Source organism: Cutibacterium porci (assembly GCF_009696315.1).
Classification (GTDB): Bacteria; Actinomycetota; Actinomycetes; order Propionibacteriales; family Propionibacteriaceae; genus Cutibacterium; species Cutibacterium porci.
In genome coordinates, this window is record NZ_VUMG01000001.1 from 173014 (window position 1) to 288356 (window position 115343).

A 115343-nucleotide genomic window follows, 5' to 3' on the forward strand; every position below is an offset into this window, starting at 1 on the left:
GCCCTCGGCATCACTCTCAGTCTCGTGGCAACCCTGCCTCTGGTGTGGCTGACTGGCACCACCTCCTACCTGCTGTTGGCGGGATGCCTGGCAGTGCGAGGGGCTGGAATCAGCCTGACGATCGTTCCGGCTATGACGAGGGCATTCGAGTCAATATCCCGGACTGCCATGGCCGATGCCTCCGCACAGTTGAACCTTCTCCAACGGATTGGTGGCACCATCGCCACCGCGGTAATCATCGCCGTCATTCATCACCAGGCAATGCTGGTGCGTGGTCTCAGTCCCGCGGTGTTCTCTTATGCGAACATCTGGATCCTCGGCGCCACGTCCGTGACGTTGATCCCCGCGTTCGCCCTGGCCCGTGCGGAACGCAGGTGCTCTGAGCTGTGATGTGAACTGTTTCGACTTCTGCGGTACCCCGTATGCTCTATCCGGCGCTGACTGAAGCGTCCGAGCACTCGAAGAGGCCTGCCATGAAGTCCCACATCCCGTTCACCTTGGCCAGTCCGACATGGTACGACGTCCCTTGGGCACCGCATTCCCCCTGCCTCACCGGAGACATCTCGGTGATGCCGGCAGACGCGCCCGGGTGGACGTCGACCGTTGACGGACCGTGGCAGATCCACCTCCCACCCCAGCCACCAGGAATGACGTACGGGTGGAAGGTCCATGTAGCAGCCACCCCGCAGGATCTGGAATCCGTTGGCTCCATCGTGGCGCGATGGTGCGTCCACAAGGACACTGCCTTCAAGGTCCTACGCACACGGCGGCTGGTCCATGCCAGCCAGCTCAAGTACGCAGATCGGGTCCAAAGTGGCAAGGTGTGCACCTGCTATCCCGCCCCGGAGCTCCTCGAGGAGTTCTGCGTCGGCCTGGCCGACCTTCTTCGTGACGTCGACTCGCCATCCATTCACGGGGAGTTGCGAGTCGGCTCCTCTCCGGTGTGGTTGCGTCACGGCAGCTTCCAGGAAGCATGGGCGCTCTCACCGACGGGTGCACCCACCCCGGTCCTGCCGGGCACGACAATTCCCGATCGCAGGGGAACAACGAATGATCGAGCTCACGACACACCGTGGATCCAACAGCTTCGCAGGACCAACCCGACCAGCACGGTTCTTCCCATCCATGACGTCACACTCCTCCACCGTTCAAATGCAGGAGGGGTGTATCGGGCGCTGTGGCAGGACGACCGTCCTGTCGTAATCAAGGAGGCCCGACACCTCTGCGGGTTAGACGCCGACGGCATCGACGCACCAGCCCGGCTACGTCACGAATTCCAGGTGTTGCAACGTCTTGCCCCACACCGCGTCGCCCCGCAGCCCATCGATCTTTTGGAAACACCGGAGGGTACCTTCCTCGTGATGGGGTTCCTCGAGGGCATGACCCTCTACCAGGAAATGGCTCGCTTCCACCCTCTTTCGGGACACGGTTCCAGCCGAATGTCGCATGCCGAGTTCTCCCGTTGGCGTCAAGACACAATGGAAAGTCTCAAAGATCTGATCCAGATTCTGTCTGAATGTGGAATTGTTCACGGAGACCTTCATCCAGCGAACTTGATCCACGTCGGAAATGATCTCTTCGCAACTGACTTCGAGTCCTCGTCCATTGATGGGGTGAGTGTCTCGACCGGATTGACCGCACTCCCCTTCAGATCCGACAAGGATGCCTGCGATCTGGAGGCCGTCGCACACATTCACGCCCTCCTGCTGGACCCGACGTCAGGTCCTGTGCTCACCCGACGCCCAGAACTTCGATCCTTCGTCACCCGCGCGGCCCTTGAGGACATCACGATGACCGCTCCTCCGGCTCCCGACATGATGCCGCATCTCGAACACCTGTGCACCGAACTGGCCGACGGGATCCGAGCCTCGGCCACACCGTCGAGAACGGATCGCCTCTTCCCCTCCGACCCATACCTGTTCCAGCATCCAGGAGCTGAGCTCGGTCTCATGCACGGGGCTGCAGGAGTACTGGCTGCCTTGTCGGCCACGGGTCATGAAATCGACCCGGATCATGTCTCCTGGCTCACCAATCGCCTGTCGTCACAGCCAATCCTCCTGCCTGGACTGGCCGACGGGGTCGAGGGCATCGCGCTGGGGCTGTCCATGTGCGGCGAAGGGGACCTTTCCGCGCAACTCCTTGACCGTACCGGCGTCCTTGATTCCTCATCGCAGACACCGATCGACCCCTCGCTGGGAACTGGTCTGGCGGGCCGGGCTGCTGCCCTCCAGACGTTGTCGCGACGACTCTCGTCGGATCGCCTCGCCCAAGCTGCATCGACACTTTGGGAAAGACTTGCCACCGTGATTCGCGACGCCGACGGGCCCTTGCCGAACGGCCTGTTCACCGGATGGGAAGGCGTGGGTCTGGCCGTGCTGTCTTCGCCGCTGCCCGATCGCCACCACCTCGCGAATATTGCACTGGAGTTGGCGCTGTCCACGACCGTCACGATCGACGGTGCACTCATCTCCGAAGCTGGAGGCGTTCAGTGGCCGTATCTTGGCCAAGGACCAATCGCATGCGGACCCCTGGCAGAGGCACTCGGAGACGCGGGCACCGTTGCTTCCGTGGCCCGGACCTGTCGTTCTCCGTTGACCGAGTCGTCCGGGCTCCTCCTGGGACGTTCAGGACTACTCGTCGTGCTTCGCCAACTCATCGGCGACGACAACGCCGCTGTGCAGCGCCACATGATGCGCCTTGCGTGGTCGATCACAGGCGACGGCACCACCAGCCACATGTTGGGACTCCACGGCTTGCGTTTTTCCTCCGACGTCGCGACGGGGTCTGCCGGTGCCCTGCTTACTCTCAGCGACCACCCATGGAAGAACATCGCGAAAATTCTCGGAATTCTTGGTGACAGGTGTCATGAGGACTTGATGACGATCGGATCTGTTGCAACCCCATGGGCTCCGGAAGACTAAGAGACGTCCACAGAAAAGACATCCCTGATGGATGCCATCGACAATGCGACGCAAGGAGTTTTCGTGTCGATTGAAAGCATGCAATCCTTGGAAATGGATGACGTTTCCTCGTCCGATCTGGCCGGCTTCCCGTGCTCTGTCCTGTCCATCGGTGCTTGGTGCACGTGATTTAACATTCCCTGATCCGTATCTGGCGATCCGGGAACCTACCTACTACGCTGTCCCCGTGTCACGGACGCGATCCCTCTTCAACGGCTCCGGACGTCTGCTCATCGGCTCCGGAGTCATTGTCTTTCTCCTCCTCGCCGTGGTGGTGTTGACCATGGTCACCCCGAAGAGTCCGGACTTTTCGGTGTTCGACCGCGTACTCGGTATCGCAGCAGGGGTTGTCCAAGCAGTTGGGTTCATGTGGGTTCAGGCCAGGGTGGTCCGCCATGGTGGCCAGGCGCACAGCGCGCGGTTGGCCTTGGGCACCGGTGGATACTGCTTCGGTTGGGGGATCGTCGTCCTCGGTGTCATCAGTCTATGGTTTATGCACTCATGGGCACTGTTCGGCACCTCGATCACTCTTGCCCTACTACTTGTTCCCGGCGGATGGGGCCAAGTGGCTACACTCGTGGTTCTCCTCCTCGGACTCGCGGACATGTTCCTGGTCCATCCATCCGCCACTTCAATTGCTTTGCTTCTGCTCATCACCATCGCGGTGACGATCAACCTGTACGCCCTCACCCGACTCGCCAGCACCCTCATCGAGGTTCGTTCCTCCCAGGAGGAAATCGCCCGCCTCCGCATCGACGCCGAACGTCACCGCATCTCCCGTGACCTTCACGACATCATCGGCCGAACCCTCGTCGCAACATCCATGCGCCAGCAGGCCGCCCTCCACCTCGTCGACCGCGACCCCGTACGCGCCAAGGAACAGCTCAACGCCGCACACGACGCCATCACGGACGGGCAGAAACAGCTGCGCTCCATCATCCAGGCGGAGATGAACACCAGCCTTCCCGACGAGATCACCGACGCCCGGTCCCTCTGTGATCGTCTGCGCATCCGGTTCGATCTGACCGACGAGGGGCACCCACCCGAGCCATTCGACTCCGCCGCAGCCCAGGTGCTGCGGGAGGCCATCACCAATATGCTCAAACACAGCACAGCAAACGCCTGCCAGGTGACGATCACGCCGACCGACATGAGCATCACGAACAATGGTTGTTCCGCACTACGGTCATCCGACGGTGGCCATGGCACCGGCATCGCCCATCTTCGCTCCCAGATTGAAGATCTGGGAGGATCCCTTGTGGCATCCCACCCATCGCGAAGTACATTTCAGCTCAGGTGCACCTTTCCTGCCCCACAATCGTCGAATATCCGACCCTCGAACCTCCAATCCTCGAATATCGCCACTGTGACAGGGTGAAGCCAATGACCACACGAATTCTCATAGCCGAGGACATCGAACTGGTGGCAGAGGCCTTCCAGGCGCTGCTGTCGATCGAGCCTGAGTTCGAAGTCGTCGGACGGGTCAGCCGTGGCGACGAACTCGTGACCTGCGCGACCCGTCTCATGCCCGATCTCATCCTCGCCGACATCGACATGCCGGGGGCCACCGGCATTGAGGCGACGAAGACGTTGCGCAGCATGGGGTACAAGGGCCACATCATCCTGCTGACGGCCTTGCCCGGGAGCGGCCACCTGCACGCCGCCCTGGCGGCCGGGGCTGACGGTTATCTCCTCAAGGCAATGACCGGGGCATCCCTCATGAACGCGATACGAGCGGTCCAGAACGGCCATACCGCCATCGACCCCGACATCGCCGCCACGGCGATGCGGAAGGGACCGTCACCCCTCACCCAGCGCGAGACCGAGATCCTCAAGATGGTCGCCGCCGGCTTCTCAACAGCACAGATCGCCGACCAGATGTACCTCAGCAAGGGAACCGTCCGGAACTACCTGTCGATGGTGATGTCGAAGCTCGAAGTCGACTCCCGCACCGCGGCGGTGACCAAGGCGCAGCACGAAGGGTGGCTCTGATCGTTTCTCACACCTGAACCCTCGGCGACGAGCAGGTCAGCGTCCGAACTCCTCCCGGACCGCCTGTTCCACCGCCTGACTGAGCAGGGCCCCTGCCCGAGACATCGAAACCTCTGGATCCGGCTCGACGTCGGCCAGGCTGATGATTCGCTGGAAGGCGCGACGTTTTTCGTCGGGGAGGTCGCACCTTCCGCACACCGCCCACACCGGGACGCCGGCGTCCAGAGCAATCTTGCGGATGGTGTCGGGGAGCTTGCCGAGCAGGGTCTGCTCGTCGAGTCTGCCCTCCCCGGTGATGACCAACCCGGCCGCATTGATACGCGACACCGCCTTCGCCCATCCGAGCACGGCAGCTGCTCCCGGTCGGTACTTGGCTCCCAGACAGCGAAGTGCCCAACCAACTCCACCGGCGGCACCCGATCCTGGGTCGTCGCGGTACGCGCTACCGATAGCCGGCTCCATCAGGTCGGCGAGCCGAGTCAGACCAGCCTCAGCGACCGCAACGCCCTCGTGGTCCAAGCCCTTCTGAGGGCCGAACACGGCGGCCGCACCTTGTGGCCCAAGCAATGGCGAAGTGACGTCGCAAGCAACTGTCAGCTTGGCGCCCGACAATTTCCGATTGAGGCCGGACAGGTCGAGGCGCGAGAGTTCCGTCAACCCTGCTGCTCCGGGAGAAATCGGCGAGAGATTTTTGTCGAGTAGGCGCACACCGAGGGCTTCCAGCATTCCCGCGCCGCCATCAGTCGACGCCGACCCGCCAACCCCGACCGTGATGTCGGTTGCTCCTTTACGCAAAGCAGCTGCGATGACCTCGCCAAGGCCGCGACTAGATGCGACCAAGCCGCGTCGCGAGTTCGGCGGCCCGGATACCCGATCCGCTCGTTCTAGGCCACAACACGTCGCCATTTCAATGACGGCATGGTTGTCTCGCATTGCGTAATCGACGTCTGCGAGATCTCCTGTGGCACCGTGACACTTGACAGTGACAGCATGAAAACCGGCGGCTAGAACCGCCTCGACGGTCCCCTCGCCACCATCAGCAACCGGGACCGTGATGACCTCACGATGCGGATCAGCCGCCAAATATCCCCGCTCAACCGCTCGGCAGGCTTTTCCCGAGCCCAATGAGCCCTTAAATGAGTCAACTGCTACGACCACCGGTGCATTCGGATCAGGACGCATGCTCTCAGCATGGCACGCCAGCATGTCATGGTCCGCCACCGGCTCCTCCGCTGACTAGAGACACTTCTCCCCTGCCAAGCCCGATGCCATCACTTCCCCGCCCCGACACGCACGATGTCGGTACTTTTCGCCACAACCCGTACACTCGGGGTCATGGTGAATCGCGCCTACCTGTCCTTGAGTGTTCTTGCCCTCGTGTTGTGGGTGGCCGCGTACCGTCATCTACCCGGCTGGGCAGCTGGGATAACACTGGCGGGCATCGTGCTGTTCTCATTGTTCTGCGAGTGGTCACGTGTGCGCACTCTGGCGCGCATTGGCAAGTCTCGCAGAACCGATGCCCGGAGCTCACGCGGTCGAAAACTGTCCTAATCAGGATTCTGCGATCTTCAGGCTTACCTGGTTCCCACCGCGCACCAACCCCGACACAAACGTCGCGTAGGCTATTTGCCGCCATGCCTGAGAAAAACGTCACCAGCACTACTACGCTGCCCACCGCCCTGCGCCCCAGCCCCGATGAATCTGGGATGACCGTGCCGCAATTACTCGAACACCGCATAGATGCGCTGTTCGAACACATCCCGTTGGTAGCCGAACTGGGCGAGGCCTTCGCACGGGCTGGTCACGACCTGTATCTCGTTGGCGGCTCGGTTCGCGACGCCCTCATGGGCCACTTGGGCCACGATCTCGACTTCACGACAGACGCCCGCCCCAATGACACTGAAGCGATCTTGCGGAAACGCACCCATGCGACGTGGGACATTGGCCGAGCCTTCGGAACGATCGGAGCTCAAGTCGACGATTGGGTGGTCGAGGTCACAACTTATCGAGCCGACGCTTACCATCCGGACTCGCGCAAGCCCGAGATCGTCTACGGCAACACGCTGGAAGATGATCTCATTCGTCGTGACTTCACTGTCAATGCGATGGCCCTTCACGCCGCCACCCGAACCTTCTCAGATCCTTACGCAGGCCTAGCTGACATCGTGGCGGGAGTACTGCGCACGCCTTTCCCTCCTCAGCGATCTTTCAGCGACGATCCACTGCGGATGATGCGAGCGGCACGCTTCACCTCTCAACTGGGCTTCACCGTTACTGACGACGTCCGTGACGCCATGACCGACATGGCGGCTCGTATCGAGATCATCTCAGCTGAGCGCGTCCGCGATGAAATCTCGAAGACCCTCCTCACCGACCATCCGAGACAGGGGCTAGATCTCCTCGTGACTACGGGAATCGCCGATTATGTGTTGCCCGAGCTCCCGGCGCTGCGCCTCGAACGCGACGAGCACCACCGTCACAAGGACGTCTATGAACACTCCTTGACAGTGCTGGATCAGTCAATCGACCTTGAGAAGCGTCGCGGCCATGACCCGGACCTTACGGGTCGTTTGGCAGCCCTGCTTCACGACATCGGCAAGCCCTCAACGCGCAGGTTCGAGCCGGGCGGCAAGGTGAGCTTCCATCATCATGACGTCGTCGGAGCGAAAATGGCGCGCAAGAGACTTAAAGCGCTCTCCTACCCCGGCCAAGTCGTCAAGGATGTCTCCAAGCTCGTCGAATTGCACTTGCGCTTCCATGGCTACGGCGACCAGGGGTGGACTGACTCGGCAGTTCGTCGTTATGTCCGCGACGCCGGCGACCAGCTGGAGCGCCTCCACATCCTCACCCGATCTGACTGCACAACCCGCAATCGTCGCAAAGCTGAGCGGCTGGAATTCGCCTACGACGATCTGGAGGCCCGTATCGCCGATCTGACTGCCAAGGAAGAGCTCGCTGCTATCCGACCCGACCTTGACGGTCAGCAAATCATGGCGACGTTGGGTATCGGACCGGGACCAGAGGTTGGTAAGGCGTACAAGTTCCTGCTCAACCTTCGATTGGATGAAGGGCCGCGCACGCCCGAGGAAGCTAAGAGCGCGCTCCTATCCTGGTGGGCCAAGCAGGGGCACGAAGCTACTGATGGTCACAGCTAAACGACGTCAGCCAACTACCATGGCACACGTGCCTTCTCCTTCCCGCCTTCGCCCTGCCGTCTGGCTGCTGGGCTTATTGATGGTCCTGGCGACTGTCCTGGCGGAATCATCCCCTGCTCAGGCGCGCACCACCTCCGAACTCCTCAAAGTGACGATTACCTCTGTCACGCCACCAACCGGTGATCCCAAAACTCCCATCACGATCCGGGGAACTGTCACGAACACGTCCTCGGTATCTATGACGTGGGTGCAAGCGTCGTTTTGGCGATCCCAAGATGAGATCAATGACACCCGGGACCTCTCTGACCTCTTAGCGGCGCCGACAACCGTGCCGGTAGGGATGCGTTGGTACAAGGAACCGAAAGAGGCGTCGATTTCTAACATCACAGATCCGGAGGCCAATCAGACTTTCAAGCCGGGAGATACCGGGTCGTTCACCGTCACTGGTACGCCAGCTCAAATGGGTATGACGTCGCCAAATGCCGTCTATGCGGTGGGGGTGCATGTACAGGCGACACCGGGGAACCAGGCGCGGCGTACCGTCGGGCGGGCACGGGTGCTCACAGTCCTCTCGGATACCCATACCAGCGCGAATCTCACCCCCGTCATCGTGCTGTCCGCTCCGCCATCGAGGCGTATTGACGGCTCTTTCACCGACGAGTCTCTTTCCGACGACATCGTAGAGCGGTTGATACCCCTCGCCGAGGCGGCACATACCCGAGATGCCACCGTGCTCGTCGATCCGAGTCTGATTGATGACGCACGTGCCATGGCGGCGGGGTATGTGGTAGGTGGCAAGGATTCTCACACTGTCACCGGGACTGGCCAGGAGCGAGCCAAGGAATGGCTTAGCCTCGTCGAACCTCTCCTATCGTCTGGTCGGGCGTACCGCCTGCCCTACGGGAATGCTGATGTGGTCGGGATAGTCCGGCAGGGGCGCTCCGGTCTTTTAACGTCCGTCAAACATGCTGTCGACCCTTCCAACCCTGCGGCACATTTACCCTTGGCGATCATCGATCCCGCCGCCGAACTCGATGATCCGTCCTTCAAAACCTTGGCGAAAGAGCTCTCCCCCTCCATCGTGCTGACGTGCGCGGCGGCGACTCCTAATGGGGTGCGCGAGGAGTCTGGGGTCAAGATCATTGGGCTGACCGACATGGTTCGCACCGGCGGCCATCCCCAGTCGAGCAGCGATTCTCAGCGGCGCGGAATTCTGCTATCCCAGGCCCTCCTCATGACTCGTGACTCAATCCCCGCTGTCACCCTCGTGACGACGATGGACGACATCCAGGCAACTGCCCCCGTCGGCTGGCTCCACCTACGGAATCTGTCGACAATTCTGTCTGGGGCGAAACCGGGTCTGCATTTGTCGGAAAGCCGCGGCGGAAATACGGTCCTCAAGAATTCGTGGTGGCAAGTCCAGCACGATGTGGGCGTCGATGCCGACGGCTGGTCAGATTTAGTTGGGGCCTCGCCAGAGATGGCATCTTTAACCTCGGCGAAATTTGTCAGCCGGGCGCTGTCGTCGTCACTCAAGGACCGGGAAGCGTGGGCTGCCGACGTTATGCGTCCCGCGACGCAAGTTATTGCCGGTAACGGTCTGGTCTTGCACTCGGCTTCTCAGTTCGTCATGTCGTCGTCGCGTAACGACTTCCCGCTCACAGTCACGAATTCATTAGCGCAGCCGGTTCGGGTCAAGGTCGTAGTCACGTCCGAAAACCCGCAGCGCATCGACATTCCGGACACCCAAGTTGTGGTGATACAGCCCAAGGAGACGCAAACCATCAGGTTCGCTCCGAAAGCGAGTTCAAACGGCGTCGTTGAGATGCAGGCTCACTTGTCGACTCCGTCGGGACGGCTTCTGGGTTCGCAGACGCGGTTCGTCGTTAAAGCTACCCAGATGGATGACGTCGGATGGATCATCATCGTCGTATCGGCGTTAGTACTCGTCATCGCGACCGTTTTGAGGATCCGTCAGGTGGCCGCGAGCTCCGGGCCTGATGCCGACGCCCCAGATGCCCAGGCGCCCGCAACGAAGGTCGATGACATTTCTGCCGACTCACCGGTCTCCACCGCACAACAGGGCCACAACACAGCCGCGCGCGACGATTCTGCACCGGGATCCCCTGCCGACACCGACGACCCCACCGTGTGACAATCCCCGGAGTTCCGGGGATGGATCGGTATCGTTGACGATGCACGTTTGGATCGCAGGAGGTGGCAGTGTCAATCGACGACCCCGGCGACCGCTACCGCGATCCGGATGGCCTGAGCTCCTTTGAGGCCGACGATCTCCCTGATCTCTCTGCGGGGTCGTTCCTTGGCGGGCGTTACCGCCTCGACCAAGAGCTTTCGCACCCGGAATCGTCATTGATGTGGCGGGCCTTCGACACTAAGCTCCACCGCCCAGTGCTTATCCACGCTTTGGCCCCACATGGTCGTCGTACCCCTGCTGTCCTTGATGCTGCTCGGCGCGCTGCCGTTGCAACTGATTCACGCTTCTTGCGGGTCCTTGACGCCGTTGTTGCCGGACCGGGAGAACCTGCCTCGTGGATCGTCAGCGAGTACGCGCGAGGGAAGTCAGTCGAGGAGCTGCTAGAAACCGGGCCGCTATCGGCATTAGAAGCGGCTTGGATCGCCCATGAGATTGCTGATGCGATGGCCCCGTTGCATGCCCAGGGGGTCTTCCATGAGCGGATCAGCCCTGGCACCGTGTTGGTCACCTCAACCGGAAACCTCAAAATCAGTGGTCTCCTTATTGAGGCTGCACTGCATCCACGACCGGGCGACACTTCACGTCCCTGGCCTGACCGCGAGGCCGCTGATGTGACAGATATTGGCCGCGTCCTCTACGCCTGCCTGGTATCTCGATGGCCCAACGGGCAAGGGCACCGCCCTTCCGTAGAACGAGCAACGACTATGTCGTGGGGCCTGCCACCAGCGCCAACGGATGCTCATGGCTGGCTCACTCCTCGCGAGGTGCGCGCCGGGGTCTCTCCCGCCCTCGACATCCTCTGCGACCAGATCCTTGCCCAGGTTCCTCGCTATAACGAGGTGCCGTTGCGCACCGCTAACGAAATCGCGCAATCGCTGGGACGGACCCTAGGATCTGCCGACGCCGCCGCCGATTTGGAGCGCCGCATCCGTTTCCCTGTGGGCCCGGCGTCTCGGCTAGGAGACGAGCCATGGCACTCAGACGAGCCCTCAGAGCCAATGGCACCCCAGGATGCTGATCAGCCTGAGCGTGCTGAGGAGTACGGCCCTGACGAGGAAGGTTACTGGTCTCCGGAGGCTGCTGCCGGCGAGTGGGGCCGCCTCCCAGGGCCAGTGCCGTGGTCGAGCAATAACGACCCTGACACCACCCAGCTGACCCCCGACAATTGGTCAGAAGACGACAACGAGCGAGAGCTCGCAAAGGCCCGCCCCCACAATCGGCGCTGGCCTCCGTTCCTCATGGCTGCCGTAGCTGTCGTCATGGTTGTGTGCCTCATCGCGGTTGGGGTGCGTCATTCCGACAGCGGGGCCTCGCGGGGAGCCAGCCAACCAACAGCTGTCAGGGTCGCGCATGTTCAGGAATTCGATCCTGTCGAGGACGGCGGCGACGCTAAGGAGAACGACGAGCAGGTGAAGCTCGCTACCGACGGGGATCCTTCGACGGCTTGGCACACCGTCGTCTACCGAAACTCGGCGAAACTCGGGAACCTCAAACCCGGCGTCGGGCTCGTCGTCGATTTGGGTCAGGTAACAGAGATCACCTCGGTGAAGGTGCTATTGGTAGGTTCTGGCACGACTGTTTCGCTATGGAAACCCACCCATGACATTTCCTCGGGTGAGCCACCAATGACGACGATTAAGGACTGGACGCGCATTGCCGAAGAGTCGGGAGCCGGGACCACAGCGACATTGAAACCTTCGACGAGGGTTGAGACGAGACACCTGCTGGTGTACCTGACCGAACTTCCCCCGAAGTCGGCTGCCCGGTACCAGGGCGGGATCGCCGATATTGCCGTTACCGGCTCTTAATGGCCACCAAGGAAATACTCACAGCTGGCGTGGTGGGCAAGGCCGCGTGCAAAAACTCCCGACTCGCGGCCACATCCGGCCCTGGAGTTCCTGCCCCCGACCCGAGCTGACATTTTTCGTCACGAATGACCGCACATCTGAGGCATGACCACCGACTAACGCAACGGGGCCGTAACGCGGTACGCGTGCAACCGGGCGTAACCAGGTAGCGATGCCCAGGGCCGCGGAGCAATACGAGATAGGGCAATACGAGATGAGGCCACACGAGACACTGAACGCAGTGGTGCCCCGCGCACACCAGCGCGGGGCACCACCTGTCAACGGTCCATCAGGATCGGCGCAGGATCACTCCTTAACGTCGTCGTCCACCCAGTCGAATGTCTTGGTGACGGCCTTCTTCCAGTTGCGGAACAGACGCTCACGCTCACCATCGTCCATCTTGGGCTCCCAGCGCTTGTCCTCGGCCCAGTTGTCGGTGACGTCCTTCTCGCCCTCCCAGAAGCCGACAGCAATGCCAGCGGCGTAGGCGGCACCCAGAGCGGTGGTCTCGGCGACCACCGGGCGAACCACCGGCACGTTGACCTGGTCGGCCTGGAACTGCATGAGGGTCTCGTTAGCGGTCATGCCACCGTCGACGCGTAGCTCCGTGAGCGGCACGCCAGAGTCAGCGTTCATAGCCTCAAGAACCTCACGGGTCTGGAAGGCTGTCGACTCGAGCACTGCGCGGGCAATGTGGCCACGGTTGACGTAGCGGGTCAGGCCCACGAGAGCGCCACGGGCGTCAGGACGCCAGTACGGTGCGAACAGGCCGGAGAAGGCCGGCACGAAGTAGGCGCCACCATTGTCCTCGACGGTGTTGGCGAGAGCCTCGATCTCCGGGGCGGTCTCGAACATCTTGAGGTTGTCGCGCAGCCACTGGACCAACGATCCGGCGACGGCGATCGAGCCCTCCAGAGCGTAAACAGTGGGCTGGTCACCGATCTTGTAGCAGACGGTGGTCAGCAGACCGTTCTCGGAGAAGATAGCCTCCTCACCGGTGTTCATGAGCATGAAGCAGCCGGTGCCATAGGTGTTCTTCGCCATGCCCTTCTGGAAACAAGCCTGGCCGAAGGTGGCGGCTTGCTGGTCGCCGAGGATGCCCGAGATCGGGGTGTCGATCAGCAGGCCATTCTTGCGACCGTAGCCGTAAATCTCAGAGGAGGACTTGATCTCGGGAAGCATGGACTTCGGGATTCCCATGACCTCGCACATCGAGTCATCCCACTGCAGCTTGCGAACGTCCATGAGCATGGTACGGGAAGCGTTGGTCGGATCGGTGACATGTATGCCACCGTCAGTCCCGCCGGTCAGGTTCCATAGCACCCAGGTGTCCATGTTGCCGAAGAGCAGATCGCCTGCCTCGGCCTTCTCGCGAGCACCCTCGACGTTGTCGAGAATCCACTTGACCTTCGGGCCGGAGAAGTAGGTCGACAGGCCGAGACCGCAGATGTCCTTGTAGCGGTCGGGCCCCTCGTCGCCGGCCAGCTCGTTACAGATCTTCTGGGTACGGGTGTCCTGCCACACGATGGCGTTGTACACCGGCTCACCGGTGTTCTTGTCCCACACCACTGCGGTTTCACGCTGGTTGGTAATACCAACGGCAGCAAGCTGGTGGCGGTTGATGTTGGCCTTGGTCAAGGCGAGTCCGACGACGTCGCGAACAGCCTCCCAGATCTCGATCGGGTCGTGCTCAACCCATCCGGCGCGCGGGAAGATCTGCTCGAACTCCTGTTGGCCAACGGCCACAATCTGGCCAGAATGATTGAAGATGATGGCACGGGCTGAGGTGGTGCCCTCGTCAATGGCGAGTACAAACTTCTCGTCGCTCATGTTTGTTGCCTTTCTTGTCTGCATTGACGTGTATGAAAGATTACGACGACTGCGCAATCAGCATGTCCTGCGAGATGCCCACACTCACCAGAAAATGATGTAGGTGAGGGCAGCCAGGACAGCACCGATCAGCGGGCCAACGACCGGGACCCAGGCGTAGCCCCAATCGCTGCCACCCTTGCCCTTGATGGGCAGAACGGCGTGGGCAATACGGGGAGCGAGGTCACGGGCCGGGTTGATGGCGTATCCGGTGGGGCCACCGAGGGAGGCGCCGATGGAAACGATGAGCAGGGCAACGGCCAGCGGGCCGATCGTCACACCCTGAGTGAAGCCGGAGATGATGACCCACAGCACGAGGACCCAGGTGCCGATGACCTCAGTCAGGCAGTTCCAGAAGCCGTTGCGGATCTCAGGGCCAGTGGCAAAGGTGCCGAGCTTGAGGGCGGGGTCGCAGTCTTCGTCATAGTGCTGCTTGTAGGCCAGCCAGCAGAGGACAGCACCGACGAAAGCACCGGCGAACTGAGCAAGGATGTAGATGGTGATGTTGCCAGCCGTCGCCGGGATGCCAGGGGCCAGATCCTTGCCAGCGATGGCCAGACCGACGGTCACGGCCGGGTTCAGGTGTCCACCGGTCTTGTAGGCCGCGTAGACACCGAACATCACGCCGAAGCCCCATCCCCAGTTGATCTGGAGGGAACCGGGGGCGTTGCCGTGGCCCTTGCTCTTGGGAAGGAGGTTGTTGGCGACGACGCCACAACCCAGGAGAATGAGGATCAAGGTGCCCAAGAACTCCGACCCGAAGATCGTTGCGGCGGGCACCGCAGTTTCGAGAAGCATGAGGACTCCTTCGTCGTGGTGTCATCCATTGACACCGGTTTACTCGCCGGTGGCGGTCGATCCCGTAGGATTTAGGGAACGGGGACCGTCGTCCCGCCCTTGTGGGGGTTGGACGTGGCTCAGTCAAACATCAACGGCCCCACAGAATCGCGATTCTGCACTTATGTGCATGGTAAGGGGGGAGGCATGAACGAATTGTCCAACGATGTATGGACAGCTGCGTCCATGTATTACATGCAGGGCGAGACAATGGATGCCATCGCCAGCCATCTCGGCACGTCCCGTTCAACGGTGTCTCGGTTACTCAAGCAGGCACGTCAGTCCGGTGTTGTGCGCATCACCTTATCGGAGCCGACAGGGTTGCGAAGTGGGCTGGACTCCACCCTGACCAGGATGTTCGGAGTCAACACCACAGTTGTCCCCGTGAAGTCAGGGACCACTGAAATCCATCGCCTCGATCAGGTCGCCAGGATCGCGGGGCAGATGGTGACAGACATGGTTGAGGACAATTCCGCCGTTGGTATCGCCTGGGGCACAACTCTCGACGCGGTTACTCACTATGTGGTGCCTAAAGACGTCAAGGGGGTCCGTGTTGTCCAGATGAATGGGTCGGCAAACCCTGCGAGTTCAGGAATCCCGTACGTCGGGTCGATCCTGTCAAGGATGGCTGCCGCATTTGGTGGCGACGTTATTCATTTCCCGGTTCCGACGTTCTTTGATAGCGCATCAACAAAAGCTGCAATGTGGCAGGAACGTTCTGTCCAGGCCGTCCTCAAAGCACACCGAGAGCTCGATATTGCGGTTTTCGGTGTCGGAGCACTCGACAGCCCGGTTCCCTCTCACGTCTATTCGGCCGGTTACATTACCGATGAGGAAAAGGCGAATCTGGTGCATTCTGGGGTTGTCGGCGACGTCAACACGGTCTTCCTCAAGGCAGACGGCGCCTACGATGTCGAATTCAATAAGAGAGCGACCGGATTAGCTCCCTTCCAATTGCAGCGCATACCACGTCGGCTTTGTGTCGTTGCTGGACGGGCTAAAGCCATCGGGCTGCTGGCTGCCCTCCGAGCCCGAGTCGCGACCGACCTCGTCGTTGATGACGCGACCGCCCGCGCTGTTCTCGACCTCATGTGAGACCGCGTCTCGTGGTTCCCATGCCGAACTCCCGCAGCTCGTCGGCCGCGGGAGCCCTTGCCTACCGAGATCAGGACTTAGCCGTTCCCATGGTGACGTCAACGGTCGCCTCTTTGGAGCCACGAATGTAGCTAATTTTCGCCGTCTGACCGGCTTTGAGCGACCGAACAAGACCCACTAAGGATTCCCCCGAGGGTATTTCCGTATCGTCAATTTTAGTAATAACGTCGCCTTGACGCAGACCAGCCTTATCTGCAGCCGAGTTCGGCGTTACCGACGCGACCCCGGCCCCCCGAATCTTGACGTTAGATTCCACCGCATCAGCGTCACGAACCGAGATACCTAGGAAGGCGTGGGTGGCTTTACCAGTCTTAACAATTTGGTCAGCAATCGACTTCGCCAAGTTCGCAGGGATGGCGAACCCGATGCCAATGTTGCCCGATTGGGAACGGTCAGACGACGGCAAACTAGCGATCGAGGAATTGATACCCACAAGTTCGCCGTTTGCATTGACCAGCGCACCTCCGGAATTGCCCGGATTAATCGCGGCACTTGTCTGAATAGCATTGGTGACGACGACCCCCGACGAAGAGTCACGCGACCCTAGCAGGTCACCCGAATCATCGCCGTTTGTAGTCGTGACTGGGCGGTTAAGAGCGGAGACGATTCCGGTCGTCACTGATCCCGACAGACCTAGCGGGTTACCAACCGCCATAACCGGAGCCCCCACCGTCAACTTACTGGAGTCAGCGAACCTGATCGGCTTCATAGATGTGGGCGGATTCGTCACCCGGATGACAGCTAGATCAGTTGATGGGTCAGTGCCGACCACTTTGGCGTCATAAGTCTTGTTTCCCACAGATACCGTCAGCTGCCCGCCGGACGTGGCCCCGGAGACGACGTGGTTATTCGTGACGATGTTGCCGTTGGAATCGATGACGACGCCAGACCCTTCACCACCCCCGTTACTAGTAGTCACGGTAATGGAAACCACTGAGTTCGAGATTGCCGATGCAGTGGCCGTCCAGTCCGGGGCTGAAGACGAGCCCTGGACGACCTTAGTGACGGTATTCGGGGTGGCGGAAGCTGCGGTCACGACCGGAGCGTCATTTTTTGTCAGCGAACGATCGACGAGGCCACCTGAAACCCCGCCCACGGCCGCGGCCAACACCGCCGCGAGGACAATAGTCCCGCCCCGAAAGCCTTTGCGGCCGGAATACGACGGGGACTGCGGCGAGTCGGCATTTTTGTCACCCAAGTTCGGATCGGTAGCGGTAGGCCGCTCAGATGATTCCCACACCTGCCGTTGCGTAGCGGCTGAACTTCCCAATCCCGACCCGGACCCGTCGCTGCGTGACCAATAAGATTCATGTGCCCAGTCTTGGGCCTCCGGGTGCGAAGGGTATCCGCCCTCGCCGCTGGCATTCCGGAAAGAGTTGGTCTCATGGGGCTCTCGGGGATCATTCATCGACTCACTCATGACTCCCAGTTTCTACGATTCCGTCGAGGGTTTTCCGCATCGTACAAGGAGATCTGCTGTTGGCGGAGGCAGAATTGTGCCACGGTGTCACGCCCCTGACTGCCCCATCCGACCGTGGTCAGATCCACCATGGATCGCGTCAATCCCCAACCGGGAAATCCGCCGCCAGCCGACTTTGCCACCCTTCATCTCCACGGGAAGTGCTTAGGAAGGCCCCGACGCATTCACAAAGACGAGATCGGAGAAGTGCACCTCCACTGCTGGGTTCTCCCCTCTTCCGGTGTACAGCCCAATTCGTGGGCGAGAGGCCGCCGGCATCGTCCACGTGGCGCCCCACATCCCATGGCGACCGTCATGGCTGAGAGCCAATCAGTAGAGGTACTCACCGCCATAGCCGACGTGATGGGCAATACGCAGCGATGTCACACCCGCAGGTCGACCGACCACTGCCCCACCGTAATTGCGGAATCCATCAGCACCAGTGACCTCGCGTCCGTATTCGACGATGCGCGTTCCCTCGACAGCGACCTCGCCAAGGCCGATGCATCGCTTGATCCCGCCGGTCTCAGTGCCACGCGCATCTGCGGCCCATGAATGGTGACAACAAGAGTTCGCCACGATCCGTCCTTCGGGAACTCAGTTGACCCAGTCCACGAATCTCGTCTTGCCCTCGGCACACCGGAGTCCGCGTTCACCTCGACACTAACGTCGTCTGCCAGCTCTACAGAGATCGAGTTTTTCGGCAGCACATCCGCCTCCAGCCGCACGTCGTCCGTCGGAAGCCTCTTCCGTGAGACAACGACCTCGTGTTCGATATTCATGGCCTGGTTTACTTCTCCAGCATCAACCCGATGAGTATTGGTGAACTGCGACGAGGCATTCCACGGTTCTCCACCGAGTAAAGACGCTGTCACTGGCACGGGACTGGGTATATTAGAGGGTCCCGCACCACCGTTGACCATCGGCCAACCGTCAATCCACTCCAGGCGATCGACCAGGAGCGGACGTCGATTGGTCCCTCCGGCCTCCTCAAGCCATGGCCGCGTCCGATCCAGTGCGTGGTAGCGGAGGTAATCCTGCCCTGACGAATCCGTGAAAACGGCGTTATGACCAGCACCGATCCACTTGTTACCGTTCTGGGTCACGACGATGTTCCCACCTGACTTCGCCGTCGTCATGGCGATGCCGTCAGCATCGAGGAACAAGCTTAATGGCGACTGGCCACGTTCCACAAAAACTGAGTACCCAGTGCTCAGCCCGGCGCAACACTTCGCCGAGGACGCCATCAGATAGTACCCGTCACCATGTTTGACGACGTAGGGAGCCTCGTCCCGGCCAGAATGGGCAACCTGCACTGGTTTTGTCGCTAAAGATAGGCCGTCCGTAGCGGTTCGCGCGGCAAAAATCCCGCCATGGTACGAACCCCAGTAAAGGGTAATGAGTACCGTCGGCATCCGTGAATCCGGTCGGATCAATGGTCGAGAACCACCCGTCGCGTCCATCGGAGCGAGGAGGGACGAGCGGCTCCGGTTTCACTGTCCATGGCCCTGTTGGCGAGGGTGCCGTCGCAACGCCGATCGCCGAGTCATTCTTCCCAGCGTTGAGAGTTGTCTCCGTCACTGCGAAGTAAAGGACATACCGGTCACCGATACGACGAACGTCCGGGGCCCAGACCCCGGCTTCGGACTGATCCAGTCGGGCATGTCCTCCGAGGTGAGAAGCGGTCCGACATACGTCCAGTACTGCCAGTCTCTTGTCTTGGCAACATGGCCTAGGGCAGGGATCCCGCCAGCACGCAGCGGGTCTGACGTCGCATAGACGTACCACCAACCATCCACGCCCCCGATAGCTGACGGATCGGCCCAGGTGTCGGCAAAGCTACGCGACACTGGGTTGACGATCTGACCGGCAGCAATCGCCGGTTAGGCTCTAGCCGGTTACTGGCGTCACGGCTTATCACGATCAAACAGAGCCCCAGCACGAGCGTTGCGAGAGGCCTCGTCGACATCACCTCGTCACCCCTTGAGGCCGGAGCTAGCAATGCCTTCGATGATGTACCGCTGCAAGACGACGTAGATGATGAGAACCGGGACAGCAGCCATCGTCGCGCCAGCCATAATGACGGGGTAATCAATTGTGTAACTGCCTTGCAGGCGGGTCAGACCGACTGGAAGCGTGAGATTCGTGTCACTGAACAACACATAAATCGGCCAGACAAAGTCATTCCAGTTGCCCAGAAAAGACAGGACAAGCAGAGTTGCCAAGGCTCCCTTGGCGTTGGGGAGCACGATCTTGAAGAAGGTCGTGAATGGCCCAGCTCCATCAATCCTCGCACTCTCCTCGAACTCTTTCGGCAGCGCAACGAAAAATTGTCTGAGGAAGAACACCCCAAAAGCTCCTGCGGTTCCCGGAAAGATAATCGCGGGAAGCGAGTCCAACCACTGAAGCTTCGACATCAACTCGAAGTTCGGCATGAGGAAGATAAACCCCGGCACGAACATCGTCGACAGGACGATTGCGAATAGGACGTTCTTGCCAGGCAACCGCAGCCGGCCAAAGGCATAGGCAGCCATCGCAGCAAGCAAACAGGTCAGTACCGAATTGGCCGTTGCAGCCACAAATGAGTTCAGCACCCATCGAAGAACCGGACTCGCATCATCTAGAAACAACAACTGCTGGTAGGCGCGTAACGTCCAGGTATGTGGAAGGAATGTGGCCGGAACTTGCTGTGCCTCAATATTCGTCTTGAACGAGGTGAGGATCATGACCACGAGAGGCCCAAGGAAGATGATGGTAAGAATTACCATCACTACCCAGAACCACGGGTTTCTCCATGTCTTCCTCATGACACTTCGCCCTTCCTGGATCGGGCAATATAACGGAGCCGACGTCGACCCTTCGCCTCTTTATGATCGCGTGTGGCGTAATACTGCGCGATTGAGATCACAATGAGAATAGCGGCAAGGATGTAACTCTCAGCAGCGGCCTGACCAGCACGGTTCTGGCTGAATCCCAGGTCAGTGATCACCATGATTGCGGTTCGTGTCGACTCAGCCGGGCCACCCTGGGTAATGGTGTAGGACTGGCCGAACATATTGGCACTGGCCAACACCGTTGTGACAAGAACAAAGATCAGCACGGGACGCAGTCCTGGCATGGTCACGTACTTGAACTGCTGCCACTGCCCAGCACCGTCGATGGCAGCGGCTTCATATTGCTCCTGGGGGATATTAGCTAGACCGGCCATGTAAATCACTGCGTTGAACCCGATTGTCCACCAGACCGTGACACCAACCAAACCAATCCAGGCCCAGGGTTGGGAGGTGGTCCACTGAATATTTGAGTGAAAGATGGCATTCACTAGACCGAAGTTGCCGTCCAACAGGTATCTCCACATGACACCGATGACAGCGACACCGAGCACGTAAGGAGCAAAAAATATCGCCCGGAAGAACGTCCGCCCCGGAAACCTCATGTTCAGCAGAATTGCGAGCCCCAACGGAAGGATTACAAGGAAAGGTACGCTCGCCACCGTGAAGATACCGGTGTTTGCCATGCCTCGCCAAAACTGCTCATATTGCACCGATTGTGGGTCAAACAGGTCCGCATAGTTCTGCAATCCCACCCATGGACGTGCTGGGAGGGTGAAGTCCCAATCATGCAGACTGATCCAGATGCCATAAACCGCAGGGACGGCGACGAAAACCGTGAACACGACGAGGTAGGGAGCGAGGAAGACCAACGCAACACCCGCAGAGCCCTCAACGCTCTTACGTCTCCTCCTTGCAGTTCCCCCCGCTGAGACCGACATCACCGATACTTCTTTCGGTTTTCCGCAAGAATTTTATCGGCTCTGTCGGCAGACTCCTTCAGCGTCGACTCAATTCCCCTCCCACCAAGCATGATCTCGTTGACAGCGCGATAGAACTCACCAATGACATCGCTAATGCCAGGGACTGTTGGCGGAAACACCACGTCGTTAATTTGCTTGGCTAAGCTCGACTGGCCAGTCAGCTTGGCAAAACCGTCACTTTCGCGGACCGAGTTGCGTGCTGGAATCTGGCCACCCCTGGCCCACTCCAGCGATTGCTGGGAGACCCAATTGACGAACACTTTGGCAGCATCTGTACGGTTCGAATTACCGTCGCGCTGCGTCGGGATCGTGAACTGGTGAGAGTTGGCCCAGACAGCCTTACGCTCGCCGATCTGCGGCAACGGGGCAACCCCCCACTCCAAGTCTTTGTTCTCATCCAAAGTGTTAAGCGACCAAATGCCATTCCAGTTGAAAGCGGTCTTGCCGTTCTGAAGGGCGACGAAGTCCGCATCCTGTGCAACCTTGGCTGGGGAATACCCTTGCTTCACCAGATCCATCCACCATGTCATAGCCTTGATGCCCGGCTCCTCATGCCACGTCGCGTGGGAGGCGTCTTCCGAGAAGAGTCCTCCACCAAACTGGGACACCAAGCTGTAGACGCTCATCCCGCCGGTGAACTGGAACGGTGATGCCCAGTGGCCAGCAAACCCCTTGGACTTGAGTATCTCCAACGCAGACATGTACTCGTCATGGGTCTGCGGCGGCTTGTCGGGATCCAGCCCGACCTTGTCCATGACGGTGCTGTTGAAGAACAAGCCCATGGGATGGACGTCAAGCGGGATCGAGTACCGCGCATCGTGGTAGATTCCAGCCTCCCACGGCACCTTCGCAAAGTCGGAGCCCTTAAGATCAAGCGCCTTGGCAACATCGTCGAGAGGTTGGATGGATTTGCGGGCCGCCATGGTCGCCACTGAGTCAAGGTGGATGACAGCCACATTGGGTGCCTTGCCCGCCGTGACGGCAGTCGGGAGTTTCTTGTACAGATCGGTCCATTGCATGGACTGCATGGTGACCTTGATGTTGTCATGGCTGGAGTTGAAATTGTTGACTATCTTCTTCATAAAAGTGCCATCACCACCGGTGAAGCCATTCCAGAAGGTGAGCTCAACCTTGGGGCCGTCGTAGGTCTTTCCACCATTTCCCGATGTCTGGTCGTTCGCGGTGCCCCCGGCAGACTTGCCGCCACTGCAAGCAGCCAGGCCGACTACGGCACCAGCTGCCACTGCGCCGGAGAGGAATCCCCGCCGTGTCAGATTCTCAATCATGCTGTGTTCTTCCTTCCCTGTCGGCCAGATCGACATCGATCCACCCGTTCCGACAACTAGTTGTCCTCGTTGGACAAGATCTTCAGCCGCAGGCAGTTCCAGCTCGCCGGATTGGCATCGAAAGTGAGAGTCGCTGACGTGATGTCGCATCGGGCGTTGTGCGGTTCAACTCGGTTTGGTTGGTCTGCGGTGTTGACGGCTGCAATGTCCTCGTCGTCAAGAGCGAGACACTCAACAACCGTGCAGTCACCGAAGGGCCTCAGATCGATCCGTACCCGAGTGCTCTCGTGAAGGTCACGATTCGCGAGGAAGACCGCAAGATCATGGCTCTCGGCATCCCAAGTCGCCACGGTCCACAGCTGATCGGCTTCTCCCCATCGTTGTGTGGAGATTGTCGGCCCCTCACAGCGAGTATCAAGAACTACCCCACGAGCGTGTCGTGACATCAACGCGAATGGATGGAAGATCGTCTGCCGCCAGGCGCGACCACCCTCTTCAGTACGAATCGGAGCGATGACATTGGCAAGCTGCGCCTGACATGCGACACCAATTCTGTCCGTATGCCGTAGCAGGGTGATGAGGAGGGAGCCCACGACCATCGCATCAAGAACCGAGTAAGTGTCCTCGATGAGGTGCGGCGCATGCACCATACCGATCGAGTTCTCTCCATCAAACCGGCTCTGGTACCAGACGTTCCACTCGTCGAAGGAAATCTTGAGTCGACGGTCACTGTGATGCATGGCCGCTACGTGGTCAAGCGTGGCGACGACATCGCGGATGTACCTTTCCATATCCTCTGCACAACAGGCGAAAGAGACGGCATCATCATCTATGGGCTCGTAGTAGGCATGGGCTGACACCATGTCAAGGTTGTCGAACGCTGCATCGACGACGATGCGTTCCCAGCGCCCGAACGTCGGCATGGCCCGCGCTGACGAGCCAGACGCGATGAGGGACAGCTTGTCGTCGAATCGGTGGAAGGCATTGGCCACCTCGGTCACCGTCCGGGCGTATTCCTCGGGAGTCTTGTGGCCCATCTGCCAAGGCCCGTCCATCTCATTTCCCAGGCACCAGGTTTCGACGCTCCATGGATCTTCCCACCCATGGCTCTTGCGCAACTGCGGTAGACGGGTGTCGGTATCTCCGTTAACGTACTGTAAGAATTCCATGGCCTCGCTGAGCCCGCGCGTCCCAAGATTGACTGCAAGCATGGGCTCGATGCCCATTCGCCGACACCACGCGAGAAACTCATTCGTGCCGACGGTGTTGGGTTCAATCGACCGCCACGCAAAGTCAAGGTTCCTTGGCCGTTCCTCGAGCGGTCCAACGCCGTCCTCCCAACGATAGTTCGAGACGAAATTTCCGCCGGGATAGCGCAGAACCGTAACTCCCAGTTCCTTGACCAGCTCTGCTACATCACGACGAAATCCGTGGGAATCAGCCTCAGGATGGTTTGGTTCAAAGATGCCGGTATAGACACAGCGGCCCATATGCTCAACGAAACTACCGAAGATCCTCCGGTTCACCTCTCCCACCTGATAAGCGGGATGGACGTGGACGGTCGTTGTCCTCATGGGTATCTCTCCTATGCGACGACACCGTTGCCGTCTCCCTAGCTTCTTTACATCGTTGTAACCCATTATTACAACGATGTAAAGAAGTGCGCAAGATGCACGCCAAAGCGTTACCCGGCGATATTGCTCGGACCACCTCGAGGGTCTAAAGTCATGGCCATGACAGCGCGGCTCGTAGATGTTGCCGAAGCCGCAGGGGTGTCTGTTAAGACTGTTTCTAACGTTGTACATAAGAGCCCGCACGTCCGTCCTGGTACCCGGGCTCGGGTCGAACAGGTGATCAAGGAGCTTGACTACCAACCCAACCGCGCAGCTCGTCAGTTGAAAGCTGGCCGAACCGGATTCATCGCTCTGGCCCTCCCAGAAATCAAGACCCCCTACTTTGCAGAGCTCACCTCTCGTATTTCAGAACGGGCCAAAAAGGAGGAACTCGTCGCGCTGCTGGAGTTGACTGGCGCGGATCCCGTCATGGAAAACCGAGTACTCACTCGGTTGGGCCGGGGCGTCGTGGATGGGATTGTGTTCTCACCCCTGACTCTGACTGCGAAAGAAATTTCCGACCATCCCACCAGTGTTCCCATGGTGTTACTCGGTGAACGAGCAACTCCGCCCAACCATGACCATGTTGCAGTGAGATCTGTTGACGCAGCACGCCGGATGACCGAGCATCTTATTGAAGTTGGCTGTCAACGGATCGCCGCCATCGGTCACGTCCCAAATCAGGGTACTGCCTCGACACGGCTCGCCGGGTACCGTCAGGCGCTCAAAGCAGCAGATATTCCCTTCGACGACGATCTGGTGGTGGGCGTATCTACTTACTCGCGATCAGCTGGGTTTGATGCCATGAACAGCCTACTCGGCCTCGCAAAGAAGCCCGACGCAGTCTTCTGTTTCAACGACACAATGGCAATCGGTGCGATTCGCGCCTGTCACGAAGCTGGGGTAAAAGTGCCGCAAGACATCGCAATTGCGGGATTCGACAACACTGAAGAGGGGGTCTACTCAACTCCAACTCTGACCACAATCGCTCCCGATCTTGACGCGCTCGCTGACAAGACCCTGACAATCCTCGTCCAACGCATCGGTCAATCCAGCAGTAACGCGAATCAATCAGGAACGAGCGTCCCCGTACCGTGGCACCTCGTCATTCGTGAGAGCACCGGAGGCCCCACCATCCACCCTTAATCCCACCGGGAATGTCGTGACAGCTTTGTGCGCTGGATAGGTTGATCCTTGAACCAGTCACCGACCAGGAGACGACATGACTACCCAGCCACTTGTGCCCAAGACCATCCTCGGCAGCATTTCACTATCTGATTCCCGAGAGGACAACACCACCCAACCCTCTCCTGACGTCGTCTACGCAGACACTCAGGGGAACGACGAACCTCGCGACGTCATTATCGTCGGTTCCGGACCCGCCGGGTACACTGCCGCTGTCTATACCGCTCGTGCTGGGTTGAAACCGTTGGTCTTCGAGGGGTCGATGGATGCCGGCGGTGCTCTCATGCAAACCACCGAGGTCGAAAACTACCCGGGCTTCTCCGAGGGGATCATGGGCCCAGACCTCATGGCACAGATGCGGGCCCAGGCCGAACGGTTCGGGGCCGAGCTTGTCGCCGATGACGTGACCGACGTTGATCTCACCGGCGAGATCAAGACAGTCGTCGATACCGACGGGAATACCCACAAGGCGCGGGTTGTCATTCTTGCCATGGGGTCGGCCTACCGCAAACTCGGGCTTGAGGATGAGTCTCGACTATCTGGGCGCGGCGTGTCGTGGTGCGCCACCTGTGACGGGTTTTTCTTCACCGGAAAGGATATCGCCGTCGTGGGAGGTGGTGACTCCGCAGTTGAAGAAGCCACCTTCCTTACCCGATTCGCCAACTCAGTAACCCTCGTTCATCGTCGCGACCAGTTACGCGCCTCTCAGATCATGGCTGACCGTGCTGCAGCCGATCCGAAGATCACGTTCGCGTGGGATAGCGAGATCGTTGCCATGCAGGGCGACTCGAAGCTTGAGTCGATCACGCTGCGCGACACTAAAACCGGCGTCGAGCGTCAGCTCGACGTCGCTGGAGTCTTTGAAGCCATCGGTCACGATCCTCGCTCCGAGTTGGTTCGCGGCCAAGTTGACGTGGACGAGGCTGGTTACGTCGTGTGCGCTGAGCCGTCCACGCGCACCAATGTGCCGGGAGTCTTCGCCTGTGGTGACCTGGTTGACTCCCACTACCAGCAAGCCGTCACCGCAGCCGGGTCCGGGTGTCGTGCCGCCCTGGATGCCGAGCGGTTCCTGGCTGAGCTTGGTCGCTGACGCATTGGGCGGGCACTCGCACACGGGATAGTCCTGTAACACACCGTCTGAGCATCGTTGATGCGAGCATGGCCGGCGGCGGTGCGGAATTCTCCCGCTATCTGCACTGCCGGGCGATTTTCATCACTTCGCAACGGTCCCGGGTATCGCTGAGCCCGTCATCTGCCTGGCCCGGGAAAAATCGACGCGAGTAGGGTTCCCCGACGCTAAGCACGCAGGAGTGGTGGTTATTTTTGACGGCTGGTGTGTGGCGTGGGTCCGCCGTCGTTACGCAGCGCCCAGAATGCGCCTGCCATATGGCAGAGAGGCACAACGATGACGTGCACACAGCCCGCGCAATCACAGCTCCTCATCCGCGTGACCTGACCTTTGTCGTCCAACCAGCAGCATTGAGCATGTTCTCTCACATCCAGGCAGCCAATCTCAGTCTCGAGGTGAAAACTCTCGGGTCCCCTGTGACGGGGTCGGTAAAGCCCATCTGCCATGCCTGCAACTGGAGTGGGTGGGTGAAGTCGTCGATCGGGGTGTCGAGAACTACCGGGTAAAAAGGGTCATTCACAATTGGGGCGCCTAAGCGTTGCATATGAAGACGAATTTGGTGAGTGCGGCCGGTCCTAGGGCTGGCCTCATATAGGCCTAACTCTCCGTGCTCACCTATCAATTCGACATCGGTGATGGCATTCGGCTCTCCAGGCACCTCCCGAGCCTGCAAAATCCCCCTCTCTTTAACGATCCGGGACCTCACCTGCCAGCCGCCTTTCGTCGCGACGATCCCCTCACCAGCCGGATCGTGCACCACCGGCGCTACAAGCCGGTATTTTTTGACGACCTCACGACGCTCGAACATCTCCTGATATGGTCGACGCCACTGGCGCTCCCGGGTCAGCAGCAACACGCCGGCAGTAACTCGATCCAAGCGATGGGCCACCGTTAGTTCTGGCAAGTTCAGTTGAGTACGTAATCGGACGACAACCGACTCGACGACATGGCTTCCCCGGGGAATCGAGGACAGAAAGTGTGGCTTGTCGACGACGAGGATGCGTTCATCGGAATAAAGGATGCCGATTTCTCCCGGGACGGGGGTCTCGACGGGTAGATCTCGGTGGAAGAAGATGAACGTCTGGGGCACGAAAGGCGAATCCTGCTGGAACGAGCGCCCCGATTCATCAACGAATCTTCCCTCGCGAAGCATCTCGTCAACACGACTGGCACCCATCCTGGGGAGCTTCTCGACCAGGTACTCCCGCATCGTCACCCATGGCCAGCCCTCAACCCCACGTTCCTGCGCCAACCGACGGCACTGTCCATGATCGGGTGTGCAAACCCACGCCGATTCCAAGCCATGACGTTGGGGTAGTGGAGACCGAGGCACCGCCCCAGCCTAAAGCCACCAACCCCTTCCCCCTTAACCCACCGCCGGTAGTGAACAAAAATCCCTCCTCGCGAAGAGGTGGAGCGCAGCCGCGCCTGAACCCATTGCGGACCGGGATATTCGACCCCCACCGCGGTCGAATCACACACAGGTCGACCGCGGCGCAACCGCGCTCTACATTACCTAGTAATACTAGGGTTTTGTGGAGGACGGCCTAGCCCTCACCTCGCTGGCAAAGGAGCTAACCCCTATGACGGCAACCCAACGAAGGGCTGTTCAGCCCCGGCATAAGCGGTACCCCGATACCGGTCGCCTCGGCGCAGTGATGTTCATCGGACAATTGGGGTGGGCAGCCGTCGGGGCTTCCGGTAGCACGCTGTTGGCAGCACTTGCCGCTGAGGTCAAACCCGACGATAAGGTCAATTATCTCGCCCTACTCACGACTACCGGCGCGCTTGTTGCCGTCATCTGCATGATCCTGGCTGGAACACTGTCAGACCGCACTCGATCCAAGTTCGGCCCACGCAATCCATGGATCATCGGCGGAGCCATCGTCGGCACCCTGGCTTTCGCGTGCATCGGCTTAACCCGCAATCCCACCCTCCTCGTCATCGCGCAGATGGTGTACCAGGGCGGGCTCAACTGCATGCTCAGCGCTTTCAATGCCGTGCCGCCGGACTACGTCCCTGACTCCGTTCTCGGTAAGGTTTCAGCATTTGGTGGCGCGGGCTACCTCCTCGCCCAAATCATTGGTGCGGTGATCGCTGGGACTTTGGTGACCCACCCATCACACGGGTTCCTGATAGCGGCATGGATGATGATGGCGTCGAGCATCATCGTGGTGCTCCTGCTTCCACCCCACCCTCTACGAAACCAGTCCCCCCGTCCGCCCGTCACCTGGCACCAATTCGGCGCCCAGATAAAACCACCTTCCGACGGCCAGTTCTGGTGGATTCTGGTCGGTCGGTTCCTCTTCGTGATCTCTTTGTTCATGGTGATGCAGTTTCAGCTATACATCGCCACCGATGCGATGGGCATGACACGAGCAGCCGCCGGAAAACTCATCGCCACCAACTCCGCAGTTCTCGCCATCACGGCGATCATTCTCGACGCCGTCACGGGGCCATGGTCCGACAAAATTAAACGCCGCAAGCCTTTTACGATGATTGCCCCGCTCGTGGCCGGGGCTGGGATTATCCCCCTCCTCCTTGTCAACCAACCGTGGACTCTCACCATTTTCGCCGCGATGGGCGGGGTCGCGTTCGGTACCTATATGGCTGTCGACGGGGCGCTCATGGTGGAGGTGCTGCCCAACCGCGACGATTCCGCCCGCGACCTCAGCTTCCTCAACGCCGCCAATTCACTGCCAATCGTCTTCGCACCGGGCATTGGCGCGGCCCTGGTGAAGGCGGTCGGCTATCCCGGACTGTTCATTGCAACAATCATCCTGAGCATCCTGGGGTCGTTGTGCATCACACGGGTGACGAGGGTGACGTGAGATGAAGCTGGATCCACGACTGGCAGAAATCCCGGACCGCCAATCGAAAAGAAAAATAAACGCTCGCCGAGCAGCGGGCGCATAAAAGTGACGTGACCGCCCGCCTACGGGGAAAAATGACACCCGCGGTCCCTGGCTCGGTGATTCTCGAAGACCACACGGTCCCCAGACAGCCCTTCCCAAGGCCCCCGAGGCCGAAGAAAACATCACCTGCCCGCGAGATCTCATCTCCTGATGACGCGAAACGGCCGGGCCCGGGACTTTTCGCCACCGGATCCGGCCGCCGTCAGGTCCGCAGAAGGCCGCTCGTGGACACACTCCGCGTGAAAATACGATGAAGCAACCCGTTAGTCCAGCGGCTCGCCGGCGATGCTGAATGCAACTGGGGTCGGGGCCTCGACAGTCCGCGAGACGGTGCAATTTTTGTCGCGCGACATCGTGACAACTCGGTTGACCAGCCCTGCAGCCTCACGCCCCTCCTCGGTATCGGGAAAACTCAGCCGGAAGTCGACGGCGATGTCACCCAACGATGCCCGTCCTTCCTCGTCGCTGCGTTTGGTACCCGACACGGAAACGGTGAACTGGGTAGGCTCACCGCGGCGGCTTGTTACGGTGTCGACATCAATCGATGAGCACCCGCCGATTGCCGCCAACAGCAGCTCGACGGGGGTGAACTCGGCATCCTGACCCGACCCAAACCGAATCTGACCACCACGCGCGTTAGTGGCGGTATAACGGCCCCCACTACGACGGACCAAGGAAACCTTCTTAGTGGCAGACGGCATGACCCCTCCTCAGGCAACAAACTCTTCGATGACTTTAACTAGCGCCTTCTTCGTCTTGCCGCCCTGCAGCGATTTGACGAGCTGGCCGCCCTGCCATACCTGGATGGTAGGTAGGGACATGATCCCTTGCTCGGCAGCCACCCGAGTATTGACGTTGGTGTCGACTTTGGCGAAGACCATCCGGTCGCCGTACGTCCCAGCGAGCTCTTCGATGATCGGGGAGAGCTGCTTACAGGGCGCGCACCAGTCGGCCCAGTAGTCGACAAGGACCGGCGTGGAAGCGCCGAGAACCTCGGAGGCGAAGGTCGCGTCGGTGACCTCGATGACGTTGTTCATGACAGCCTTTCTAAGACGACCAGTCGAGTCTAGGTCGTGGCGGCTCGTTGAGCACCCCAAGTTCACGATGGCCGAGCGGATTCTCAGGCTGCTGCGTGAACGCCTCGGTGGCAGCCATCGCCCGGTGCGAAAAATCCCGGCCCAAGGCGGCATCGGGAACCACAGTGCCCAAGCCCCACCCAACTCGGTACTTTTCGCAACCGATCCGTGGTTAGAGGCGCATCTCCCCTCGATAGGGATCATGCCGACAAGCACGTCATTTTTCTCCGCCGAAGAACTTCTTCCAGGGCAGATCAAGGGGAGCATCGTGGGCGACGATGTCATATAGAGCCCGCACCAACGGGTAATCGTCTTTGGCAACAACCCCGCGCTGGGTCAGCTTTTCAATCGCTTCGCCAACCACGTCGATGGCCGCGACACCTTCAAGAGTGATGCCTTTCATGGTGACATTACGGATTTGCGAGAACGGCACCCCGGCACCAACGTAAGTTCCGGCCCGCACATTGCGCCCGCCCATCGTGGTGACGAACATGTCGCCGACCCCGCCTAGACCAGTCGCGACCTCCGGATCACCACCCATGAAGGTAACCATCTGTTTAAGCTCGCGGGCACCCTCACCAAAAAGTGCCGCAGTGTAGTCATACATGGCGTACTGAGCGTCAGCCTGCCCAGCTTTTTCCAGCATGCCAGCAGCAAAACCTCCACCGAATGCGAAGATGTTCTTCATACACGCACCGACCTCATGGCCGACGAAGTCGGTAGACGTCCAGACGTGGTAATAATCAGTGCGATATGCCTTGGCAAGACGGTCGAGGATCTCCTGCTGCTCCCCACAAAACACAACGCACGTGTCGCGATGCACTGCCAGTTCACCGGCAATCGACGGACCAACAATGGCTGCCCAGTGGACCTTATCGGCAAGGTCCCCCATGCGTTTCTTCAGTACCTCGGGCAAAATGTGGAGGGTGCCGTCCTCGTCGGCCTGCATGCCCTTGGTTATACACAGGATGGTCTGCCCGGGCGTGGCTAGGCTAGCCAGCTGCTCTCCCGCCCAATTGACCCCGAATGAATTGACGCCGCTCATGACGACATCGGCTCCTTCTATGGCTTTAGCGGCATCAGCGAAGTGGTAGGCCTTGACACGCTCATCAACCCTAAGTTTAAGAACCGGGTGCTCCCGGGTGGCTTGAATGGAATCGATAATCTCGTCATCGAGATGGGTTCCAATGAGGCTCACCTCGTTGCCGTTCTCAACAGCGGGGAACGTCAATGCGGTGGCCATGACACCCGCACCGAGCACTGCAATCCTGAGCATCTTTGCACCTCCGAAAGTGGGTTTTGGCCCGACTGTGGGCCCGACGCGTTTCACGGTAACGTCAGGGCACGCAGGAGTCTCACTTTCGTCAACAGCCTGCACTTCCGTGCATATCGTCGTCGACTCTCTGCTTCACTGGAGGGCGTGCTCGGCAACACGGGCGTCAATAACAAGGTCGGTACACAAGCCACCGTGTAGGGCTGCCCCCATCGCCTCAGCTTTTTCTGCCCCAGATGCAACGGCAAGCACCCTACGGCCTCGCAAACGGCCATGGCCCTTTCTGCCCCTGACCCGAACGCAATCCAGGTCTACTGAGATGGTGCGGGAATCCAATTCCTCATCAACAACATCGCCATTGACGTCAACGTAATGGCTCATGATGTCTGCGCTAGCTCCATTATTTCGCAGCTGCTCAATACCGTCGGTCGTGACGTGGCCAGCCGTCGCCAGAATCGAGTCAAGGCTCACTGCCCCAGGTGAATACACCACAAGATCCGCCTTTTGGGCGGCCTCCAGCGGGCGCGAAACGGACGCATCTTGCCGCAGCATATTCCCCAGATCCACTGACTCCACGATCGTAGGAGCTTGCAAGGTAAGAGACCGCCCTGGGCCGCGCTCGGCCATCCGAACGACAGAACGTCCGACAAGATCATTTCTGGTGACGGCGACCCCGCCATTGGTCTGGGCGACGACGACGTCAGGGTTCCAGCCCGATCCCAAATGCTGGGCTACATGAGCCATGGTCCGACCCCAACTGACCGCGACCACCCGCGGTCGTGGTCGCCATTCAGACAGCCGCTGCGCTGCCGTCCGGGTGACGAGTTCCATGGTCAACTCGTCACTGGCCTGGACAGGCACGACGACGACTGACTGTAATCCAAAATTGTCAACCAACTCGGTTTCGAGTCGGTGATGCCGGGCAAGGGGATGGTCAATGGTGATCTTGACCATCCCAGTACGACGAGCCTCCTCGAGGATCCTGCCGACGGTCCAACGACTCATGGAGAGTCGCTGAGCAATGGCGGCATGGGTCATCTGCTCGAAGTAGTACATTTCCGCGACGTGGAGCATCTCCTCGTCGTGGCTCGCCCGGCGTCGATTCGGCATCGCTTTGACTTACTCCGTCTCACAGCACAGTGTGAGCGACCTCCACAACGTGATCTGCGGTGAACCCGAACTTCTTAGACAACAGGGCCCCAGCTGCTGAAGCGCCGAAGTGTTCCAGAGACACCGAAGCCCCCTTGTAGCCGACGTATTTCGTCCACCCCAAAGCGATACCGGCCTCGACACTCACCCGGGCAGTTACCGAGCTGGGCAGCACGGATTCACGGTACGCGTCATCTTGCTCATCGAACCATTCTTGGCATGGCATCGAGACGACGCGAGTCGGGATGCCGTCGCCCTCGAGCTTCTTCTGCGCCTCCAGAGCCACCGACAGCTCGGACCCCGTACCGATGAGGATGAGCTTGGGATCGCTGCTGGCTTCGCAGACCACGTAGGCACCTTTGGCAACCCCCTCAGCCGAGGCGTATTCACTGCGGTCGATCGTCGGCAGGTCCTGGCGCGATAGAACCAGGCCGGCGGGACGGTCGGTGTGCTCCAAAATCGTGCGCCACGCCACTGCGGTCTCGTTAGCGTCGGCGGGACGGACGATATCGAGGCCCGGGATGGCTCGATAAGAGGCGAGGTGCTCGACCGGCTGATGAGTGGGGCCATCTTCACCGACGCCGATGGAGTCGTGAGTCCACACGAAGATAGATGGCACTTTCATCAGGGCCGCGAGGCGTACCGACGGACGCATGTAGTCAGAGAAGACGAAGAAGGTTCCGCCGTAGCAGCGGGTCAGACCCGACAGCGTGATGCCGTTGACGATGCCTCCCATGGCGTGTTCGCGAACACCGAAGTGAATGGTGCGCCCGTACGGGCCACCCGGATCCTTCTCGGAGCAGCGGTCTTCGGGGAGGAAGGAGTCGGCCCCTTTCATAGTCGTGTTGTTCGATCCGGCGAGGTCTGCCGATCCACCCCACAGCTCAGGAAGCTGTGGACCCAGGGCACTCAGGACGGCCCCTGACGCTTTGCGTGTGCTCATTTTACCGGGTTCAAAAGTCGGGATGTCGAGGCCTTCGGGCAATGTGTGGGCGACCATCCGTTCGAGCAGGGCGACGCCGTCGGGGTTGGCGTCCCGCCAGGCGGCGAACCTCTCATCCCAAGCCTTGCGCAAGGTTTTACCGCGCTCAGCGAAAGCCGCGCGCACCGTCTGCACCATCTTGAGGTCGATGGCAAAAGGCTTGTCCTCGAAGCCGAGCTTCTCTTTGAGCGCACTAACCCCCTCGGCACCGATCTTCGCACCGTGTAGCTGGGCTCGACCGGCAAGCCCCGGGATTGGCCAGCCAATGACAGTGGTGAGCCTGATAAGGGACGGCTTGTCAGTGACAGTCTTAGCGTTGTCGATGGCTGCCATCAGAGCCTCGACGTTTTCTTCGTAAGTAGTGCCGCCGTTGGTGAAATCGACGTGCTGGACATGCCAACCGTAGGCTTCGTAGCGGGCCTCGACATTCTCCGAGAATGCGATGGCAGTATCACCCTCAATGGTGATCCGGTTGTCGTCATAGAACATGATGAGGTTGCCCAATTCCTGGGTCCCTGCCAGCGACGACGCCTCCGACGCAACACCTTCCTGCATACATCCGTCACCGGCAATGGCGTAGACGTAGTGGTCGAACGGACTCGTACCGGCAGCAGCGTCAGGGTCGAGCAAGCCTCGCTCACGGCGAGCCGCCATGGCCATACCGACGGCGTTAGCGACACCGGAACCGAGCGGGCCGGTGGTGGTTTCCACGAATTTCGTCACGCCGTATTCCGGGTGCCCGGGCGTCAAGGACCCCCACGTTCGCAATGACTCCAGGTCGGACAACTCGAGCCCCAGCCCGGCTAGGTAGAGCTGGGTGTACTGAGTCAGTGAGGAATGCCCTGCCGACATGATGAAGCGATCGCGTCCGAGCCAATTCGGGTCGGACGGGTCAATGGACATCACCTTGTGGTAGAGCAAGTAGCCCAGCGGGGCTAGGGAAATAGCGGTGCCGGGGTGACCGTTACCTGTCTTTTCGACGGCATCGGCCGCCAGCACTCGGGCGGTATCGACAGCGAGCTTGTCGGTGTCGGTCCACGTCAGTTCGGTTGCCACGGTATTCCTCTCGTATTGGCTTATAGGCCTGATCTGTGTGATGTGTGTTCGCTCGTCACAGCGGATAGGTGGGGGCAGGTCGTCACAACGACCTTATTCGCATCCTTGCGGCTATGCACTTGTGGTCATACTCATCTCACATGTGTGCATCGTCGTCGCCTCCCGCTACTTTTGTCGATTCCGGTGCCCGAAGACGGGCCTGACGTCGTATCTCTTTGAGGCGATGCATCACCTGATTTCCGCCGCGGCCAAAGTAATCGTGAAGTCGAACGTATTCGGCGTACAAGGCGTCATACTGCAAGGCCCGCGTCTCATCAACCTGATAGACGCCTTCGGCCTTACCACCCATGGCTTGTGATGCCGCGCGCACATCCGGGTAAGCACCAGCGGCTACCGCACCGAAAATTGCCGAGCCGCGGGCACCCGGCTGCCCTGCTGTGCCTACTGATAGCGGCACTCGGCAAATATCGCAGAGCAACTGCATAAGGAAGGTGTTTTTCGTCAGCCCGCCAGCGACAACGAGCTCGTTGATGTCAACCCCCGACTTACGGAAAGACTCAATGATGGTGCGAGCGCCGAAAACTGCCGATTCCAGCAGGGCGCGATACTGGTCTTCCGGCGAGGTGGTAAGGGTCTGGCCGAGAATCATCCCGGACAACTTGGCGTCAGCCAGCACACAGCGGTTACCGTTATGCCAGTCCAGCGCGATGAGGCCATGCTCACCAACCTCCTGATGCGCGCACTTCTCGGTGAGCAATTCGTGGATGCTCATCCCCCGACGTTCGGCCTCGCTGGTGTACGAGGCGGGGACGCAGTTGTCGACAAACCAAGCGAAAAGGTCCCCGAACGCAGTCTGCCCGGCCTCGTAGCCCCAGGATCCCTCAATGATCCCACCATCGACGATGCCAAAAATTCCCGGCACATCCCGAGCCTGGGAATCCGAGACAACGTAGCAGGCAGAGGTTCCCATGATCGCAGTCATCTGTCCGTTCTCAACAGCCTGGACAGCCGCTGCTGTGACATGGGCGTCGATATTGCCGCTGGCCACCGCAATTCCAGCCGGCAGACCGAGCTGCTCGGCCCATTTTGACGTCAGGCCACCCACCCTGGCCCCTAAAGGCAGCACCGGAGCGTTCATGCGGGTGTCAAAAACGTCGGCAAACTCCGGGTTGAGGTTCGCTAGGAACTCCTTGGACGGGTACTCGCCATTTTGGTACATCCGTTTGTACCCAGAATCGCCCTGAGCAAACGTCAGAGCCCCGGTAAGCTGCCACGTGATCCAGTCAACGGCATCGCAGAAAACGTCGGTGGCGTGATACACCTCAGGTGCCCATTCGAGGGTCTCTAACACCTTCGGCACCAGCATCTCGGGAGACAAAACTCCTCCGTAGCGAGCTAGCCATGACTCCCGGCGCACCTGGGCTAGCTTGACAATGCGGTCTGCCTGGTCCTGGGCGCCGTGGTGCTTCCACAACTTCACCCAGGCGTGAGGGTTATTGACGAATTCTGGCAGCTGGCACATCGGGGTGCCGTCAGATGTCGCAGCAATCACGGTCGAGGACGTGAAATCCACTCCAATACCAATAATGTCGTCGGGCTCAACACCTGCAGCTGTGACAGCGGCGGGGACAATTGCCGCCAGAGTCTCGATGTAGTCACTGGGGTCTTGCAAAGCAAAGTCGGGCGGTAATTTTTGACCGTCCGCAGCACTCAGCACCCGATCCATGACGCCATGACGATACTCATGGACAGCGGTGCCCATTTCAGTACCGTCACTCACTCTGACGACAACAGCTCGTCCCGACAGAGTGCCAAAATCCAGCCCCACCACGAACTTGTCTGTCATGACCTTCTCCTTGGTGCAGTCGTCGGGTGAGGTCGGGCACATTAACCGGCCCCACCCGACGACGATCGTTGCGTGTCAGCTCTGCGGCCAGGGACGCTGTCCCCAGAACCCGTCAGGCTCGAACAGCGGCTCGACGAAGTCGCTGATGGTCCCGGTCTCAACCAACAGGTCAAGCAACGTGTAACGCGACCTAATCATTTGGCACCGGTAGTAAGTGTCGTGGAAGCGCTGCCGGGTCAGACCGATCTGGGCCGGGTGATAGACACCCCCGACAGCCTTGATAATGTCCTCCACGCGAGCCGCGGGCATCACCTGGGCACGGCAGCGTTCTCGAATCGTCGGCCACTGAGACTTCACAAGCTCTAGGCGCTCACGCAGCGCACCCGCATCGATGTATTTATCCATGGTCTGCTTGACCGCGGGCTCCAGCATGTCACCGGTGAAGCTGGCACGCACCTTGGCTTCCATCTGCGCAGCGGAAGGCCAGGTAGCAACAGCAGCCTCGACGTCGAGGGTAGTGAAATCGTGGTCCACTACCTTCTCCCACAGAGCCAGCACCGAAATGGTTCCTAGACCCACTTTGAACCCGTGTGTTAGTGGGGGTTCTTGGTTCATACCGAGGTGTTCCATTTCCCACAGATGGGAGAACTGATGGCCTGCGCCGGAGGCTGGACGAGACGAAATGCGGTATTTCTGCATCGCCAAACCAGACATCACTAGGCCTTCGATGAGACCATTAAATGCCTCCGGTTTTCCGTCGGCCAGGCCTTCGGGATCACCAATCGCGCTGACGAGTGGGCCCTGGACAAGATCCCAGACTTCGTTATTAATTGGCTCAATACCCAGTTCGTCGGCAAGGATCCAGTCGGCTCCCGCTGGCACCTTCTCGATGAGGTCTCCTAGACCAGTGGCGGTGCATCGGCGAGGTGCGCTGGCCATCGTGGGGAGATCTGCGATGAGGGCCTGCGGGGCTCGGCAGCTCATGGTGTGCTTGAAGCCGTTTTCGGTGATGGAGGCACCAAAGGCGGCGTACCCATCCATCGAGGCCGCCGTGCAAACATTCATATAGCGGCGGCCCAACTCGTCACTGGCTCGCTTGGTGAGGTCATTGAGGGTGCCCGAACCGATTGAGCAGGCAATCACCCCGTCGAGATCACGGATGTGGTCACGGATCTTTTCGATGTTCTCGTAGCAGGCGTAGACCGTGGGGCGTCCTGGGAAGACCATCGGTTCGACGGTCTCGACCCTATTGGCCGTCAACGACGCTGTGACCTGCTCGCCAGCAACGGCCCACGTATTCTCGTCGGCAATGACGATCGCCCTTGCGTCACCGAACAATTCTTTGAACACATGCCCAGTTTCATCGAGCACATCGTGACCCATGATTACGATATCCGTGTCGTCACAATCATTTAATGCCTTGTCAATCAATTCAGACATTATCTCTCCTCTGATCAGTATGGTCGTCAGTTCTTGTTGGCCTCGTGATCGACCATGTCATGAATCATGGGGCGCAATTTCGGGTAGGTATCGCAGTATTTATCCAGGTAGTATTGATACTCCTCGTGCCGGTCCTGACGAGGTTCAACGAGGTCAATCTCATGAACCATGTGCGCGGCAGCTTCAGGTAAATCTTTGAACAGGCCAGCGCCTACAGCAGCCACCGTGCAGGTGCCGAGGACGACGGCGTCACCAACCTCGGTCAGCGCGATCGGGACTCCGCTAACATCGGAGTGCATTTGCATCCAGTCGCGGCTCTTGGTCGCGCCGCCACATGCAACCATGCGATTGACCTCGAAACCGGCAGCCTTCATGGCGCGCAAGTTGTGGGCTGTGCCGTAACAGACCGACTCCTGAATGGCATGGTAGAAGTGTGCCGGAGTGTGCATAAGTGATAGGCCCCAAATGATGCCGCGAGCTTTAGAATCGGTGTATGGGGTGCGGTTTCCTTGGAAATACTCATTAATGATGAGGCCGTCTGAGCCCGGCCGAATATTTCTAGATTGTTCATTAAGGACATCATAGGGATTGAGGCCGATCTTCTCAGCAGCTGCCGTGTAGTCGGCCGCGAAATTGTCCTTGAACCACTTGAGTACCGAACCGGTCGAAACCTGGCTTCCTTCGACGGTGTACTGACCAGGCATGACGGCGTCAGTGTAGGCACCAAAGAACCCGTTGCCGTGGATCTCGACATTGGATTGACCAGTGAGAACGTGCGAGGAACCGGTGATGAGAGCCATCGAACCTGGAGCCAACACGCCGAGACCTATTTGACCGGCCCAGGCGTCACCGAGTCCCTGAGCGACTGGAATTCCCGGACGCAGACCCAGCAACTGGGCCGGTATTGTGCCGAGCGTGCCAACCGGGGTGCCCAGATCAAGGACTCGTTCTGAGATCTTGTCAAAAACGTCACCACACCCGATGGTTTCGTAAAAATCTTCTGGCCAGCCACCCTTGTCGCGGTTGTAGTACATCCGGATGGCAGCAGAGTTGATGTTCGTCGTCCACTCGCCGGTGAGCTTGTACGTCACCCAATCCGGGGCGTCGACGAGGTGAACGGCTTTGCGGTAAGTCTCTGTCTCATGCTCACGCAGCCATGCCGCTTTGAAGGGATACCACTCGGCGGTAGCCGACGAGGTTCCGGCACCGTTGTAGAGACGCGCAACTGAGTCGGACCCGTCAGCTCGAGCGGCTTGCTCAGTAGCACGGACGTCCATCCACATGATGGCTGGACGCAGTTCATTGCCGCGCTCGTCCATGGCCACCATCGTCAACGTCGTCGCATCGTAGGAGATACCGGCGATCGCCGCCGGGGATATTCCAGCTGCGGCGATGGCACGGTGGCACGACGCTTGCAGCGCCTTCCACCATTCCTCGGGATCCTGTTCAGCCCACCCTGGGCGAGGATGGGTGGTTTTGTAGGGAGTCACTGCGAAAGTCAGCGGGCGTCCTTCAAGGTCAAAAATTGCCACTCGGCACGACTCTGTACCGTAGTCAATGCCCAAAAGGTAGGGTCCGTTGTTCAACATCGTTGTCTCCTGTGAGTGTGTCTTTTCGGGGCTGTGGCCACCATGCACGCAACCCCGCCGTCGTCTTAGGCGTTGTCTTCGGTCCAGCCGAGTTCCTGCCACACCGAGGCAGGGATCAGCCGGTCAATGCGATCAAGAGTCCACGTGGGACGGTGGTCGGCGTCCAGGGATGCAATGTCTTCAGCAGTAGCCTCGCCGGTAAGCACGCACGCTGATTTCATGCCAGTGTCGAGAGCCATTTGGATGTCTGTCTGCAGGCGGTCGCCAACCATGACGCACTCGGAAGGTTCAACGCTGAGGCCGGACAATGCCTCGGTGAGCATCACCGGAGAAGGTTTCCCCAAGCTGATCTTGCATTGCTGTCCGGTGCAGGCCTCGATAGCTGCGGTGATAGCAGCGCAGTCGGGCTCACCACGACCGCCAGGAAAGGGACAAAACCTGTCTGGATTGGTCTGAATGAGGAAAGCGCGCTGGTAATACCAGATAGCGTCAAAGGCGATTTGTAGCTTGCGGTAGTCGAATGTGCGGTCATAAGACGCTATGACGATGTCAATCTTCTGAGGATCATCACATAGCTCAATTCCAGCCTCTTGCAGACTCCGTTTGAGGGGCTCCTCCGCGATGGCGAAGACCTTAGCATCAGGGTGATTGTTCACCAGCCAGCGCGTCGTCGTCACGACGGTATTAGAAATGTCCCCGATAGCGGTTGCCAATCCCAATTTTCCAAGCTTCTCGACATACTGGCCCGGATCCTTCGTTGGATTGTTCGAAAGAAATCTCACCGGAATCCCTCGACGACGCAACTCCTCAACCATACGGCGGGCACCAGTCAATAGGTGATCGCCAAGGTAAATGGTGCCGTCCATGTCGAAAACATAGGCCTTAGCGAATTCGGTTGGTGCGTCGATAACGTCGTTCATGGTTGCTACTTTCCTTAGATCAGGCGAACAAAGCAGCCAGCGTGACGACCACAGTGTTGCTTAGCCATATGGCAGCAGCTGGCGGGTCAATGTGGCTGGTGCCGCGGTCGTACCACAGCCGGGCACAGAACTCGCCGAGACCGGCGGTAAAGATGCCGAAAATAGCGGCGATAAGCAGGGCGATGGCTGCCATCCCCCAGGTGTGGGAATCCCACGTTGAGGTGGCGGTCCAGGTGTAGGTGCCGATGCTCTTACCCATGAGCAACGGGAAGAACTGCACTGCCGCCAAACCGGCGATATTCGTCACGTGGTGTTGAACCGGCATGTTCCGGTTGGTGATGAGGAACAGAATAATGACGGCCGAAATCCCGAAGCAGAAACTATTGGCGTTGAGGGCAGCCGCATTGTTGGCGAATCCTTGTTTCGTGAGGTGAGCACCAACATTCGCAGCAAGGAAAAGAGACGCACCGCCGGCAAAGACGCCAAAAAGGGAACCGATCGTCAGAAGCTGACTAGGCTTTTCCTGCCACTCTAGCCACCGTCCGTTGGGGCCCGGCTTGATCTTAGCCGGAAAAGTAGCGGCTCCTTCATGGAAGAGCTCCGGGTTGTGCAAAGAACCACGGAATATGCCCCTTCCGGGGACGCCGCCAAACATTAGGCGGGCGAGCAAACCGGAGAGCAGGACCGTCAGAGCGACGGAGTCAGTGTGTTTGCCGAACCACGGAATGTTCGAGACGCCAATCTGGCATAGGTATCCAAAAACGCCAAAGAGGCCGCCAACGAGGAGGATGTCAGGGCGGCCGATTCCGGCCAGCGGGGTATTGACATCCTTGCCATCGTCGAGGCGACCGCGGTACCGGGCGTAAATGGCTGCTGCGACGCCTCCAGCGAAGGCGACATGCGGACCCATGAATGGGCCTAAAGCCAGGTAGTCCAGGCCAAAAGTATTTCCGGTTGCGGCAAAAATGCCCCACGATGCCAGAACGCAAAACCCGGTAAGAACGAAAGCGTAGTTACCGCCTATGGCAGCTCCTACCGCACCGCCGGCGATGGCGGCGAGAAGTCCGAAAATGAAAACTCCAGCAGAAGTGGTGAACATCAGTGTTCCTTTATGAGGGCGGGGCCTACCCGCGATCGAGTGTCCATATGAAGCGGCGGTGCTGCATATGGTTTCGGGAATCCTGGAGATGTCGCCCAGGAGTGGTTCAGATATCCGAGATATGAAGATGCAGGCGTCAGCGACCACGCCAGCATTAGCAACCCAAAGTCGCCTCCTCGGCAATGTCGCCTGATTCGTATCCAGTAATGAGGTCGACATTCGTTTTAGAATGAGAGCTCGGGTCGAAGGTGTACCCAATGAATTCGCGCGCTAGACGACGAGCCAATTCGAGTCCGATAACACGCTGTCCTAGGCACAGAACGTGAGCGTCATTAGACATAATAAGTCGCTCCACAGAGAACGAGTCGTGGGCAGTGCAGGCGCGGATCCCTGGCACCTTATTGGCTGTGATAGCCATGCCCATTCCGGTGCCGCAGAGGAAAATGCCGCGGTCGGCTTTCCCGTCTTTAATGACGTGAGCTCCCTTGACGCCGATGTGCGGATACAGAGTGTTATCACCCTCCTGGACGCCGACGTCGATAACCTCGGCAACTCGCGAATCGGCTTCAAGATCAGCCTTAATAGCATCCTTATACTGCACTGCCGCCGGATCTGCTGCCACGACGATTCTTAGTCCCATGATTCCTCCATGTTTCGTTGCCGTGTGCTGAGGAGTCCCGCAGGTGCAGATGCGAGACTCAACGCCTCATGATGTTAATACTAACACTATACATGTGAAAAACGAGGGTCTTGGGTGTGGATTCCACCGCAGATAGACCTCAAGCGATCAAGAAGCACGAGCACAGCGTGGAGGCATCAGCGACCCATGTAATGCCAACGTGGCTTGTCCATTCACGCATCGTCGTCAGCTGATGATGCCCGGCAGATCGGGCATCCACAGGACCTCAATCGTCGCTCGAGTCGTCGCCAACAACCATGAGATGAACCCCAAGATCACACAATCGATCAATGATTCCACGGGGGGTATGAGCGTCGACCACGACATGATCAAACTCCGTCAGATCTGCAAACTTGAACAGCGCGCGTCGTCCGAATTTTGTGTGATCGAGCAACAGAACTCGTTTCTCTGCGGACTCGAGCATGGCGCGCTTAACCTCGACGACCTCCTGATAAGGGTGGTAACACCCTGCCTCAAAAATCCCCGACGCCGACAAGAAACACACATCAGCATGCATCGACCGGATCATTCGGACTGCGGCAGGACCCATCAGTGACTTAGCCCACGCCTGGTACTCCCCGCCCGTGATCACCAGCTTGTCCGAACCTCTTGAGATAACTTCGTCAGCCACTAATAACGAGTTCGTGACAATCGTGAATGGCGAGTGGTCTCCCAAGGACCTCAGCAGCCACACTCCTGACGTCGAGTCATCAAGCATAATCGAGCTACCCGGGGCGATCAGTGCCCCGGCGAGCTCAGCTACCGCCTGTTTATCAGTGGAGCTTTGTTCTAGACGGAAAGTAGCGTCGGCCTCGTGCAAGCCATTGGCAACCGCAACGACTCGACCGCGGTGGCGTTGCAGCACGCCGCTGGCCTCCAGTGACGCCAGATCTCGGTAGATCGTCATAGCGGAAACGCCTGTGGCCTCAACGAGTTCGTCAACGCTGACTGACCCCGCCCGGACAACGGCTTCGGCGATCGCGAGCTGACGCGCTCTCGGGCCATCTTGACCCTTGAAGGGTGTCGTCGTTACACCAGCCATAGCCCTATCGCCTTCCATCATGGTGAGCTCGCAAGAATCCTAGCTGTGCAATGAGCCCCTGCTATGTCGACCCAGTGCCTTTCACACGATTCAAGGCGAGAATCCCACAAAGAAATCCGTAACGAACCTCCTCAGACGATCGTTGCATCTGTTGCAAGCCAACACCGTGTGACAGGTAGCCAACACCGTGCCGCCGAAGCTATCCCAAACTCCGCTGTCTACACCCGCTTCCGCCACCCCTTCGATGCGCCCTTCCTATCGAACGAGAACTGGTCGAAAAATCCCGCCAGGTAGCAGATCACCTCCTGAAGTGACGTGTTCCACTTCCAGCGGGTATTTTTCGACGCCACCAACCCGGGCGATGGACGGGTGCCATGCCAGGCGTACAGCCGAGGGCCGCATCGCCCCTTCCTGTAATCCAAAGTCTCAGTGCGTAGATGCCTTCTCGATGGCCTCCCATAAGCCATTGAGGTAGGTGATACCCAGCGCCCGGTCATACAACGGATAGCCTGGGCGACCCACCTCTCCCCAGATCATCCGGCCATGATCCGGGCGGATGTAGACATCTGGACAATGATCATGGATTGCTTTCATGATGGCGTACATGTCCAGGGACCCATCACTGGACAGATGCGCGGCTTCCTTGAATTTCTTGTGCCCCAGAAATTTCACATTTCTGACATGAGCAGCGGCGACCCGTCCCATACCACCGTACTTCGTAAATATGGCAGGAACATCATTGTTTGGATTCGATCCAAGCGACCCTGCACATACACACAGGGAGTTCGCCGGTGAGTTAACAAGATCGACGACTTTCTGCAGGTCAGAATCACTGTGCACTACGCGAGGAATCCCGAAAATATCCCATGCGGGATCATCGGGATGGACGGCCATGCGAATACCGACTTTCTCACATGTAGGGACTATGCCCTCGAGGAAGTAACGGTAGTTATCACGTAACTCATCCGGTGTCATTCCGGTGTATTGGGACATGACGTCGTCGAGGTCAGCTAGGCGATCAGGTTCCCATCCAGGAAGGGGGAACGCCGACGAGTCAAGCGTGGCCTTAACGATGTCTTGCGGTGTGAGGTTCTTTAGGTCTTCGTGGTCGTAGTAAAGACAGGTAGAACCATCCTCATTACGATGAAAAAGCTCCGTTCTCAGCCAATCAAAGACCGGCATGAAATTGTATACGACCACCTTAATTCCATGAGCAGCAAGGTTCTCTAACGTCTTACAATAGTTAGCGATATAAGTGTCACGGGACGGCTTACCGAGCTTAATGTCTTCGTGGACGTTCACGGACTCAATGACTTCGCATTCCAGGCCAGCATCATTAACTTTCCGGACATACGATGAAATATCGTCTTCTGGCCAGACATCGCCAACTGGGATCCAGTCCATTGCACCCATGATCCCGCTGGTTCCCGGAATTTGGCGTATGTTCTCTAATGTGATGGGGTCAGTCTCCGGTCCGTACCACCGAAACGTCATCTTCATGATTGGTTAAACTCCTTGTCCAGAACCGACCTCACAGCACCAGGAGCGGCCGTCAGTCGAGTAAAGTATTCCCCCACAATGTCAGCTAGGGGTGTCAGTGTTAGATCAACGCCAAAGATATCGGCACGACTGAGAATAGGGAAAATGATCTTTGGGTCGTTGTTACCCAGATGGACACCATCCATAATAGACCTCAAGTCTTTGAGCAGTGGGTCAGGGGAAAGATCAATCGGTTTACCATCATCAGCAATACCCATGAGATACCGACACCAAGCAGCAAAGACAAACGGGATAGCCCTTAAAGATTTAATATCGAGAGTGCTATCGTTTAGGTACGATTTAACCGTCTCGCCGAAACGAATCGGAATCTTCTGTGAGGTGTCGGTAGCAATGCGACTCGGCGTATCTCCAAGGAACGGGTTAGGGAAACGTTCCTCTTCTACCTCACGCAGGAATTCTTGCGGATCAACAATCCCTGGGTTACTGACGACTGGGAGTCCCTCTTTCCACCCCAGATAATGCACTAATCCTGCTAAGCTAGGATCTTTCATAGCGTCGTCGATAGTAGGCTTTCGCAGTAATACTCCGGTGATAGCCAAAGCAGTGTGCAAAGGATTGAGGCACGTCGTCACCTTCATCCGCTCGAATCGATCGCAAACATCACGATTTGTAAAGTGAACTCCAGCCTTCTCTAGCTTCGGACGTCCATTTGGGAAACAATCTTCAATGACGAGATATTCGGCAGGCTCGGTGTTGACGAATCCCGCCACTCCGGCATGAGCGTCGATGGCCATATCCTCGAATCCCATCGATGCTAACCGCTCTGCGACGCTCTGTGACGGAACCGGGGTGATCTTGTCGATGACCGAAATCGGAAAGGCGACCTTCTCGGACAGCCATGTGACCGCCTCAGGCTCGATAATTCCTCTCTTCTGCCACTCTGCGGCGATTGTCAGCACTGAAGTGCGTAACTTGTCGCCGTTGTGGGAAAAATTGTCACATGAGACGACAGCCACCGGAGTCGCACCAGCGTAGAAGCGTCGTACAAGCAAGCCAGCGACCAAGGCCATTGTCGTCGACATGGGGTCAGTCATCGGATCGCGACCAAGATCCTCGGTAACGGCATCTTGGAAAGAGCCGTCGTATCTGTTGAGCTGGTATCCCTTCTCAGTGATCGTCAGGGTGATCATCTGCAGGGCGTCTGCACACGCGATCTCGCAGATGCGGTCAAAATCGTCAGCACGCCGGTATGCTAACCCCTCGCTGACCGACGCGATGACCCCAAAATCGGTGTGACCATCGGTATATGACGTTACTCCAAGGGTCAGCAGATCATGCTCGCCGAGACCGCAATCGAGGCGCTGTGGATTCCGCGGTGCCACCGCGGCGATACCGCACTGCTCAGTGCCGGATTCCATGATGTCCTGAGCGAGCCGGGCAATATGGACACGAAAGAGATTTCCCGGGCCAATGTGCATCCAATGCGGATGATCATGGGCCTGACGACGCATTTTTTCAACGTCGAAGACGGGAACCCTGATACCAGCATTCGCCAGTGTGGAGCGGTGTAGAGAGTCGAGATTCAGTTTCATGGCATCTCCTGCGAATCAGAGCCCAAAGACGCGAGTGGGCTGCTCCACAACGAGCCGGTGGGCTATCTCAACAGCTTCGTCAAGGTCGATCCTGCCCAAAACCACCAGCTCGGCGAGGTGAGCGGCATCCAGGCGCCGGCTCATATCGTGGCGTGCCGGAATTGAGCAGAAAGCACGGGTGTCGTCGATCATGCCGCTCACCCGGCTGAATCCGGCCATTTCAGTAACGGCATGCTTGAATCTCATCACCGAATTGGGAGCGTCAATGAACCACCAGGGCACACCGATATAGAGGCTGCGATACCACCCTGCCAAGGGTGCGATTTCTCGCGAATAGAGGGTCTCGTCGATTGTAAAAATGACCAGCTTGAGGTCAGTATTGCCAAATCTGTCGAGCAACGGGTGCAAGGAGTCGACGGCCTCCAGGGCCACCGGGACATCGGAGCCAATATCGGCTCCAAAACGACGAAAAGCGGTGGTGTCATGGTTGCGGTGAACCGCAGGATGGACCGTCATCGTCAAGCCATCTTCGCTGGCCATCCTCGCCTGATCGGTAAAGAGATGCCGACGCAGGAGGGTCATCTCCTCGACAGTGGCCCGGCCCGCGACTGAGTCGGCAAAAATCTTCGCAGCCCGATCATGGTCAAGGATGACCGTGCCCAGATCACGGTGGCTGTGGTCGCTGGAAGATGCACCATGATCCTTGAAGTAGGCACGGCGACTTTCCATAGCAGCGGTGAACCCGTCGAGCGTCGTCGCGTCGCAACCGCTCACCTCAGACAGCTTGGCGAGTAGGTCGGTCCAGCCCTCAGCTGCCGGCTCCAGGTACTTATCAGGGCGGAAGGTCGGTGCAACACGACGGTTAAAGGTCTTGTCAGCAGCTAATCGCGCGTGGTCGTCAAGATCATCGCAGGGGTCATCGGTAGTCGCGATGAAGGCGATGTTGAAGGCGTCCATGAGGGCACGGGGGCGAAAGTCCGGCTGAGCGATCCGCTCAGAAATGGAATCGTAGATCCGATCAGCGGTCTCACCACTGGGACGCTCGGTGACGCCAAAAATGCCGACAAGTTGATCAACGAGCCAGTACCGCATGGCCGTCCCGGCAAAATCACGCCAGTGCTCACACAAGATCCGAAAAGCCCTACGGCTGTCCTCCTCGTTCATCGTTCGTCCGACACCCAAGTCTTCAAGATCGACACCGTTGGCGTGCAGCAAACGATTCACATAGTGGTCGGGGGTAATAAGGAGGCTCGTTGGGTCAGTGAATGCTATATCGTCGGCAATCCATGACACCGGAACGTGGCCATGGGGAGAAATAATAGGCAGACCCTTCGTGGACCGGTATATTTCGCGCGCAGCGGCCAACGCGGAAGGTTCGCGAGGCAGCAGACGATCGTCGGAGAGAGTGAGAGTCGGCGTTGACATGGCACTGACTGTGCCCCATCACGAGGCGTCCCGAAACGAGTTGCCGTCACTTGCCCCGCCTATCTATCCAGATTCACGTGCCATGAAGGACACCCCGACGACGTCCTCACTGGGTAACTGTCGTTCGTGGCGACTCGGCTTTTCAACCATGTCGAGGAGCCGATTGACGGCAACCATGCCCATCTGGAACTGGTTTACTCGGATCGTCGACAACGCCGGAGAAATCAGCGCCGAGAACGGGATATCGTCAAACCCAATGACGGCTACGTCGTCGGGAACTCTCACCCCGCAGGCCATGGCACGACGCATGAATCCGATGGCAATAAGGTCGTTGTAGGCAATCACGGCCGACGTCGGGTGGACCCTCCACATATCGAAAGCCTCGATACCGCCTCTGATAGTCGGCGTCGGGCACGCGACCTGATGCACGGTGACCTTACCGTTATGCCGGGCCCCGTCGAGCAGGCTGCGCCACCTCACCCCGGACTGCCACGATGCCGTCGGCCCGGCGAGATAAGTCACTGTGGATCGGTCGACCGCGACCAGATGGGTGAGAGCGTCGCCGAGACCTTCATCAGCTGCTGGCGTCACCGAAGACACTCCGGGCACTTTGCGATTGACAGTAATGACCGGTTTGATCCCAGCCAGGTGTCGCAAACTGGCGTCAGACATCCGTGAGCCGGCAAAAATAAAACCGTCAACGGTGGCTAAGGATCGTTTCGTTGTCTCGGACTCAATCTCAGAGGATTCGTTGGAATCAATGAGGACAACCATGTATCCACGTTTCCGAGCGCCAGCAAAGATCCCCTTGACGATGGCTCCAAACACCGGGTTCATGGCGTCGGCAACACATGCGGCGACGAGGTGATAGGTCCGGCTCGTCGACATCCTTGGTACCTCGTCGCGGCGATAGCCAAGCTCGCGAGCGACCTGAAAGATCCGCTCCGAGGTCTTGACACTCACGCGTCCAGGGCGAGAAAAAGCTCGAGAGACAGTGGACGGCGCCACACCGGCAGCCTGAGCGACGTCGCTAATCGTGACCGGTGCGGTGGATCCCTCGCCTACACCCATGCTCTAACTCTACTGCCGACAAGCTTTCGTGGTGAATGAGTAACAGGGTGCAAACCGTGGCAAAGCATCGCGACACGTGTGGCCTCGGTGCGAATCTTTACACAAGGCGATGCTGCCTGTCCACAATGCTGTGACGATGATCATCACAGCCCCGAATAGCATAGAGGGTTGTCAATGTCGACCATCACAATGAAAGGCCAAAAGGCTGAGGCCGTGAATACTCGCGATTTCGATATTCGCGATATGATTGGCTACGCGCTCGGCGATGTGGGCAACAATTTCACCTTCAATCTGGTGAATTCGTTCCTAATGATTTTCTATACCAATGTGTTCGGCCTTGCTGCAGCACTGGTGGGCGCATTGTTCATGTCAGCTCGTCTCGTTGATGCATTCGTCGACATCATGGTCGGTCGCCTTATCGACAACTCGAAGATGACCAAGCGCGGACGGTTCACCCCGTGGGTCATGCGAATGAAGTTCCCGCTCGCCGCGTCTGCCATTCTGCTCTTCCTGCCTGCTGCCGGGCATTTCCCCATGACAACGCGCGTCATCTATGCCTTCGTCACGTACCTGGCATGGGGTATTTTCTACTCCTTCGTCAACATCCCTTATGGGTCCATGGCTTCGGCTATCTCCGGCAAACCGCGTAACAAGACTTCGCTGTCCACCGCTCGCAGTATCGGCTCAGCCTCGGGCTCCGCCATCGTCAGCTACGTGGTACCGCTCATTATGTACGGCAGCAACTCCCACCAGATCAATCCGCAGCGGTTCTTCATGGGGGCGGCGATCTTCGCAGTCCTTGGTCTAGTGTGTTACACCGGTCTAACCATGCTGACCGTCGAACGCATTCGCATCGACAAATCTGAACGCGTCCCATTGGGCAAGATGTTCTCCGAAATGGCCCACAACAGGGCCCTCGTCATGCTGGTCATCATTGACATCGTTGTCGTCATCAATCAGAACCTCTCTGGGGTAACACTCACCTACCTCTTCAACGATTACTTCCAAAACAAGACGGCCATGTCAATTGCCCTTGTTTTCAACTTCACTACCGTCATTCTTGTAGCCCCCTTTGCTCAGACACTAGTACGGAAATTTGGACGGAAAGAATCGGCCACAGTAGCATTGTTTTTCGGCGCCGCCATGTACGGGGCCATGCTCATCATCCACACCCACAGTCCTTGGGTCTTCCTCGTCGGCCTATTCTTCGGCTCCCTAGGAGCTGGGGTGTTTAACCTTATGGTGTGGGCCTTCATTACTGACGTCATCGACGCCCAAGAGATCATGTCTGGGGAGCGCGAAGACGGCGTCATCTACGGCGTGAACTCATTCGCACGCAAGCTCGCCCAAGCTATCGCCGGCGGTATCGGTGGAGTCATGCTGACGATGATCGGCTACCAGTCTTCTTCCCAGGGCGGTGCCGTCCAATCGGTATCCGTCGTCAACCACCTGTACACCCTCGCCACTGCGATCCCGACAATCTGCTGCCTCGGTGCCGCCCTGCTGATGCTGGCCTACCCGCTCACCCGCGACAAGGTAGTCGCCAACGCCAATGAGCTCGCCCGCCGCCACGAAGCCTAAGTTGACCACACCCTGCCAGTTACGGAAGCACATCATGGACACACTCATGAGGATTACCGACTACTCGACATCCTCGTCGGGCATCCGGTTCACAATTGACCAGCGGTGGCGCGCTTCCGTCGATTTCGTGACGCTCTCTATGGCTCACGTGCGAATTTTTGACATGGACGGCCCTCAGCTCGACCGCACCTGGAGTATCAGCCTCGGCCCCGACATCACACCGCAGACTGGATTTGGCCCCAACAACCTGCTGGACCATTCCCCGGCCCCAGCGTGGGAAGGAAATTCCCGCGATGTTGACCCCGTCGAGGACCTAAGAGTGAAGACAACTGTTGCCGCGAACGCCGACGAAATGGCTAGCCATCCGGAGTTTTCCGGAGTCTATGCTGACGAGCCGGCCGGTTCCCCAGACCCAGACGAGCAATCGTTCATCGTTGGCGATGATTCACTGCGAGTCCTCATCCGCGACTGCCCGTTGCGGATGACCTGGCAGCGATGGGCTGACGGCTGGGTTACCGTCAGCGAGGATCGGCCCACCGGAGCTTATGAGATCGGAACTCGCAGCGGACGCGTCGCCCATCACAGGGTCCGTAACAGCGACGATCGCTATTACGGCCTCGGTGAGAAGTCGGGCAATCTGGAGCGTACCGGTCGCATTTTTGACATGAGATGCCTAGACGCCCTGGGGTACGACGCTGCGAGCACCGACCCGCTGTACAAGCATGTCCCTTTCCTCATGGTTCGTACCGCCAACGGTGCCTTCGGGATTTTTTACGACAATCTCTCGGCATCGCGGTTCAATCTGGGAGCAGAGGTCGACAACTACCACCGTCCGTTCGCCTCATGGCACGCCGATCACGGCGACATCGACTATTGGGTGATGACTGCCGACCACGTCACCGACCTCACCGCACAGATCCTGCGGCTGACCGGCGATCCCGCTTTTTTACCACGCTGGGCGCTGGGGTACTCGGGCTCAACGATGCACTACACCGATGCCCCTGACGCCTCGCATCAATTGCTGACATTCATCGACCTGCTGCGCGAGCACGCCATTCCGTGCGACTCCTTCCAACTCTCGTCCGGGTACACCACCATCGGCTCGCGCCGCTACGTCTTCACCTGGAACCATGACAAATTTCCCCGGCCTACCGAGACCACACAGCACTTCCGTGACGCAGGCCTTCACCTGGCGGCAAATATCAAACCAGCGTTACTTACCACGCACCCTTATTACCCCAATGCGGCTGCGGCGGGGATTTTTGTCACCAACTCCCGGACTGGGAAGCCAGCGACATCGATGTTTTGGGGAGGCCACGGCAGCAACGTCGATTTCACCAACCCGCGCGGGGTGCAGTGGTGGAAGGACAACGTCCGCCACCAGCTCCTCGACGTAGGGATCGAATCCACCTGGAACGACAACAACGAGTACGAATTATGGTCAGAGGACGCTACCTGTGACGGTTTTGGTCATCCCATCGAGCTGGACCGCATCCGCCCAATACAAGCCCTGCTCATGAACCGTGCCTCATTCGAAGCCCAGCATGAAGCCGCTCCTGCCGAGCGCCCTTTCCTTATTTCCCGGTCCGGACCGCTGGGCCTGCAGCGCTATGTCCAGACGTGGAGTGGTGACAATTCCACCTCCTGGCGCACCCTGAAGTACAACACACGCATGGGTGTCGGGATGAGCATGTCTGGTCTGGTGAATTTCGGTCACGACGTTGGTGGGTTCGCCGGCTCTGCTCGACCCAGCCCGGAACTATTTGCCCGTTGGGTGGCCAACGGCGTTATGCATCCGCGATTTACAATCCATTCCTGGCATGATGACGGCTCAGTCAATGAACCGTGGATGTACCCGGAAATCACCGACATCATTCGGGAGATGATCCGGCTGCGTTATCGCCTCATCCCGTTCCTCTATACCCTGTCCTACCTGGCAGCAGAGCGACGCGAACCTATCGTCAACCCAGTGTTTAGCCTCGACGACACCCTTCTCGACGAATCCGATGACTTCCTACTGGGCCATGACCTGTTAGTGGCATCCGTGGTCGAAGAAGGTCAGCGCACTCGCACTGTTGCCCTCCCCGAGGTTGCTGGCGGCTGGTTCGAGTTCGACACCGGCATCCACCACAACCTGAGGACCGCCACCCTTGACGCTCCTCTGGACCGTTTGCCGCTCCTAGTCCGTGCCGGGGCGGGGATCCCACAGTGCGAACTGCCCACACCTTCCGAGCAAATCACCACAACGCGAACGGTCGAAAACTCCCCACACCGGATCGTCCTCTACCTTCCTGATGGCAACGGACACTCAGAGGGGTTTTTCTTCGACGACGACGGCCACACCGATGGGTATCGGCAGGGTCACGGGTATTGGCTCAATTGGGCGGCCGATCACACCGACACCACAGTGACCGTCCGCACTCATATCGAAGGCGATTACCACCCCGCGTGGGGAACCATGGACTTCGCTCTTCGTCCGGGAGACGGCCGCACCGTCGACGTTGTGGCCGAACCCTCTCGTGCGAACTAGAACCTCATCGCAACAACCGAAAACACTAGGAGATCACAGTGCTACGACCGCAAGACACCGCTACGAGAGAGACGAAATGTCTGTCAGGGATGTGGGACTTCGCTTTCGACGCCGAGGACCGCGGCCAGATCGAAGAATGGTTCGCTCATCCGTTACCCGGACATACCGAGATGGCGGTTCCGGCCTCATACCAGGACCTTTCTACCGACCCGGCTATTCGCGACCACGTCGGTCCGGTCTGGTATCAGCGTGAGGTGCGCATTCCTCGCGGCTGGGCAGATGATCGGGTCATCCTCCACTTCGAGTCCGCGACTCATGCCGCCACTGTTTGGGTCGACGACGTTGAGGTCGTCAGCCATAGTGGCGGATACCTTCCATTCGAGGCCGACATCACCGATTACGTACATGCTGGCAAAAAATGCCGACTCACCGTCCGTGTCGACAATCGACTGTCCTTTCAGACCATTCCCCCGGGCGTTATTGTCGACTCTCCCGATGGCCCGAAGCAGAAGTACTGGCACGACTTCTTCAACTACGCCGGGATTCACCGCGACGTATGGCTGTACAGCCGACCCCAGGCCCACATCGAAGACGTCACCATCACCACTGACATTGATGGAGATGACGGAATTGTCACCTGGTCGGTTCTTTCGCACGACGCTGACTCCTTATCGACCAAGGTGACAATTTTCGACGCCGAGGATCGGATGGTTGCTGAGGAGACGGGTGCGAGCGCCCAAGCCCGTATCCCGTCGGTCCACCTCTGGCAGCCGGGTCAGGGTTACCTCTACGAGGCCGAAATCTCCCTCGTCGACGGGGAGCAGATCGTCGATTCTTACCGCCAGACCTTTGGCGTGCGCACTATCCGGGTCGACGGTACCCGGCTCCTCATCAATAATGAGCCGGTGTACTTGACCGGATTCGGCATGCACGAAGATCACCAAACCATTGGCAAAGCCCATAACGACGCCCTCATGCTGCGCGACGCCGCATGCCTTGAGTGGATTGGGGCGAATTCACTGCGCACCTCCCATTACCCCTACTCCGAGCACGTCCTCGACTACGCCGACCGTCATGGTCTGCTTGTCATCGACGAGACTCCTGCTGTTGGCATGAATATGGGGCTGGGAGGCGGCATTTTTGGTGCCCAGGGCTACACGACTTTCTCCCCAGAGACCATCAACGGCGAAACCCAAAAGGTTCATGCCCAGGTGATCCGCGACCTCATCGCCCGTGATAAGAACCATCCCAGCGTCATCATCTGGTCGATCGCTAACGAGCCGGAATCGGAAACCGAGGCTGCCGAAAACTACTTCCGCCCGCTCTTCGACGTCGCCCGCGAAGCCGACTCCACCCGTCCAGTGAGTTTCGTCAACGTCATGCTTGCCCCGTACGGAAAGTGCCGCGTATCGCAGTTCTCTGACATTTTTTTGCTTAACCGCTACTACGGTTGGTACGTCGACACCGGTGACCTCGACGCCGCGGAGCGTCACTGGCGAGAAGAAATGGCAGGCTGGGCCAGCGAGAATAAGCCGATCATTATTACCGAATACGGTGCCGACACCATGCCCGGCCTTCACCAAATTCCCGCCCAGCCGTGGAGCGAGGAGTATCAGATCGACGTGCTCCAGATGAATGAGCGGGTCTTCGATTCCTTCGACGCCGTCGTTGGTGAGCAGATCTGGAACTTCGCGGATTTCGCGACTACCAGCGGCACGATGCGCGTCGGGGGTAATCGAAAGGGCATCTTCACCCGAGATCGCCAGCCCAAATCGGCTGCCTTCCACCTGCGTAAGAGATGGCGCGGCATCGAGCAGTGATTTCTTCGCGGTAAATCTGGCGGGCGTAAGGGTACGTGCCCTGACGCCCGACCCCGCTCAAACTCATTGCCCGTCTGACCACTCTTCATAGAAACCTCGCGACCTCAGGGAAGAATGGATTCATGGCTACCCAATCTCACACCGATCCCGTGAATCTCAGATTGGCGCTTAACGGACTGCCCCTGCCGACAGCTGCACGCGCCTCCGACATTGACGTCATTGCGCCAGTCCTAGCTCGGCAGCGGGAGTTGCGCCGGGAGATTCCCGAGCTCCTCTGCCCTGCCGACCGCCGCATCCAGGCATTCATCGACCGTTATTTAGGTGACGACTCCCCCGTCCATCCGCACCTGCCCGAAACCACATTGACCCTTGACGAGCCCGGATTGGCACGGGCCCTCTCGTTACCTGTTGATGGCGACGAATTCACCTCTGACCTTGTGTCCAGCTACCGGGTAGCTAACGGTGTCCTCCACAATCCCCGAAATGACCGTCGCACCACCGCTGGCGTTTTCCACGTCGCTGAAGGCGGACTGGCGATCCCTGACGACAAGAAAGCCGTCCCGATCGACGTTTTCGCACGTCTCCTTGACCTCGCCTTTCAAGCACCGCCCGAGCACACCTTGCTGCCTTACACCTCTACCCAATCCGTTGAGCGTCAAGCCCATACCTGGGTATCCCTATTGCTGCGGCCCCTTGTCGTGCCACGAGTGCCAGATTTCGTCTCTGAACGTCGCATGGAGATCCGCTTTTTCGCTCCCGGCGGGCTAGTTTCCAATCTTGATTTCGTCGAAGGGATTTTCGGTAACGCCGGCGACCCGCTGCTACCAGCCAACGACTCCGCTCTGGCCCCCACCGGATGGACCGGTCACAGCGGTTGCGTCATCCTGGCTCCACACCTCAACCTCGTTCGCAAGGTCGACCTTGGACTGCCCCACATCGATGAGGCCACCGATCGTCAGCGTCGTGACGGAATGTGTTGGGCTGACGAGTCCGAGCTCTACAATGAGGGCAAGCCCTTCAAGCTGTGCGCCCGCGACGAGTCTGGGGTCATCCTCACGATCGTCGCCGACAACTATTTCGGATACTGTAAGAAGGAAGTCAAGACCCAAATTTCTTATTCTGCCAATTTATTTGGTCTAGCCGAGGAGGAGCATTCCGGCGGTGCTCGCGCCTACATTTCCCACAACCAGGGACAGGAGTACGCCACACCGACATGCGACCGGACGGTTTCCGACGTTGTCGACGCTAATCCGCACCGCTTCACCTTGCTAGATGATGGCCAGGCGAAGATTGTTGGGATCGACAACGTCGTCCTCATCCCGGGTGGTGCGAAGTTCAGTCTGCGTGACGGCACAGTCTCTTGGGACGACGGTGCTCATTCCATCCCGATGCGGGCAGATACCGAATATATTTCCCCCATCGGCTACCGGATGCGCATGATTCACAGCGACGCCGACGACCAGTGGCACCTCGAGGGCACGTACGGCGACTCGACCACCCTGCACAAGTGCTGCACAGTATCGGGGGGCGGAAAGTCTGAGATCTCCAAGGCAATCTCAGACACCTTCCTGCAAGGCAATGCTTACGCTCCGGACTTTGAAGCTGACATGGATGCTGTTGACGACATCCTGCACCGGGATTTTTCAACACGGTTCGCAGATCCGGAGCTTAACGGCAAAGACCATCGTCCAATTCTGTCGGCGAAGCGTTCAGTCGGTTCCGTCATCAAGCTGCTGACACCGTCGTCAGATTTCACCGACTGGTACAACGATTGGATCAACTCGATCCCGGCCTTCCGCAAGGAGCTCGTTTTCACCATTAAGCGCTATTACAAGCCGGAATGGGGTGACGACTGGCGCTCCCATTTCAGCGTCGCCTTGACCAACGGTCGCCACGGCAACATGGTGCGCCTCGATGGTCAAAAGGTATTGGTAAGCATGGCGCGGGTTGGCTTCCAGCCTGACGGGTCCTGGCGTCTATTTACGCTGCGTCATGATTATGCCCCGGCCGTCAAGGTGCAGACAGAAGATGACATGACGGCGTCCATCGTCACCTCCCCTGGCATGGTTACTGGCCCGAAGGGCCTGTCACGCAAAATCGTCGCCAACTGTGAGGCTCTACTCTTTCAACGCCCCGACGATGCCATTCACCGCGGATATGACACCCAGACTGAGGTCGATATGAGCGGGAAAGACCTGTTCATCTCGAACTATCAGCCACTAACTCGTGACGACGTCAAGGCGATGCGTGACGACGTGGTGGGCTTTTCGAAGTTCACCCCACCGATGCGCAACTTCTTGTCGAATTTTGCCGACTCCGACCCCTCAGAGCAGCCGAAATATGTCGTCTCTAGCGCCGATCCGCGTCTTATTGACGGTGTGCGGTCGCGCAACCCACGCTATTTGCAGGTGCGTCCAGATATCGCCAAGCCCCGTGAAACCGCCATTGCTGATTTAGCTAGTCACCTCTACCACGGGCTCAATGTCGACGAGCCACTACCACTCCCGGTCGATATTGTCGCAGCCGGGCGTCGAAATAACCCGCCAGAAGGCAAAATTCCAGCCTTGTGCGCGTACAACCCACTGCACTATATGGAACTGCCAGAATTATTCATGGAGTTCATCTCGTCGATGACTGGCAAGAGTCCCTCAACAACGGGGGCCGGTTCGGAAGGAGCCTTGACGAAGGCACCATTTAATGCTCTGCCAGCAGTCTTTGACCTGAACTCATCTTTCCTGTCCTTTGTGCTGTCGGGCTATGACGGATGGTTGTCCTCGGCCGGGTTCATCGGCCCTAAAGTCGAGGTGGCCCATGACATCTCCTTGCTTGTTCCGGAGATTTTCTGCCGGATGTCGCCACAGGAGAGGGATGCCACAGCCCTGATTGAGGGTGGTTACCTAGAAAAGTTGGAGGATTACGAAAAAGACGGCGAACTGATTCTGGCTTCCCGTCTGGGCTACCGGATGACGGAGAAGTTTATGCGCACCTACTTCGGGCGCATCTTCTTGCACCCTGACACTGTGTTTACCCCTGAGATGCTACGGCCGGAGCTGCAGGACGCCGACATTTTCGCCGATTCAGTGCGTACCATCTCGACAACCCACGCCCGGGTTGCGAAGGCTTACTTCAACGATGGAACGATTTCTTTAGCTGTGCCGCCAATTCGGGCTCTCCTAGAGATTATGGCTGAGGGGACCTCTTCAGAAGGTTTGACCCTCAATGACCCCCAGCTGCGTGAAATGTTCACTAGGGAGTCAGTGCTGGCCTCTGACTGGTACGCCGAGCGCCTAGACGCCAAGCAGGCCGAGGATATTCGCCGCTCTGAAAGGGGCATCGCCCATCTGGAGCAGTTCATGGCTGACCCCCGCAACGCAACCGCCTGCGAGGAGATCGACGTCCAGGCCCGTCTGGACCAGGTTCGGAGGTTCCACAACCGCGCGGTAACGGCTGAATACCGTCAACAGTTGGTGGGAACCCTCGGCCGGCAGGTCAATTTCCGCTGAAGCTGATCGGCCCTGTGCGGATTAGCCCGGGGCCGATCAACTGTCATCCAGGTCTCCGCGCCGGATCTTGTCATCACATATACCAACTTTTTCGGGATTCTCAGGTATCAGAGGTTGGAGCCGAGTTCGGGTACTGGAAGCTTGCGACAAAAAATCCCGCGCGAGGGGGAGTACAGGTACGTGCGTGCCGCGGCCTTCGTCGGCGCGGGATTTTTCGCACCTCGCATTGGCTGATTCCACTGTCGCCGGAGGTATCAAGCAGCACTATGGAGGTGTGGACGCCATTGATCTCGCTACAGCCGGTTTCGACGAATGGATTTGTGTCGACAGTCACCTGCCAAGCGATACCCCTGCTCATTCCTGGCTTCCGGCGACTCAACTCATCACTCCCGTAACCCTCATTCGCCGTGTTGACCACACCCACGACGCTCTTGTGACCCAGCGTCATGAGGGAACGGCGGGTCATGGACAGGACGTCCCCGCCGCTGACGGCCCGGTCGCCCGCCGTGTCGCACTATCGACAACCCAGCTAGGAATCGTCGCCAGACTGGTTGTTCCGATCATTGCGGCCCGAACCGTAGGGCACGACGTCGATTTTCCCCACCTCACGGACCTCTGGTTCCGCGATGTGCTTCCCGCTCCGGTCCCTGTATCTGTGGCGTGGCGGCCAGGACCGGCGAGAATCACCGGCTCAGCCGTAGAAAGCATCACGAATGCCTTCATCGCCGCTGGATTGAGCAAAATTGTCGCCTGGGACAATGTAGCCTCAGCGGTGAGCACCTCGGTCATTATGGTGACTCGGTGCCGACCGGACCTACGTCAGGCAGCTAGTGATGCCGCTACCGAGATACTCGCTATGGTTGATCCGCGTCCAGGTATCGTTGCCGGGCCCAGCTTTCGCCGTCGAAGCTGTTGCCTCTATTACCAGGTCAGTGGCTCTCGCCGAGCCTGTTGCCGGGATTGTGTGCTGGCCTGAGTCACGGTTGCTGGACCGTCGTGATCATCGCGTGCCGAACCTATCGGCCATCGCAGTTGCCCAACGTCAACTGGAGTCAACCCGGTGCCGCGCCACCACCCGAACCAGCGCTCCACCCAGCTCTCTTGCGCCTTCACCGACCTCCGTAGGTCAAACCGCATGCGGCGAATCTGTCCGGCGTTCATAGGGTCAACCTCCTGAAAACCCCATGATTCCAACCAGGTGACGGGTGCGACGCGAGTATCAGTACACGGCGCAACGACGCCAGCAGCTTCAACAACTGGAACAGATCCGCGCAGCCGAGCCGCCAAAAATGACATACGGACTCGTCCCCATGAAGCGTCGTTTCGATGAGGGACAAGGCCCACCAGAACCGCTCCCCCAGGTGTGCGGGGAATTTTCGACATTGGATGATCTGGCGGAAGACAGGATTCGGGCGCAACGAGCAGGATGCCCTCAATGTCGTCTCCGTGACGACTCGTAACCCCAAAGAATCCCCACCGTTGGCACGCTTCATCGGCCCACTCTGGCAACGGCGCATTGGGATTGATCTTCCATTGGCGCAACTCAGTAGTGGCTCCCACAATCTGGGCATCCTCCCGTGTGAGTGTCGTCAAATGTCTGACTCGCACAATGCCTCCTCCCGATGCTTCTGATCGTGGCCGTAGATCGATGATGATCCCTCGCTCGTCTCGCATGGTATTCAACGGGTGACATAGACCACACCTAGGTGAGTGTCATTCTAGATTTCCGGGTCTCCGGTGGGGCAGAGTGGGAGAATGAGCAGCATAGACCGCATCAGCAGGAAGCCCGCCCCTCCGATAGACGACGTACACGTCAACGCCGCTGCTGCTGCCGAAGCCGCTGAAAACACCACCAACCATCGAGTCGACACTACCTTTGACAAGTTCCACGACCGGTACTCCACCCGCTCCCTGGGGTTGAAAACTTCCCCTGTCCGCGCACTATTCGCGGTAGCGAATCGCCCCGAGGTCGTTTCTTTAGCCGGTGGCATGCCAAACATTGCCGATCTGCCACTTGACGTCGTCGGTGAGTCGCTCAAAGAGCTCGTCGATACTCGCGGCGCCGTCGTCATGCAATATGGGTCGGGCCAGGGTGAGCCCGAAATCCGCGAGCACATATGCGAGGTGATGGCCGTCGAGGGACTCATTGCCGATCCGGACGACGTCACTGTCACGTGCGGTTCCCAACAGGGCCTCGACCTTGTGACGCGCATTTTTTGCAATCCGGGCGACGTCGTCATGGCTGAGTCGCCGGCTTACGTGGGGGCGCTCAATACTTTCGCCTCGTACCAGGCTGAGGTCATTCACGTCGACATGGATAACAACGGGCTCGTGCCGGAGTCCTTACGCGAACACGTGACTGCGGCGCGTCGCAATGGCAAGTCGGTGAAGTTTCTTTACACGGTACCCAACCATTCGAACCCATCGGGAATCTCGCAATCTGCGAAGCGCCGTCGGGAGGTCCTCGCCGCCGCTGACGAGTTGGATTTACTGGTGGTTGAAGACAACCCGTACGGATTGCTCAATCTCGATGGCGATCCGTTGCCGACCTTAAAGTCCATGGATCCCGACAACGTCGTGTACCTGGGGTCCTTCTCCAAGACTTTCGCGCCGGGCTTCCGCGTCGGTTGGGTCCTGTCGCCGTCATTCGTGCGCGACAAGCTGGTTCTTGCCCAGGAGTCCGCGACCCTATGCCCTCCGGTCTTTTCCCAGTTCGCCGTCTCGAGCTACCTGGCTCATTGGGATTGGCGTGCTCAAGTTGGCAGCTTCATCGACATGTATCGCGCCCGCCGTGACACCATGCTGGCCTCGCTGGCCGACACCATGCCTGAAGGGACGACGTGGTCTCGCCCTTCTGGTGGGTTCTTTGTTTGGTTGACGATGCCCGGAGCGGTTGATTCTGCCGCAATGTTGCCGCGAGCTGTGACAAATCTGGTGGCCTATACTCCTGGAACCGCGTTCTATGCGGACGGCCGTGGCCAGCGCAACATTCGCCTCTCGTTCTGTTACCCGACTCCCGAGCGCATCAAGGTCGGCGTGGAGAGGCTGGCCGGTGTGATCCGCGAGGAGCTGGACATCGCTAAGACATTCGAGCTAGCTGATGGACGACATCATCTGCGCGATTTTGGGCCGGGTCCAAACTTGGCGTGACCTCGACGACGTTTCAGGTATCTCGGCGCGTGACGTCCAGCGCTTCAATGCCGTATCGCGCCCTGCGCTGCGACAGAGCGCCGGGAAGCCGCCTAAGGCCGCTCCGACATGAATCGATATATGGTTATGTCGATTTAGCTATCTAATTTCTGTGGTCGACATCTTTAGCGCCATTCGTCGTGACTCCACCACATCCAGGTGTGTCTGTTGTCGCGTTTAGTCGCGCGGCGTTTAATTTCCAAGCCAGTGGTGAGCTCAATGCGGTTGGCTCAGGTGATCTGCCTTTGATCCATCGTCCGCACTATTTAGTCCGGCTGCCAGATATCGCCAATGACCGTCTGCTGATACAGGAGGGTCGGTCGTGCCGCGGTCGACTGGACGCTGGTTGAATAGTGGCATGTTGCAACCAGTCGTCGTCCTCGCGGGAGGACTTAGCCACCAGCGCGACATTTCTTTGAAGTCGGGTCGCACCGTCGCACAAGCATTGCGACAGGTCGGACACGAGGTCGTGGAAGCTGATATCGACTCCTCACTCATCGAGACACTTCGCGCCAACGACGGCGCGGTCGTGTTTCCTATGCTGCATGGTGGTCTTGGCGAAAACGGCGCCCTGCTTGAAGTGCTTCAGTTGATGAGCATCCCTTACGTGGGTTCTGGTCCTGCAACCTGCCGCGTCTCCTTCGACAAGTCGATCGCGTCCCGCACTGTTGCGGCTGCCGGCGTCGCTACACCACAGCAGGTCGCGTTACCCCACGACATCTTTCGTGAGCTTGGCGCCCGGACAGTCATTCGTTCAATTGGCGAACGCTTCGGCCTGCCGATCATTGTCAAGCCAGCGCGTGGCGGATCAAGTCTCGGCATCACGAAGGTCGACGATATCGACGATCTTCCTCAGGCGATCGCCAACGCCTATGCCTATGACAACATGGTTGTGGTCGAGAAGTTCGTTTCGGGCACCGAGCTCGCGATAGGTATGATCACGACTTCTGAAGGCACCCATGTACTGCCCGCCGTCGAGATTCGCCCTATCGGCGGCGTTTACGATTATTCCGCAATGTATACCGGCGGTGAGACACGATTGACGGCGCCAGCTGACATCAGCAATGAGGCCGCTCACGCCGCGACAGAAATGGCACAAATCGTGCAAAAGGAGCTCGATTTCTCCGGGATCTCCCGTGTCGATGCCATCATTGACGAGTCTGGCCTTCCTGTTTTTTTGGAAGCAGGTACTGCACCTGGCATGACAGCAACGTCTCTAATACCTGTAGCCATGAAAGCTGCCGGCCTAGATATTGGTGAGGTGTGCTCTCGCCTCGTCGACGACGTCGCTCGCAACCATGGCTGACGCGGTGCGAACTGACGGTTCCCACTCCTCCGTCAAGCAGGTTTTTATCATCCTCCTCGGCATCGCCCTTGCAGGAGTGATGGTCTTTCTCGGATTATGGCAGATGCACGTCTTTCAGGCCCAACAAGACGGCTCAACGCAAGCGCGTATCAACGAACCAGTAATTACCTGGGCAGAGGCACCCGAGAAAGCCGACGTCATGGCCCAGTACGGACGCCGGATCACGATTACGGGTACTTTCCAGCCATCGACGACAACATTGGTCGGCACGTCATGGCCGGTACGCGTTGCAACTGGTGTCAAACTGACGTCTGGCGAAACGGTTGCCGTCGTCCGTGGGCAACTGTCGAAAGGGCAACGGATTCCGACGCCACCTCGTGGCACCGTGACGATGACAGGTGTTCTCGCAGCATCTGAGAGCGATGATGATCACCGTGATACCCAGATGCCAGTCGCTGTACTCCCTTCTTTACGTCTGGAGGTATTGACTCAGACCTGGCCTCAACCCCTCGTACCCGCAACCCTGACCCTCGATGACAAGAATGCGCGCGCTCAAGGGCTCACCCCAGCACAACCTGTGCTTCCTAAGGGTGATGGCGGCGAACGCAATCGCGGCTACGCGTTACAGTGGTGGGTCTTTGCGATCTTCACCGTTGCCATGTCTATCGCTTTTGCTCGAGCTGTTGGCAAGTCCAAGGCGTGACCGTCCTCCTCAATGTACCGCCGATAGGAATGCTTCAGTACTCTGTTTCACGTGGAACATAACGATGACGTGACCAGCGACGACTTTTATACGACGCCTGCCAGCGTGGCCGACGGTACTGACGCTAACGATGAGGCCGTTCGCGACGATTCGGCGGCCTCCCGTCCTTCCCTTGGTGACTCCGCGACCGAGCAGGAACCGTGGATCGAGCCCAATGACATCCCAGGGGTTCGCAAGGCCCTAATTTGTTACCGAGCCATGGCGTATATCGTGGGCACACTCTTAATCCTCCTCGTGTGCGTGGCGATGCCACTAAAGTACGCAGCAGGAAAGCCGACCATGGTCAACGTGGTTGGGATCGCCCACGGGTGGCTTTATCCCGTGCTGTTAATCACCGCTTATGTGCTGGGACGCAAAGCTGGATGGCCACTGACGCGTCTTCTTATCATTGCACTAGCCGGAACAGTTCCGTTTCTGTCCTTCGTCGCGGAGTACTTCGCACGCAAGGATGTCAACCGCCGCATTGACGAAGCAAAACACTATTGGACCCGTCACGCCGCACCAACTGAGTAACGGCGCAACGGACATGTACTAGCCACCCACATCCGTGCTGTGCGCTCATCACCGCTGCAGCCAAAACCATCATGCTTCATTGACTAATTGTATTAACGGTTATCAGCTGCCTGCCGTGTGCTATGCGCTTCCAGCGCACGACGGGGCTTGCGTGTATTTCACGCTCACGTTCTTGATGTGGATCTTAACTACCACGCGAAGCATAATCGTAAGCTGCCGAGCCGTCTCTGACCAATGATGACACCCTGTTCACGCGCCGGGGCGACGTCCGATGTCAGTTAGACAATATATCGATAAGTCGTTCTAGCTCTTCATCTCCATCAAATGGAAATGTGATTGCGCCCTTGCCGTTACGGCGTCGCACCTTAACTTGAGTGCGGTACCGCTCAGACAGCTGTTCGCCCAATTTCGCAGCAACAGTATCTCTACCCGGTTTCTTACGCCTATGCGGTTTGACGTCCGTTGTGTCATCCAAGCGCTGACGGACCAACTCTTCAGTCGCGCGCACTGACAGGCCTTCATCAACAACCCGATTCGCCGTATCAAGTTGCACGTTAGGGTCCTCGATAGCCAATAGGCATCGTGCGTGACCTGCGGTGATATCACCCTCCAATAGACGCTTCTGCACACCTGCGCTAAGTTTCAGCAACCGGATTGTATTTGCAATCTGTGATCGGGAGCGCTGGATCCTTTCGGAAAGTTCGTCTTGGGTACACCCAAAGTCGTTAAGCATTTGCTCATAGGCGGCAGCTTCTTCGAGGGGATTCAACTGAACACGATGAAGGTTTTCGAGCAGGGCATCTCGAAGCATGTCTTCGCTCGCCGTAGTGCGCACAATTGCGGGAATTGTTGCTAAGCCGGCCTTGCTGGCGGCTCGCCAGCGACGTTCTCCCATCACGAGCTCGTACCCATCATCGGTTGGCGTCACGACTACAGGCTGAAGAACTCCCACGACGCGAATAGACTCAGAGAGTTCATTAAGCTCATCCTCACCAAAGGTTTTTCGTGGCTGGTGAGCATTCGGACGAATCTTGTCTACGGAGATGAGCTGAAGCGTGGAGCCGACGGGTTCCACTACCGCGACATCGTCAGCAGGGTCACCATCAGGGCGCTCGTCATCATCGAAATCCGTGCGCTGGAAGAGCTCTCCAAATCCCCGTCCCAGGCCGCTGTGCTTAGTTGCCACTGTCATCCCTTCTTGGTGCCACCGACATCGTGATGATCCACCGTGCTGTTGTTGTCACCGTGCTCGTCTCCCGCGTGCCGCTTCGCGAATTCAGCAGCAGCTTCACGATACGCAACAGCTCCCGCTGATCTCGGTTCATACGTCAGGACGCTACGGCTATAGCTCGGTGCTTCCGAAACACGGACAGAGCGCGGTATGCGCGTGGCCATCGTCTCGTGCTCAAAGTGGGTACGAACCTCTTCGTCTACTTGAGCAGACAGCCGGGTCCGACTATCAAACATCGTCATGAGGATAGAACCCAGTCGCAACTCTCTATTCATTGCGTGTCGAACTGCTTCGATCGTTCGCATCAGCTGAGTAACGCCTTCTAGCGCATAGTACTCACACTGAATTGGTAGTAACACTTCGTCTGCGGCCACCAAGGCGTTGAGGGTCAGTAACCCTAACGACGGCGGACAATCCAAAATCACGTAGTCGACATCATTCGTCTTGAGATACTTTCTCAGCGCCTTACGAAGCCGACGTTCGCGCCCTTTCACGTCGACGAGCTGTAGCTCAGCGCCGGACAAGTCGATTGTCGCTGGGACTACTTGAAGTCCCGGAGCTTCAGGGCTTTCCTTCGCAACGACACTGATCTCCTCCTCATCGAGTAAGACCTCATACGTGCCCAGCGTGCCAGCTTCGTGTTCAATCCCGAGCGCCGTCGAAGCGTTTCCCTGCGGGTCAGTATCGATGACAAGCACTTTAAGCCCGCTCATCGCGAGTGCCACCGCGAAGTTGATCGCGGTGGTGGTTTTACCAACCCCACCTTTCTGATTCGCCACGACGACCGTGGTCGGCTTATCGGGGCGGGGGAGGGCCAGGGGCACGATTGCTGCCGCCGAGTCATCGACACTGTCAGCTGACGCTTCGACAGCCGTGGGCGTGTCTGGCCCATCAAACGCTGCCCGCTTGGGCGCCCCGTCGTAGATGGGGACCTCGTTGGTCATGCGCATCCTTTCAGTCTCGTGCACTTGATGTTTCACGTGAAACCCTGACGCCTGATCACTCTACCGGCCGCGTCGGTCAAGACCAGAGTCAGATCGAGCGCTGTGGATAACTACGACCTCCACCCACGTAGCCTGTGGATAACCCACGCCTGCCGGTGGATACTCCCCAGTCCCGGTCATGTCGGCCTCACCTGAATCTATCCATGAGCTCGGGCACTGCCCTTCGATCGGCTTTTCCGACAGCGTTCACTAAGGATGGCGCAGTCTCAGGCTGCTGGGGCTGCAGTAATACTCTCTCACACCCGTCGCGCACTGTTCGTGATGACGGTTCTTGCCGCTCGAAGCCACGTTCACCCCACCGCCCATGGCCCAATCCTTGTATACCCCCACCCAAGTCGCTTCACCTGCCGACTATAAAAACTAGTCGCACGAGCAGCGTCTCCATCAAAGTGGCTCCCACGTTGCACCGCGCATTGGATGATAGCGGTGACTCTCGCCGGGAGTATCTTTAGGCCTACCTCCACCTACATCAAACGTCATGTGCCATGTTTGAGGCACCGGTACGTCAGAAGGGCTCACCGTTACAGTGGAATTGGTTATCGCTCGATGCCCAATTGCCACCGCCTAGGCTCTCTGCCACCTCGTAGCCTTGTCAGTCCAGGATCTGTGTCTCAGTTACTGCCATTTGCGAAACGTAAACGGAATAACGGCCTGGTGGCAGCGCCCGCGAATTTCCTGCTTCGGTCTCGCGTTACCGCGTCGCGGTGCCGATCGATCACGCAAGCCGGGTCACTCATGGTCGGTCAATACAACGGAAGTCTTCCCCGCACCCAGCTCCTCGGCCCACGGTAGTTGGATGGCGTTATGCCATGGCCTCAGGTCAGCCTGAGCTGCCCGATGCTTATCGTCCTCCAGGGGCTGACGATATCGTCGTACTGGGGTTGGCCATGAGCTGGAGCAATCCGCACAGTGACATTACCCAGCTAACTAGTCTCAGTGTTGTTCGCAACAATTCCGCTATGCTCCGTTTGCCGAACCCGGGACTCATCTACGTTTGGTACGACCGCATTGTGAAGCGACGAGCCAGAAAGCGGTCGCGGCACTCATATGACCCCTGAGGCCATCACATTGTCCGTCCCCGACCTTCTAAGACACGGACCATCGCTATGCCCATCCACGTCAAGGTATCTTTTCGATGCCGGCGAACCTGCCACTAACCACGGTGTTTCACGTGAAACACGACAGCCACGAAGACACAGGCTTGCAGCGCACGGCGATCTAAATGCTCGTGCAGCCCAATCTGTATACATCCAGCACCCTCAGCGGAATAGCTGCATCCACGCATCAGCTATCTACTATTCCAGACGCCGAACGCGAACCGCGCGTGTCACCTCCGAAGCAGGATCAGCCCGGACCAATAGTACCTCGGCTGACAGGCGTCGCCTCAGTAACTCTTTTCTCGCCTTCGCAACCTCATCTTCAGCCGATTGCCCCTTCAGAGCCAGAAGGCAACCCGAACCTGCAATCAGGTCAGCCGTCCACGCGACCAACGTAACAAGCTTCGCGACCGCACGCGACACAACAACATCAACGTCTAAGTCGGCATCCTCAGCTCTCTCCCGGACGACGGTCACCTGACTACCCAGGCCCAACTCATCAACTGATTCGGTTAGGAAATTTGAGCGTCGCAGCATCGGTTCAACCAGGGTCATCTCGAGATCAGGACGCAAGATGGCTAGCGGAATCCCAGGCAATCCAGCCCCACTCCCAACGTCAGCAACACGGCAGCCCTTCGGTATCAGACTTTCGAGAGCGGCACTGTTGAGGATGTGACGCTCCCATAGTCTGTCGACCTCGCGGGGTCCGATGAGGCCCCAGTCGACTCCACGAGACGCCAATATATCGACATATTTCTGTATAGTTTTATAGTTATCTCGGTAAAGCTTCTCAGCGATGTCATCGTCACTCACCAACGTCATGCCAGACATCCTGCCATGCATGGTCCATAACTCCATTCGCGCTAGACGCGTCCAACCATGCTTCGAATCTATGCTGGGGGAGCGGCGAATGCCCCCACATCAGAAAGGCTGCGTCACATGCTCTGCCACCCAAGATGAGCCAGATGCCCCTTCACCATGATGATTCACCATCTATCCCCGATAGATGCCTCGTTCTACGCCAACTCTCAGCCCGATCCTCATCGAAGGCGCATCTGGCGCGTATGGCGAAACGGCTCGTCGGTAGGTCATATACGATTCCCTGTCGACTGTGCTTTATACGACCAGAACCTGGCAAGAATGTGTCGCATCGCCGGGTCGACCTGATGCAACATACTGTCGTGAACCCGGCTCCGGAACCAGGGACGCGCGGGGTGCACGCGATCGCGCGGACAAGAAGTGCCGCCACCTACACACCCCGCCAGCCACCCGGGTCAGGATTACCTACCTCGACAAGTCGAACTGCTAGTACGATTCACCCAGCAGGTTTCCCTTACTCTTCGCCATGATCACCATACAGTACCGGCATAAGTATTCGTGATCACTATCTAATATCGCTAGCCAACTCCATGATCACAACAACAGTTGTCTTCTGCCTTGTTGCAAGATGCCCATCGACGGCGTCAGCAGCACCGACGCCATTATCACCATCTCTCACATCGGCTCCGGTACGACCGAACGCACCCGTTGCAGACTATCTGGGAAGAGTACAACTTTTCGCTATCCTTCAAACTCTTGGATAGAGCTATGAGGTAGGCCGAAGTGGCAGGCTCTGTTTAGTACCCCGCGATGTCATCTTGAGCGGCGCTATGAGACCTGAGCAGCGCCATGAGCTTAGCCGACGTTGGCGAGCACTTCTCACGTGCCCGGCGTAGCTTGCACCGCCTCAAACACGCACGGTAGAGCACGCGGGAATCTCGGCGGGTAATACTGCTGTCATCCCGCACCCTGTACCTCCCTGTTTGTACGCTGCTGCTCTCTGTTAGCACACACCAACGCTCCATTGCGGTTAGTGATGCGTCAGTGCCAAGGAACGCAGGCCAGCATGCGCCAACGCTCCGAGTAATTCGCTTGTCGCGGGATAGTGTCAACAAATACCAACGGTATTCAACTAGTTTTTCAGACGGAATTTTTAGCAGTGTACGTCCGGTCCTGGTTCCCAACGACTGCGTAGGTCAGCTGACGACTGGGCTCTTCACGTCATGATGCGTAATGCACCGTCACATAACCTTGAGCGTCAGGGACTCATGTTTCAGCTGAGCGATGGCTGCTCATCGTGCCGTTCTCTATGATCGGCTCTATGTTCCGAAGTCCACATGGCCACTGACTCGCAGTACGTTTCAAAATGGCCTTATCACTCAAGCTTTCCCGACTCCTACTGGCGGATGGACGCTCACTACGTCAGCGATAACCACTCCTGCGGCAATTCACATGGCCACACTGTGCTTGGGTGTCACATAAGCTAGGGCAGACGACATCGCCTTATACCAATTATCATCGCGTCAAGCGGATCAGCATCACAGCTCAGCACCTTTTGCCCGACAATCCACGCATCACCATACCCCGCGTCAAGACAAACGACTCATCCTCAAGCTCACCTCGCACTCATGTCTAACGAGCCCAAGGGCTCCAACTTGCATCATCCATGTTCGCTTGAGCATCAAGACGACAGTGAATATCGCTACGATTCATCCACCCACGCAGCATGCCTCACCATCGCGTTCCACGTGAAACACATCGTTATACATTTATTATTTTATCTATATATATCGTTATCGCTTTATATTCGATCACCCCCTAGACGTGTGGAGCCAAGCGGGAAGGGGCCGGCGTCACCGGCACCGTTAGAGATCACTCCAGGCACGTGTTGGGTATCGCCCGATTACGCTACCCAACACCGGCAGGACCACCCCTAGACATGTGGAGGGTATCTCCCGAGTCCTCTGCGTCACCCAATCGGATTACAGATAGGTAGAGCCAAGGTCCCGAGACTGGCCGTACTCGTCGCCTCGGTCGGATCACCCTTAGACACGTGGAGCCAAGTGATCACGATCGCTATGTTCGGGGCGCTCCTGGGGATCACCCCTAGTCGAGCCAAAACTTTCAGCCCGCTCCCCGACGAAGATTCCACAGGATCACCCTCTAGACACCAGAAGGCAAGAGCGCGTCAACACTGACATGTCATCAACCTCCCGACGCGGGGACACAAGCAAATAGTCCTTAATATCCTGCCAATAGGAACACGAAGACAAGGTCCTGCCAGAGGCCGTCGAGAAGACGATCGAGGGGCAGGTCAGACGAACCCCACAGCAACCACACGACCGCCCCGACATAAGCGCACCAAAGGCGGAGCCTCACTTCCTCGCCGCGCCCCAACCCAAATTCCTCACGACCTACTGGCACTGTCAATGTCATCTCAACAAAGCCTCGCCAACCAAACCCTTTCCACCCAGTTAGTACCTATCTTCCACGTATAGCTCCCTTCCGAGAGGACACTCACAGCTGTCCACCGGAAGAAACCCACACGGTACGGCAGAGACAGGCATACGGGACACGATCCAGGGAGAAAAGCCACGCACAAGGAAAAAGACGAGCACAAGGAGTTACACATACCGAACATGACGGCCACAAACGTCAAGATCCCTGCTCAAAAACCTTCAAAATCATCACAAGATTCAATACACTTCCACATCTTAGAAACCGCACCCGAGAAATCTCGTCAGTGGTCGCCTTTCCCTGCATACCTTAAAAATACGTCGACCACCTAGGTCGCATCTGCCAAGTCTGTCCGTCAACAAGGCACCCAGATCGGCCCGAGACCTGAGAACGAAGAATACATAACTCAGCTCATCAATGGTCAAAAACCATTCATAGCGCACCGAATATCGTTCCGTCCCGGGAGTAGCAACGGCTTAAGTAAAAACAATCGACGGAATTAGTAACGTTGCCTGGCCCAACCCACTCATATCTACATAACCCACTTCTATCTACATAAGCCACTTCTCACCATCACTCATCGTGAATGCGGAGACTTACGACAAACCTCGGGTACCCACCTTGGCAACGATGCCACTTCTAGTGGTGATATGACTCCATGACCAATGCAAGTTATCGTTACGAGTTACCGATAACATCTCGCCTTACGATGCACCATGCCAATGGTGAGGGTTGTCGCAAACCCCAGTCTTCACTCAACAAACAAAAAGGCGGGCCCGACATATTTCTGACCGGACCCGCCTCAATCACTGTTCACTGCTCCAGTGTAATAACCACGTGTCGCTTAGGCTCGACGCCCTCGGACTCACTCACGAGCCCAGCTGCAGCGACCGCATCATGAACGATCTTTCGCTCAAAGGGATTCATCGGGGCAAGGTGAGCCGGCTCGCCGGTCTCCTTGACCGACTGGATCGCCTCAGTTGCTAGGGCTACCAGCTCCTTACGACGCGACTCCCGATAGCCAGCGATGTCGAGCATGAGTCGCGAACGGTGCCCAACCTCAGTCATGACGGCCAACCGCGATAGCTCTTGCAAAGCCTCTAAAACCTTGCCATCCTTGCCAACCAGGGTCTGCGAATCCGTGACAATAGATACGTGAGCTCGGCCACTTTCCACATAGGTATCGATGTCGCCATCTAGATCTGCGATGTCAAGGAGCTCCTCAAGGTAGTCAGCGGCGATGTCACCCTCTTCATCCAGAGGGTCGCCAGCCTCCTCGTCATCATCTTCAGCATTATCAACATCTTCGGAATCTTCCGATTCGACGTCTTCAGCCTCAAGCTCCTGGGGTCCGAGATCGTCGCGATCCTCACCTTGACCGCCGTCACGCTGACCGTCATCGAGCTCTTCTACGCGCTCGCCGCTTTCACTCATCTGCTACCTCTCAAAGACAACTGTTGTTTCGACCCCAGGGGCCTATATTTCTTAAGGTCCGCGCCTACTTTTTTCGCTGAGCTCTCGTCTGCTTGGCAGGTTGCTGACGACGGACCACCTGACGGCCTCCACTGGCGTCTTTGCGAACCGTCTGACGAGTCACACCCTGGCGAGCTACCATCGGCTTTTCGCCATCCTCGACAGTTGCTACCGGAGTAGGGGCAACAACCTTGCGACGACGCTTCTCGCGACGCGCACGCTCAATTTCATCGGGATCCTTGCCTTTGGCGATCATGCGCTCACGCCAATCGATATAAGCGGGAGTATTTGGCGTCGGGTTGTTACGAATGAGGATCTCCTGCTGACCCAACGTCCACAGATTCGAGGTGCACCAGTACAGCATGACGCCGATCGGGAAGCTCACACCACTGAACAGATACATCAGCGGGAAGAGGTAAATCATCATCTTCTGCTGCTGGGCCATTGGACCCGTCAGCGACTCGGGGGGCATGTTCTTCCGCATCAGCTGGAGCTGGGTGTAGAACAGCGTCGCCACCATGATGATAATGAGAACAAGCGCGACGACCTGGGTACCGCCGAATCCATTGTTCATGGGGAGGAATCGACCAGCCAACTCGGCGCCAAAGAATTTGGCGTGTTGTAGCGATTCCATCAATCCTGGATTTTCAGTGAAGAAATGGCCGCGGGGGATACCACGGGAGGCACCGTCTAATACGCGGAACAACGCCAGGAAAATTGGCATCTGCAGCAATACAGGCAGACAGGACGCTGCCGGGTTGACCCCTTCCTCGCGGTAGAGGTTCATCATCTCCTGACCGGCACGTTCCCGGTCATCGCCGTACTTTTCCTGGATGGCCTTCATCTTCGGCTGGATAAGCTGCATTGATCGCGCAGAGTTGATCTGTTTGACGAACAGGGGCACCAGCAGTAGACGAATGAAAATCGTCAAGCAGACGATGGCCAACGTCCAAGAGATACCAGAATCACGACCAAACAGTGGCGACCATAGGTAGTGGAAAAAGACCAGCAGGCCGGACACCGCCCAGTACAGCGGCACCATGATGGCGTGACCCATCGCGTGCAGGGCGCCGCCTAGGCCAAGTATGACCAGCGGGTTGAGCATCAGTTCTCACCTCGGGTGTGGGAAGGGGTACCCATAGGGGTACTCCCCGGATCGGTGTGTCCGGGGATGGTTCGTAGGGCCGACTCGTGATCCCTTGGGTTATCACCTATCAGATCGTGACTCGGCTGGTTTGTTGATCGCGCAGTCTCCGGGTGGAGCTCCTGCCATTGTCTCGCCTCGGGGGTGCCCGGCACTGGGTCGTACCAACCATAGGACCACGGATTGCATCGCAAGATCCGCCACATGATCATTGGCGTCGCGCGAAAGACCCCGTGCACCTGCAACGCTCGCAGGCCGTAGGCCGAACAACTGGGCTGGTACTTGCAGACATCTCCGTAGAGCGGCGAAATAATGGCCCGCCACCCTTTGACGAATCCGATTGCCAACCACGTCAGGGGACGAAAACGTCGCACCGTCGCCGAGTCGTCGCCTCTGTGTGAGCATTGTGAGGGAACAATCGTAGCCATCATCGCAATTTCCGCAATGCCTGGTGCCATGCCCCGTCGAGATCTCTCGCGACCCGATCAGGCTGGGTTGCTGCTGCCGGTAGAGCACGCACAACGACCACAGTGCCATCCTCAAGTTCTTCGACCAGGGGACGACAAAGGTGACGTAGCCGACGCTTAACTCGGTTACGCGTCACGGCATTACCCACGGCCTTAGATACGACAAAACCGACCCGCGGCGCAACGCCAAAGTCGGGTCGGGAAGTCGTCGGCGCCAATGATTCACCAGGGTTATCCACAAGACCTGTGGATAACCCTGTCATGTCAGCTGATCCTGGCCTGGCCTGTGTGCATCGCCCGGCATGGACAACGAGAGTCGGACGACCTGACTTAACGCCCCCGCGGACCGCGGCACGGTAGTCACCAGAGCGGTGCATCCGCGACCGGGCAGGTAGCATGGGAATTCAGGCGGACAGATTGACGCGACCCTTACGACGGCGAGCAGCGAGGATGCTGCGACCGGCGCGGGTGCTCATACGGGAACGGAAGCCGTGGTTACGGGCACGGCGACGGTTGCTGGGCTGGAAAGTGCGCTTCACGGGGATGTTCTCCCTTGTGTCTTGGGGATCACCCGGGGAATCGACGCAAGCCGGTCCCTCCGGGGCGCCCGGGTGGGCGCAGGGGAAGTGGACGCTGAAGATAGCGACTGGGCAACTCTACGTCGTCGGGACCCTTATCGGCAAACTGACTACTCTGCACCCCCAGGACACCGAATGACAGCCATGAAACCACATCTATGTAGTCATATGACCCGCCTGACAAGCCCTTCAAACCGGTTGCGGATGAGCCAAGGACTCACTAGCGTTCAGCGGAGTGGTCCTCCTCAGGTACCTCGTCACACCGGCTGTGGAAAACTGTGTGGACAACTCTCGATGACTTCTAGGGAACAGGTGGTGGAATGTCTGACACCCCGTTCGGCGACGTTGACCACCCTCGTCCCGCGCCGATCCATCCCGATGCCGTGCTGCCCCCACCGATGAGTTCACAGCCGGCTGACGATGATCCCACTCAGGCCCTCAACGAAGCGTGGGCCAATATCCTCACAAAGGTTTCAAAACCCAATCGCGCGTGGTTATCCAACACCACACCGGTGACAATGCATGCCTCTACGGCAATGGTTGCCGTCCCCAACGATTTTGCGCGTGACCGTCTTGAATCAAAGATGCGTCACGAACTGGAAGAACTCCTCTCCGACCATTTTCACAAGGCTATTCATTTAGCAATCACCATTGATCCTGACCTTGAGTTGGCTCTTGGTGCTCCCGACCATGAGGATGAGGAAGAAGAGGTTCCGCCTGCTCAGTTCGTCCCCAAAGTCACCGTCGGAACAACTGAGCCTTCCACTCAACCCGTATCCACCGTCGACGACGATGAAGGCAACCGCCTTAATCCGAAGTACACCTTTGATTCCTTCGTCATCGGCGCATCTAATCGGTTTGCCCATGCCGCCGCAGTCGCGGTCGCTGAAGCTCCTGGAAAGTCATACAACCCGCTACTCATCTACGGCGGTTCTGGTCTGGGAAAGACTCATCTACTGCACGCCATTGGACGTTACGTCATGTCGTATTACGACAATGTCAAGGTGAAGTACGTCTCAACCGAGGAACTCACCAACGACTTCATTAACGCGATTGGCACTAACCGCACTCGGGAATTCCGTCGCTCCTATCGTGACGTCGATGTTCTGCTCGTTGACGATATCCAATTTCTTGAGTCGAAGATCCAGACCCAAGAAGAATTCTTCCATACCTTTAACACGCTTCACAACGCTCAGAAGCAAATCGTCATGACTTCTGACCGGCCACCAAAACTACTAGAGGCCCTTGAACCGCGTCTGCGCAGCCGGTTCGAGTGGGGTTTACTCACCGACATCCAGCCTCCAGATTTAGAAACGCGCATCGCTATTTTGCGACGCAAGGTCGCAGCCGAGAAGATTACTGTCGAACCGGATGTGCTGGAGTTCATCGCTAGCCGCATTCAAACCAATATCCGTGAACTCGAAGGAGCCCTCATCCGGGTGACGGCCTTTGCCAGCCTTAACCAGCAACCGGTAGATATTTCCCTAGCCGAAGTCGTCCTTAAAGACCTCATTCCAGAGGGTCGTGAAACTCCGGTAACGCCAGAGCGCATCATTGCCGAAACCGCCGACTATTTCGACATTTCCACGGATGATCTCCTGGGCACTTCGCGCGCTCAAACGCTTGTCACCGCTCGACAGATAGCAATGTACCTGTGCCGAGAGCTCACCGATCTCTCATTGCCTAAGATCGGTGCCGAGTTTGGCGGCAAGGACCACACCACCGTCATGCATGCTGATCGCAAAATTCGCGCGCTCATGGGCGAACAGCGTCAGATCTTCAATCAGGTTTCTGAGATCACCAACCGCATCAAGCAGTACTGAACAACACTCAATCCTGTCAACGGTATTTTCTGTCAACACTTTCTGTCAGCAGCGTTTCGTCTCCGGGTCCTGTCAACGCTGTTAGCGGCGATAGTCCTACCCATGCAGACGACCTGTACACCCATCCCCACACCCGGCTGTGGACAACTGGGGGATAACCAGGGGATAACAGTGGGACAGTGTCTTGCATCCACAACTACCTCGTCGGCACACACATCTGGTCCACGTCGTCATCCACCGCTCAATAGTGCTTACGACAAGGCTTTTTAACAGTTATCCACAAGTTCCACAGGGGTTATGAGTATGACGGAAAGATATACATCTTCATCTCTTACAAGTCTGTGGGTGTGGATATGGGGATAAGCCCTCCTACAAGACACCACTGGGTATCAGCCATCTCGGGCATCACCACGAGAGTGCCATTGGTCGGTGAGCATGGATATGATCAGCATGCAGGCACCATGGAGTGCGAGACGCCGAGTCAAGGGGACGCAGTGGAAATCCGTCTGGAACGCGATGTCATGGCCGAAGCTGTTGCCTGGGCTGCTCGCAGTTTGCCCAACCGGCCAACAGTGCCGATTCTGGCTGGGCTGCTTGTGCGGGCTACGGATGATTCAGTGGTCCTGTCGGCTTCCGACAACGAAACCAGTGCACAAATTACCCTTTCTGCTCAGGTTGACCAGCCGGGGGAGTCTCTCGTCTCTGGCAAGCTGCTTGCTGATATTGCCCGCAGTCTGCCTAATAAGCCGGTTCAGATCACGACGGATCCCGCCAAGATGGATCTGGTGTGCGGATCTGCCCGCTTCACGTTGCAGGCTCTGCCAGTCGACGAGTACCCCGATCTGCCGCAAATGCCTAAGGCCACGGGCACTGTTGACGCCAGTGTTTTTTCCAAAGCTGTCGCCCAAGTTGTTGTAGCTGCTGGTCGCGATGAGCTGCTGCCAGTTTTTACGGGTGTGCGCGTTGAGATCAATGGGGAGGTCCTCTCGCTGCTGGCGACGGACCGTTACCGGATGGCCCTCAAGGAAATTACCTGGAATCCCAGTGCCACCGACGCCGAGGCCACTGCGTTGGTACCTGCCAAGGTCATCAACGAAACCGCACGCTCGATGACGTCCGGTGAGCATGTCACCATGAATCTTTCCTCCGGCGAAAGTGGTCAGGGTCTTGTTGGTTTCGAGGGCGACGGTGCCAATGGTGTGCGCCGCATTACCACGCGCTTGCTGAGCGGAGAGTTCCCCAAAGTACGTCACCTCATGGATATCAAGGCCACTCGTTCGGTGCGGGCTCGAACTGATGAGCTCATCAGTTCGGTGCGTCGCGTCTCTCTCGTTGCTGAGCGCAACACTCCGCTGCGAATGGTCATTAACGACGACTCGGTTGCTTTGTCAGCGGCCACCGGTGACCAAGCTCAAGCTTCTGAGGCCATTGAGGCTGTCGTCACAAACCACGTCGACGGGGAACCCACTATTACCGCGGCTGGGTTCAACCCGCACTACCTGTCTGACGCCCTCGGTGCCTTAGACACCCCTTACGTCCACTTCTCTTTCACTGCTCCCGGCAAGCCTTGCCTAGTGACTGGTCTCAATGACCTCGATGGCAAGCCGGAGACGGATTATCGCCACGTCATCATGTTGATGAGGCTGCCTTCCTGACGCAGCGTCGAGTCACGGGGACAATTCTGCGTAGGTTTACACGGAGTGTTCGTGCCCGGTTATAGCACTGTCCTTGGTGGGCAAGTGCTATGGGGTGCCGGATGGTGCTGTTAGCCGGGTTGCCACACTGGTTCCATGACAACCATCGCTGACGTCAAGACTGAGGTTGACCGCGTCTTCGATGCCTTCGGTGCACCTTATTGGCCGAATCCTCACGGTGATCGCTCTGCTGCTGAGGAAGAATACAGCAGGGTTACGAATCCTGAGAGGTACCAAGTACTTATGCTTCGCTTGAAAGCGTGGCAGAGGGTTCTTGCAACACTGTGTGACGTTGACGTCGACACCCTCACCACAGGTTCGGGCCGGCTACAGCAACAGTGGTCGAGTCCTCATAAGGGCACCCTTCCGTTGCATGTTTCCGTGGTGACTTTCGACGAGGTCCCGTTCGTCGGATTATCTGTTACCTGCGACGCCGATCCCTTTGATGTCGTCCCCGACTGTGCCTGTGATGCTTGCGATTATGGTTCGGGCGATCTTCTGGGGGTCCTTGACGCGAACCTGACGGCGGTCGTCGACGGTAGCCTTGTCGTCGTCACCGGACCCATCGTCGACGATGAACCCACCTTCCATCTCGTCGGTACGGGGCGGGACTGCGCGTTGACCTGGGGACGAGACGAAACCGGCATGTTATCTGAGCCGGAGGCCGTCATTGACGCCATTCGCAGTGGGGATGACCCTCTGCTGCCGTCTGGATGTACCGTCTTGCACGGTAGATCGTGGCTGTAAATATGTCTGTCCGGTAGCCTGACTGACTGGATGCGGGGAGGTTCGGATGTTCGTTGAGCGCCTCGAACTGATTGATTTCCGCTCCTACGTCCGTGCTGACGTTCCTCTGCTTGCGGGAGCAACGACCTTCGTTGGCTCTAACGGCCAAGGGAAAACGAATCTCGTAGAGGCAGTGGAATACCTTTCGACGCTGTCGTCTCATCGCGTCAGCAATGACACTCCGCTGGTGAGGCTGGGAGCCGATCAAGCCGTGGTACGGGGCCGGGTCCGTGCCGGGGCTGACGACGCCCGCAGCTTGCTGTTGGAGGTCGAGATTAATGCGCGACGTGCCAATCGGGCGCGTATTAATCGAGCTCCGCTAACCCGTCCTCGGGACATTCTTGGGGTGTTGAGGACTGTGGTGTTCTCGCCTAATGATTTGGCAGTGGTGCGCGGTGATCCGTCAGATCGTCGCAGCTTTCTTGATGGCCTGGTGGTGACGCGGTGGCCCAGGATGGCCGCAGTGAAGTCTGATTACGAGAGGGTGCTTAAGCAGCGCAACGCCTTGCTTAAATCCTTGTCTGGTAAAGGTCCATCGGCGGGAGCTGAAATCGGTGCGACGATGGAAATTTGGGACAACGAGCTCGCTACCATCGGTGCCGAACTACTTTCGGCACGGCTCGATACTCTGTCAGCCGTCATGCCATTGACGTCGGCCGCCTACCGCGATATTGCCCCGGTGAATGACCTTGCAACCGCGTCGTATAAGTCCACGATTGATCTTGAGGGCCTGTGGTCACCTTCGCAAATGGTGGATAATTCCGAACCCATCGATCGCAAAGAGCTCGCACATCGATTCCTGGATGCTTTGGCGAAACGTCGTGCTGACGAGCTCATTCGGGGAGTTACCCTCGTCGGTCCGCAACGCGACGACATCATCTTGCATATCGGAGAAATGCCAGCCAAAGGGTACGCCTCCCATGGCGAATCATGGTCGTTGGCTCTGGCATTGAGATTGGGGTCTTTCCAGCTCCTGCGTGATGACGGTATTGAACCCGTTCTCGTGCTTGACGATGTTTTCGCTGAGCTTGACGCGACGCGCCGGGGGCGACTGGCTTCGTCGGTAGTGCAGGCTGATCAGGTGCTAGTGACGGCTGCGGTAGCCTCGGATGTTCCCGAGGTTCTGCGCGGGGAGAGGTTCGACGTCGGGGGTGGTCAGGTGCTGGCCTATGAGGGGAGTAGCGATGACTGACGGCCTTGACGAAAGTCCGACCGAAGAGGATCGTCGTCTGGCGGCTCATCATGATGATGAGGGGGTCGATGTTGCCCTGGCTATTACTCGAGCCGCCCGTGGTGAACCGGCAGGAACCCCGCGTCGTGACGATGGCGAGGTTTTACTACCGCCACCTCGACGTTCCACAGTGAGGAAACGCCGTCGTCTCCCTAGTACCCCGTCATGGTCCGGTCCTAGGGCTGATGGCCGCGACCCGATGGCCCTTGGCGACGCTTTCACCCATTTAGTGCAGTCCAAGGGGTGGGGTCGTCAAGTCAATTTGCATCTGGTGCTTTCGCGGTGGCCCGAGCTGGTGGGTCCCACGAATGCGGAGCATTCCCGCCCGGTTAAGTACCAGGGGACAGTGCTGACAGTTCGGACTGACGCGACGGTGTGGGCGACGTCTTTGCGCACTATTGCGCCTCAGCTGGTGGCCGAGCTCAATCGTCGTCTGGGGGACGGGACCGTCACCAAGGTTGTTATTGAGGGGCCGAGTGCTCCCAGTTGGAAACATGGGCCTCGGTCGGTGCCGGGAAGAGGGCCGCGAGATACCTACGGATGAGGTGGAGGCCAGTCGTTCCGGTTGCGCCAATTAAGGTAATGCTCCGCCGTGTGGTTCACGTGCGGCATCGCGCCAACGCTCGAAGAGTGACGTTTTCCAGCGCCATTGGGCCCGAGTAGTGCATGGAATCCGGGACCGAGAGACCAGGAGACATAGTCGACGGCGATCTTCTGCCCATACCTGATGGTCAGATCCTTAACATCGAGTAGTGACATTTGAAACTACTCCTTGTTAAATAGTTTTAATTACGAGTCTCGAAGGAGATTCTGCGGGGTTGGCCAGCTATGAATTTAACGGAAACCATCTCACCAGGCTTTGCCTACATGAAGGTGCGATAAGCATTGACTGGACGAATCCCATTAATCATGATTTTATCATCACATGTTGTCACTGACGGGTCAGGTCCAGCATTACGACTGGGGATCCACTGACGCCATTCCCGCCATCCTTAGGACTAGACCCGACGGCACCCCGTGGGCCGAGTATTGGCTGGGAGCCCACCCTAAAGCTCCATCGACGCTACCGGACGGCACACCTTTGGATCAGTGGCTGGCACATCACCCCGACGAGCTGGGAGCCGCGAGTCGCGACGCCTTCGGTGATCGTCTGCCTTTTTTGCTGAAAATCTTGTCTGCCGATCATGCCCTGAGTATTCAGGCTCACCCTTCACGGGAACAGGCTGAGAAGGGGTTCGCCGCCGAGAACGCGGCTGGTGTACCGATTGACGCCCCCAACCGTATCTTTCGTGACGATTGGCCCAAGCCAGAGATGATCGTTGCTCTCACGGATTTCGACGCTCTGTGTGGTTTCCGCAACCCGTCCTCTTCCCTGGTTCTGCTGTCAGGGCTAGGGAAGCCTGACGATGAGATGCTCGCGCCACTGGGCCAAGACGACGGACTGGCCAAGGTCGTCGCGACGGTGCTCTCGGGTGACGAGAAGGTCGTGGCCGTCGTGGAAGGGGTCGTGGCAGCCTCACGCACGTACCTTGAGGAGGGTACCGACGAGGCTGTTCGAGGCCTGGCGCGTACCGCCGTTGAGCTATGGGAGGACCATCCTGGAGACCCATCCATCCTTGTTGCCCTGCTCATGAACCGGGTGCGACTTACACCTGGTCAGCAGATTCATCTAGAGGCTGGCACAATGCATGCCTATCTTGGCGGCACTGGTGTGGAAATTATGGCTAATTCTGACAATGTCCTGCGTGGTGGTCTGACGAGTAAATACATCGACGTCAAGACCTTATTAGACCACGCCAACATGATTCCTGAACCGTGCGTTGGTGAGTATGCTCAGCACATATCTCCAGGAGTTGGCGTGTATCACACGGCGTTCCCGGAATTCCGGCTTTGGAGGCTTGAAGGGAATAATGATGTCCTCAACCTTCCTGCTACTGAATTAGGGAGAATTCTTCTTGTAACAGAAGGTCAGTTAGTGGCCCATTGCGGTACTGGCGATTGCAAATTAAGCCGTGGTCAATCCGTTTGGTTGCCTGCCGGGGACGAGGTGACGGTGACTGGACAGGGATGCGGATTCCTAGCAAGCACTGGGGTGGACCCTTCCTGAAATGGAAGGCATAACGCTGCTGACGTCGTGACCCCCCATTCACTACCCGGTGATCGGGTGAGGGGGTCGAGTCGCTTACAGGCCCTCTCAACGTCCGTCTCGCGGGTTCCGATGTCTGGCACCGCTCGGGTTTGCGGTAGTATTACATCGTTGGGCTCCTCGCCGGACTATGACATTCGACGGGGATGCCAAACCCGGAGGTCACCGTGACCTCTGTAGAGACACAGGAGCATTGCCCGTGAGCCAGCCCGAGATGCCCGAGTCCGTGACTGAGGGGGACACCACAGAGGACCTTCTCATTGATGTTACCGATCATCCTGACGGTCTGGGCGCGGACCTTCCACCGACGACCGTCGACGGCTCGTACGACGCCGGTCAGATCACCGTCCTGGAAGGTTTGGAAGCCGTCCGAAAACGACCCGGCATGTACATCGGCTCCACCGGTGAACGCGGTCTGCACCACTGTGTTTACGAGATCGTCGATAACTCCGTCGACGAGGCGATGGCTGGTTATTGCGACACCATCCAAGTTGAGTTGCTTGACGATAACTGGTGTCAGGTCACCGACAACGGACGCGGTATTCCCGTCAAGGAGCACCCCGTCGAACACATCCCTACCGTCACCTTGGTGTTGACTAAGCTGCACGCCGGTGGCAAGTTCGGCAATGGCGGCTACAAGGTTTCTGGTGGCTTACACGGTGTCGGTTCGTCAGTTGTCAATGCACTGTCGGCCCATTTCATCGTCGAAGTGCGACGAGACGGCTACCACTGGCGTCAGTCCTTCACCCTCGGCGAGCCTGATGGTTCGCTGGAGCAGCTTGAAGCTCTCGGACCTGGTGACCAAGAAGGCACGACAGTACGTTTCCAGCCTTCCGATGAGATCTTCGATTCCATTGTCTTCGACTACGAGACGCTGTCGAACCGCTTCCGCGAGATGGCCTTTCTTAATAAAGGTCTGCGTATCGTACTCACCGATCGTCGCGCCGACCATGCTGATGAAGAGGGTAATCCGGTCCACGACGACTTCTTCTATAAGGAAGGTCTCAAGGATTACGTCCGTTTCCTCACAGGTACCCGTGACGTTATAAACCCCACCATTATCTCTTTGGAGTCCCATCGTCCTGAGGAAGGCATGGGCCTGGAGATTGCGATGCAGTGGAACACGTCGTACACCACCAGCGTCCATACCTTCGCTAATGCCATCAACACCATCGAAGGTGGCGCCCACGAGGAAGGCTTCCGTGCTGCACTTACCAACACCGTCAACCGGTGGGGTGAGACGTGGGGACTCATTAAAAAGCGTGAAGATCGTGTTTCTGGTGACGACATTCGTGAGGGGCTGACAGCTGTCGTCTCTATCAAGCTCACTGAGCCGCAGTTCGAAGGCCAGACGAAGACCAAGCTCGGTAACACCGAAGCCAAATCCTTCGTTCAAAAAGCCCTCAATGAGAAGCTTTCGGATTGGTTTGAAGAGAACCCTAATGAGGGCAAGAACATCGTCCGAAAGTCACAAGCGGCTGCCCAAGCTCGCGTAGCTGCTCGCAAGGCCCGCGATCTGGCCCGTAACCGGAAAGGCCTGCTGGGGTCGACGTCACTACCCGGCAAACTCAAGGATTGCTCGTCAACGAGCCCGGAAGAATGCGAGATCTTCATCGTGGAGGGCGACTCCGCCGGTGGCTCGGCTTCACAGGGCCGTGATCCGCGCATCCAAGCGATCCTGCCATTGCGGGGCAAGATCCTCAATGTCGAAAAGGCTCGACTTGATCGCGCATTGGGTTCAGAGACCATCGAGTCGATTATCAACGCGCTGGGAACTGGCGTCCACGAGGATTTCGATCTGGATAAGCTGCGCTATCACAAGATCATTCTGATGGCTGACGCCGACGTCGATGGCGCTCATATTCGCACCTTGTTGCTGACACTGTTGTTCCGGTTCATGCGCCCGGTTATTGATGCTGGCCACGTTTACCTGGCACAGCCGCCTTTATTCCGCTTGCGCTGGACGAATTCGCCTCATGAGTTGGCCTACTCTGACGAAGAGCGCGATCTGTTGCGCGAAGACGGTTTGGCCCACGGTAAGAAACTGCCTCAAGTCAATCCGATTCAGCGATACAAGGGTCTGGGCGAAATGGACGCTGAGGATCTGTGGGATACCACCATGGACCCTGACAAGCGTTTGCTGCTCCAGGTGACCCTTGAGGATGCCGCGTTGGCCGACCAGATGTTCTCCATTCTCATGGGTGAGGACGTCGAACAGCGCCGATCGTTCATCCAGCGCAATGCCAAGGACGTCCGTTTCCTCGACATCTGAGCATTCATCCCTTCATCCACTGATTATCCAAAGGACACTCCATGGCTGATGACGAGAAGCCCGACGAGCAAAACCAGGCGGACCGTCAAGGATTGGTGACCGGCCGTCACGTCGGGATCCAGCCGGTCGAGATTCGTGACGAGATCCAGAACGCGTACCTCGACTACGCAATGAGCGTCATCGTCGGGCGTGCGCTGCCCGATGTGCGCGACGGCCTCAAGCCCGTGCACCGCCGCGTCATCTACGCGATGTACGACGGTGGTTACCGCCCTGATCGCGGCTGGAATAAGTGTTCCCGCGTTGTCGGAGACGTCATGGGCAAGTATCACCCTCACAGTGACTCGGCCATCTACGACACCTTGGTACGGCTAGCTCAGCCGTGGGCTATGCGATACAAGCTTGTCCAAGGCCAGGGTAACTTTGGTTCTCAAGGCAACGACGGCGCCGCTGCCATGCGATACACCGAGTGCAAGATGGCTCCGCTAGCCATGGAGATGGTGCGCGACATCGACCAGGACACCGTCGATTTCCAGCCCAACTATGACAACAAAGAGACCGAGCCGGTCGTCTTGCCATCGAGATTCCCGAACCTGCTTGTTAACGGTTCGTCAGGCATTGCGGTGGGCATGGCCACGAACATCCCGACCCATAATCTGCGTGAGGTCAACGAGGCCGTGCAATGGTCTTTGGCTCACCCTGACGCCTCCTCCGAGGAGTTACTTGAGGCGTGCATGGAGCGTATTAAAGGCCCGGATTTCCCTGGTGGTGCTCTTATCGTGGGCCGGCAGGGCATTGAGGATGCGTACCGCACTGGTCGCGGGTCGGTAACGATGCGTGCTGTCATTGACATGGAAGAGGACAAGAAGGGACGCCAGTGCCTGGTCGTCACCGAGCTGCCCTATATGTGCAATCCCGACAACCTTGCTACCAAGATCGCTGACTTGGTGAACTCCGGTCGCGTCAACGGCATCGCTGACATCCGTGACGATTCCTCGGCGCGTACGGGCCAGCGTCTAGTCATTGTTCTCAAACGTGACGCCCAGCCGCGCGTCGTCATGAACAATCTGTACAAGCACACGTCGCTGCAAGATACCTTCGGCTGCAACATGCTGGCGTTGGTAGATAACGTGCCGCGTACTCTGCGTCTGGATCAGTTCATCAGCTATTGGATTGATCACCAGATGGAGGTCATCCGCAGGCGCACTGAATATCGCTTGGCTCAGGCGGAAAAGGATGCTCACATTCAGCGAGCCCTCGTCAAGGCCTTGGACATGCTCGACGAAGTCATTGCGCTTATTCGTCGTTCCCCGAATACTGAAGCCGCCAGCACTGGCCTGCAAGAGTTGCTCGATATTGACGAGATTCAGGCCCGCGCCATCCTTGATATGCAGCTGCGTCGGTTGGCTGCCCTGGAGCGTCAAAAGATTATTGACCGGCTGGAAGAACTCGAGCGCCTTATCGCTGATTACAAGGCAATTCTGGCTAGCGAGGATCGTCAGCGGGAGATCATCTCTACTGAACTTGCCGAGATTGTCGATAAGTACGGTGATGAGCGTCGCACTCGCATCATCGCGGCCGACGGGGATTTTTCCGAGGAAGATTTCATTCCCGATGATGACGTCGTCGTCACTATTACCAGGGGTGGCTACGCTAAGCGCACCCGCACCGACCTGTACCGAGTCCAAAAGCGCGGTGGTAAGGGTGTTCGTGGTGCCAGCCTGCGTGCAGACGACGAAGTGGCGCAGCTATTTGCCACCACTAATCACCAGTGGATTTTGTTCTTCACAAATATGGGCCGGGTATATCGCACCAAGGTATGGCAACTACCGGAGGCTGGTCGTGACGCCAAGGGTGGTCACGTCGCGGGGTTATTGAGCTTCCTACCCGATGAGAAAATCGCCCAGGTCATGACCTTGCGGTCCTATGAGGATACTGAATACCTTCTGCTGGCAACCCGTAAGGGCATGGTCAAAAAGACGGCTCTCAAAGCTTATGATTCATCGCGTCAGGCTGGTGTCATTGCCATCAACTTCCGTACCGAAGACGATGAGCTTATTGGTGCCGAGCAGTGCTCCGCTGACGACGATGTATTGCTCATCAGCCGCAAGGGCCAAGCGATCCGGTTTTCTGCTGATGACGAGCAGCTGCGACCAATGGGGCGTGCGACCTCGGGTGTTACCGGCATGAAATTCCGTGGTGACGACGAGCTGTTGTCGATGTCGATCATCCATTCCGATATGCGTGAGGACGATCGGTTTGTCTTTACTGTTACTGATGGCGGCTATGCCAAACGCACCGCTGTCTCGCAGTACCGTCAGCAGGGACGCGGAGGATTTGGCATCAAGGCGATGGCCCTCAACGAGGAACGTGGCTCCCTCGTTGGTGGCTTGGTGGTGAGAGAAGCTGACGAGATCATCGCGATTAAGACGTCAGGTCAGATCACCAGGTCGGCTGTATCCGAGGTTCCCGCCAAGGGGCGGTCCACAATGGGGGTGAAGTTCGTCTCGGTACGCGGTGACGATGCCGTCTCGATTATCGCTGTAAATCCCGAGCATGCCGTCGACGAGGAAGTCGCAGAAGAATCCGTAGAACCCGGTGCCACGCAGCCCGAATCCGGGGATGTGCTTCGGCAAAGCGATACTGTGGATGGTAGCCGTGCCGTCGATACGGCGGAAAGCGATATGAAGCCGGAGGACAACGGTGAGTGACGAGACGAGGGTGACGCATCCCGGCCCCGATGACCCGGAGGCAACGCACTGGACTGCCGGTGATGCCCGCCGTACCTTCCACGAGGGTAAGGAGCGTCCAGATCCGCGTCAGGAATCTGATCGCAAGCGGACGACGGCGTCGACCCCACCTATGCGGTCGGGTGTTGCCCCCAGGCAGGCATCGCGGCAGCAGGAGCCATCTCGCTCGCCTCAGGCACATCAGCCGGCACGCGCTGCCAGGCGCACGCGCAAGGCTCGGCTTCGACTGACCCGCGTCGATCCGTGGTCGGTCATGAAGACCTCCCTGCTCTTCGGTGTGGCAGGGGCGGTGATTCTCTTCATCGCAACGTGGATCATTTGGGGCATTATCGGTGCGTCGGGTGCCTTTGATTCCATGAATAAGGTCGTTAATGACCTCATCAGTTCGCCGAGCTCGACATCAAAGTTCCAGCTGTCTGACTACGTCAATACCGGACGCGTCTTAGGTTTTACGGCCCTCATTGGTGCCATCAATGCGGTGTTGTTTACGGCCATATCGACGTTGTTCAGCTTCCTCTATAACCTGGCTGCTCAAGTCATGGGCGGCTTGGAGGTCACCCTCGCCGAGGACTGAGTTCGGCACTGCGCGTACCGAACTCATCGTCGCGATCGACGGCACCCGCCGTATCAGCGGAATGTGGTGGTGAATGTCGGCGCTAGCTCAGGCGGGACGCACCGACTCATAGACGTTGCGTACCGCGTTGGCTGAGATCAGCAGTTTCTCCTGCTCCCAATCGTCCAGAGTAATGTCGAGGTGGTGTTCAACTCCGTGGCTGCTGACCACTGTCGGCAGTGACAGGGACACCTCACCATGGAAGCCCATGACCCCGTCAGCCAGCGTGCATACTGGATAAATAGACCGTTGGTCGAGCAGTATGGCTCGCGCCACATTTATTGCTGCTCTCGAGATGCCTGAAGACGTCCATCCCTTGCCCTCAAGTACATCGAAGGCAGACTGTACGATGTCGTGGGCTACCTGGTCGGGAGACAGCGGTTCTAGTCCCAGGGCGGTTGTCGCCTCGGAGATGGTGAGGCCACCGATTGAGGCATGCGAGAGGTAAGGAAATGCTGTCGCCCCGTGCTCTCCCAACATGAAAGCCTGCACCGAATCAGGACTGACGCCGGCCCAGTCGGCTAGGTGACGGCGCAGTCGGGCAGAGTCAAGGGCCGTTCCGGTGCCGATGATGAGGTTCGTCGGATAGTCGAACTCAGTTGCTGCGATATGGACGTTGACGTCCAGGGGGTTAGTGATGAGGATGATTGGCGCGCTGTGGGTGTAGTGGCAGATGTTGCTCATCACATCCCGGATGACCTTCGAATTGACCTGGGCCAGGGAATTGCGGGAGTCGTGACTACCGCCATAGCTGTCGGGTAGGACGGATGGTCCAGCGGAGACGATGATGATGTCGGCGTTGCGGCATGCGTCATAGTCGGCTGCCTCGATGGTCGTCGTCATGGCTGGAGCAACGCCAGTGGCCTGATGGTTGTCAAGAGCTTGGCCGTCACGAACCTTGTTGTCGACGTCAATGAGCGATATGCGCGAGAAGAGGCCGAGGGTGGCTGCGTTGGTGACGACGTCTGAGCCGACGTGGCCGATTCCAATGACAACGAGGTGCGGTGCAATTGACATAGAGGTGATCCTTCCGTTGACATCCATCGTCTCATTTGTTGCATCAGCTGTCTCTGACAGTGAGATCGAGGGCTTTACGGCTCCTGCTTAGCACGTCGTGGAATGAACGAGAGCAGTGTTCCGCGAGATTGGCGTGAACTCGCCGATGCGGTACTTCGCTGACGCGATGTGGCCATGATGCGGGCCGCTAAGGACTGCAACTAGTGGCGAATTGAGCGTCCCGGTGTGTTTCAGTGAGCTTGGTGCGGGGCCCAGTGTGGCAAATGTGGATGGTTACGGTGTCGTTGCCATCTGTGATGGCATGACGCGCCGGTGCGTGCAGGATCGCCACGGCGTTGACGAGACCGCGGTTGACCAAGCAGCCGACATAGATTCGGTGCTGCCCCTTGACACGTGCTGCGCAATGTGATTCCGTTAAGTCACGCGTTCGTGGAAACGTTTCCACACGATGGGTAGAGGAAACTTTCCCGGCACCTCACGCTCGATGATGAGAGGAGGAGAAGGTGAATCGTAAACCGACGATCAAGGATGTCGCTCGGCTAGCAGGAGTATCGCTAGGGACGGCGTCGAGAGTTCTTAATGGCAGTTCCGCGACATCGGAGGCGTCCCGTAATGCGGTACGCAATGCGGCCCATGAGTTGGGCTACCTGTCGAACGCACACGCCCGATCATTGCGGTCTGCCCACAGTGGCGTTATCGGGCTGGTTGTTCCAGATATCCGCAACCCATACTTTGCTGAGTTGGCCTCTGTCGTTGAGAACGCGTGTCTCGCGCATGGTTGGGCAACATTGTTGTGCAATGCCGATGAGTCTCCCGACCAGTTCAACCGGTACGTCAACACTTTGCGTCGCCAGAGAGTTGACGGTGCGATCGTGACGCCGACTGGTAGTGACGGGCAAGCTATCAAAGACTTAGTCGATGACGGAGTTCAGGTGGTGTGTGTGGACCGTGACATCGCGGGGTCTTCATTGCCAGCTGTCACCTCTGATCCCTGGAATGGAATGAGAGAGGCCGTTGATCACCTGGTGAGTTGCGGGCATCGCAAGATCGGATTCATTACTGGCCCGCAGCAAACGTCAACCGGTCTGGAGCGGTATCAGGCCTATTGCCAATTGCTGGCCAATTGTGGGTGTGGCATTGACGAGGATCTCGTCGTTGAAGGTGATTTTCAGGAGGAGTCGGGGCGCGTAGGCGCTCAACGTCTACTTGACCGTGGCGCTACCGCTATTTTTGCATCCGACTCCCTCATGTCGATGGGGGCGTTGCGGACCTGTATTGACCAGGGCATTCGTATCGGTGAAGAGATTGACTTGATCGGTTTCGATGACCTACCGGTATTTAGCCTCACCAATCCCGCTCTCACCGTGGTCGCCCAGGATATTGACGCGATGGGGAGGGTTGCCGTCGATCTGCTTAACCATGCCATGTCCGGGGAGCCCACGAACTCCGCTCGCTTAGACACCCACCTCATCGTTAGGGCATCAACCCGAATGGTCAAGGAGAACCAGTGAGGACAGTACTTCGACTCGACCACGTCAGTAAGAGCTTTGGGCCAGTCAACGTTATTCACGACGTCTCGGTTGACGTCATTTCAGGAAGGGTACGCGTGCTACTCGGTGAGAACGGAGCCGGAAAGTCCACTCTCATCAAGATGATGAGCGGTATCTATCACCCCGACTCTGGCTCGGTAATTGTTGACGGTAAATCCGTCGAGCTGCCTACCGTTAAAGCTGCCGAGGCTAAAGGCATTGCGACGATCCACCAGGAACTCAATTTAGTTCCGCAAATGTCGGTAGCTGAGAACATCATGCTTGGACGCACGCCGAGCCATGGCGGACTGGTGAGTTGGAGTTCGATGCGGGCTCAGGCTCGGGCTGCGCTGGAGCGGATTGGCCTGGATGTCTCTGTGGACCGCCTCGTTGGTTCGTTGAGCACAGCCCACCAACAGCTTGTGGAGATCGCACGGGCCTTGTCGATGGATGCCAGGGTGCTCATCCTTGACGAGCCCACCGCTGCTTTGACACGCAAGGAGTCTGGCCAACTCTTCGAGGTGATGGACGAGCTCAAAACAAACGGCGTCGCGATGGTGTTCATCTCCCATCACCTTGACGAGATTCCCCGTGTCGGTGACGATGTCTCAGTGCTGCGCGATGGCACTTTGGTGGCAGAAGTGCCGGCTAGCACGTCGGAACGTGAGCTGGTCACGATGATGGTCGGCCGTGACATCGACGACCAGTTCCCACGCCATCGCGGCGAGATCGGCGATGTTGTGCTGTCGGTCAAGGGGCTCAGCCGTGAAGGGGCTTTTCACAACGTCGGATTCCAGCTGCATGCTGGTGAGGTGCTTGGCTTGGCAGGCTTAGTCGGGGCAGGGCGTACCGAGGTGCTGCGCGCTGTCGCTGGAGCCGATAAGTACGATTCTGGGGCCGTGAGTGTGCGTGGCAAGGAACTCCCGAAAGGAAAGATTTCCCTTGCGATTTCCCAGGGTATTGGTCATGTACCTGAGGAACGTAAGTCTCAGGGATTAGTTCTTGGCGCTTCGGTTAATGAGAATCTTGGCTACGCAACTGTGAAATCAACCTCCCGCGCGGGATTAGTAGATCGCATTGGGCAACGTCGACGCGCCGAGAATGTTGCTGAAAAGCTGAAGATTCGGATGGCGAGTCTGGATCAACCGGTGCGCAATTTGTCCGGTGGTAATCAACAGAAGGTTGTAATTGGGCGTTGGATTCTTGCAGACTCATCAATCTTGTTGCTGGATGAGCCGACTCGAGGTGTTGACGTCGGTGCCAAGGTCGAGATTTACCAACTTATCAATGCCGTTACCGATGCGGGAGGTGCGGTCCTCATGGTCTCTAGTGAGCTTCCGGAGGTCATCGGTATGAGTGATCGGATCCTCGTCATGTCCCATGGACGAGCGATGGGAATTCTCGACGCTAAGACGGCAACTGAGGACGCCGTCATGGAACTGGCAGTGGCCTCCGTTGATCCCGTTGATGAGAAACCAGAATGACCATTTCTGAATCCGAAAAATACTAGAACAACGTCGTCTTGTCTCGATTGGTGATAATCGGGAAAGGAAATATCATCGTGACCACTGCATCAACCACTACTGTGCAAAAATCATCAGTTGGTAGAAGAATAGGTTCATGGGCTCTTAGTCACGGCGCCCTGGTTGGCCTGATGATTTTGTGTGTTGCTTTGTTTATCGCAACCCCGGTCTTCCTCACCGTGCCAAATATCATTAATATTGGCATCCAGGCAGCGGTGGTAGCGATTATGGCTTTCGGTATGACCTTTGTCATCGTCACCTCCGGCATTGACCTGTCTGTGGGGTCGGTTGCCGCTCTGTCGGCCATGGTGTCAGCGTGGATGTTCTCCAACGTCGGTCTGCCGGGATGGCTCACCCTCATCGTCGGTTTACTCATTGGACTGCTTGCTGGAGCTGTGTCTGGTTTGGCTATCGCATACGGAAAACTTCCTGCGTTTATTGCTACGTTGGCCATGATGAGCGTGGCCCGTGGGTTAACTCTCGTCATCTCTGGGGGTACCCCAGTAGCCACTTCTGACGCGGTAAATCAGCTGGGCGCTGACCTCGGGGTCATTCCCGTTCCCGTCGTTATGTTGGCCCTTGCCGGTGTGGTGTGCTGGTTCATCCTGTCACGTACCGTAATCGGGCGTTCCCTTTATGCCATTGGTGGTAACGAAGAAGCTGCCCGCCTCTCTGGTATTCCGGTGCGTCGCATCCTCGTGGCTGTGTATGCCCTCGCCGGTCTATTCGCCGGCTTGGCTGGTCTGGTGCTGGCCGGTCGACTCTCCTCGGCTCAGCCCCAGGCAGGTCTGGGATATGAACTTGATGCCATTGCAGCCGTTGTTATTGGTGGAGCCTCCTTGTCGGGGGGATCTGGAAAAGCAAGTGGCACCTTTATCGGCGCGGTTTTATTAGCTGTTATCCGTAACGGTCTCAATATTCTTAATGTCTCATCATTCTGGCAGCAAGTCGTCATTGGCTGTGTCATTGCTCTGGCTGTTGGATTTGACGTCTTTAGGTCCAAGAAAGAGTCCTGAGCACAACATTCGAAAACTGTGGAAAAATGAAAGGTAGAACGATGAAGTTCAAGACTGCTCACAAAGTGCTTGCGACGGCGGTCGTCGCAACGATGGCTTCCACCGGTCTGGCTGGCTGCAACCGTGACGGCGGATCTGATTCATCTGCGTCGGGAACAGTGGTATTTGCTGTATCTACGCAGACAAATCCGTTCTTCGTCCAGCTGGTTGACGGTGCAAAGAAGGAGGCCAAGGCCAAGGGAGTTAACCTCCAGGTGCAAGATGCTTCAGACGATGCCGCTACTCAAGCTAATCAGCTAGCCAACGCAGTATCTACTTCAGCCAAAGTAGTCATTGTTAATCCAACTGATTCCGACGCTGTTGCTCCGTCTGTGAAGGCCCTCAATAAGGCAAAGATTCCAGTAATTACGGTGGACCGCAGTGCCAGCAGCGGTGACGTCGCTTCCTTCATCGCGTCTGACAATGTTGCTGGTGGTGTCGATGCTGCTAAGAAGCTCGCTGAGATCATGGGAGAAAAGGGTGAAGTTATCCACCTACAGGGAACCCCGGGTGCCTCGGCTTCCCGTGACCGTGGTAAGGGATTCAGCGAGGAAATCGCCAAACATCCAGGCATCAAAGTGGTTGCCAAGCAGACCGCCAATTTTGATCGTTCTAAGGCTCTTGACGTGACGACCAACCTCATGCAGGCGCATCCCAAGGCTGCTGGCATTTTCGCTGAGAACGACGAGATGGCTATTGGTGCAATCTCTGCCTTAGGTTCACAGGCTGGCAAGAGTGTCAAGATTGTGGGCTTCGACGGCACTGCTGACGGCATCAAAGCTGTTAAGGCTGGAACTATGGGAGCGACGATCGCTCAGCAGCCTGCCCTCCTCGGTAAGACCGCGGTTGACCAAGCAGCCGACATACTGGCTGGTAAACAGGTTTCTAAGACCACTCCGATCAAGGTTGTGCTGGTGACTAAGGACAACGCGAAGGATTACGAATGAGCGACGCAACAGCCACCGTCACCGTCGTTGGATCGATCAATGCCGACATGAGGGTCGGCGTCGAGAGATTTCCAGGACCGGGGGAGACCTTGGCTGGAGGTGAGGCCACATTAACCCCCGGCGGTAAGGGGGCTAATCAGGCTCTCGCGGCGGCACGATGTGGTGTCCAGGTTGCGATGGTCGGAGCTGTGGGGAAGGACCCGGCATCTGAAACTGCTCTCTCGCTGTTATCGGAGTGCGTCAACCTTGATGGCGTTGTTCGTCGTGACATATTGACGGGAACGGCCGTCGTCATGGTGGCAGATTCGGGAGAAAACTCGATTATCGTCATCGCAGCTGCGAATGGGACCGTTGATGCGCAGACTGTTCGGGCTCAGGCTGAGCGCCTCCAGGACGCTAACGTCGTGGTGTGCCAAGGGGAGATTCCGTCTGACGGGATCGCCGAAGCTGCTCGCTGCGCTCAGCGATTCGTGTTCAATTTAGCGCCGGTAATTGACGTTGATCCAGAGGTCATTCGTATGGCTGATCCGCTGGTGGTCAATGAGCATGAAGCGGCGCTGGTAGCTCTTGCGTTAGGATCGACGATCCCTCGTCTCGAGGATGATCCTGATGCGGCTTTGCGCGAGCTGCTGAATCTTGGGTGCCGAAGTGTTGTCATCACACTGGGATCGGCCGGATGCGTCGTTGGCGGGCCAGAAGGGTTCGACGCCGTGGCTGCAGCGAAAGCAGAGGCTGTTGACACCGTCGGTGCGGGTGATGCGTTTGTTGGTGCACTGGCTGCGGAGCTGGCCCGCGGCCGTACCCTTCTGGAAGGTTGCCGTTTTGCGACCGCAGTGGCGACGCTGACGGTGACAAAGCCGGGAGCACAGGCGTCCTATCCCAGCGTCGGGGAAATCGAGGATATTCGCCGAGGAGAATACGCATGAAGAAGAGTGGCCTGCTCAATCCCCAACTGTGCGCTGCGGTGGCCAGATTGGGGCACACTCAGAGTTTCGTAGTCGCTGATGCCGGGTTGCCAATTCCTCGTGAGGTCCCGGTTATTGATCTTGCGTTAGTACTGGGGGTTCCGAGGTTTCAGGAGGTCTTTGACGCGATCCTCGACGAGGTCGTCGTGGACGGGGCGACGATCGCTACCGAAGCGATTAACCATGAGCCGGAGCAGTGGGTGAGGAGCCGGATCGAAGAGGTTGACGCCGTTAGTCATGAGGACCTCAAGAGGTTACTGCCGAGCGTCTCCTTCGTGGTGCGCACAGGGGAGACAACTCCATACTCCAACGTCGTCGTTCATTGTGGCGTGCCGTTTTGAACGGAGTGTGCGGCCCCTCGATTGGATTCGATTTGGTTATTTGGAGTGTCATCCAGTAAAGTTTTCACTCGCGACCGGGAAGCCGGTCGAGGTTTGGGCCTATAGCTCAGTCGGTTAGAGCGCCGCCCTGATAAGGCGGAGGTCACTGGTTCAAGTCCAGTTAGGCCCACAGTGTGAAACCCCTAGTCATCTAGGGGTTTCGTTGCTTCTAGGGGGCGGCGTGCTGACAATGCGCTCCCGTGTGTGCGTCATGTCTGTTGATGAGTGGTTTGGGCAAAACAGCCCACCATTTGAGAGAATTGTTCCGCCCCCGATCAGCGGGACCCGGACGAGGGAGCCGTACCCGGACAGCGACAAGACGGCCTGAAAAGGTGGTTGCTGTCGTGGCATGGCTGATTCTTGTGTTGTCCGGATCCTTGGAGGCTGTCTGGGCTACGGCGATGGGTCGATCTGAGGGGTTCACAAAACTGTTTCCGAGCATTGTCGTCGTTGCTGGGTGTGCTGCGAGCATGTTTGGCCTGGCTATTGCCATGAAATCCCTGCCCGTCGGTACAGCCTACGCGGTATGGGTTGGGATTGGAGCCGTGGTCACTGTCGCTTACGCGATGATTGTTGGTGCCGAGCCGGTGTCGGTGGCCAAGATTCTGCTGCTAGGCGGGATCGTTGGGTGTGTCATTGGCCTCAAGCTGGTGGAGTGATGGCGGCGAGGGCCTTGTAAACGTCGCCTGCCTGGCCGCGAAGGATGTGGGCTACGGTGTTCAGCAAAATTGCTGTTCTTATGACGTTCTCATACCGTCAACCCCGATTAACTGGGAAACGTCGGACGTTAGCTTGGTTTTCCTTCTTGCCATCAATGAGGGGACTACGATGATTTTGTGAGGCTCTATCAACTGCTGATCCGCGTTCTTTATGATCAGGAATTGTTAACAGAACTGCAGTCAATTTCGTCGTATCATGAATTCATGACATTTCTCGATAAGCAAATATCTATGTGATGCTGGCACGTGGGTAGACAATGGTTGGGTGAGTACTGCCGAGGAAGAGTCAGCGTCCGTAGTCTTACCCGAGGGATTGAGGAGGGGGCGTCCTGGTTATGTAACTGCGCTCGTTGCCCTCGTGGCTGCTGGTCTGGCTTCGTTCAACACTATGTACTGCACGCAGGCCCTTATGCCAACTCTCACCGACGCCCTTGGTGCCTCAGCGGCCGACGCATCCTTGACTGTCAGCGCTGCGACAGGTGTGTTAGCCCTCACCATTCTTCCTGCTTCGGTCTTGTCAGAACGCTTCGGCCGTGGTCGCGTCATCGTCGGATCAGCGGCTGCGGCAGTCGCCGTCGGTCTGCTATTGCCCTTTGCTCCCAGCCTCAGCTGGCTTGTCGTTGGTCGTGGTGTGCAAGGCCTCATGGTTGCGGGTGTTCCCGCGACCGCTATGGCCTGGCTGTCTCAGGAAATTGATCCGCACTACCTTCCTCAGGCAATGGGTCTTTACGTGGCTGGAAATACCGTCGGTGGATTACTAGGGCGACTTATTCCAGCTGGAATGCTCAATTTCACTGGGTGGCGGTGGGCGCTGGCCGTCGACATGTTGTTTGCGCTGGCTTGCACGGTCGTGACAGTTTTTATTATGCCGAAGGAGCGGCGGTTCGTCCCGAAAGCGATTGGCCTTCGCACCGAGATGCAAGCCGTCCTCAACCATTGGTACGATTCACGTAAGGCATCACTGTTTTTGGTGGCCTTTTTAGCTATGGGGACTTTCGTCTCCCTCTATGACTTTCTTGGCTACCGCCTCACTACTGCTCCATTCCATTTTTCCCAATCGGGGGTTGGTGGCATCTTTCTTCTGTACCTTTTTGGGACGGTTGCTTCGGCACGTACCGGCACCGTCGTTACACGATGGGGCCGCTCTCGGACGATCCTCGGTGGCGCGGTGCTGGGTCTGGTAGGCCTGCCTATGGTCATCAGTACCCGCTTGTCGGTTATTCTCATCGGCGTCGCGGTGTTCACCTACGGATTCTTCATCGTTCATTCTGTCGCTTCAGGGTGGGTTGGTGCTCTCGCGAACAAGGATCGCGCGGAAGCGTCGGGCACCTATCTGGCCTGTTATTACTTGGGGTCGTCCATCGTAGGTTATCTATCAGGCCTTGTCTTTCATCATTTCGGGTGGCGCACCTTGACGCTGTGGATGGAAGGAACTTTCATCCTTTCGACGATCCTCGTCGTCACTGTTGCTCGGCGTTCAGCAACTCACTGACGTGACGTCCGCTCACGCTGCGTCGACAGGTTTCATGAAAGAGTTGTCCAGACCAGTTCTCGGTTCGCAGAACGCTGTATTTTAATGTCCAGAGCCGGTGGAGTGTGCCACCGTCGTTGTATCAGTGAGCCAGCGTTGGACCACTGGAACCCGAAAGGAACGCTTTATGAAGCGGATGTACAAGATTGGCGCGAGTCTTATTGCCGCGACGTTCGCGCTGACCGCCTGCGGTGGTGGCGGTGGCGGCGACACGACTGCGGCTTCCAACGAGGATCCGGCAAGTCTCGAGACGACGATAAAGGTCCTTGCCCCGTCGTATTCTGAGTCGTCGAAGAGCGATTGGGAAGCCATCATCAAGAAGTTCAACGAGAAGTACCCCAAGGTCAAAGTTGAGCTTCAGATCGAGGGATGGGACGATTTCACCTCCAAGGTGCAGGCTCGTATTCAGGCTAAGGATTATCCGGACATCCTCAACGACAACGCCTATGCGGCTGCTGGCGAGGGTGGTCTGCTCTATCCGATGGACGAGATGCTTGACAAGGAGACCCTCGCGTCCATCGAGCCGGCATTGCTGGCTAACGGCAAGGGCAAGGATGGTACCCAGTGGGCCGCTCCTGACGTCGCCTCCTCGCGCATGCTCGCCTATAACACCACGTTGTTCGAGAAGGCCGGCATCAAGGAGGCCCCGAAGACGTGGGCTGACCTTGAACAGGATGCTATGAAGGTCTCCAAGCTCGGCAATTCCGTATATGGCTACGGCATGCCGCTGGGTCGTGAGGAGGCCCAAGTGGAGTCCTCTTTGTGGTTGTGGGGCGCCGGTGGCTCGTGGGTCGACGGTGAGAAACTCGTCGCTAACAGTCCTAAGGCGGTCGAGGCCTACACCGAGATGAAGAAGCTTATTGACGCCAATGCCGTCCAGCCGAACTCTGGCTCGACGAACCGTCAGCAAGCGGTCGATCTGTGGAACAACGGCAAGCTCGGCATGTTGCTCATGCACACTGGTCTGCTGGCTACTACAGACAAGGACTTCCCGAACGTCAAGTACAAACTTGCGCCCGTGCCGTCTAAGGACGGCAAGCCGGTCGCTTTCGGCGTCACCGATTTCCTGCTGGCCTTCAATAACCAGGATGCGAAGCGCAAGCAGGCAACGTCGGCTTTCCTCAATATGTTCTACTCCGACGAGGTGTACTCCAAGTGGTACAAACCCACCGGTCTGATGCCGGTGACGACCTCGCAGATTACTGCTGCGACTAAGGATGCTGGCCATTTCGCGCCGTTCTATGACGCCCTCAAGGTTGTGAAGTTTGAGCCCGTCGGCAATCCGGAATGGGACGCCCTCAAGGACGCTTTGCAAGGTGGTGCCGGCAAGCTGGAAACTCAGGATCCCAAGACCGTCCTGGACAACATCCAGAAGCAGGTTGACGCCCAGGGCTGATGCCCGTTCGTGACGGGAGGCGGGGCGATCCCGCCTCCCGTGGTACGAGAGGACCTATGACATGACGAAACCGCGTCGGCATCGGGAGGGAGGCCGCGAGACCGTGCGCGCCCTGCCGTGGATCGCGCCGTCCCTGTTGCTTATTTTTGGGGTGGTACTGTTCCCGGCAATTCTGTTGGTGTACTACTCCTTCATAAGATTCAACAAGTACGGGATTTCCCGTGACTTTACTGGCCTGGACAACTACATCGGCAAGGCGGGTGCGCTGACTTTCCCCACCGTCCCCATCGGTCGGATCATCGTCAACACCGTCGTGTGGGTGGTGGTCGTTGTCATCGTGACGGTCGTTCTGTCCCTGCTGCTTGCTCAGTTCCTTAACCTCAATTTTCGGGGACGCAAGCTAGTGCGTCTCTTCGTCATTCTTCCCTGGGCCTGCTCGGTCGTTATGACGACGACGGTGTTCAGCTATGGTTTGCAGCCTGACGTTGGTCTATTCAACCGGTTGTTCGTTGACACCGGAATCTTGCAGCATGCCTACGGCTTTACAAAGAACCCGGTCTCGGCTTTCTGGGCGGCTGTTTTTGTTGCGGTCTACGTTTCCTTACCTTTTACGACCTACACCATTCTTGCTGGCTTGCAGTCGGTGCCGACTGACATCATTGAAGCCAGTCACGTCGACGGTGCTACAGCCTTCCAGCGTTACCGCCACGTCGTATTGCCGATGCTGCGCCCGGCGATTGCGGTAGCCACCCTCATCAACATCATTAATGTCTTTAATTCCTTGCCGATTCTTAAGATCTTGCAAGAAACCCCGGGTTACCATCGCGGACACATCACGACTACCCTCATCTTTGAATATAAATTGCAGCTCGGACCAGGCGTGGCCAGTGCGTTGTCGGTGCTCAACTTCCTATTCTGCCTTATCATTATCGCGATCTATGTCGCGACTGTGAAGCCGACGAAGGAGGTCGACTGACATGGACACCATTAAGCCTCGAGGTGGCATCAATCACCGCCCTAATCCTGTCCTAGTTATTATCGGATCCCTCGTCACGGTTATTTTCTTCGCTTTCCCCTACCTGCTGATGTTCATCAGTTCACTGAAGTCTCAGTCGGACCTGCGTCGCATTCCTCCGACCTATCTTCCTGAGAAAGCGATATGGAGTAACTATGTCGACGTCTGGTCGTCGAATGTTGCCCCGGGTAAATCCCTGCTTGCCACAGCCATCATTTCCTTCGGCGCAACCTTGCTCGTGCTGCTCATTGCGACTCCGGCTGCCTACTACGTCGCTCGGTTTCGCTTCCCGGGGCGGCTGCCCTTCCTATTCCTGGTATTGACGGCCCAGATGCTGCAGCCGACGGTGCTGGCCGTCGGTTTATACCAGGAATTCTCCGGCTGGACTGGCTACGCTATTTGGGGTGCGCTGATCCTCATCAACGCAGCGTTCAACCTGTCCTTCGCGATTTGGATCATGCATGCTTTCTTCTCGTCGATTCCCAAGGAGATTGACGAGGCTGCACTCATCGACGGCCTGGGGCGAGTTCAGACGATGTTCAAGATTTCTCTACCGCTGGTATGGCCAGGAATCGTGACGGCGACGATCTTCGCTTTCGTCAATACTTGGAATGAGTACGCGGCTGCATTCGTGCTGGTACAGCAGCCCGATCTGCAACCGCTGACGGTTTCGATGCCGCGATTCCTTGGCCTCTATGTTCGTGATTGGCAGTATCTGTTCACTACTGCCATGGTTGCTATCGTGCCTGTCATCATTTTGTTTGCTCTCATTGAGAAGAGGCTTATAGGCGGTCTGACGGCCGGTGCCGTGAAGTGAGAGTCCTGATAATGTCGATTTTTATTACTGTGCCATAATAATCGGCAGGTATTCCCAGAAAATCTGCATGTAGTTTAGGGCCATATCCCAAAATCTTAAGAAGCGTATTAAGGTGAGGTAAGGCGTCCTCGTCGCATTGCAGCATGGGCTCCATAATATGCCAGAGTCTCAATTCTTCTAATGTCCAGGCGCTATAGCGTTGAGTTTCTATCGGTGTTTACCAGGGTCGGATTCTTTGTTCGTTTGGGGTGGCGTGGATGTGTTGTGGTGGTTGGCCTTGGAGGAGGGTGATGAGGTCAAATAGCCAGCCTAGGGCTGTGATGTCGTCGGGCATGTGCCAGGTGAGGGTGAGGTGAGGAGACATCCACCGGCAGACCTCGCGGCTGAGGGTCGAGATCATATCCACGTGGTCATCGGGGTCTGGGTTGAGGAGATCCCAGTCGCAGGGGTCGAAATAGACGCATTCGACGTCAATGCTTTGGGGAGTGGATAACCCTATGAGTCGGAGGGCATCGGCGAGGACGAGCATGATTTTCATGCCGGGTCGTCCGAGGATGTGGTGCTCGGGGTGAGAGTCTAGGCGTAGGGTGAGATATTCGGGTTGGCTGGTGTCGGATACGACTACTCCGATGGGTTCTTCTATGAGGTATTCCCGGTTTTCTAGTGGGGGGTGTCCCTATGTTCCCCGTCAAGCGGCGAGGGGCAGGGGTGATGGCTCTCGCGTTGGGGTGGGGGCCCGGTAGGGCTCCCGGTTCTTGAGCATGGCGAACAGGACATCACAGCGTCGGCGTGACAAGCAGATGAGGGCGGCGTTGTGCTTCTTGCCCTGGGCTCGTTTGCGGTCGTAGTAGGCCTTGGAGGTGGGGTCTGAGCGCAGTGCGGCGAAGGCGGACAGGAACAGGGCTCGTTTGAGGTGTTTGTTGCCAGAGCGGGCGGGAAACTCGCCGCGGATGCTGGTTCCGGATCGTCGGGTGACTGGGGCGAGTCCGGCGTAGGCGGCGAGGTGTCCGGCGGTGGGGAATTGGGAGGCGTCGCCGACGTCGAGCAGGATCCGTGCTGCGGTCCTGACCCCGACGCCTGGCATCGAGGTCAGGATCTTGGCAAGAGGGTGAGCATCAACAACCTGTTCGATCTGCGCCGCGAGTGCGTGTCGCTGGTCCAGCGTCTGGCGCAGCGATGCAGCGAGTTGGGGCAGGACCTGCTCGGCTGCGGCGGTTCCGGCAACGATGACGGTCTGCTCGGCCAGGGCGGTGGTGATGGCATCGGCGAACTCTTGGGCGCCGCGCGGGTAGGCCTTGCTGATGACCCGCAGCAGCTTGGACTTCGACGCAGCGGCCATGGCCTGGGGCCCGCCGGGCTGCTCGATCACCGCGAGGCCTTGCTTGGTGGTCAACCGGGGTCCGACAACGCGTTCCAGGGCCGGGTGGATCTGGGTGAGCAATCCTCGGATGCGGTTCGACAGCCGGGTCGCTTCGGCGGCGAGGTCCTCGTCGAACCCGACCAACACCTTCAGCTCCGCGAGGGTTTCCTCGCCGGCGTCGACCCGGCGCAGGGTGTGGGGCATGGTCCTCGCGGTGTCGGCGATGACGAACGCGTCGCGGGCGTCGGTCTTGGCGTTGCCCGGGTAGAGGTCTGCTGCGCGGCGCATGGCCAGCCCGGGCAGGTAGGCGACCTGGATTCCCATGGACCGGGCGACCGCGATGGGTAGTGCTCCGATTGTGTTCGGCTGGTCAACGATCACCAGGACCCGGCCATGGGTCTGGAGCTTGTCGAAGAGTTCCTCGAGGCGCTTCTGGTCCTGGGGCAGGGGCTTGTCGAAGACCTTCCGGCCAGCAGCATCCAATGCGCAGGCGTGGTGGTCGGTCTTGCCAACGTCCAGCCCGCACCAGATGTCGAAGCCGCTGTCCTGATTCATGACAACCGCCATCCTTCCATCCCGAGATGAACGGTCGCCCGGGTGGTGATGCGTCAGCTGCCGGCACCCACGTTACGAAGAGACCTTTGAAGCAGGCCGTGTCCCTATCAGCGGTCGGCTGGCGCCACCAAGCCCGGTGACAACACCCCCCCGGATCATTCATGAGACAGGGGCAGCAAGTCATGCCGGGCCCGGCGACCGTGACCCCTCCTTACGGGGTCACCAGCAAGGTAACGGGTCGAAGTAGCCGTGGGATTGGGCTGATTCCGTGAGGATGCGTAGTTCATCGGTGTCAGTGAATGCTCCGATGTCGTTGAGTGCGAGGTGGAGCGTTGTGCTGATGGCTACGTTGCCGATGATGCATGGGCGTTGTTCTTTTACCATGGTCGGCAGCTTAATTTCACGTCATGCGAGTTGGGTCGATTGGGTGTGTCGATGGCGCCAATAATGTCTACATTAACTTGTCCGTGATACCAAGTAAGTTTGTGGCTACGACAGGATACTGATGCTGAGGCTCGTTTGTCGCCGCTTCCCCCGGCATAGACAGTCACCGGGTTCTTCTTGGTAGGAATCTTGTTCACTTGGACCCACTGCGACCCCTTTTTGGCCCACAGATAAACCGTAACTCGGGCCTTCATTCCTTTGGAATTATCATCATTATCTAGCCACCATCCATGGACATTGACGCTTCCAGCATGCCTGGATGAATAGTAAGGCTTGTCTACTTTCGATGTGAAGGGAGCGGCTTTGGATGCGACTTTGGCGGAATCATGTTCGGGTCGTAGTTACCATGAGCCACTGTTGCGTCGACTCTGCGTGTTTGCTCTTCGCAGGTCGTTACCGGCTTCTCAAACTCGTCTCGGAGGTAGCTGAGAGAGTAGCCCGTGCCCAGCGTCACTGCCGAGTATATCTAGGTCACGGACTGCTTTCTGTGGGGCATCATGCGTGACCTGGAACAGGGCGACTCGATCTATCGCCCCCGGGTGCTGCACCAGAGACCAGCGAGTTCTAACTGTTTGAACGAGGAACCACCTTCTATTACTGACAGCACAACCCCTCAGGTGATCGCTAGAGATCTCTCTCAGAGGAATGGAGGCCCTGTTTCACGTCGCCTTGACGGGCCCGCTTTCATCAGGACACGACGGTCTCTCGCGAGCAACACGGCCGGAGCTACTGACTCTGCCTGCCACCCATTCCACTGGTCGCATTAAAGTAGTGCGGTCAGATCGCCCGCCCGAACGCGGCCGTGTGGCGGATGCGGGGGCGCATCGCCGTGGTAGTAATTTCGTAGGTACACAGCGCCGCATCGGGGAAGGCCCATGTGATTGGAGCGAGTTGTTGGTGGCTCCAGGTCACGAGATCTTTGGGGTGCTCGATGGGGCCGCGGAAGTGGAGCAGGGACACGTACCAGAGATCTCGGGGGCTGAGGATGCCTTCTCGGTAGGCGTTGCGTCCGAGCTCGTGGCCGAGCGTGTAGGTGCGGAACTCATCGGCGTCCGGGCTGGTGGGATGCAGGAGCGCAAGAACGCCGCCGGGGGTTATTAGGAGGCGCTCAAGTTTCATGAACAAGGGCGCGTGGTGAGCACAAGCTCGGTCAAGTGCGCCCGCGCAACTGACCGCGAATGGATCTTGTGGTGGCACTGGTCGCCGGTTCTCTAGCGCCCGGACGGTGACATGTGCACAGCCCACAGCCCCACTGTGCAAGTGGTCAGTCCCGGCGAGGTAGATAGCTTCCTGTGTTAAGGCGGCCAGAACGCTCTCTGCAGGTGGTGGAGGCATCAGGACGATACTCAGTGGCCAGCGTCCCGCCCCGTCATGGACTGGCGGTTCGATGGTGTGGGCGCTGGTGGCTACCGCTCGCTCACCCTGAGTTTGCAAAGTTGTGACGTCCACGGTCTTCTGCTCTCTCGATCAGGCTACTTGGAACATGTCTGGACGAGTAGGCGGTGCAGGTCGACAAGGTCGTGACATACGACGTCGGCATCCCTGCGTCCTCCGACAGCTACGACTACGGTGCCGGCGCTGCGTGCTGCCGCGAGGCCGGACGCTAGGTGGGTGTGAGGCTCCCCAGTCCTGTAGATGCGGCTCCGGTATCTACTAGCTGCTTCACAAGATGTTCATCCAAGGCGACAGATCCTTGCTTGACGCTGCAGGCTGACTGGTGTGTGTGCCGTGGGCTTGAGCAAAGCTGTACGCAACGCGTTCACAGTTTTTTGTCCGGGGCAGAGCGTAATCTTCACCGATTCTTATCATAACCGATGATAACTGTTGCCACTGCTGATGCGGGCATTTCTTGATTGGACCGGACGGCACTTCGCGGGTATCCGGGCGCAAAGTCTGACGTCAACTCAGTATCGCCATAGTCGCCACACTGCTGGATCCAAGGCATCGCATCATACGAGTGACCTACGAACAGCAGCACCCCACTTCTGTATGTCCAATATGCGAACACCCGTCTGGCCTGCGGTTGCATCCAGGAATGTTAAGAACTTAACAGAGAGTGAGGGGAGATATGAATAGCAGGTTTCTAGACGCCATGGAAGATGATCTTGTCGCGTTGCGACATGAGCTGCATGGCATGCCGGAGCTTGGTCTCCATCTGCCTCGTACCCAGGCGCGACTGCTACGGGAGCTCGAGGGGCTTCCGCTAGAGATCAGCACTGGAAAGGAGTTGACGTCGATCACGGCGGTACTGCGTGGACGCGGTACCCCGGCTGGGGAGCGCCGTGCAGTGTTGTTACGTGCCGACATGGACGCTCTTCCGGTAAAGGAACGCACTGGGTTGAGCTGGGCCAGCACAAACGGCAGTATGCACGCTTGCGGTCATGATTGCCACATGACCTGCTTGGTCGGGGCCGTGCGTGGGTTATGTGAGCGTATCGATGATCTCCCTGGCGATGTCGTCTTCATGTTCCAGCCGGGAGAGGAAGGCCAGGCTGGCGCCCGACGAATGATAAAGGAAGGAGTTCTGGAAGCATCCGGGCACCGTGTCGACGCCGCCTATGCCCTTCACGTGTGGTCCGGCATGGACCACGCCGGGACCTATCATTGCCGTCCGGGCACCATTATGGCGTCCAGCGATGACCTCACCGTCATCTTCGAGGGTCGGGGCGGGCATGGTTCGGCACCCCACCTGACCCACGATCCGGTGCCGGCCGCGGCAGAGTTCGTGCTCGCCCTGCACACCATGGTCGCCCGACGCTTCAACATCTTCGACCCGGTCGTCGTCACCGCAGGGCACCTCGAGGCTGGGACGGCTCGCAATGTCATCCCTGAGGACGCCACCGTCGAGGCCACTCTGCGCGCGTTCTCCTCCGGGGCCCGCGAGAAGCTCTTCTCTCTCATCCCGGAGGTCGCCTACGGTGTGGCTCGTGCTCACGGAGTCACCGCCCACATCAACCTCGATCCTCTTTACCCGACGACCGTCAACCATCCCGACAGCGTCGAGGCGGTGCGACGCAGTGTCACTGAACTCTTCGGATCCGAATCCTGGGTGAACATGCCAGTTCCGATGGGAGCTGCGGAGGACTTCTCCCTGGTCCTCCAGGAGGTCCCAGGCGCTTTCATCATCCTCCCGGCCACCAAGCCGGGCACTGACCCCGCCGATGCCCAGGGCAATCACTCGGCACACGCCTACTACGACGACTCCGTTCTGGTCTCCGGCGCCACACTGCTGGCCGACCTGGCGGTGCGTGAACTCTACTGACCCCCATACAATAAGGAGGCCACCATGTCCGACGGACCCATCACAGCAACCTCGGTTGACAATCCGACTCACCTGGTCAAGAACCAGTCGGTCGTCAAGACCCTCGCTGGAACAGGAATCGGCAACGCGCTGGAATGGTACGACTGGAACGTCTACGCCAGCTTCGCTGTCTTCATCTCGACCCAGTTTTTCGACAGCAGTGACAAGACCTCGGCCTTCCTGTCGACGATGGCAATCTTCGCCGTCGGCTTCGTCGCCAGGCCCGTCGGTGGCGCATTCTTCGGATGGCTCGCCGACAAGATCGGTCGCAAGCACTCACTGGCCTTTGCCGTCATCTTCGCATCGGTCGGTTCCCTCATCATCGCCTTGTCCCCGACCTACAACCAGATTGGCGCATGGGCATCGGTGCTGCTGGTGATTGCCCGGCTCATCCAGGGCCTCGCCCACGGCGGTGAGCTGCCAGCCGCCCAGACCTACCTGTCCGAGATGGCGCCGGACAACCGCCGCGGATTGTGGGCCTCAGCGATCTACATCACCGGTACCGCCGGCATGATCCTCGGCCTGCTACTCGGCGTCATCCTGCGTGACATCCTGTCCGACCATGCCCTGGAGACCTGGGGCTGGCGCATCCCCTTCGCCCTTGGTGCAGTGCTCGGCCTGATCGCCCTGTGGATCCGAAGCAGTATGCACGAGACTGAGGTCTTCGACCAGGACGAGGAGATCACCGAGCATCACCTGTGGCGCGGCGTTCTCCAGAACTGGCGCACGGGCATCAAGGTCATTGGTATGACCTGTGGGCTGACCGTTGCCTACTACATCTGGTCGGTCTCCACAGCCGCGGTCGCAGAGAAGAATCTCGGTTACTCCACCAACGCCGCCTTCGGTGCCTCTCTCATTGGCAACATCGTCTTCTGTCTATCGCTGCCGCTGTGGGGCATTTTTTCCGACAAGTTCGGACGCAAGACCAACATGCTCGTCGCTCTCATCGGCGTGGCCGTCCTCTACGTGCCACTCAACGAGTTCGTGCGCGGCGGCAACGAGATGTGGCGTCTCGTCGTTGCGATCAGCGTCATGCTCATATTGCTTGGTGCCTACCTGGGCATTGCGCCAGCGGCCTACGCTGAGCTCTTCCCAACGAAGGTACGCGCGACTGGCTTTGGCATCCCTTACGCTATCGCCATTGCTTTGTTTGGAGGCACTGCCCCCTACATCATGTCGGCCTGGGCCGAGACGCCGAATCGGTTCGTCATATACGTCATTATTCTGCTGGTGATTTCGGCGTTGACGGTCCTGACGTTGCCCGAGACGAAGGGTAAGGACTTACACCACGAGCGCGTTTAATGGCTCGCGGATGCTCCTGTTGACACATCCGTCCGGTTATTGCCGGGCGGATGTGTATTTGTGGGACGCATGTCAGAAAGGACCTCCCATCATTTACTATGCCCGCCATGGACGCCACAGCGGCGTCAAGTTGGGAGCAACTGCATGATTCACGTGTCACAGCGACGGCTTATGGGCGCCGTGCTGACCGTCTTGATAGGCCTAGCGACCCTTATGGGGCTTGGGCCTGACCAGGCTCACGCCGATCAAGCGTCGGTTAAGGGTAAGACGTTCATCATTGCCACCGACACCACCTTTGCACCATTTGAATATCGAGATGCCTCAGGTGAGATGGTCGGTATTGACATGGACCTTATCCACGAGATCGCTACCCGCGAGGGGTTCAAGGTCGACATCAAAGCCATCGGCTTCGACGCTGCGTTGCAGGCCGTTCAGGCAAAACAGGCCGACGCCGTGTTGTCTGGGATGACTATCACTGACGAGCGTAAGAAGATTTTTGACTTCTCCGATCCTTACTTCCAATCTGGCGTCCAGATGGCCGTCAAGAAGGATTCGGATATCTCCGGGTACAAGGATCTCAAAGGCAAGACTGTAGTAGGTAAGACCGGTGCTGAGGGGCTGGCCTACGCCAAGTCCATTTCGACGAAGTACGGGTTTACGGTCAAGGCCCTCGACAAGGCTGACACCATGTATTCTGAAGTGCAGACCGGCAACGCCGCGGCTGTTTTTGACGATTATCCGGTGCTCGCCTACGGCATTGCTCAGGGAAATGGCCTTAAGACCGTTACGCCAAAAGTCGCAGGCGGCTCTTACGGATTTGCCGTCCTTAAAGGCGATAACGGTGACCTCATGAAAGCCTTCAATAAGGGCTTGTCAGGTATGAAGGCTGACGGTACGTACGACAAGATCGTCGATAAGTACCTCAAATCCTCTCATTCTGAGGCAGATGATTCTTTCTGGCAGCTATTTGTTAGTAGCTTCCCTGCCCTGATGAAGGGCCTGGGCATGACCCTGGCCGCAACTGTGTTGAGCTTACTGTTCGCATCAATCCTCGGCGTTATCTTCGGATTCTGTAAGGTTTCCGGAATCGGGATTCTTAAGGTGATAGCCGCGATTTACGTCGACGTCTTCCGAGGTACGCCGTTGCTAGTGCAGGCCTTCTTCTTTTATTTCGGTTTGCCGACGGTGACCGGGATTAAAATTAGTGTGCTCACAGCGGGCGTTCTGACTCTATCTCTCAACGCCGGTGCGTACATGACCGAGATCGTGCGTGGCGGCATCCAATCTGTGGACCCCGGGCAGATGGAGGCATCGAGATCGTTGGGCCTAAACTGGATGCAGTCAATGCGTAGGGTCATCGTCCCCCAAGCGGTTAAGATTAGTACCCCCGCTGTGATCAACCAGTTTGTTATAAGCCTCAAGGATACGTCTTTGTTGGCCGTTATCGGATTTGCTGAACTGACTTACCAGGGCCAGCAAATCATCGCCCGGAACTTCCGGTCGTTCGATATATGGATCATGGTTGGCATTATTTACTTCATCGTCATCTTCGCCTTGACGAAGCTGTCGAACTTCGTCGATCGGAAGGTGAACAAGTGACCACTGAAACTACATATGACGGCCCCATGATCGAGGTCATAGATCTCCACAAATCCTTTGGTGAGGTTGAGGTTCTTAAGGGAATATCCGCCACTATTACCAAGGGTGAGGTGTTGTCGATCATCGGCCCCTCTGGATCAGGAAAGTCTACGTTCTTGCGTTGCCTTAACTTGTTGGAGGAGGTGACGAGCGGTACCGTCAAAGTGGAGGGGCAGGACCTCACTGCTAAAGGCACCGACATTAATAAGGTGCGTCAGAAGGTTGGAATGGTTTTTCAGCACTTCAATCTTTTCCCCAACATGACGGTCGTTGAGAACATCATGCTTGCCCCGGTGCAGCTGAAGAAGGTCAACAAGACGGATGCTGCCGAGCGCGCCCACCGGATGCTCGAGCGGGTGCACATGGCTGACAAAGCCGACGCCCGTCCGTCTCAACTCTCGGGTGGTCAAAAACAGCGCGTCGCGATTGCACGGGCTCTAGCCATGAACCCCGATGTCATGCTCTTCGATGAACCGACCTCGGCCCTCGATCCGGAGATGGTCGGTGAGGTCCTTGACGTTATGAGGGATCTCGCTGTGGGAGGGATGACGATGGTCGTCGTCACCCACGAGATGGGATTCGCTCGCGAGGTGGCTGACCGTCTGATGTTTATGTCCGACGGCTACCTGGTGGAGGAGGGAGACCCCGTCGAGGTGCTTGCTCATCCCCAGCAAGAGAGGACGAAGAACTTCCTGTCGAAGGTGTTGTAAGACAGTTCTGAGTTCACACGTGGCGACGCTCCCGGGGCGTCGCCACGTCTATGTTCGGGGCGCTACCGGTGGGTGAGACGGGTGCCTGAGACTGTGTGGTAATTCGGTTGCGGACGCTTGGTGTTGCTGCCTACGGTGGCAGCGGAACCAATAAGGAACCGATTTACCACCGCAATGTCGGATGCCGCCAGACGAAACAGCGTCAGCCGGGGCGTCAGGGTGTGAAAGAGTTCCCGAAACGACGATGGGAGGACGACGTGGGCCAGGGCCGACGCGATGTTGTTCAAGGACTTCCGCTCTACCAGCAAGGTGCCGCTGTCGGTGAGGGGGCCGTCAAGCTGTCGTCTAACGAGAACCCTTTCGAACCACTGCCGAGCGTCGTCGAGGCGGTCTCCCAAATGTTGTCGGGATTCAACCGGTACCCGTCAATGGGCGCTGAGGATGTGCGCACGGCCATCGCTGAGCATGTTGGCGTGGACATGCGCCACGTGGCCGTCGGGGCCGGGTCGACCGAGGTTGCCAGCCAACTCATGCATGCCCTGTGTGGTGCTGGTGACGAGGTTGTCTTCCCGTGGCGCTCCTTCGAGGCCTACCCAATCCTGACCCAGGTTGCCGGGGCCACCCCTGTCCCGGTGCCGTTGACGAAGGATCTGCGTCACGACCTTGACGCTATGGCTGACGCGATCACCGATCGTACCCGACTTATCTTCCTGTGCACCCCCAACAACCCGACGGGAACAGTCCTGCACGCCGACGAAGTGGAGGAGTTCTTAGCGAAAGTGCCGCAGGATGTGGTTGTCGTCATGGATGAGGCCTATTGCCATTTCAACCGCGACACTGACGCCGTTGATGGGCTGGCCCTTCTCGATGGTCATCCCAATGTTGTTGCGCTGCGCACTTTCTCCAAGGCCTATGGGCTAGCGGGGCTGCGCATCGGTTTCGCCATCTCCAGCATCGAGATCAGTGACGATCTGCGTCGCGTCGCCACGCCGTTTACGGTGACGTCCTTGGCTCAGCAGGCCGCCATTGCATCCTTAGCTGTCGAGGACGAGCTCAATGAGAGGGTCGACCGAATTGTCGCCGAGCGCATCAGGGTTTTTGACGAACTAACCCGTCAGGGCTGGCCAGTTCTGCCGTCCCAGGCGAATTTCCTCTGGTTGGCCACGGGTGACGACACCGATCGGATCGACGGGGTGATGGTTTCCCACGGCGTTTTTGCACGCTGCTGGAGCGGCGAGGGAATTCGTGTGTCAATCGGGTCTCCTGACGAGAACGACCGTGCAATCGAGGCGCTATCCCAGGCCATCAAGGGCTGAGGCTCAGACTCCCAGGAAGTCCCGCCACTGCGGCAGCTCGGAGTTCACTTGTGCCATTCCAAGAGCGTAGGCCTGACGCAGTTTGGTAACGTTCTTTTCCTTATTGGTCACGGGCATAACGCGTGGATAGAAGACGTAGGCCTTCCCGTCTGCCTCAAGGTCGCGCAACATCTCGCGGGTGGCGTTGTACCTGGCCGGTCGAGTGATGATGGCTTCGGCGACGGCAGGACGATGCCTAAATAATCGCCGAAGCGTTTGAGGACGTTTCACGTCGTTTTTGACGTAGTCGCGAGGTCGGGTACAGACGACGAAGAACCGGTCGTAGCCGTCGAGGCGGGCGCCGTCGATGGGAATACCCCCAGCTTCCCCCAAGGCTCCGTCGACGTATTCGACACCATTGATGGTTACCGGAGGCATGAATCCGGGCATGGTTGAGGAGGCGCGCACCCGCACCATGAGGTCATCCATTGTTGCGACGTCCTCGCGGGTGAACCATTCCTGCTTGCCGTCGCTGGTACGGGTAGCACCAATGCGGAAGGCTTGGCGCGACGCGCGGAACGTGGCGAAGTCGAAGGGGAGGGCCTGGTGGGGTTCGGCGGTGCGCTGGTAGATGTATTCGGCATCGAAGTAACCACGTCCTGCCAGCCAGGTACCAAGGTTGCCAAATCGGGGGTCCGCGGCGAAATCCGTGAAGCTCAGGCGGGTCCTTTCAGGATCACGGGAAATGTAGTTTGCGGTGAGGCTGGACCCGGCAGAAATACCGCATACCTGCGGGAACTCCCAGCCTAGCCCGAGCAACTTGACGACGACGGCGCTGGTGTAGGCGGCGCGCATGCCGCCGCCTTCAAGAACCAAAGCTGTACCGTCTATAGAAGTCGTCATAGGTCCCAGCCTGCCACGTGGTGAGTTGTTGTGGACAGGTAAAGTCAAGGGCGTGACTCCACCGCGCGGTATTTCTCCTTGCGATGGCAGAATGGGTCATTGTGTCAATGCCGTCGGATATCGGGAATGTGGCAGGATCCCACAGACATGATCGTGGCAGGGGCGTCGCTAGAGCCCAGTGACCATGGCTTTGCTGCGTGACGACGTGTGATGGAGGTGAGGACATGCGCTGCGACATGGTCGCGTGCGTCGTGCTGGCTTGCGCCCTGCTGCCTGGGTGCAGCACCCTCACACCTCTCACGGAACAACAGGCAACTCCGACGGTTGCACGAACAACTCCGCGAGGTACTGACGCGCACCCGGCCTGGGCTGTTCCAGTAACGCGAGCAGGCAAGAAGCTGGGTCAATTTGGTGATGACCGCATTCGCATTGAGGTGGAGCAAGCGGCAATAGTGAAGGCGCCCGAAGACTCCGTCATGGTGGATCCGCAAGATGGTACTCCCGTGGTGCGCAAAGGGTCATCACTCGTACTGGTGCGCTACATCGTCACCAATGTGTCACAGTCGCCACTCAACTTGGGGTTGGGGACGGTGACGATTACTGCTCGTTATCCAGACTGGAGTTGGCGTCAGCCATTGGTGTCAGTGCCGGCTGCCGAAGCTGATGCGACGTATAAAGTCGTGACGACCCCGTTTGCTCGCGGGACGGCGCGGCCACCATATGTGCTCGGGCCCGGTGAATCTTTTATGGTCGGCGCGAATTATCCCTACGAGACTGCTGAGCAACTCGATGTGACGGCCGACGTTATCGTCTGTGACACTTCGGGCGCGGTGGATCCTGGGCTGGGATGGACGATCAGCGGTGAGGTCCATCTGATCTAGTTAGGCGTGGCTGACTATTGCGTCCATCAGCGACGACTGGCCTGGCGTCTACAGCTAACGCAGGCGGTTACGATCGCGGTAAGCCCGATATCCCCACAGTTGTCCACAGGTCTTGTGGATAACTGTGGACAGCATGTATTGGGCGTGTGGTGTGTGGCACCCCGATTTCGATGTCCACAGATATGCTGTGCATCTCTTGTAGCCCATATCAGCTGCCGCATAGTTTCGCCGCTATGTCCGTGACTGCGATACCTGCTCGCGCAGCGACGCCATCTCCCCGCCTTCGACGGTCGCCGCGCCTCATCGTCATCGGGGTGTTATGTGCGTGTCTAGGCGGGCTGGGAGGAGCCGTCGCGTGGCACCGCGCAACACATGCCGACCAAGTTCTCATTATGACGCGAGCGGTGGGGCAAGGAGACGTTGTTCGCAGTACCGATATTGGCTTGACATCGGTGTCCGTCGATCGGGCCGTGGCAACAATCCCAGCCTCTCGGCTCGACGAGATCGTTGGTCGTCATGCACTGGTCGACTTGTCACCGGGGCAACTTCTCGGGTCTCGCTCGGTGGGAGAACTGCGCGTGCCGTCAGGGCGGGCTCGGGTAGGTCTGCGACTTGCCGCCGGACGCCTGCCTACTGTCTCCTTACCCGCTGGAGCCCACGTCACCGTGGTAGAAACCAGCCCTGACAAGGATGCAGGACCCGTGTCGAATCTCTCAACAGTTGATGCGGTAGTCGTCGCAGCTCCCAAAGCGACGAGTGATCATGGCAGCTGGTTGGTCGATGTCGAGGTCGATTCGAGCAATGCTGCCCAGCTGGCAGACCTCGCCTCCCTCGACCGCATTGCCATCGTCGAGAGGGGTCAGTGATGTCAATCATCATGCTGACTAGCCCGGGGGGATCTCCTGGCGTGACGACGACCGCCCTCGGTCTGGCGCTGAGCTGGCCACGTGACGTCATCCTTGTCGACGCCGACCCGTGCCCCGGTCACGTGGTCGAATCGGGGTATCTCATGGGACGCGTTCCGCCGCGCTCTGGGCTCATCGGCTTGGCCGCAGCGTGCCGTGACGGCGCTGATCCAGTCCAAGCGATGTGGGAGGAAACCATCGAGCTTCCCCACGACTGTGAAGATCGGATGGTGGGGCTCCTCAGCGGGTATGGGCACCTTGGACAAGCCTCCCTCATGGGACCGGCGTGGTCGAGCCTTGTCAGCGCCATGATCGAGCTCGGGCAGGCAGGGGTTGACGTCATCGTTGACGCAGGACGATTAGGGCCAGAAGCCCTGCCGGAAAGTCTCGTCGCTCGCGCTTGCCTCATCGCAATCGTGACAGGATCACGGCTGCGTCAATTGGCAGGTTTGTCCATGCGTAGCGAAGAGGTGGAAGCATTATCGTCGGCGACCACCGGTGCTGTAGGGCTCGTCATTGTTGGCCCAGGCCGTCCTTACAGTTCTCGCGAGATTGGCCGCCAATTTGGCCTCCCGGTGTTCGGAGATGTCGTCTTTGACGCTCATGCGGCTGCGGTGCTGACTGACGGAGAACCTGCGAAGAAGCGTTGGGCGCGCGGGCGCTACGCCACGAGTGTGCAAGGTGTGGCGCAATCAATGCACGAGATGGCCCGTCGAACACATCAAGCCATCGCTGGACCCGAACTCCTCAGCGCGTCAACAATGGACGTGGCGTCATGACGATTGATCAGACCCCTGCGGCTAGCCGATATAGCGCTCCCGTAGCCTCCGTCGAGGATGAGGCCGATCTTGCCGATCTGCTGTCGCGCATGTCCCCATCGCCACACGTATCTGCCACGATGGCCTCCCCCCGTGTCACCCCGCGGCGATGTGAGACCAATGTCGATTGGCGCATCGTCGTTGCGCTGCGGCGCACAGCCTCTGAGCGCATCTCGTCGGAACGGGCCTCTCATCGAGAGCGCACTGGCGTGGACCTGAGTGGCGATGATGTGCGGATGCTTGGTCGGTCGATCGTACGGCAGGCCGTCGAGTCCCATGCCGAAAAACTGACGAACGAGGGTCAGGCCTTGTGGAGTACGCAGACGAAGGACGCGTACGTCCGCGCCGTGATGGACGCCATTTTCGGGTACGGACGCCTA

91 protein-coding genes, 1 tRNA gene, 8 pseudogenes and 1 riboswitch (2 of these 101 only partly in view) are annotated in these 115343 nt (G+C 58.1%); of the genes and pseudogenes, 54 read left to right on the forward strand and 46 right to left on the reverse strand.

From position 1 onward, the window contains the following. The 4 genes from FYJ43_RS00750 to FYJ43_RS00765 form a co-directional block, all read left to right on the forward strand. On the forward strand, positions 1 to 390 hold the end of the coding sequence (locus tag FYJ43_RS00750; protein WP_154561119.1) for a DHA2 family efflux MFS transporter permease subunit. 1053 nt of this gene lie to the left of the window's left edge; 390 of the gene's 1443 nt are visible here — the last part of the coding sequence; the start codon falls outside the window, past its left edge; its stop codon occupies positions 388 to 390. A gap of 83 nt (positions 391 to 473) precedes the next feature. Further along, positions 474 to 2921, forward strand: a complete 2448-nt coding sequence (locus FYJ43_RS00755; RefSeq protein ID WP_229771543.1) for a class III lanthionine synthetase LanKC N-terminal domain-containing protein — start codon at positions 474 to 476, stop codon at positions 2919 to 2921. 226 nt (positions 2922 to 3147) lie between these two features. Next, positions 3148 to 4338: a sensor histidine kinase gene (locus tag FYJ43_RS00760; RefSeq protein ID WP_326833207.1), complete on the forward strand. Its 1191-nt coding sequence runs from the start codon at positions 3148 to 3150 to the stop codon at positions 4336 to 4338. 5 nt (positions 4339 to 4343) lie between these two features. Beyond that, the gene (locus tag FYJ43_RS00765) at positions 4344 to 4952 is read left to right on the forward strand and encodes a response regulator transcription factor (RefSeq protein ID WP_154561123.1); all 609 of its coding nucleotides are present in this window, start codon (positions 4344 to 4346) and stop codon (positions 4950 to 4952) included. Between the two features lie 36 nt (positions 4953 to 4988). On the opposite strand, the gene FYJ43_RS00770 is transcribed toward FYJ43_RS00765, so the two are convergent. Further along, a complete protein-coding gene (locus tag FYJ43_RS00770; RefSeq protein ID WP_154562037.1) occupies positions 4989 to 6134 on the reverse strand; it encodes a glycerate kinase in 1146 nt (381 codons plus the stop codon). A 114-nt stretch (positions 6135 to 6248) separates the two neighbouring features. On the opposite strand from FYJ43_RS00770, the gene FYJ43_RS00775 reads away from it, so the two are divergent. Together FYJ43_RS00775 and FYJ43_RS00780 are read left to right on the forward strand one after the other, a co-directional pair. Further along, positions 6249 to 6503 carry a hypothetical protein gene (locus FYJ43_RS00775; RefSeq protein WP_154561125.1) on the forward strand — a complete coding sequence of 85 codons (255 nt, stop codon included), beginning with the start codon at positions 6249 to 6251 and terminating at the stop codon, positions 6501 to 6503. A gap of 83 nt (positions 6504 to 6586) precedes the next feature. Beyond that, positions 6587 to 8107 carry a CCA tRNA nucleotidyltransferase gene (locus FYJ43_RS00780; RefSeq protein WP_154561127.1) on the forward strand — a complete coding sequence of 507 codons (1521 nt, stop codon included), beginning with the start codon at positions 6587 to 6589 and terminating at the stop codon, positions 8105 to 8107. 6 nt (positions 8108 to 8113) lie between these two features. Here the strand turns inward: FYJ43_RS00780 and FYJ43_RS11970 are convergent. Further along, positions 8114 to 8347 (reverse strand): annotated as a pseudogene (locus tag FYJ43_RS11970) (DNA-binding protein). Here FYJ43_RS11970 and FYJ43_RS00785 point away from each other — a divergent pair. Together FYJ43_RS00785 and FYJ43_RS00790 are read left to right on the forward strand one after the other, a co-directional pair. Then, positions 8346 to 10262, forward strand: a complete 1917-nt coding sequence (locus FYJ43_RS00785) for a DUF6049 family protein (protein ID WP_195839846.1) — start codon at positions 8346 to 8348, stop codon at positions 10260 to 10262. The pseudogene FYJ43_RS11970 and the gene FYJ43_RS00785 sit on opposite strands and share 2 nt — an antisense overlap. A gap of 74 nt (positions 10263 to 10336) precedes the next feature. Continuing rightward, entirely contained in the window at positions 10337 to 12130 is a 1794-nt protein-coding gene (locus tag FYJ43_RS00790) for a protein kinase family protein (protein WP_326833296.1), read from the forward strand. Between the two features lie 345 nt (positions 12131 to 12475). Here FYJ43_RS00790 and glpK read toward each other — a convergent pair whose 3' ends face one another. Next, positions 12476 to 14023 carry a glycerol kinase GlpK gene (gene glpK / locus FYJ43_RS00795; RefSeq protein ID WP_154561129.1) on the reverse strand — a complete coding sequence of 516 codons (1548 nt, stop codon included), beginning with the start codon at positions 14021 to 14023 and terminating at the stop codon, positions 12476 to 12478. A 60-nt stretch (positions 14024 to 14083) separates the two neighbouring features. Next, on the reverse strand, positions 14084 to 14836 hold the full coding sequence (locus FYJ43_RS00800) for an MIP/aquaporin family protein (RefSeq protein ID WP_154561131.1): 753 nt from the start codon (positions 14834 to 14836) through the stop codon (positions 14084 to 14086). 186 nt (positions 14837 to 15022) lie between these two features. Between FYJ43_RS00800 and FYJ43_RS00805 the strand changes: the two genes are divergently transcribed. Continuing rightward, a complete protein-coding gene (locus FYJ43_RS00805) occupies positions 15023 to 15970 on the forward strand; it encodes a sugar-binding transcriptional regulator (protein ID WP_154561133.1) in 948 nt (315 codons plus the stop codon). 70 nt (positions 15971 to 16040) lie between these two features. On the opposite strand, the gene FYJ43_RS00810 is transcribed toward FYJ43_RS00805, so the two are convergent. From FYJ43_RS00810 to arfA, 8 genes and pseudogenes are all read right to left on the reverse strand, one after another. Next, positions 16041 to 17066 (reverse strand): S1C family serine protease, encoded by a 1026-nt coding sequence (locus FYJ43_RS00810; protein ID WP_326833297.1) that lies wholly within the window; start codon positions 17064 to 17066, stop codon positions 16041 to 16043. A gap of 806 nt (positions 17067 to 17872) precedes the next feature. After that, the gene (locus FYJ43_RS00815) at positions 17873 to 18904 is read right to left on the reverse strand and encodes a family 43 glycosylhydrolase (RefSeq protein WP_195839847.1); all 1032 of its coding nucleotides are present in this window, start codon (positions 18902 to 18904) and stop codon (positions 17873 to 17875) included. A gap of 34 nt (positions 18905 to 18938) precedes the next feature. Continuing rightward, positions 18939 to 19145, reverse strand: a pseudogene (locus tag FYJ43_RS12520) (family 43 glycosylhydrolase); the annotation flags it as partial. Further along, positions 19067 to 19339, reverse strand: a complete 273-nt coding sequence (locus FYJ43_RS11975) for a glycoside hydrolase family protein (RefSeq protein WP_195839893.1) — start codon at positions 19337 to 19339, stop codon at positions 19067 to 19069. The gene FYJ43_RS11975 and the pseudogene FYJ43_RS12520, both read right to left, overlap by 79 nt. Positions 19340 to 19465: 126 nt before the next feature. Next, entirely contained in the window at positions 19466 to 20296 is an 831-nt protein-coding gene (locus FYJ43_RS00825; protein WP_154561137.1) for a carbohydrate ABC transporter permease, read from the reverse strand. Further along, on the reverse strand, positions 20293 to 21261 hold the full coding sequence (locus tag FYJ43_RS00830) for a carbohydrate ABC transporter permease (protein ID WP_154561139.1): 969 nt from the start codon (positions 21259 to 21261) through the stop codon (positions 20293 to 20295). Before FYJ43_RS00830 ends, FYJ43_RS00825 begins: the two co-directional genes overlap by 4 nt. Further along, the gene (locus FYJ43_RS00835; protein ID WP_154561141.1) at positions 21261 to 22589 is read right to left on the reverse strand and encodes an ABC transporter substrate-binding protein; all 1329 of its coding nucleotides are present in this window, start codon (positions 22587 to 22589) and stop codon (positions 21261 to 21263) included. Before FYJ43_RS00835 ends, FYJ43_RS00830 begins: the two co-directional genes overlap by 1 nt. A gap of 56 nt (positions 22590 to 22645) precedes the next feature. After that, positions 22646 to 24163 (reverse strand): arabinosylfuranosidase ArfA, encoded by a 1518-nt coding sequence (gene arfA, locus FYJ43_RS00840; RefSeq protein WP_154561143.1) that lies wholly within the window; start codon positions 24161 to 24163, stop codon positions 22646 to 22648. 159 nt (positions 24164 to 24322) lie between these two features. On the opposite strand from arfA, the gene FYJ43_RS00845 reads away from it, so the two are divergent. Continuing rightward, the gene (locus tag FYJ43_RS00845; protein WP_229771544.1) at positions 24323 to 25348 is read left to right on the forward strand and encodes a LacI family DNA-binding transcriptional regulator; all 1026 of its coding nucleotides are present in this window, start codon (positions 24323 to 24325) and stop codon (positions 25346 to 25348) included. Positions 25349 to 25424: 76 nt separating this feature from the next. Then, the gene (gene trxB, locus FYJ43_RS00850) at positions 25425 to 26477 is read left to right on the forward strand and encodes a thioredoxin-disulfide reductase (protein WP_154561147.1); all 1053 of its coding nucleotides are present in this window, start codon (positions 25425 to 25427) and stop codon (positions 26475 to 26477) included. A 403-nt stretch (positions 26478 to 26880) separates the two neighbouring features. Here trxB and FYJ43_RS00855 read toward each other — a convergent pair whose 3' ends face one another. Further along, positions 26881 to 27726 carry a pseudouridine synthase gene (locus FYJ43_RS00855; RefSeq protein ID WP_154562045.1) on the reverse strand — a complete coding sequence of 282 codons (846 nt, stop codon included), beginning with the start codon at positions 27724 to 27726 and terminating at the stop codon, positions 26881 to 26883. A gap of 448 nt (positions 27727 to 28174) precedes the next feature. Here FYJ43_RS00855 and FYJ43_RS00860 point away from each other — a divergent pair, with 448 nt between their 5' ends. Together FYJ43_RS00860 and FYJ43_RS00865 are read left to right on the forward strand one after the other, a co-directional pair. Beyond that, positions 28175 to 29347, forward strand: a complete 1173-nt coding sequence (locus FYJ43_RS00860; protein ID WP_154562047.1) for an MFS transporter — start codon at positions 28175 to 28177, stop codon at positions 29345 to 29347. Between the two features lies 1 nt (position 29348). Then, positions 29349 to 29547: pseudogene (locus FYJ43_RS00865) on the forward strand (alpha/beta hydrolase); the annotation flags it as partial. Positions 29548 to 29694: 147 nt separating this feature from the next. Here FYJ43_RS00865 and FYJ43_RS00870 read toward each other — a convergent pair. The 16 genes from FYJ43_RS00870 to FYJ43_RS00945 all read right to left on the reverse strand — a co-directional run bounded on the left by FYJ43_RS00870 (position 29695) and on the right by FYJ43_RS00945 (position 49170). Beyond that, the gene (locus FYJ43_RS00870) at positions 29695 to 30132 is read right to left on the reverse strand and encodes an OsmC family protein (RefSeq protein WP_154561149.1); all 438 of its coding nucleotides are present in this window, start codon (positions 30130 to 30132) and stop codon (positions 29695 to 29697) included. Positions 30133 to 30141: 9 nt separating this feature from the next. After that, positions 30142 to 30468, reverse strand: a complete 327-nt coding sequence (gene trxA / locus FYJ43_RS00875) for a thioredoxin (protein ID WP_154561151.1) — start codon at positions 30466 to 30468, stop codon at positions 30142 to 30144. 256 nt (positions 30469 to 30724) lie between these two features. Beyond that, positions 30725 to 31783 (reverse strand): NAD(P)H-dependent glycerol-3-phosphate dehydrogenase, encoded by a 1059-nt coding sequence (locus FYJ43_RS00880; protein ID WP_154561153.1) that lies wholly within the window; start codon positions 31781 to 31783, stop codon positions 30725 to 30727. Between the two features lie 132 nt (positions 31784 to 31915). Then, on the reverse strand, positions 31916 to 32890 hold the full coding sequence (locus FYJ43_RS00885) for a sugar-binding transcriptional regulator (protein ID WP_154561155.1): 975 nt from the start codon (positions 32888 to 32890) through the stop codon (positions 31916 to 31918). 19 nt (positions 32891 to 32909) lie between these two features. Next, a complete protein-coding gene (gene tkt / locus FYJ43_RS00890) occupies positions 32910 to 34967 on the reverse strand; it encodes a transketolase (protein ID WP_326833208.1) in 2058 nt (685 codons plus the stop codon). 136 nt (positions 34968 to 35103) lie between these two features. Beyond that, positions 35104 to 36813 carry a ribulokinase gene (locus tag FYJ43_RS00895; RefSeq protein WP_154561157.1) on the reverse strand — a complete coding sequence of 570 codons (1710 nt, stop codon included), beginning with the start codon at positions 36811 to 36813 and terminating at the stop codon, positions 35104 to 35106. A gap of 75 nt (positions 36814 to 36888) precedes the next feature. Further along, positions 36889 to 38253, reverse strand: coding sequence for a sn-glycerol-1-phosphate dehydrogenase (locus FYJ43_RS00900; protein WP_154561159.1), 1365 nt, complete (start codon positions 38251 to 38253; stop codon positions 36889 to 36891). Between the two features lie 26 nt (positions 38254 to 38279). Next, a complete protein-coding gene (locus tag FYJ43_RS00905) occupies positions 38280 to 39842 on the reverse strand; it encodes an FGGY-family carbohydrate kinase (RefSeq protein ID WP_154561161.1) in 1563 nt (520 codons plus the stop codon). A gap of 65 nt (positions 39843 to 39907) precedes the next feature. Then, the gene (locus FYJ43_RS00910) at positions 39908 to 40762 is read right to left on the reverse strand and encodes an HAD-IIA family hydrolase (RefSeq protein ID WP_154561163.1); all 855 of its coding nucleotides are present in this window, start codon (positions 40760 to 40762) and stop codon (positions 39908 to 39910) included. Between the two features lie 19 nt (positions 40763 to 40781). Next, a complete protein-coding gene (locus FYJ43_RS00915) occupies positions 40782 to 41861 on the reverse strand; it encodes a hypothetical protein (RefSeq protein ID WP_154561165.1) in 1080 nt (359 codons plus the stop codon). 154 nt (positions 41862 to 42015) lie between these two features. Beyond that, positions 42016 to 42501, reverse strand: a complete 486-nt coding sequence (locus tag FYJ43_RS00920; protein WP_154561167.1) for an RpiB/LacA/LacB family sugar-phosphate isomerase — start codon at positions 42499 to 42501, stop codon at positions 42016 to 42018. 265 nt (positions 42502 to 42766) lie between these two features. Further along, positions 42767 to 43582, reverse strand: a complete 816-nt coding sequence (locus FYJ43_RS00925) for a DeoR/GlpR family DNA-binding transcription regulator (RefSeq protein WP_195839848.1) — start codon at positions 43580 to 43582, stop codon at positions 42767 to 42769. 426 nt (positions 43583 to 44008) lie between these two features. Beyond that, complete coding sequence (locus FYJ43_RS00930) at positions 44009 to 45082, reverse strand: mannonate dehydratase (RefSeq protein ID WP_154561169.1); 1074 nt, start codon at positions 45080 to 45082, stop codon at positions 44009 to 44011. Further along, positions 45079 to 46674, reverse strand: a complete 1596-nt coding sequence (locus FYJ43_RS00935) for a mannitol dehydrogenase family protein (protein WP_154561171.1) — start codon at positions 46672 to 46674, stop codon at positions 45079 to 45081. The genes FYJ43_RS00930 and FYJ43_RS00935 overlap by 4 nt, the downstream gene beginning before the upstream one ends. A 15-nt stretch (positions 46675 to 46689) precedes the next feature. Then, the gene (gene uxaC, locus FYJ43_RS00940; RefSeq protein ID WP_154561173.1) at positions 46690 to 48099 is read right to left on the reverse strand and encodes a glucuronate isomerase; all 1410 of its coding nucleotides are present in this window, start codon (positions 48097 to 48099) and stop codon (positions 46690 to 46692) included. Positions 48100 to 48162: 63 nt separating this feature from the next. Further along, positions 48163 to 49170 carry a LacI family DNA-binding transcriptional regulator gene (locus FYJ43_RS00945; protein WP_154561175.1) on the reverse strand — a complete coding sequence of 336 codons (1008 nt, stop codon included), beginning with the start codon at positions 49168 to 49170 and terminating at the stop codon, positions 48163 to 48165. Between the two features lie 174 nt (positions 49171 to 49344). Between FYJ43_RS00945 and FYJ43_RS00950 the strand changes: the two genes are divergently transcribed. The 5 genes from FYJ43_RS00950 to FYJ43_RS00970 all read left to right on the forward strand — a co-directional run bounded on the left by FYJ43_RS00950 (position 49345) and on the right by FYJ43_RS00970 (position 59580). Beyond that, on the forward strand, positions 49345 to 50751 hold the full coding sequence (locus FYJ43_RS00950) for an MFS transporter (protein WP_154561177.1): 1407 nt from the start codon (positions 49345 to 49347) through the stop codon (positions 50749 to 50751). 34 nt (positions 50752 to 50785) lie between these two features. Further along, complete coding sequence (locus FYJ43_RS00955; RefSeq protein ID WP_154561178.1) at positions 50786 to 53281, forward strand: glycoside hydrolase family 31 protein; 2496 nt, start codon at positions 50786 to 50788, stop codon at positions 53279 to 53281. 89 nt (positions 53282 to 53370) lie between these two features. After that, positions 53371 to 55101: a beta-glucuronidase gene (uidA, locus tag FYJ43_RS00960; RefSeq protein ID WP_229771587.1), complete on the forward strand. Its 1731-nt coding sequence runs from the start codon at positions 53371 to 53373 to the stop codon at positions 55099 to 55101. A 122-nt stretch (positions 55102 to 55223) separates the two neighbouring features. Next, complete coding sequence (locus FYJ43_RS00965; protein WP_154561180.1) at positions 55224 to 58604, forward strand: hypothetical protein; 3381 nt, start codon at positions 55224 to 55226, stop codon at positions 58602 to 58604. A gap of 274 nt (positions 58605 to 58878) precedes the next feature. Continuing rightward, the gene (locus FYJ43_RS00970) at positions 58879 to 59580 is read left to right on the forward strand and encodes a (2Fe-2S)-binding protein (protein WP_326833298.1); all 702 of its coding nucleotides are present in this window, start codon (positions 58879 to 58881) and stop codon (positions 59578 to 59580) included. Here the strand turns inward: FYJ43_RS00970 and FYJ43_RS00975 are convergent. Further along, on the reverse strand, positions 59526 to 60212 hold the full coding sequence (locus FYJ43_RS00975; protein WP_326833209.1) for a hypothetical protein: 687 nt from the start codon (positions 60210 to 60212) through the stop codon (positions 59526 to 59528). The two genes, FYJ43_RS00970 and FYJ43_RS00975, sit on opposite strands and share 55 nt — an antisense overlap. A gap of 147 nt (positions 60213 to 60359) precedes the next feature. Between FYJ43_RS00975 and FYJ43_RS00980 the strand changes: the two genes are divergently transcribed. The 4 genes from FYJ43_RS00980 (at position 60360) to FYJ43_RS00995 (ending at position 64375) form a co-directional block, all read left to right on the forward strand. After that, the gene (locus FYJ43_RS00980; protein WP_154561182.1) at positions 60360 to 61754 is read left to right on the forward strand and encodes an aminotransferase-like domain-containing protein; all 1395 of its coding nucleotides are present in this window, start codon (positions 60360 to 60362) and stop codon (positions 61752 to 61754) included. A gap of 397 nt (positions 61755 to 62151) precedes the next feature. Then, positions 62152 to 63099, forward strand: a complete 948-nt coding sequence (locus FYJ43_RS00985) for a D-alanine--D-alanine ligase family protein (protein ID WP_154562059.1) — start codon at positions 62152 to 62154, stop codon at positions 63097 to 63099. Next, positions 63092 to 63802, forward strand: a complete 711-nt coding sequence (locus tag FYJ43_RS00990) for an SURF1 family protein (protein ID WP_154561184.1) — start codon at positions 63092 to 63094, stop codon at positions 63800 to 63802. The genes FYJ43_RS00985 and FYJ43_RS00990 overlap by 8 nt, the downstream gene beginning before the upstream one ends. A gap of 51 nt (positions 63803 to 63853) precedes the next feature. Next, positions 63854 to 64375, forward strand: a complete 522-nt coding sequence (locus tag FYJ43_RS00995; RefSeq protein WP_407643715.1) for a DUF3817 domain-containing protein — start codon at positions 63854 to 63856, stop codon at positions 64373 to 64375. 274 nt (positions 64376 to 64649) lie between these two features. On the opposite strand, the gene FYJ43_RS01000 is transcribed toward FYJ43_RS00995, so the two are convergent. From FYJ43_RS01000 to rpmH, 8 genes are all read right to left on the reverse strand, one after another. After that, entirely contained in the window at positions 64650 to 65567 is a 918-nt protein-coding gene (locus tag FYJ43_RS01000; RefSeq protein ID WP_154561188.1) for a ParB/RepB/Spo0J family partition protein, read from the reverse strand. Beyond that, on the reverse strand, positions 65564 to 66556 hold the full coding sequence (locus FYJ43_RS01005; RefSeq protein WP_154561190.1) for a ParA family protein: 993 nt from the start codon (positions 66554 to 66556) through the stop codon (positions 65564 to 65566). The genes FYJ43_RS01000 and FYJ43_RS01005 overlap by 4 nt, the downstream gene beginning before the upstream one ends. A gap of 1349 nt (positions 66557 to 67905) precedes the next feature. Continuing rightward, the gene (gene rsmG, locus FYJ43_RS01010) at positions 67906 to 68538 is read right to left on the reverse strand and encodes a 16S rRNA (guanine(527)-N(7))-methyltransferase RsmG (RefSeq protein ID WP_154561192.1); all 633 of its coding nucleotides are present in this window, start codon (positions 68536 to 68538) and stop codon (positions 67906 to 67908) included. Positions 68539 to 71796: 3258 nt separating this feature from the next. Beyond that, positions 71797 to 72417 carry a Jag family protein gene (locus FYJ43_RS01015; RefSeq protein WP_154561194.1) on the reverse strand — a complete coding sequence of 207 codons (621 nt, stop codon included), beginning with the start codon at positions 72415 to 72417 and terminating at the stop codon, positions 71797 to 71799. Positions 72418 to 72481: 64 nt separating this feature from the next. Next, positions 72482 to 73561 carry a membrane protein insertase YidC gene (yidC, locus tag FYJ43_RS01020; protein WP_154561196.1) on the reverse strand — a complete coding sequence of 360 codons (1080 nt, stop codon included), beginning with the start codon at positions 73559 to 73561 and terminating at the stop codon, positions 72482 to 72484. Continuing rightward, complete coding sequence (gene yidD / locus FYJ43_RS01025) at positions 73561 to 74028, reverse strand: membrane protein insertion efficiency factor YidD (RefSeq protein WP_407643716.1); 468 nt, start codon at positions 74026 to 74028, stop codon at positions 73561 to 73563. Before yidD ends, yidC begins: the two co-directional genes overlap by 1 nt. Beyond that, a complete protein-coding gene (rnpA, locus tag FYJ43_RS01030; protein ID WP_154561200.1) occupies positions 74028 to 74465 on the reverse strand; it encodes a ribonuclease P protein component in 438 nt (145 codons plus the stop codon). Before rnpA ends, yidD begins: the two co-directional genes overlap by 1 nt. A 6-nt stretch (positions 74466 to 74471) precedes the next feature. Beyond that, on the reverse strand, positions 74472 to 74606 hold the full coding sequence (rpmH, locus tag FYJ43_RS01035; RefSeq protein WP_002512704.1) for a 50S ribosomal protein L34: 135 nt from the start codon (positions 74604 to 74606) through the stop codon (positions 74472 to 74474). Between the two features lie 359 nt (positions 74607 to 74965). Between rpmH and dnaA the strand changes: the two genes are divergently transcribed. The 9 genes from dnaA (at position 74966) to FYJ43_RS01080 (ending at position 87918) form a co-directional block, all read left to right on the forward strand. Beyond that, positions 74966 to 76468, forward strand: a complete 1503-nt coding sequence (dnaA, locus tag FYJ43_RS01040) for a chromosomal replication initiator protein DnaA (protein ID WP_154561202.1) — start codon at positions 74966 to 74968, stop codon at positions 76466 to 76468. A 494-nt stretch (positions 76469 to 76962) separates the two neighbouring features. Continuing rightward, complete coding sequence (gene dnaN, locus FYJ43_RS01045; protein WP_326833210.1) at positions 76963 to 78123, forward strand: DNA polymerase III subunit beta; 1161 nt, start codon at positions 76963 to 76965, stop codon at positions 78121 to 78123. 135 nt (positions 78124 to 78258) lie between these two features. Further along, entirely contained in the window at positions 78259 to 78909 is a 651-nt protein-coding gene (locus FYJ43_RS01050) for a DUF6226 family protein (protein ID WP_154561206.1), read from the forward strand. 46 nt (positions 78910 to 78955) lie between these two features. After that, complete coding sequence (recF, locus tag FYJ43_RS01055; protein ID WP_154561208.1) at positions 78956 to 80140, forward strand: DNA replication/repair protein RecF; 1185 nt, start codon at positions 78956 to 78958, stop codon at positions 80138 to 80140. Next, complete coding sequence (locus tag FYJ43_RS01060) at positions 80133 to 80723, forward strand: DUF721 domain-containing protein (RefSeq protein WP_154561210.1); 591 nt, start codon at positions 80133 to 80135, stop codon at positions 80721 to 80723. Before recF ends, FYJ43_RS01060 begins: the two co-directional genes overlap by 8 nt. A gap of 381 nt (positions 80724 to 81104) precedes the next feature. Beyond that, positions 81105 to 82286, forward strand: coding sequence for a mannose-6-phosphate isomerase, class I (gene manA / locus FYJ43_RS01065; RefSeq protein ID WP_154561212.1), 1182 nt, complete (start codon positions 81105 to 81107; stop codon positions 82284 to 82286). A 253-nt stretch (positions 82287 to 82539) separates the two neighbouring features. Beyond that, on the forward strand, positions 82540 to 84597 hold the full coding sequence (gene gyrB / locus FYJ43_RS01070) for a DNA topoisomerase (ATP-hydrolyzing) subunit B (protein WP_154562061.1): 2058 nt from the start codon (positions 82540 to 82542) through the stop codon (positions 84595 to 84597). A 41-nt stretch (positions 84598 to 84638) separates the two neighbouring features. Continuing rightward, entirely contained in the window at positions 84639 to 87305 is a 2667-nt protein-coding gene (gene gyrA, locus FYJ43_RS01075; RefSeq protein WP_154561214.1) for a DNA gyrase subunit A, read from the forward strand. Continuing rightward, positions 87298 to 87918, forward strand: coding sequence for a DUF3566 domain-containing protein (locus FYJ43_RS01080; RefSeq protein WP_326833211.1), 621 nt, complete (start codon positions 87298 to 87300; stop codon positions 87916 to 87918). Before gyrA ends, FYJ43_RS01080 begins: the two co-directional genes overlap by 8 nt. Positions 87919 to 88005: 87 nt before the next feature. Here FYJ43_RS01080 and FYJ43_RS01085 read toward each other — a convergent pair whose 3' ends face one another. Beyond that, a complete protein-coding gene (locus tag FYJ43_RS01085) occupies positions 88006 to 89001 on the reverse strand; it encodes a lactate/malate family dehydrogenase (protein WP_154561216.1) in 996 nt (331 codons plus the stop codon). Between the two features lie 476 nt (positions 89002 to 89477). Here FYJ43_RS01085 and FYJ43_RS01090 point away from each other — a divergent pair, with 476 nt between their 5' ends. The 13 genes and pseudogenes from FYJ43_RS01090 (at position 89478) to FYJ43_RS01145 (ending at position 100851) form a co-directional block, all read left to right on the forward strand. After that, positions 89478 to 90485 (forward strand): LacI family DNA-binding transcriptional regulator, encoded by a 1008-nt coding sequence (locus FYJ43_RS01090; RefSeq protein WP_326833212.1) that lies wholly within the window; start codon positions 89478 to 89480, stop codon positions 90483 to 90485. Beyond that, positions 90482 to 91987 (forward strand): sugar ABC transporter ATP-binding protein, encoded by a 1506-nt coding sequence (locus tag FYJ43_RS01095; RefSeq protein WP_326833213.1) that lies wholly within the window; start codon positions 90482 to 90484, stop codon positions 91985 to 91987. Before FYJ43_RS01090 ends, FYJ43_RS01095 begins: the two co-directional genes overlap by 4 nt. 53 nt (positions 91988 to 92040) lie before the next feature. Further along, the gene (locus FYJ43_RS01100; protein WP_326833299.1) at positions 92041 to 93042 is read left to right on the forward strand and encodes an ABC transporter permease; all 1002 of its coding nucleotides are present in this window, start codon (positions 92041 to 92043) and stop codon (positions 93040 to 93042) included. Positions 93043 to 93083: 41 nt separating this feature from the next. Then, a complete protein-coding gene (locus FYJ43_RS01105; RefSeq protein WP_154561218.1) occupies positions 93084 to 94028 on the forward strand; it encodes a D-ribose ABC transporter substrate-binding protein in 945 nt (314 codons plus the stop codon). Then, the gene (locus tag FYJ43_RS01110; RefSeq protein ID WP_154561228.1) at positions 94025 to 94954 is read left to right on the forward strand and encodes a ribokinase; all 930 of its coding nucleotides are present in this window, start codon (positions 94025 to 94027) and stop codon (positions 94952 to 94954) included. Before FYJ43_RS01105 ends, FYJ43_RS01110 begins: the two co-directional genes overlap by 4 nt. Next, positions 94951 to 95334, forward strand: a complete 384-nt coding sequence (gene rbsD / locus FYJ43_RS01115; protein ID WP_154561230.1) for a D-ribose pyranase — start codon at positions 94951 to 94953, stop codon at positions 95332 to 95334. The genes FYJ43_RS01110 and rbsD overlap by 4 nt, the downstream gene beginning before the upstream one ends. 95 nt (positions 95335 to 95429) lie before the next feature. Continuing rightward, positions 95430 to 95503, forward strand: a tRNA-Ile gene (locus tag FYJ43_RS01120). A 134-nt stretch (positions 95504 to 95637) separates the two neighbouring features. Further along, positions 95638 to 95702: riboswitch (guanidine-III (ykkC-III) riboswitch) on the forward strand. Positions 95703 to 95717: 15 nt separating this feature from the next. Then, positions 95718 to 96032 carry a DMT family transporter gene (locus FYJ43_RS01125; protein WP_326833214.1) on the forward strand — a complete coding sequence of 105 codons (315 nt, stop codon included), beginning with the start codon at positions 95718 to 95720 and terminating at the stop codon, positions 96030 to 96032. An 85-nt stretch (positions 96033 to 96117) separates the two neighbouring features. Beyond that, positions 96118 to 96329 (forward strand): annotated as a pseudogene (locus FYJ43_RS12140) (PTS sugar transporter subunit IIA); the annotation flags it as partial. A 28-nt stretch (positions 96330 to 96357) separates the two neighbouring features. After that, a complete protein-coding gene (locus tag FYJ43_RS01130; RefSeq protein ID WP_326833215.1) occupies positions 96358 to 97584 on the forward strand; it encodes an MFS transporter in 1227 nt (408 codons plus the stop codon). A 166-nt stretch (positions 97585 to 97750) separates the two neighbouring features. Then, positions 97751 to 99019: an ABC transporter substrate-binding protein gene (locus tag FYJ43_RS01135; RefSeq protein ID WP_154561232.1), complete on the forward strand. Its 1269-nt coding sequence runs from the start codon at positions 97751 to 97753 to the stop codon at positions 99017 to 99019. Positions 99020 to 99080: 61 nt separating this feature from the next. Continuing rightward, a complete protein-coding gene (locus tag FYJ43_RS01140; RefSeq protein WP_154561234.1) occupies positions 99081 to 99995 on the forward strand; it encodes a carbohydrate ABC transporter permease in 915 nt (304 codons plus the stop codon). Between the two features lies 1 nt (position 99996). Beyond that, positions 99997 to 100851 (forward strand): carbohydrate ABC transporter permease, encoded by an 855-nt coding sequence (locus tag FYJ43_RS01145; protein ID WP_154561236.1) that lies wholly within the window; start codon positions 99997 to 99999, stop codon positions 100849 to 100851. A gap of 217 nt (positions 100852 to 101068) precedes the next feature. On the opposite strand, the pseudogene FYJ43_RS01150 reads toward FYJ43_RS01145, so the two are convergent. The 6 genes and pseudogenes from FYJ43_RS01150 to FYJ43_RS01175 form a co-directional block, all read right to left on the reverse strand. Next, positions 101069 to 101521: pseudogene (locus FYJ43_RS01150) on the reverse strand (hypothetical protein); the annotation flags it as partial. Between the two features lie 18 nt (positions 101522 to 101539). Further along, entirely contained in the window at positions 101540 to 102766 is a 1227-nt protein-coding gene (locus FYJ43_RS01155) for an IS110 family RNA-guided transposase (protein WP_154561238.1), read from the reverse strand. A 219-nt stretch (positions 102767 to 102985) separates the two neighbouring features. Beyond that, the gene (locus tag FYJ43_RS01160) at positions 102986 to 103150 is read right to left on the reverse strand and encodes a hypothetical protein (protein WP_154561241.1); all 165 of its coding nucleotides are present in this window, start codon (positions 103148 to 103150) and stop codon (positions 102986 to 102988) included. Beyond that, positions 103144 to 103551: pseudogene (locus tag FYJ43_RS12440) on the reverse strand (hypothetical protein); the annotation flags it as partial. The gene FYJ43_RS01160 and the pseudogene FYJ43_RS12440, both read right to left, overlap by 7 nt. Before the next feature lie 436 nt (positions 103552 to 103987). Continuing rightward, on the reverse strand, positions 103988 to 104329 hold the full coding sequence (locus tag FYJ43_RS01170) for a hypothetical protein (RefSeq protein ID WP_154562068.1): 342 nt from the start codon (positions 104327 to 104329) through the stop codon (positions 103988 to 103990). Between the two features lie 353 nt (positions 104330 to 104682). Further along, positions 104683 to 104814 (reverse strand): annotated as a pseudogene (locus tag FYJ43_RS01175) (phosphatase); the annotation flags it as partial. 464 nt (positions 104815 to 105278) lie between these two features. On the opposite strand from FYJ43_RS01175, the gene FYJ43_RS01180 reads away from it, so the two are divergent. From FYJ43_RS01180 to hisC, 5 genes are all read left to right on the forward strand, one after another. After that, the gene (locus tag FYJ43_RS01180) at positions 105279 to 106472 is read left to right on the forward strand and encodes a M20 metallopeptidase family protein (protein WP_154561245.1); all 1194 of its coding nucleotides are present in this window, start codon (positions 105279 to 105281) and stop codon (positions 106470 to 106472) included. 24 nt (positions 106473 to 106496) lie between these two features. Continuing rightward, on the forward strand, positions 106497 to 107813 hold the full coding sequence (locus FYJ43_RS01185) for an MFS transporter (RefSeq protein WP_154561247.1): 1317 nt from the start codon (positions 106497 to 106499) through the stop codon (positions 107811 to 107813). A 144-nt stretch (positions 107814 to 107957) separates the two neighbouring features. Further along, positions 107958 to 109412: an amino acid ABC transporter substrate-binding protein/permease gene (locus FYJ43_RS01190; protein WP_154561249.1), complete on the forward strand. Its 1455-nt coding sequence runs from the start codon at positions 107958 to 107960 to the stop codon at positions 109410 to 109412. Next, positions 109409 to 110161, forward strand: coding sequence for an amino acid ABC transporter ATP-binding protein (locus tag FYJ43_RS01195; protein WP_456064341.1), 753 nt, complete (start codon positions 109409 to 109411; stop codon positions 110159 to 110161). Before FYJ43_RS01190 ends, FYJ43_RS01195 begins: the two co-directional genes overlap by 4 nt. Positions 110162 to 110418: 257 nt before the next feature. Then, positions 110419 to 111477, forward strand: a complete 1059-nt coding sequence (hisC, locus tag FYJ43_RS01200) for a histidinol-phosphate transaminase (protein ID WP_326833300.1) — start codon at positions 110419 to 110421, stop codon at positions 111475 to 111477. A gap of 3 nt (positions 111478 to 111480) precedes the next feature. Here the strand turns inward: hisC and FYJ43_RS01205 are convergent, their stop codons facing one another. Next, the gene (locus tag FYJ43_RS01205) at positions 111481 to 112359 is read right to left on the reverse strand and encodes a patatin-like phospholipase family protein (RefSeq protein ID WP_154561251.1); all 879 of its coding nucleotides are present in this window, start codon (positions 112357 to 112359) and stop codon (positions 111481 to 111483) included. Positions 112360 to 112441: 82 nt separating this feature from the next. On the opposite strand from FYJ43_RS01205, the pseudogene FYJ43_RS01210 reads away from it, so the two are divergent. From FYJ43_RS01210 to FYJ43_RS01230, 5 genes and pseudogenes are all read left to right on the forward strand, one after another. Beyond that, positions 112442 to 112510 (forward strand): annotated as a pseudogene (locus tag FYJ43_RS01210) (GNAT family N-acetyltransferase); the annotation flags it as partial. Between the two features lie 73 nt (positions 112511 to 112583). After that, positions 112584 to 113240, forward strand: coding sequence for a hypothetical protein (locus tag FYJ43_RS01215; protein WP_154561253.1), 657 nt, complete (start codon positions 112584 to 112586; stop codon positions 113238 to 113240). Between the two features lie 392 nt (positions 113241 to 113632). Next, entirely contained in the window at positions 113633 to 114106 is a 474-nt protein-coding gene (locus FYJ43_RS01220) for an SAF domain-containing protein (RefSeq protein WP_154562074.1), read from the forward strand. Continuing rightward, positions 114106 to 114924 (forward strand): hypothetical protein, encoded by an 819-nt coding sequence (locus FYJ43_RS01225; protein WP_154561255.1) that lies wholly within the window; start codon positions 114106 to 114108, stop codon positions 114922 to 114924. Before FYJ43_RS01220 ends, FYJ43_RS01225 begins: the two co-directional genes overlap by 1 nt. Positions 114925 to 115199: 275 nt before the next feature. Next, positions 115200 to 115343: the start of a CpaF family protein gene (locus FYJ43_RS01230; protein WP_195839880.1), read on the forward strand. Its footprint extends 1053 nt past the window's final position; 144 of the gene's 1197 nt are visible here — the first part of the coding sequence; it begins with the start codon at positions 115200 to 115202; its stop codon lies beyond the right edge, outside the window.

Excerpts from the sequence above, each read along its gene's own strand:
- FYJ43_RS01160 (WP_154561241.1), bottom strand. The coding sequence starts at position 103,150 with ATGGTAAAAGAACAACGCCCATGCATCATCGGCAACGTAGCCATCAGC.
- FYJ43_RS00915 (WP_154561165.1), bottom strand. The coding sequence starts at position 41,861 with ATGTTCACCACTTCTGCTGGAGTTTTCATTTTCGGACTTCTCGCCGCC.
- FYJ43_RS01015 (WP_154561194.1), bottom strand. The coding sequence starts at position 72,417 with ATGAGTGAAAGCGGCGAGCGCGTAGAAGAGCTCGATGACGGTCAGCGT.
- recF (WP_154561208.1), top strand. The coding sequence starts at position 78,956 with ATGTTCGTTGAGCGCCTCGAACTGATTGATTTCCGCTCCTACGTCCGT.
- FYJ43_RS01110 (WP_154561228.1), top strand. The coding sequence starts at position 94,025 with ATGAGCGACGCAACAGCCACCGTCACCGTCGTTGGATCGATCAATGCC.
- uidA (WP_229771587.1), top strand. The coding sequence starts at position 53,371 with ATGTGGGACTTCGCTTTCGACGCCGAGGACCGCGGCCAGATCGAAGAA.
- FYJ43_RS01185 (WP_154561247.1), top strand. The coding sequence starts at position 106,497 with ATGTCCGACGGACCCATCACAGCAACCTCGGTTGACAATCCGACTCAC.
- rsmG (WP_154561192.1), bottom strand. The coding sequence starts at position 68,538 with ATGTCTGGCATGACGTTGGTGAGTGACGATGACATCGCTGAGAAGCTT.
- FYJ43_RS01000 (WP_154561188.1), bottom strand. The coding sequence starts at position 65,567 with ATGACAGTGGCAACTAAGCACAGCGGCCTGGGACGGGGATTTGGAGAG.
- FYJ43_RS01180 (WP_154561245.1), top strand. The coding sequence starts at position 105,279 with ATGAATAGCAGGTTTCTAGACGCCATGGAAGATGATCTTGTCGCGTTG.
- FYJ43_RS01205 (WP_154561251.1), bottom strand. The coding sequence starts at position 112,359 with ATGACGACTTCTATAGACGGTACAGCTTTGGTTCTTGAAGGCGGCGGC.
- FYJ43_RS01005 (WP_154561190.1), bottom strand. The coding sequence starts at position 66,556 with ATGCGCATGACCAACGAGGTCCCCATCTACGACGGGGCGCCCAAGCGG.
- gyrA (WP_154561214.1), top strand. The coding sequence starts at position 84,639 with ATGGCTGATGACGAGAAGCCCGACGAGCAAAACCAGGCGGACCGTCAA.
- FYJ43_RS01140 (WP_154561234.1), top strand. The coding sequence starts at position 99,081 with ATGACGAAACCGCGTCGGCATCGGGAGGGAGGCCGCGAGACCGTGCGC.
- manA (WP_154561212.1), top strand. The coding sequence starts at position 81,105 with ATGTTGTCACTGACGGGTCAGGTCCAGCATTACGACTGGGGATCCACT.
- FYJ43_RS00900 (WP_154561159.1), bottom strand. The coding sequence starts at position 38,253 with ATGTCTGAATTGATTGACAAGGCATTAAATGATTGTGACGACACGGAT.
- FYJ43_RS01155 (WP_154561238.1), bottom strand. The coding sequence starts at position 102,766 with ATGAATCAGGACAGCGGCTTCGACATCTGGTGCGGGCTGGACGTTGGC.
- FYJ43_RS00815 (WP_195839847.1), bottom strand. The coding sequence starts at position 18,904 with ATGCCGACGGTACTCATTACCCTTTACTGGGGTTCGTACCATGGCGGG.
- FYJ43_RS01060 (WP_154561210.1), top strand. The coding sequence starts at position 80,133 with ATGACTGACGGCCTTGACGAAAGTCCGACCGAAGAGGATCGTCGTCTG.
- FYJ43_RS00855 (WP_154562045.1), bottom strand. The coding sequence starts at position 27,726 with ATGCGGGAGTACCTGGTCGAGAAGCTCCCCAGGATGGGTGCCAGTCGT.
- FYJ43_RS00800 (WP_154561131.1), bottom strand. The coding sequence starts at position 14,836 with ATGCTTCTCGAAACTGCGGTGCCCGCCGCAACGATCTTCGGGTCGGAG.
- FYJ43_RS00905 (WP_154561161.1), bottom strand. The coding sequence starts at position 39,842 with ATGTTGAACAACGGACCCTACCTTTTGGGCATTGACTACGGTACAGAG.
- FYJ43_RS01135 (WP_154561232.1), top strand. The coding sequence starts at position 97,751 with ATGAAGCGGATGTACAAGATTGGCGCGAGTCTTATTGCCGCGACGTTC.
- FYJ43_RS00860 (WP_154562047.1), top strand. The coding sequence starts at position 28,175 with ATGTTCATCGGACAATTGGGGTGGGCAGCCGTCGGGGCTTCCGGTAGC.
- gyrB (WP_154562061.1), top strand. The coding sequence starts at position 82,540 with ATGCCCGAGTCCGTGACTGAGGGGGACACCACAGAGGACCTTCTCATT.
- FYJ43_RS01170 (WP_154562068.1), bottom strand. The coding sequence starts at position 104,329 with ATGAAACTTGAGCGCCTCCTAATAACCCCCGGCGGCGTTCTTGCGCTC.
- FYJ43_RS00755 (WP_229771543.1), top strand. The coding sequence starts at position 474 with ATGAAGTCCCACATCCCGTTCACCTTGGCCAGTCCGACATGGTACGAC.
- FYJ43_RS00825 (WP_154561137.1), bottom strand. The coding sequence starts at position 20,296 with ATGAGGAAGACATGGAGAAACCCGTGGTTCTGGGTAGTGATGGTAATT.
- FYJ43_RS00935 (WP_154561171.1), bottom strand. The coding sequence starts at position 46,674 with ATGAAACTGAATCTCGACTCTCTACACCGCTCCACACTGGCGAATGCT.
- FYJ43_RS00945 (WP_154561175.1), bottom strand. The coding sequence starts at position 49,170 with ATGGGTGTAGGCGAGGGATCCACCGCACCGGTCACGATTAGCGACGTC.
- FYJ43_RS00950 (WP_154561177.1), top strand. The coding sequence starts at position 49,345 with ATGTCGACCATCACAATGAAAGGCCAAAAGGCTGAGGCCGTGAATACT.
- FYJ43_RS00910 (WP_154561163.1), bottom strand. The coding sequence starts at position 40,762 with ATGAACGACGTTATCGACGCACCAACCGAATTCGCTAAGGCCTATGTT.
- FYJ43_RS00835 (WP_154561141.1), bottom strand. The coding sequence starts at position 22,589 with ATGATTGAGAATCTGACACGGCGGGGATTCCTCTCCGGCGCAGTGGCA.
- arfA (WP_154561143.1), bottom strand. The coding sequence starts at position 24,163 with ATGAGGACAACGACCGTCCACGTCCATCCCGCTTATCAGGTGGGAGAG.
- FYJ43_RS01190 (WP_154561249.1), top strand. The coding sequence starts at position 107,958 with ATGATTCACGTGTCACAGCGACGGCTTATGGGCGCCGTGCTGACCGTC.
- FYJ43_RS00985 (WP_154562059.1), top strand. The coding sequence starts at position 62,152 with ATGTTGCAACCAGTCGTCGTCCTCGCGGGAGGACTTAGCCACCAGCGC.
- FYJ43_RS01085 (WP_154561216.1), bottom strand. The coding sequence starts at position 89,001 with ATGGATGTCAACGGAAGGATCACCTCTATGTCAATTGCACCGCACCTC.
- FYJ43_RS00955 (WP_154561178.1), top strand. The coding sequence starts at position 50,786 with ATGGACACACTCATGAGGATTACCGACTACTCGACATCCTCGTCGGGC.
- FYJ43_RS00895 (WP_154561157.1), bottom strand. The coding sequence starts at position 36,813 with ATGACAGACAAGTTCGTGGTGGGGCTGGATTTTGGCACTCTGTCGGGA.
- FYJ43_RS00830 (WP_154561139.1), bottom strand. The coding sequence starts at position 21,261 with ATGTCGGTCTCAGCGGGGGGAACTGCAAGGAGGAGACGTAAGAGCGTT.
- FYJ43_RS01105 (WP_154561218.1), top strand. The coding sequence starts at position 93,084 with ATGAAGTTCAAGACTGCTCACAAAGTGCTTGCGACGGCGGTCGTCGCA.
- glpK (WP_154561129.1), bottom strand. The coding sequence starts at position 14,023 with ATGCAGACAAGAAAGGCAACAAACATGAGCGACGAGAAGTTTGTACTC.
- FYJ43_RS00980 (WP_154561182.1), top strand. The coding sequence starts at position 60,360 with ATGAGCAGCATAGACCGCATCAGCAGGAAGCCCGCCCCTCCGATAGAC.
- rnpA (WP_154561200.1), bottom strand. The coding sequence starts at position 74,465 with ATGCTACCTGCCCGGTCGCGGATGCACCGCTCTGGTGACTACCGTGCC.
- FYJ43_RS00765 (WP_154561123.1), top strand. The coding sequence starts at position 4,344 with ATGACCACACGAATTCTCATAGCCGAGGACATCGAACTGGTGGCAGAG.
- FYJ43_RS00990 (WP_154561184.1), top strand. The coding sequence starts at position 63,092 with ATGGCTGACGCGGTGCGAACTGACGGTTCCCACTCCTCCGTCAAGCAG.
- yidD (WP_407643716.1), bottom strand. The coding sequence starts at position 74,028 with ATGGCTACGATTGTTCCCTCACAATGCTCACACAGAGGCGACGACTCG.
- FYJ43_RS00845 (WP_229771544.1), top strand. The coding sequence starts at position 24,323 with ATGACAGCGCGGCTCGTAGATGTTGCCGAAGCCGCAGGGGTGTCTGTT.
- FYJ43_RS00880 (WP_154561153.1), bottom strand. The coding sequence starts at position 31,783 with ATGCTCAGGATTGCAGTGCTCGGTGCGGGTGTCATGGCCACCGCATTG.
- FYJ43_RS00930 (WP_154561169.1), bottom strand. The coding sequence starts at position 45,082 with ATGAAGATGACGTTTCGGTGGTACGGACCGGAGACTGACCCCATCACA.
- FYJ43_RS00885 (WP_154561155.1), bottom strand. The coding sequence starts at position 32,890 with ATGCCGAATCGACGCCGGGCGAGCCACGACGAGGAGATGCTCCACGTC.
- FYJ43_RS00870 (WP_154561149.1), bottom strand. The coding sequence starts at position 30,132 with ATGCCGTCTGCCACTAAGAAGGTTTCCTTGGTCCGTCGTAGTGGGGGC.
- dnaA (WP_154561202.1), top strand. The coding sequence starts at position 74,966 with ATGTCTGACACCCCGTTCGGCGACGTTGACCACCCTCGTCCCGCGCCG.
- FYJ43_RS00770 (WP_154562037.1), bottom strand. The coding sequence starts at position 6,134 with ATGCGTCCTGATCCGAATGCACCGGTGGTCGTAGCAGTTGACTCATTT.
- FYJ43_RS00965 (WP_154561180.1), top strand. The coding sequence starts at position 55,224 with ATGGCTACCCAATCTCACACCGATCCCGTGAATCTCAGATTGGCGCTT.
- FYJ43_RS01220 (WP_154562074.1), top strand. The coding sequence starts at position 113,633 with ATGACGCGAGCGGTGGGGCAAGGAGACGTTGTTCGCAGTACCGATATT.
- FYJ43_RS00785 (WP_195839846.1), top strand. The coding sequence starts at position 8,346 with ATGACGTGGGTGCAAGCGTCGTTTTGGCGATCCCAAGATGAGATCAAT.
- FYJ43_RS01225 (WP_154561255.1), top strand. The coding sequence starts at position 114,106 with ATGTCAATCATCATGCTGACTAGCCCGGGGGGATCTCCTGGCGTGACG.
- FYJ43_RS01050 (WP_154561206.1), top strand. The coding sequence starts at position 78,259 with ATGACAACCATCGCTGACGTCAAGACTGAGGTTGACCGCGTCTTCGAT.
- FYJ43_RS00925 (WP_195839848.1), bottom strand. The coding sequence starts at position 43,582 with ATGGCTGGTGTAACGACGACACCCTTCAAGGGTCAAGATGGCCCGAGA.
- rbsD (WP_154561230.1), top strand. The coding sequence starts at position 94,951 with ATGAAGAAGAGTGGCCTGCTCAATCCCCAACTGTGCGCTGCGGTGGCC.
- FYJ43_RS00920 (WP_154561167.1), bottom strand. The coding sequence starts at position 42,501 with ATGGGACTAAGAATCGTCGTGGCAGCAGATCCGGCGGCAGTGCAGTAT.
- FYJ43_RS00805 (WP_154561133.1), top strand. The coding sequence starts at position 15,023 with ATGAACGAATTGTCCAACGATGTATGGACAGCTGCGTCCATGTATTAC.
- FYJ43_RS01145 (WP_154561236.1), top strand. The coding sequence starts at position 99,997 with ATGGACACCATTAAGCCTCGAGGTGGCATCAATCACCGCCCTAATCCT.
- trxA (WP_154561151.1), bottom strand. The coding sequence starts at position 30,468 with ATGAACAACGTCATCGAGGTCACCGACGCGACCTTCGCCTCCGAGGTT.
- yidC (WP_154561196.1), bottom strand. The coding sequence starts at position 73,561 with ATGCTCAACCCGCTGGTCATACTTGGCCTAGGCGGCGCCCTGCACGCG.
- trxB (WP_154561147.1), top strand. The coding sequence starts at position 25,425 with ATGACTACCCAGCCACTTGTGCCCAAGACCATCCTCGGCAGCATTTCA.
- FYJ43_RS01215 (WP_154561253.1), top strand. The coding sequence starts at position 112,584 with ATGCGCTGCGACATGGTCGCGTGCGTCGTGCTGGCTTGCGCCCTGCTG.
- FYJ43_RS00775 (WP_154561125.1), top strand. The coding sequence starts at position 6,249 with ATGTCGGTACTTTTCGCCACAACCCGTACACTCGGGGTCATGGTGAAT.
- FYJ43_RS00780 (WP_154561127.1), top strand. The coding sequence starts at position 6,587 with ATGCCTGAGAAAAACGTCACCAGCACTACTACGCTGCCCACCGCCCTG.
- uxaC (WP_154561173.1), bottom strand. The coding sequence starts at position 48,099 with ATGTCAACGCCGACTCTCACTCTCTCCGACGATCGTCTGCTGCCTCGC.